Origin of the sequence: Rhizobium sp. CFBP 8752, assembly GCF_014842035.1 — a bacterium.
Taxonomy (GTDB): Bacteria; Pseudomonadota; Alphaproteobacteria; order Rhizobiales; family Rhizobiaceae; genus Neorhizobium; species Neorhizobium soli.
On the sequence record NZ_JACYUZ010000001.1, the window covers coordinates 2147878 to 2261136 of the forward strand.

The window sequence follows — 113259 nt, forward strand, 5'->3', positions numbered from 1 at the left end:
TATGGACATCGACGCACCGGCAGCTGCCGTGCACGAGATGGAACGCCAGATGCGCATCAACGAAGACGTTCTTCGCTACATGACGCTTGCCGTCGAGAAGCACGAAGAAGGTGCGTCTGCAATGATGCAGAAGCGCGATCGTGACGACCGTCCGCGCCGTGATGGTGACGACCGTGGTCCTCGCCGCGACTTCGGCGATCGTGGCCCGCGCCGCGATTTCGGCGATCGTCCCCCGCGTGAAGGTGGTTTCGAGCGCGCACCGCGCCCGCCACGTGACGCTTAATCGGTTCGAAGGAGAAAACACCAATGGCTGACTCATCCTCCTCCGCGGCACGCCGTCCGTTCCACCGCCGTCGCAAGACCTGCCCGTTCTCGGGCGCGAATGCACCGCGGATCGACTACAAGGACGTCCGTCTTCTGCAGCGCTACATTTCCGAGCGCGGCAAGATCGTACCTTCGCGTATCACGGCCGTTTCCCAGAAGAAGCAGCGCGAACTGGCCCAGGCCATCAAGCGCGCCCGCTTCCTCGGCCTGCTGCCTTACGTTCTGTCCTAATCTGATATCGGACCTGCCGGCTGTACCGCCGGCGGGTCCATCTCCCCTTCCGCGTTGGGCGCGGATCGGCAAAACCAAAACCCCATGTTGGGGATGAAGGCCGTTTCGACATCCGTCCCGGCCCTATCCCCTAACTGCTTCATATGGCAGGACAGCGAGACAAAGTGACGAACAAGTTCCAGACAGTGCTGCCGACCGGTATTCTTGCCGGTGTTATCGCCACCGTGCTTGTCATGGGTGCGAGCGCACAGTCGTCGTTTGCCTCCATTCTCTATGCCGCTTCCGCTCTTCCGATCCTGATTGCCGGCCTCGGCTGGGGCAATCGCGCCGCCATCGTCGGTGTCGTCACGGCCGGAGTGCTGGGTGCACTTCTCGTGTCGCCGATGTTTGCGCTGGCCATGGCGGTGTTCACGCTGATCCCCGCCGGCTGGTTGTCGCATCTTGCCAATCTCGCCCGTCCCGCCTCCGAACTCGGCGGACCGGACAATCTGATGGCCTGGTACCCGATTTCCGACATTCTGCTGCATCTCTGCGGCCTCGTCACTGTTGCCGTGATCGCGCTCGGCTTTGCGATCGGCTACGGCCCTGAACTGATCGACCAGATGGTCGATGCGATGACGACAGCGCTGCAGGCGCAGGAGCCGACGCTCGCCCCCGATGTCGCGAGCCTTTCCCAGACCAAGTCGCTGCTGGTGCTGATGCTGCCGATGTTCCAGGGCGGCATCTGGGTAACGCTTTTGTTTGCGGCCTTCTACATCGCCGTGCGCGTCGTGTCGCGGACCGGCCGCGCAGTTCGCCCGCGCGAGGACATGCCGTCCGCGCTGCGGATGAACCGCAACGCCATCTTCATCTTTCTCGCCGGCACGGTGATGACCTTCTTCGGCGGCGCTCCGGCAATGATCGGCGCGGTCGTCTGCGGCACGTTCGGCGCCGGCTTCCTCATGGCGGGCTATGCCTCCCTACATTTCCGCACACGCGACAAGGACTGGCGCCTGCCGGTTCTCGTCCTCTGCTACCTGTCGTCGATGCTCATCCTGCCGGCGATCGCCATTGTCGTGCTGGGTCTTTCCGACACACGCCGCACCATTGCCCTGACGCCTGCAAAACCAGCAGACGGCAGCGACGAACCACCTACGAATTGAAACTTGAAAGGAACCACAACATGCAAGTCATTCTGCTTGAACGCGTGGCCAAGCTTGGCCAGATGGGCGAAACGGTAAAGGTCAAGGACGGCTTTGCCCGTAACTTCCTTCTGCCACAGGGCAAGGCGCTGCGCGCCAACGAAGCCAACAAGAAGCGCTTCGAATCCGAGCGTGCAACGCTCGAAGCCCGTAACCTGGAGCGCAAGGGCGAAGCCCAGACCGTTGCCGACGCGCTTGACGGCAAGACCTTCGTGATCGTGCGCTCGGCTGGCGAAACCGGCCAGCTCTACGGTTCGGTTGCTGCCCGCGACATCCTCGAGGCACTGGCTGCCGAAGGCTTCAACGTCGGCCGCAACCAGGTCGATCTCAACACCCCGATCAAGGCGATCGGCCTCCACAAGGTCGTTCTGCACCTGCATTCGGAAGTCGAAACCGAAATCGCCGTCAACGTTGCCCGTTCCGCTGAAGAAGCCGAGCGCCAGGCCAAGGGCGAAAGCCTCACCTCGGCTGACGCCATCTACGGCGTCGACGAAGACGCGCTTCGTCCGGAAGACTTCTTCGATCCGGACGCAGACGGCAACGCTGAAGACGACGAATAAGCCGTCATCGTCTAACAAGTTCGAGAAACGCCCGGGTCATCAGCCCGGGCGTTTTTTTGTCTTCTTGGGCTATACTGATGCGACCAATGACTGAGTCGCAGCGAAACACAGTCAACCGGATTCATCGTTTCACTGCGTTCTTTCTGGCACCGGCAAAATGGCGCTGTGGATAGCTGTGGAAAAGCCGCTGGGGCAAAAGGCCGGTTTCAGCACGGCGCATTTACCAGTAGAACCGGCAGCTTCGACGGACAGGACGGACAGAGATCATGAACGAAGTCGCGCGCAACATCGCATCGCTGAGCAACAAGGATGCAGCGCCGCACTACCGTGAGGCTCCCAACAACATCGAAGCCGAGCAGGCGCTGCTGGGTGCGATCCTCGTCAACAACGACGCCTATTACCGCGTTTCGGACTTTCTGAAGCCCACCCATCTCTACGAGCCGCTGCACCGCAAGATCTTCGAAGTGGCGGGCGACATCATCCGCATGGGCAAGACCGCCAACCCGGTCACCATCAAGAATTTCGTGCCCGCGGACGAGAAGGTCGGCGACATGACGGTAGCGCAATATCTCGCCCGCCTCGCCGCCGAAGCCGTGTCGATCATCAATGCCGAGGATTATGGCCGGGCGATCTACGATCTGGCACTGCGCCGGGCGCTGATCACCATCGGCGAGGACGTCGTCAACATCGCCTATGACGCGCCGCTCGACATGCCGCCGCAGAGCCAGATTGAAGATACCGAGCGTCGCCTGTTCGAGCTTGCCGAAAACGGCCGTTACGACGGTGGCTTCCAGTCGTTCAACGACGCGGTGGCGCTGGCGATCGACATGGCCGGCCAGGCCTTCGAGCGCGACGGCCATCTGTCTGGCATTTCCACCGGCATCATGTCGCTCGACGGCAAGATGGGCGGGTTGCAGCGGTCTGACTTGATCGTGCTTGCCGGTCGTCCGGGCATGGGCAAGACCTCGCTTGCCACCAACATCGCCTATAATATCGCAGCATCTTACGAGCCGGAGGTGCAGCCGGACGGATCGATGAAAGCCAAGAATGGTGGCGTCGTCGGTTTCTATTCGCTCGAAATGTCGTCCGAACAGCTGGCCACCCGTATCATCTCCGAACAGACCGAAGTGTCCTCGTCAAAAATCCGCCGCGGCGACATTACCGAGGCCGATTTCGAAAAGCTCGTCGCCTGCAGCCAGATGATGCAGAAAGTGCCGCTGTTCATCGACCAGACCGGTGGTATCTCGATCGCCCAGCTCTCTGCCCGCGCCCGCCGTCTCAAGCGCCAGCGCGGCCTCGACTGCCTCGTGGTCGACTATATCCAGCTGATGACGGGGTCAGGTAAATCCGGCGAGAACCGCGTGCAGGAAATCACGCAGATCACCACGGGCCTTAAGGCGCTTGGCAAGGAACTCAACGTTCCGATCATCGCGCTGTCGCAGCTTTCGCGCCAGGTGGAAAGCCGCGAGGACAAGCGCCCGCAGCTTTCAGACCTTCGCGAATCAGGCTCGATCGAGCAGGACGCCGACGTGGTTCTGTTCGTGTTCCGCGAAGAGTATTACGTGAAGAACTCAGAGCCGCGCGATATGGCCGATCCGAAATACCCGGAATGGGAACAGCTGATGGACAAGGTGAAGGGGACGGCCGACGTCATCATCGCCAAGCAGCGCCACGGACCAACCGGCACCGTCAAGCTCGCCTTCCAGGCGGAATTCACGCGGTTTGCAGATCTGGCCGAACCAAGCTTTACGCAATACGAAGAGCATTGAGGAGCTCATTGCGGCCCAAGTCTCTGTGATAAGATGGTCAATGCCCGCCGCCGCAAAGCGGCCGGCATCGACCAGTTTAGGGTCGCTGATCGACTACTGGGTCCGGCAGCGTCCGGTCCGGGTGCTTTCCTTGTCGCCGTCATCATAGGCGATCCCGATTTTCTCGCCTGCCAGCGCGGTGATCTTGCCCGGGTACCAGTCGCCGGCGCCCTTGTAGTTGCATTCGACCTTCATGCCGATCATCCAGTCGTACGGACGCACCGCGCTCGAAGCCACCGTTTCCCGGTCACCGTCATCGTAGCGGATGGTGACGCTGCCGCCGCCGATCTTTTCGATGACACCCGGAAACCAGTAACCAGCGCCCTTATAGTTGCCGAGAACCCAGTCGCCCTTCGTCTGCGCCAAGGCTGCAGACGCGCCGGAAGCAAGAAAGCTTGCTGCCAATATGATTGAAAGTACATTTTTCACATTAGTCTCCCCAAATATAAATCCCACCGTTCCCCGACTCAATGGCGCGGGGAAACCCAATTAAATGAACAGTAAAACTGATACATAATACAAACTGAACACTACATTAATACATCGTCGATGTTTCTGTTTTTACTGGATTGCTTGGGATATTGGAAAAAAGCGTGCAGCGCGCAAAATCTCGCCCATATGTCTTTTTCCGGCCGTGGAAACGGGTAAGGATTGGCGACGATCCGATCCATTCTGCTGAGCGCTCATGACAGATTTCGACGACGACACCCTGCCTTTCGACGAATTCGATATCGCCCCTGCCCGGCTGACCATCGATCTCGTAGCGCTTGCCGACAACTGGCGGGAGATGGCTGAGCGTTCCGGCAGTGCCTCGACTGCGGCCGTGGTCAAGGCGGATGCCTATGGGCTCGGTCTTGAGGATTGCGGTACGGCGCTTTACGAGGCCGGCGCGCGCGATTTCTTTGTGGCCGTGGTTCAGGAAGGTGTGACGCTTCGAACCTATGCGCCGGACGCCCGCATCTATGTGCTCTCGGGCGTATGGCCGGGTCAGGAACGGACGTTCTATGAACACGGGCTGGTTCCTGTCCTCGTCTCCGAAGAACAGCTCAGCTTCTGGATGGCGGTGACCGCAGAACACGGCGATCATCCTTGCGCGCTGCATATCGATACCGGGTTCAACCGGCTCGGCATTCCGCTGGAGGACGCGCTCGCCTTTGCCGACGACGTGTCGCGGCCGGCGAGTTTCTCGCCCGTCCTCGTGCTGTCGCATCTGCACAGCGGCGATACGCCCTCCTCTTCCTTCAACCGCCAGCAGCTTGAATCATTCCAAAAGGTTGCGGCGGCTTATGAAGGCATTCCGGCAAGTCTTGCGGCGTCCTCCGGCATCTTGCTCGGATCCGAATATCATTTCGACCTTACCCGTCCGGGCATCGCCGTTTATGGCGGCGAGGCTGTCGGCGGCGGCAGCAATCCGATGCGACCGGTTGCCAAGGCAGAGGCCCGCATCATCCAGATCCGCAGCGCCAAGACCGGCGAAACCGTCAGCTATGGCGGGACGCATAGGCTGACCCGTGACAGCCGGCTGGCAATCGTCGCGGCAGGCTATGCGGATGGCTACAAGCGGTCGCTGTCTGGCTCCGGCGTTCCACTCCGCGACAGCATTCACGAGGGCGGTTTCGGTTTCATCGCCGGCCAACGGGTGCCGGTCGTCGGCCGCGTCACCATGGACCTAACGATCTTCGATATTACCGACGTGCCAGAACGCGATATCCGCACTGGCGACTATATCGAGCTGTTCGGTCCCAACATGCCGCTCGACGACGTCGCGCGCGCGGCCGGCACGATCGGCTACGAACTCCTCACCAGCCTTGGCCTGCGATACGAGCGGCGGTATCTTTACGCCGACGAGTGAGAACGCAAGCGCCTGCGGAGATCCCCCTCTTTCGCGGGCGATATCTTCGTGCTAAATGAGAACAAAAGGAGATCGAAATGACCGAGATCCATCTCAATGACGAGGCTCTGGCGTTTATCGAAGAGCAGGTGAAGACGGGCGCTTATGAAAGCGCTGAGGATGTCGTCGCGGCGGGACTAAGCCGTCTTGGAAGCGAAGACGAGCTCTTGAGGACGATGATCGCCGAGGCGGATGCCCAGCTGGAGAGAGGCGAGTTCGTGCGTTTCGCCAATGCCGACACACACGCGGATTCGATCATCGAACGGGGGATGCGCATATTGAACCGAAAGAGCTGATTTACTCCCCGCTGGCCGATCAGGATCTCCTCGACATATTCCTGTGCATCGCCGTCGACGATCCGGTCGCGGCCGACCACTTCGTACGAGATCTTACTCGAAAGGCTGCGTGGATTGCCTTCACCGGTTTTCCAGGTTCGCCGCGCGATAATCTCTCACCCGGTCTCAAAGCACTCCCATACCGCAAGCGCTGTATCTACTTCCGCCGAACGGAAACGGCAGTCCGCATCGTCCGGGTCCTGCACGGCCATCAAAACCTTCATCCCGACCTCTTCAAGACTGACGAAACCTGATCTCATGGCAAAACCTAAAACTCAATTCGTGTGCCAGAACTGCGGCACGGTGCACAGCCGCTGGGCGGGCAAGTGCGAAGGCTGCGGCGAGTGGAATACGATCGTCGAGGAAGATCCGATGGGCGGCATCGGGTCCGGTCCCGGCAAGGTGCCGAAAAAGGGCCGCGCCGTGACGCTGACCGCCCTTTCCGGTGAGACCGAGGAAGCACCGCGCATCCATACCGGCATTTCCGAACTCGACCGTGCCACCGGCGGCGGCTTCGTGCGCGGGTCGGCGGTGCTGATCGGCGGCGATCCGGGCATCGGCAAGTCGACGCTTCTGATGCAGGCGGCGGCCGCCCTTTCGCGTCGTGGTCATCGCATCATCTATGTCTCGGGCGAAGAAGCCGTCGCCCAGGTTCGCCTTCGGGCCCAGCGGCTGGGTGCTGCCGATACGGAAGTGCTTCTGGCGGCCGAAACCAATGTCGAGGACATTCTCGCCACGGTGTCGGAAGGCAAGCGGCCGGATCTCGTGATCATCGATTCGATCCAGACGCTGTGGAGCGATACGGCCGATTCGGCGCCGGGCACCGTCACCCAGGTGCGCACCGGCGTGCAGGCAATGATCCGCTTTGCCAAGCAGACGGGCGCTGCCATGGTTCTGGTAGGCCATGTCACCAAGGAAGGCCAGATCGCCGGTCCGCGCGTGGTCGAGCACATGGTCGATGCCGTGCTTTATTTCGAAGGCGACCGCGGCCATCATTACCGCATCCTGCGTACGGTGAAAAACCGGTTCGGGCCGACCGACGAGATCGGCGTGTTCGAAATGTCCGACAAGGGCCTGCGCGAGGTCACCAACCCGTCGGAACTGTTTCTCGGTGAGCGCAACGCCAAATCCCCGGGGGCCGCAGTCTTTGCCGGCATGGAAGGTACACGGCCGGTTCTGGTCGAGGTTCAGGCGCTAGTGGCAGCCACCTCGCTCGGCACGCCGCGCCGTGCCGTGGTCGGTTGGGATTCGTCGCGTCTCGCGATGATCCTTGCGGTTCTCGAAGCCCATTGCGGCGTGCGGCTCGGCCAGCACGACGTCTATTTGAACGTCGCCGGCGGTTACCGCATCTCGGAACCGGCGGCCGATATGGCGATCGCCTCGGCGCTTGTTTCTTCGCTTGCCGGCATCGCGCTTCCGGCCGACCATGTGTTTTTCGGCGAGATCAGTCTTTCCGGCGCGGTGCGTCCCGTTTCGCAGACGGCGCAGCGATTGAAAGAAGCCGAGAAGCTTGGCTTTTCCGGTGCCATGCTGCCGGCCACATCCGCCGAACTGCCGAAGGGCTCCAGCGCCCGCTGGACGATGATCGAGGACCTGCCGGATCTCGTCTCGCGCATCGCCGGTTCGGTCAAAAAGCTGGGGAAGCAGGAGGAAGATGATTGATCTTCCGTTAACGCCACGGCTGATGTAAGACACGCGCTCGACGCTCTGGATCAGGCTGGAAACTCCGGTCGGATTCAGGCACGAAAACGGCTGGCCCACATTGGCTTCACCAAGACGGCAGGCATGCAACGGCAGGTTCTGGAGTAGAGTTTACATGCCCATCACCATCTTTGACGGTATTGTCATCGGCGTCACCCTGTTTTCGGCCGTGCTTGCCATGGTTCGCGGTTTCTCCCGCGAGGTTCTGTCGATCGCAAGTTGGGCCGGCGCCATTGCCGCTGCCTACTATCTCTATCCGCTGCTCGTGCCATACGCGGAAAAGTACACATCCGATCACCGCATCGCCATTGCCGGTTCGGCGGGCGTCATCTTCCTCGTGGCGCTGATCATCATCTCCTTCATCACATCCAGAATTGCCGACTTCATCATCGACAGCCGCATCGGTGCGCTCGACCGCACGCTCGGCTTCCTGTTCGGAGCTGCCCGCGGCATCCTGCTTCTCGTCGTGGCCGTTGCCTTCTGGAACTGGCTGGTCGCTGAAAGTGCCCAGCCGACCTGGGTCACCAACGCCAAGTCGAAGCCGTTCCTCGATACGCTGGTCGGTCGCCTCGAAGCCGTGCTGCCCGCCGATATCGAGCCGCAGATCCGCGCCCGTATCCTCGGCAAGGAAGAAGCACCTGTGGATGGCGCTATTGGTACCGACCAGACGCCGGCCGAAGACGCACCGGTTACAAATAATTGACGCTGTGTTGCGCTTGATGCAGCGCACACCATCACCATTTGTGGTAACATTCGAAATCTGATGATAGACGGGCTGGTCTCCGGGGGAAATCTCCCCCGGCCAGCCTTTCCATTTTTCCTGAAAGGGTACGGCCAGATGCAGCAGCCGGGATCGCAAACATTCGATGTCAACCGCTCCAACGTATGGGACGAAGACACCCTTCATGAAGAATGCGGCGTCTTTGGCGTCCTCGGCCACCCGGATGCGGCAACGCTGACGGCGCTCGGCCTGCATGCCCTGCAGCATCGCGGTCAGGAAGCCGCCGGTATCGTCTCGTTCGACGGTTTGCGCTTCCATTCGGAGCGCCGGATGGGCCTGGTCGGCGATCACTATACCGACCCGGTCACGCTCGCGAAGCTTCCCGGCAATATCTCGATCGGCCACAACCGCTATTCGACGACCGGCGAAGTCGCTCTTCGCAACGTCCAGCCGCTGTTTGCGGAACTGGAAGTCGGCGGTATCGCGATTGCCCACAACGGCAATTTCACCAACGGTCTCACGCTGCGCCGGCAATTGATCGCCGGCGGCGCCATCTGTCAGTCGACATCCGACACGGAAGTCGTCCTTCACCTCATCGCGCGCTCGCGCTACTCCTCCACCGCAGACCGCTTCATCGATGCCATTAGGCAGATGGAAGGCGGTTATTCGATGCTTGCCATCACCCGCACCAAGCTGATCGCGGCGCGTGATCCGACCGGTATCCGTCCCCTCGTGATGGGCGAACTCGACGGCAAGCCTGTGTTTGCCTCTGAAACCTGCGCGCTCGATATCATCGGTGCAAAATTCATCCGCGACGTCGAAAACGGCGAAGTGATCATCTGCGAGATCCAGTCAGACGGCTCGATCTCGATCGATGCCCGCAAGGCCGGCAATGGCCAGCCGGAACGGCTCTGCCTGTTCGAATACGTCTATTTCGCTCGTCCCGATTCCGTTGTCGGCGGTCGCTCGGTCTATGTGGCGCGCAAGAACATGGGCATCAACCTCGCCAAGGAAGCGCCTGTCGAAGCTGATGTCGTCGTGCCGGTTCCCGATGGCGGCACGCCGGCAGCTCTTGGGTACGCCCAGGAGAGCGGCATTCCGTTCGAATACGGCATCATCCGCAACCATTATGTCGGTCGCACCTTCATCGAGCCCACTCAGCAGATCCGCGCTTTCGGTGTGAAGCTGAAGCATTCGGCCAACCGGGCGATGATCGAGGGCAAGCGCGTCGTGCTGGTCGACGATTCGGTCGTGCGCGGCACCACGTCTCTGAAGATCGTCCAGATGATCCGCGATGCCGGCGCCAAGGAAGTTCACCTGCGCGTCGCAAGCCCGATGATCTACTATCCCGATTTCTACGGCATCGACACGCCGGACCGTGAAAAGCTGCTGGCCAACCAGTACGACAGCCTCGAAGCGATGTGCAAATATATCGGCGCGGACTCGCTCGAATTCCTGTCGATCAACGGGCTTTACCGCGCTGTCGGCGGCGAAGACCGCAACGGTGCACGGCCGCAGTTCACCGACCATTATTTCACCGGCGACTACCCGACGCGTCTACTCGACAAGGACGGTGAAGCGGTCGGCCGCAAGGTGTCGCTTCTGGCCAGCAACGGCTGAATGGTTTTCAATCGATCATGAACGTTTTAGAAGGCTGCGGGAACGCGGCCTTCTTTTTTGGTCGCGACTGGCAGGGATGGAACAATGACGATCGACTTGAAGGGTAGGATTGCGCTGGTGACCGGCGCCTCGCGCGGCATCGGTTACTTCACGGCACTGGAGCTGGCAAAGGCCGGCGCGCATGTGATCGCCACTGCGCGCACCGTCGGCGGGCTGGAAGAGCTGGACGACGCGATAAAGGCTGCAGGCGGCTCGGCAACGCTCGTGCCGTTCGATCTCACCGACATGGAGGCGATCGACCGGCTGGGTGCCTCGATCTTCGAACGCTGGGGCAAGCTCGACATCCTGGTCGCCAATGCCGGCATCCTTGGTACAATTTCGCCGCTCGGGCATATCGAGGCGAAAGTGTTCGAAAAGGTGATGCTGACCAACGTCACCTCGATGTGGCGGCTGATCCGCTCGGTGGAGCCGCTGCTGGTGCGATCCGATGCGGGTCGCGCCCTGCTCTTCTCGTCAGGCGCTGCCGCAAAGGCACCGGCTTTCTGGGGTGCCTACGCGATCTCGAAATCCGCTGTCGAAACCATGGGTCGCATCTGGGCTGCGGAAAACACGCATACGACGCTCAAGGTCAACATGGTCAACCCGGGCGCCACAAGGACCGCGATGCGGGCGCAGGCCGTGCCTGGCGAAGATCCGGAGACACTGCCGCATCCTTCAGAGGTGGCGCAGAAGATTCTCTTCCTCGCCTCGCCAGAGCTTACCGACAGTGGCCGCATGTTCGTGGTGCGCGAAAACCGGTTCGTCGATTTCAGAATGCCGGAATAACCGGATAGACCGACAGCCCGGACGTTTGGGGGAATCTAGTCATGAGCCTGGAACAGTTGATCGGTGAGTATGGACCGGTGGCCGTCTTTCTGGGAGCGGCTGTCGAGGGCGAGACGGCAGCGTTTCTCGGCGGCGTGATTTCCCACCGCGGCCTCATGCCCTACTGGCAGGCCGCGGCGGGTGCGTTCTTGGGATCGCTGATCGCTGACCAGGCGCTGTTTTTTGCGGGCCGCCACGCCAACCGCTTGGCAATCGTCCAGCGGATGATGCGGGTAAAGGCTGCAGAACGCGTCCGCACCCTGCTTGCGGCGCATCCGACGGGCTTCATCCTCTCGTTCCGTTTTATCTACGGCATCCGCACCGTCAGTCCCTTGATGATCGGACTTTCCGGCATCTCGCCTCTTCGCTTCTTCTTTCTCAATCTCATCGCCGCATTCGTCTGGGGCGTCGGGATAACGGCGATCGGGTACCTGTTCGGCAACGCGGTCGAGGCGCTGTTTGGACATTTGAGACTGCATGTTCACATGCTCGCAGCCCTCGGCGTAATCCTTGTTGCGGTTGCCGTCACCGCATTCCTGGCGCGCAAGACGTTGTCACGCATGTGGGCGGGAACCCGAAATTAGGTCGCACGCCGTTCGGACATCTCAGTTGCTCGTGAGAGCCGAATGGGTGCTGAGCACCTTTTCGAGAAGAACATCGTCGTCGCGCACGCCGAGCTGGTAGAAGCGAATTGCCATGGCCGCCAGCCTTGCGGCAGACGGATCGTGCCTGGAGCGACCGGTCATCCAGCGCGCGACGTTGTATATTCGCGCCAGCCGTTCCAGCTCACCCGGATCAAGCGGCTTTCCCACGAAGGTCGTTCTTACGTCCATGACCCTGCCTCCCACTCTTCATCAGTGATTTCTAATATTAGGCAGAATGGACAGAACGCAAAACACAGGTTTTGGTTAAGATTAACCGCTAACTAAACGCGGGCGGTGAAAACCTCTTTTCAACAGCTTTTTCGATGGGATTTCGGACCGGGAACGCATCAGCAAATCTCTTGACCAAACAGTGGCCTCGCGCCATAAACGACGGATGAACACGGCGATTTCCATCTGCGGGATCATTATTCGCTCAGCGTAAAGCGCTGGCCTGGCCGTTTTCGTCTCTCGAAAAGCTTTGAAGACAAACGCTCTGGTCCGCTCGCCATAGATGCATGCGACGTCAGGATGTTGGGAGATTTTTCGATGAGCGTCACGCTCAAGCTATACAATACCTTGATCCGCGCAAAGACGGCGTTCGAGCCCATCGATGCCGACAACGTCCGCATGTATGTCTGCGGCCCGACGGTCTATGATTTCGCCCATATCGGTAACGCCCGGCCGGTGATCGTGTTCGATGTGCTATTCCGGCTGCTGCGGCATGTGTATGGCGACGCCCACGTGACCTATGCGCGCAACATTACCGACGTGGATGACAAGATCAACGCCCGGGCGCTGCGCGATTTTCCGCATCTTGCGCTCAACGATGCGATCCATGCGGTGACCGAAAAGACGGCGAAGCAGTTTCACGACGACGTCGCGGCCCTTGGCTGCCTTGAGCCCAGCATCGAGCCGCGCGCCACGGACAATATCGCGCAGATGATCGCTATCATCGAAAAGCTGATCGGCAACGGCAATGCCTATGTCGCCGAGGGCGAAGTGCTGTTCGACACCAAGTCGATGGCCGATTACGGCCAGCTTTCCAAGCGTCCGCTGGATGAGCAGCAGGCGGGTGCGCGCGTCGCTGTTGATGCGCACAAGAAGAACCCGGGTGATTTCGTGCTGTGGAAGCTTTCCTCCCACAACGAACCCGGCTGGGACAGCCCCTGGGGACGCGGTCGCCCCGGCTGGCATATCGAATGCTCGGCGATGAGCGGCCGCTATCTCGGCGAAGTCTTCGACATCCATGGCGGCGGGCTGGACCTGATCTTTCCGCACCATGAGAATGAGATTGCCCAGTCGCGCTGCGCCCACGGCACCGACGTGATGGCAAATGTCTGGATGCATAACGGCTTCGTGCAGGTCGAAGGCCGCAAGATGTCGAAGTCCGACGGCAATTTCATTACCATCAACCAGTTGCTGGATACCGACACATTCGGCGGCCGCAAGTGGCCGGGCCAGGTGCTGCGCCTCGCCATGCTGATGACGCATTACCGCGAACCGATCGACTTTTCGATCAAGCGCATCGAGGAGGCCGAGCGGCTTATTGCCAAATGGCCGGCCGTCGACCTTGCCGAAATTCCTTCGGGCACGCAGCCCTGCCCGATCGTCCTCGACGCGCTCGCCGACGACCTCAACACGGTTGTCGCGATCCAGCGCATCCACGCACTGGCGCAGGAAGCCAATGCCGACAGCACGCTGCTGCCGATGTTTGCCGCCAGTGCCGTCCTTCTCGGCGTCGCGCCGGAAAAGACGGAAGTGGACGGGGCGCTTGCCGAAGCGGTGGATGCGCTCGTCGCGCTGCGGCTCGAAATGCTCAAAGCGAAGAACTTCGCCGAAGCCGACCGCATCCGTGACGAATTGTCAACCAAGGGTATCCAGCTGAAGGATGGCAAGAACGCCGAGACCGGCGAACGGGTGACCACCTGGGAGGTAAAGCGCTAACGCTTGCCGCGTGGGCGGGGTGGTCCTATGCTTTTCGCACGGGACCACCCAAAGGATGAGGGGAGGATGACATGAGTGCAGAGCGCCAACCAAACCCTGTGGGCAGTCGCGGCCGTCAGACCTCGCTACGGGGCAATGCATGACGAGCCATGACATTTACACCGGCGGCTGCCAGTGCGGGGCCGTGCGGTTTCGCCTCGAAGGCAAGCCGGACCATGTCTCGATCTGCCACTGCCGCATGTGCCAGAAGGCGTTCGGTGCCTATTATGCGCCCCTCGTCTCCACCCGCGGCACCGGCTTTTCGTGGACGCGCGGACAGCCGAAATATTTTCACTCTTCGAACCATGTGCGGCGCGGCTTCTGCGACAATTGCGGCACGCCGCTGACCTATGAGGCGGCGGACGGTATCGCGGTTTCGGCCGGTGCTTTCGACGATCCGTCGGCGCTACCCCCGTCGGTCCAGTACGGCACCGAAGGCAAGATACCCTTCGTGGATCATCTGCACACCCTGCCCGGGCACGATACAATGGATGATATCGACGAGGCGCCGTTCCTTTCCGATATCGTTTCCAACCAGCACCCGGATCACGATACACAGACGTGGCAACCAGTTCCCGCCGATCGCGGAATGACGAAGGAGGACGACGCATGAGTGAAACGGAAAAAGCCGGTCAGCCGAGAACCGGCGGGTGCCAGTGCGGCGCCGTGCGTTTCAGGATCAACGGACAGCTCGGTCGTGCCTCCATCTGCCATTGCCGGATGTGCCAGAAGGCGTTCGGCGGTTTCTTCGGGCCGCTTGTGGCAGCACCGCAGGAAGGTGCGGAGACCGGGGTCGAGTGGACCCGCGGCGAGCCGAAGTATTTCCAGTCGTCGATCAATATCGACCGCGGCTTTTGCGCGGAATGCGGCACGCCGCTGACCTATCGTACGCCGACCAGCCTCGATATCGCGATCGGTGCCTTCGACGAGCGCGACGACCTGATGCCGCAGGTGCAGGTCAACCACGCTTTCCGGCTGCCCTGGGTGGAGACGATCTTCGACGCTCCCGTTCATGGCGATACAGACTACTATTCGAAGCAGGAGCAGATCATCTCCTTCCAGCACCCCGATCACGATACGGAAAACTGGCCGGCGAAAGGGCTGCATCTATGACGGAAGTGCTGCGCACGCTCTACCCGGCAACGACTGCCTTTGAGACCGGTACGCTCGATGTCGGCGACGGTCACTCGATCTATTTCGAACGGCATGGCACGAAGGGGGCAAAACCCATCGTCTTCCTGCATGGCGGCCCGGGCGGTGGCATCACGCCGATCCAGTCGCGACTGTTTGATCCTGAACTCTACGACATCCTTCTGTTCGACCAGCGCGGCTGCGGCAAGTCGACGCCGCATGCAAGCCTTGAGGCCAATACGACCTGGCATCTGGTCGCAGATATCGAGCGGCTGCGCGAGATGGTCGGCGTCGACAAGTGGCAGGTGTTTGGTGGATCCTGGGGTTCGACGCTCGGCCTCGCCTATGCTGAAACCCATCCCGAGCGGGTGAGCGAGCTGCTGCTGCGCGGCATCTACACGCTCACCAAAGCCGAGCTCGACTGGTACTACCAGTTCGGCGTCTCGGAGATGTTTCCCGAAAAATACGAGGCGTTTCTCGCGCCGATCCCCGAGGACGAGCGCCACGAGATGATGGCCGCCTATCACCGCCGCCTGACCGGCACCGACACGGCGGCGCAGCTTGAGGCAGCCAAGGCCTGGAGCATCTGGGAGGGATCGACGATCACCCTTCTTCCCGATGCGGCACTGACCGCCGGATTCGGCGAGGAGCATTACGCCATCGCATTTGCCCGCATTGAAAACCACTTCTTCATGAATGCCGGCTGGCTTGAGGAAGGCCAGCTGCTGCGTGATGCGACAAAACTCAAGGGCATACCGGGCATCATCGTGCATGGCCGTTACGACATGCCCTGCCCGCTCAAATACGCCTACCAGTTGTCGAAAGTCTGGACCGACGCAGATTTCCACATCATCGAAGGCGCTGGACATGCCGTATCGGAACCGGGGATTACGGATCAACTGATCCGGGCGACGGATCGGTTTGCGGGGAAGGCATAAATGCGAAGCTTGCGGGGCGTCTCGCCCCGCATTCGGCTCCCGCCAATGCCTCACCCCTCCCGATCAACATCCCGTTATGCCGGTTGAGATTAACCGCCGGCCGGCACAGTTAGGGCTCCCTGCCTTATCGCATCCTCCTGAAGCCGAGCCCCATCGACGTGTTTCATCTCGCCAAAGCCCTTCTGTGCCTCTACGTCGTCCTCCGCTTCCTTCTGCCGCTGCCTTGGCCCCGCTGGGCGAAGGGAACGATCGCCGTCGTGCTGATGGTGGTGTTCCAGCACAGCCTGATCAGCCGGATTGTGTTTGGCACGATGTTTTCGCCTGAAGTGCCGCGGATGACGATGATCATCGTCAACTGGATGGCGGGCATGATCCTGTTGCTTGGCATATTTCAGCTGGTGCTCGATCTGGTCGCGCTTGTCACGGCAGCACTTCGCCGGCGCCGGATCCGGATACCGGTCGGGCTACGCTACGGGATCGGTGCGCTCGCCATGTCGCTTGCAGCTTTTGCCGTCAATCAGGCGATCCGGGTGCCGCCGGTCAAGGAAGTCGAGATCCGGATCGCCGACCTGCCGGCGCAGTTTGATGGCTACCGGTTGATCCAGCTGACGGATCTTCACATCAGCCGGTTGTTTCAGGCGCCATGGGTCGAAGAGACGGTAGCCAAGGCCAATGCCCAGAATGCCGACCTCATCGTCATCACTGGCGACCTGATCGATGGCGATCTGCAGGCCCGCAATCTGGATGTTGCCCCGCTTGCCAAACTGCGCGCTCCGGACGGCGTCTTCACCATTCCGGGCAATCACGAATATTACTTCGGCCATGACGACTGGATGCGGCAATACGAGACGCTTGGCCTTCGCACCATTTCCAACGGCCATGTCGTTCTGTCGCGCGGCGGTGCGCAGATGGTGCTGGCCGGCGTCAACGATCTCAACGCCACGCGGTTCGGTCTGGAAGGCCCTGACGTCGGCAAGGCGCTATCAGGTGCGCCGGCTGATGTTCCGGTCATCCTCCTCAACCACCAGCCACGCGATGCGAAGCTTTCGGCGGATGCCGGGGCCGATCTGCAGCTGTCCGGCCATACCCATGGTGGCATGATCTGGGGGTTCGATCGCTTTATCGCCCGCTTCAACAACGGCTTCGTGTCCGGTCTCTACGACGTCGATCAGATGTCGCTCTATGTCAATAACGGTACGGCCCTGTGGATCGGTTTTGCGCTGAGGCTCGGCGTACCCTCGGAACTGACCGTGATCACGCTGAGGCCGAAGTGAGTTGCGGCATCCGGTGAGCGGGTCGGTCGGAGCGGTCGCGCCGCTGATCCATGCTTCACAGAAATGAATTGGCCGGGGGCCACGCCTTGGTGTATCCCGCCAGCCAACGATAACAAATTGCCGGAAACGCCCTGATGGCCACCGATACCGTTCCCGTCGCCGCACAACCCGCGGGAGCGAAGAACGAGGACACGCCGCGCGGCTTTGCCTTCGGCATCACCGCCTATCTCCTGTGGGGCGTCCTTCCCTTCTACCTGAAAGCGGTCGCGCATCTTCCGGCGCTGGAGGTGCTGGCGCACCGCGCCATCTGGTCGGTGCCGATCGCCGGCCTCGTGCTGATCATTCTCGGACGCACCGGGGATGTGAAGACAGCGATCCGGACGCCGCGCATGCTCGGCATGGCCTGCGTCACCGCCGCCTTCATCACCGCCAACTGGGGTATCTATGTCTGGGCGGTCTCGAACGGTCATGCGATCGATGCCGCGCTCGGCTATTTCATCAATCCGCTGTTCAGTATCCTGATGGCAGCGCTGGTGCTGAAGGAAAAGCTTTTGCCGATGCAGAAAGCAGCGATCGGGCTTGCCGTGGTCGGCGTCGCAATCCTCACCTGGGGTTCGGGCGGTCTACCGTGGGTGTCGCTGGCGCTGACATTTACCTGGGGCTTCTATGCCCTGTTCCGCAAGACGCTGCCGATCGGTCCGAACCAGGGGTTTTTCCTCGAAGTGCTTCTGATCAGCATTCCGATGCTGCCCTACCTCATCTGGCTGGAAGCGACGGGCCAAGGCCACTTCCTGAACGGGGTCGGCTATGATGCGGCCCTGCTTGCCTTTGCCGGTATAGCGACAGCCGTGCCGCTGATGATCTATGCCAATGCCACCAAGCTGCTGAAGCTGTCGACCATCGGCATCATGCAGTATATCGCACCAACAATGATCTTTCTGACCGCCGTGTTTATCTTCAAAGAGCCGTTGAGCGGCATCAAGCTCACAGCCTTCGTGTTCATCTGGTCGGCACTTGCCGTCTATACGCTGGCGATGCTGCGGGACCTTCGCAGCCGCTGACCGCCCATCAGGAGATTTCGTTCATGCAGATGTCAGATATCCCCTTCGGCACGACCGACTGGTCGCAGATCGAGCCGACCGTCCACAAGGGTGACACCGGACACTCGACCTGGCGCACCCGCCATTTCGGACCAATCCGGGTGCGGATGGTGGAGCATTCGCCGGGCTATCTCGCCGACCACTGGTGCGAGAAGGGCCATATCCTGCTGTGCCTCGAAGGCGAGATGACGACCGAACTTGCCGACGGACGCGTCTTTGTGCTGAAACCCGGCATGAGCTATCAGGTGGCCGACAGCGCCGAACCGCACCGGTCCTCGACGACACTGGGCGCCAAGCTCTTCATCGTCGACTGACGCGTCTCTAGCTTCTCTGCAGCGCGAGATGCGCGCCGAGACCGACCAGGATGGTGCCGCCTGCTCGCTGGGCAAGCTTTTGCGCCGTGCTCGATCGGTTGAGCCGTGCCATCACCAACCCGGCAAGAGCAACGGCGAAAACATCGGCGATCGTGAAGATCACGCTGACGGCCAGTCCCAGAACCACGAATTGAACCCAGACCGGAAGGCTGGCCGCGCTGTCGATGAACTGCGGCAGGAAGGCCAGGAAGAAGATCGCCGTCTTCGGGTTGAGAACCTCGACGACGATGCTTTCGGCAAATGCCTTTCGGGCAGATCTCGGTGTCTCCGCCTGCAGATCGCCTGAACCCGCAGCCTTCGTGCGAAACAGGGAAATGCCAAGCCAGATCAGGTAGATCGCGCCTGCAAGCTTCACTAGCGCATAAACTACTGGGACGGCGTGAAAGAGAACCGAGAGCCCTGCAGCTGCCGCAACGATATGCGCGTAGGATCCGAGATGGACGCCGAGCACCGCCATCATGCCCGCCTTGCGTCCGGCAACCATCGTGCGGGCCGCTACGTAAAGCATCGCGGGTCCCGGAATGAAGGCGAAGATGGACGTCGTCACAAGGAAGGCGAACAGGATATTCCAGTCTGGCATGCGGTGCTCCTGTCCCCTGCCCTAGGCGGAAGCCTTAAACCCTAGAGTTTCGAGATGACGGCGGCTTCGCCCTTTGACGCGGCCTGCTGTTCGTCGCGGTCGAGAATGGCCGGCACGATGTCATCCACGTCAGGGATCACCATCGGCTGTACCAGATGCCCCCGGTGGATGAAGCCTTCCTCGCGCATATGGGTGACGAGCGACAGCATCGGATCCCAGAAACCGCCGATATTGGCAAACACCATCGGCTTCTCATGACGGCCGAGCTGGCCCCAGGTCATGATCTCGACGATCTCTTCCAGAGTGCCGATGCCGCCCGGAAGTGTGACGAAGGCATCGGAGCGTTCGAACATCTTGTGCTTGCGCTCATGCATGTCCTTGGTCACGATCAGTTCGTCGAGCTGGCCGAGCGAATGGCGGGTTGCCTCCATATCGACAAGAAAGTCCGGAATGATGCCCGTGACCTTGCCGCCATGCGCCAGAACGCCTGCGGCAACCGCACCCATGATGCCCTTGGTGCCGCCGCCATAGACCAGCCGCAAACCGTGGGCTGCAATGGATTTTCCGAGCGCGCGGCCGGCCTGGATATAGGCGGGATCGCGCCCCGGCTGCGAGCCGCAGTAAACGCATATGGATCGTATTGGCACAGTTTTCTCCATCAGGCACTTCAAAGGGTTGGCACGCGACGCACCAACCACGAGATTTGGCTGGAAATACTGCGCAGAGCAAGGCTGAAACACTGGTAAAGCTTGTTATGACTAGAGGAAACGGATAATCCGGAAAGACGATGGAGGGTCCATCGGGAAAAGGCTTTGCTCATGAAAAACCGCGCCGGTTGGCTCGCTCTGGTCGTACTCGCCATCGCATCGCTGCTGATGGTCTTTTTCGTGCTGCCGCGGATCAACCATAATGCCAAACCGCTCGGCGATGCGATCAACGCTGCCGGCGATGCGGTCAAGGACGCGGTCGAGAGCACGAAGCAGGCGGTGAAGCCGACAGACGCACCGAATTCTCCGGACGCGCCGAAGCCGCAGGAGCAGGCATCCGTGCCCGCGACGACGCCGGCCGCTCCCGTATCTCCCCTGGCAACCCCTTCCGCTCCGGCAGCGCCCTCCGCTCCGGCCGCACCCGCAGTAACAGCTGCACCGAGCGCGACAAGCCCGGTCACCGCCCAGCCGAACGCTGCCCAAACGCCAGCCAAGCCCGCCTTTGACGTGCTGCGCGTCGAGCCCGACGGTTCGGCCGTGATTGCCGGCCGCGCGCTGCCCAATTCGACACTCGAAATCTCCAGTGGCAACTCGGTCGTCGCCAAGATCGACGTCGGCCCGAGCGGCGATTTTGCAGCCGTTCTCGACAAACCTTTGCCGCCGGGCGATCACCAGCTGGTTCTCAAAGCCACCGGCAAGGACGGCAAGACGGTCGTCTCGGACGAGACCGCGACGGTCTCCGTACCCAGCGATCCGAAGACCGGCAAGCTGCTTGCCATGGTGACGACGCCGGGCAAAGCGAGCCGGGTCATCGCGACGCCGAACGCGTCTGCGCCTGCCGTACCAAATGCCGCGACATCACCGACACCCCCTGCCCCTGCCCCTGGCGCTGCGCCGTCCACTGCAGGCCAGACGGCTGCGGGTCAGTCTCAGACGCCAGCCGTCACTCCGGCCTTGCCGCAGGCATCGTCGCAGATCGCATCCAGCGCGCCAAACGTCTCTGCTCCGTCCTCGACCGCGGCTCCCGACGCGACGCCTGCGCCGGCTGGAACACCGGATCTGCAGATCACCGCCGTCGAGCTTGAAGGCTCGAAAATCTTTATCGCCGGCATCGCCCGCTCGGGTGTCACGGTGCGCGGTCTTGTCGACGGCGAGCCCGTCGGCCAGTCGCGCGCAGGCGGCAACGGCCATTTCGTCATCGAGGGCAACACGCAGCTTTCGGTCGGCGATCACCGGATCAGCGTCGAGGCACTGAACGGTGCCGGCCAGCGCACCGTCATGGTCGAGGTTCCGTTCAACCGTCCGGCCGGCGAACAGGTGGCGGCAGTCGCAGCCCCCGCAGTTTCAAGCCCGATGTCGACGATCGATGGCGGCGCCTTCGAGAAGCTTCGCAACGAAGTGGTACGCGCCTTCAACCTGCTGCAGAACCTCTACGCCGACGGCAAGGTGCCGAGCGGCGAACAGATGGCGGCGGCACGTTCGTCCACATCGATTACGCTCAAGTCTTTGACCGAATACCGCCTGCCGGCCGACGCTTCCGTTTCCGCCCGCTCCGTTGCCGACAATGCCGCCAAGGATGCAGCGTCAGCACTTGCCGCACTCGACAAGGTTCCAAACGACGTTGCCGCCGTTGGCGCAGCCCTCAAGGACCTCGGCGCCATGATCGCCCGCGCCGTCGGGCCCGCCATGGCACGGCAGATGGATGGTGGCAACGAACAGGAAATGGCCGGCACGCCGGCTGCTCCCGCCACCGGCGTCGACGGCACAAAGACGTTCCAGCAGGCACCGCTGACGCAAAGCGAACGCAATTCGGTGATCATCCGACGTGGCGATACGCTGTGGCAGATTTCGCGCCGGATGTATGGCCAGGGCGTGCGCTACACGACGATCTACCTCGCCAACGAGGATCAGATCCGCAACCCCGACATCATCCAGCCCGGCCAGATCTTCGGCGTACCGGAGGAGTTCCGGCCGGATTCGGAAGAGCTGCACCGCGAACGGATCCAGCATCGCAAATGATGACGCAGCCCCAATTCTCCTGAAAACGACTTAAAACCGCAGGGCCAATGCTTCGGGTTCCCCAATCTCCACATTCCTGTGCTCGTCACGGGAATGCGGGAGGTTGAGCCTCACGTCGCGGCGGCGGCTATCGGTGCAACACTCTGCAGAAAACAGACTTACGACCGATCGCCGATCATCAGTTGCGACGGCGTGACTGCCAGTGAATGGGCGGCAACGTGCAGTGAAAGACTGTTGCGCTCGACAAGTGCTGTGACCGTTTCCAATATATTCAGATGCGGTACATGCTTGACCACCGTATAGGCAGTGAAAGCCGCGCCGGCCGAGGCTCCCCACAGAAGAGTGCTCAGGGCAGTCGCAACGGCAATCGTCTTGAAGCGCATAGTATTCCTCCCAATGCGAGCTTCCCTCGAATAGCCAGACCTCCTCCGCCTCGCAATTCGGACTTATACACTCCGTAGTCATACCTACTTTCGACCGATGAGGCCAGATGAGGTTTCATGCGAGTTTCATTTGCAACATGGCCCTGCGCAGCCTATTTGCCGGGAAGGCGTTTCTTCGCCCTCAGATTCAGGTAAAATCCATGGCAGCAAAAAAGAAGACCGTATCTGCGGATAGCGGCAATCCCTTCAGCACACTCGTCAACCTGTGGCCCTATATGTGGCCGGTGGGACGCGCGGATCTGAAAGCGCGCGTCATCTGGGCGACGGTGTTTCTGCTCCTGGCAAAGCTGGTGCTGATCTCTGTCCCCTATTTCTTCAAGTGGGCGACGGATGCGCTAAACGGCAAGCTCGACATGGCGGGCATCCTCCCGGTCTTTCTGCTGGGCGCCGTCGTGCTGGTCGTCGCCTACAACTTTACCCGTATCCTGCAGGTGGGTCTGAACCAGCTGCGTGACGCGCTGTTTGCCTCGGTCGGCCAGCACGCGGTGCGCCAGCTTGCCTACAAGACCTTCGTGCACATGCATCAGCTTTCGCTGCGCTTTCACCTGGAACGCAAGACCGGCGGCCTGTCGCGCATTATCGAACGCGGCACGAAGGGCATCGAAACGATCGTTCGTTTCACCATCCTCAATTCGGTGCCGACGGTGATCGAATTCCTGCTGACGGCGATCATCTTCTGGGCCGCCTACGGGTTCGCCTACCTCGCCGTCACGGCTGTCACGGTTGCCGCCTATATCTGGTTCACGATCAAGGCCAGCGACTGGCGCATCTCCATCCGCCGGACGATGAACGACAACGATACCGAGGCGAACACAAAAGCCATCGATTCGCTTCTGAACTTCGAGACGGTGAAATATTTCGGCAACGAGGACATGGAAGCCAAGCGCTTCGATTCCTCCATGGAGCGCTACGAAAAGGCCGCGACCGACGTCTGGACCTCGCTCGGATGGCTGAACTTCGGCCAGGGCGTGATCTTCGGGCTGGGACAGGCAGTGATCATGATCATGTCGGCGCTTGCGGTGCAGCGCGGCGACCAGACGATTGGCGATTTCGTGTTCGTCAACGCGCTGCTGATGCAGCTCGCGGTTCCGCTTAATTTCATCGGCTTCGTCTACCGCGAAATCCGCCAGGGGCTGACCGATATCGAGCAGATGTTCGACCTTCTTGAAGTCGAAGCAGAAGTCGTGGACCGGCCGGACGCGAAGGATCTTGTCATAGGACAGGGACCTGAAAAAGGCGCCATCGCCTTTCGCGACGTGCAGTTCTCCTATGATCCGGCACGACCGATCCTCAAAGGCATCTCCTTCGACGTGCCAGCTGGAAAGACGGTGGCGATCGTCGGTCCATCAGGTGCCGGCAAATCCACCATTTCGCGCCTGCTCTACCGCTTCTACGATATCCAGAGCGGATCGATCACCATCGACGGCCAGGATGTGCGCAACGTGACGCAGAAGTCGCTGCGCTCGGCCATCGGCATGGTGCCGCAGGATACGGTCCTGTTCAACGACACGGTCGTCTACAACATCCGCTACGGCCGGCCGGGTGCCTCGGATACCGAAGTCCAGGCGGCGGCCGAGATCGCTCAGATCGACCGGTTCATCAAGGCTCTGCCGGATGGCTACGAGACAAAGGTCGGCGAACGCGGGTTGAAACTCTCGGGCGGCGAAAAGCAGCGCGTGGCGATTGCCCGCACGGTTTTGAAGAGCCCGCCGATCCTCATTCTCGACGAGGCGACCTCGGCGCTCGATACGACGACCGAGCACGAGATCCAGTCCGCACTCGATCTCGTTTCGAAGAACCGGACGACGCTTGTCATCGCCCACCGCCTCTCGACGGTTATCAATGCCGACGAGATCATCGTTCTGCGCGACGGCGAGATTGCCGAGCGCGGCACCCATTCGGGGCTGCTGCAGCAGGAAGGCCTCTACGCCTCGATGTGGAACCGTCAGCGCGAGGCGACGGAAGCGGAAGAGCAGTTGAAGAAGGTGCGCGAAAACGACGATCTCGGCATTGTCCGTCGCGGCGCACCTGCTGCTGAGTAACGGCAGCAGAATAACAGGAGAACAGCATGAGACGATATACGAACAGGCGGATGCTGGTACTCGGCGGTATCGCCATCATCTATATGCTGGTGCTGGTCTTCTACGGCTCGCCTCTGCTCGCCTTCTCGACCTGGATGGGCTGGGTAGACCCTGAGGCGGTTCGCTGAGGCGAAGATTTCTGTGGCAATGCACCGCGTCTGCGAGTGTCAGAAGACGAGGTTGGGCCTTTGGGAAACTGACGCGTCAGGGATAAACCGCGTTCAAGCAGAGGTCGCTGAGCGCTTCAAACGGTGTATTCCGTCAATTATACCGGGAAGTTGTATGACGTCATGGGCGCATCGACGGAACCGGATTGCCGCAAATAGGGTTTTTCTATAGGCAGGCAGCACAGACCATTGAGGAGAACCAAGGGTTGATCAATCTTTTCGACACCATCCGCAACACGCTCGTGCCGATCCACAAGGAAGGCTACGTTTTCGTCGTCATCTTTTTCGTCGTCTCGCTGATCCTCGGCTACTTCGCCGAGCCGCTGTTCTGGATCGGACTGGTACTGACGCTCTGGTGCGCCTACTTCTTCCGCGATCCGGAACGGGTCGTACCGCAGGATGACGATCTCGTCATCAGCCCTGCCGACGGCCGCGTCAGCCATGTTGCTCTGGTCGTGCCGCCAGCCGAACTGGATCTCGGCATCGAGCCGATGCTGCGCATCTCGGTCTTCATGAACGTGTTCGACTGCCACATCAACCGCGCCCCTGTTCGGGGCCAGGTGACACGCATCGAGTATCGCGAAGGGCAGTTCGTCAACGCGGAACTCGACAAGGCGTCCAGCGACAACGAGCGCAACGGGCTTGTCATCGACACCCCGCACGGCCGCGTCGGCGTTGTACAGATCGCCGGTCTCGTGGCACGCCGCATCGTCTGCTGGGTCAAGCCCAACGAGCCGGTCAGCGCCGGTGAGCGCTTCGGCCTGATCCGCTTCGGTTCGCGCCTCGACGTCTTCGTTCCGGCCGGTGGCCAGGCGCGCGTCGTGGTTGGCCAGAGAGCGGTCGGCGGCGAAACCGTATTGGCCGAATTCGGCTCCGCCAAGGGACCGACCATCGGCCGTCGTGCCTAACTAAACGCAAGGAGATCATCTGATGGAGACGCCCGTCTCGCCGCCGGAACAGAACCATACGACCGACGAGGCCCGTGGTCCGCGCCTGCGCGAGATCCCGGTCCGCCTGATGATCCCCAACCTGATCACGGTGCTGGCGATCTGCGCCGGCCTTACCGGGATCAGACTTGCCTTCGAGGGACGGTTCGAGCTAGCTGTCGCGATGGTGCTGCTGGCAGCCTTCCTCGACGGGATCGATGGTCGGATCGCACGGCTTCTGAAGGCAACGTCGAAATTCGGCGTGCAGATGGATTCGCTCGCCGACATCATCAATTTCGGCGTTGCGCCCGTCCTCGTCTCCTATGCGTTTCTGCTGGACGGAGCGAAATCCTTCGGCTGGATAGCTGCACTTCTCTATGCGATCGCGGCTGGCCTGCGGCTTGCCCGGTTCAACGTGATGGAAGACCGCGGCATCAAGGCGCCCTGGCAGTCTGAGTTCTTTGTAGGCGTTCCGGCGCCCATGGGTGCGCTTCTGGTGCTTCTGCCGGTCTATCTCGGTTTTCTCGGCGTCGAACAGACGAAGTTCTTCGTGTATGCCAGCGTTCTCTACACGCTGTTGATCGGCTTCTTGTTGGTCTCGCGTCTGCCGGTCTGGTCCGGCAAGTCGGGCCGCATCCGCCGTGACCTGATGCTGCCGATCATGCTTGTGGCCGTTCTCTATGTCGGCCTCTTGATGAGCTACACCTGGGAAATCCTGGCAATCACCGCGATTGCCTATCTCTGTGTTCTGCCGTTTTCTGCCCGTGCGTGGAAAAAGCGTTATGGCACGATCACCATCGAGGACGAGCGCACGCACGTCTGATCGTCCTGCCCTTGCGACTGATGCTGCGGCGCACACGAATTGTTGCGTCGCAGCCCCAGCTTGCGGCAAGTTGGCGCGTCCATTCTTCTCTATCGCATCGTCAAGCCGCAGCCATGATTCCGCCCGGATTGGCGGCGAAATGCGCCGGCCCGCCCTTGAGCGGAACAGAGATTCGTGAGGAGACAGACGTGAGCAGCGAAACCAACAAAACCAGTATCGAGACCAAGCCGGACCTCTCCAGCCACTACCGTCCGCTCGGCCTCAAAGCCGTTGCTGCTGCGGCGATGATGCTTAACCGCAAGCCAACGCTCAGCCCGGCTCGCTGATCCGTCTCAGGCGCCGCGCAGGAAGCTTACGAGAAGCCCGAGCGCGAGCAACCCCATGACAACGCCGATCAGGCCATCCAGCACCCGCCACGCGGCGGGTCTGGCAAATAGCGGCGCCAAATAGCGGGCGCCGTAGCCGAGGCCGAAGAACCAGGCGAAGGATGCGATCACCGCGCCCGCGCCATAGGCTACCCTTTCCGGGCCTTGGTAGGCCGCAGACAGGCTGCCGAGCAGCAGGACCGTATCGAGATAGACATGCGGGTTTAGAAAGGTGAAGGCGAGACAGGTCATCACTGCCGCCTTGAGTGCCATGCCCTCAGGCGCGCCGGCGACCATCGCACCGGGCTGTACCGCCCGCCGGAATGCCATGGCCGAATAGGTGGCGAGGAACAGCGCGCCGCCGAGCGTCACCACCGAGATCAGCAGAGGCGACTGCGACACGATCGTTCCCAGCCCGCCGACGCCAGCTGCAATCAGCAAGGCGTCGGATGCCGCACAGATCAGGCACAGCACGAAGACATGGCTGCGGATCAGCCCCTGGCGCAGGATAAACGCATTCTGAGCGCCGATCGCCACGATCAGCGAGCCGCCCAGCGCAAAGCCGGAAAAACCGGCGGATATCAGGTTCATAGGGAGATCCGTTCAGGACGTGATTCGAAGGCTGGATGGTGTGACGCGGTCGGAACGGATCAAAACAGCGACATCTGGCCGCTGCTGCCGGATGCCTTTGGCGGCTTCTCCTGCGGCTGTGCCACCGCGACCGGTTTCTGCAGATCCTTGCCCATGTTGGACACCTTGTTGACCAGATCTGATACCGGAAATGCCTCGAAGAAATCGTCCTGTACCGGCCGCATCAGATCCGCCACGTGGCGTGGCTCACCGTTCTTGCAATCCAGCCAGCGCTCGAAATCCTCCGGCGCGATGACGACGGGCATGCGGTCGTGGATCGGCCGCAGGGCGTGGTTGGCAGCAGTCGTCAGGATCGCCGCGGTATCGACTTCCGAGCCATCGGCAGATGCGTAGGTTTCCATCAACCCGGCAAAGGCGATGACGCCCCCATTCTTCGGGCGGATCCAGAAGGGCTGTGAGGGCAGTCCCGTCTCCTTCGGGGGCCGGCGCCATTCGTAGAAACCGGAGGCCGGAATGAGAACGCGGCGGTGACGCATGGCGGCCCGGAACGACGCCTTTTCGGCCGCCGTCTCGGAGCGGGCGTTGATCATCAGGGGAAAGTCCTTGATATCCTTGACCCAGCCCGGAATCAGGCCCCACCGGGCAAGTACGGCGCGACGCGGCGGAAGATTGCTGCCGGGCTTCACATGCTCGTTCTGCATGACGATCAGGATCGGCTGCGTCGGGGCAATATTGTAGCGGGCCGGGAAACCTTCCTCCCCCAGCGCCTGCATGACCTCCAGAATTTCCTCAGAAGTCGCCGTCAGGGCGTAGCGTCCGCACATGCGAGATTAGATGGCACCGGGGTAGGCAGACGTCAAGCGGATCAGGCGCTGCGGGGACCGAAGAGGATGATCGCGCCGCCGAGGAGGCACACGGTCGTGCCGATCAAGTCCCAGCGGTCGGGCATCCGGTTCTCGACACCAGCAAGCCAGAGGATGGAAGCCAGAATGTAGATCGATCCATAGGCGGCGTAGGTCCGCCCGGCCGCGTCGCTTGGCACGAAGCTCAGCACCCAGGCAAACAGCGCGAGCGACACCATACCCGGCACCAGCCACAGAGCCGGCTTTTCCAGCCGCCACCAGGCCCAGAAGGCAAAGCAGCCGGCAATCTCGAAAAAGGCGGCGAGGCAATAGAGGAGATAGGTTTTCATGCTGTCCAGCCGTTGAGGTTCACCGGCATGGTTCGGGCCGTGTCATGCCGTGAGAGAGGGTTTTTGCGCGCGACATGATATGTCCTTGATGGGCGGCTATTCCCGCCTACACTATCCTGACCTTATCGCTCTTCAAAGCTTCAGCAGTCCATGACAACAGCCACGCCCTCCCCGCAAGCCGCGTCGTCGGCCATTCTCGAACGTGACGGCAAATTTCTGCTGATCCGGCGATTGAACCCGCCCTCGGCCAATCTGTTTGCCTTTCCAGGGGGTCGGGCCGAGCCCGGCGAGACGCCATCGGAGACGGCGGTGCGGGAATTCTTCGAAGAGACCGGCATCGCTGTGCGCAATCCGACCCTGTTTGCCACCTACGACCTTAAGAAGGACAAGGACGACAACCGCCATTTCTCGCTCTCGGTGTTCCGTGTCGAAGCGGACCCCGAAGGAGAAGCGATTGCCGCCGACGATGCGGCCGATCCGGGATGGTATTCGGTTGAGGAGATCCGCAATCTTCCCGTGCCTGCGAGCGTGCTGGAATGCGCCGAAAGGCTGGCGGCGGAACTGAAACGCGGTTAGGAGTTCGTATGCACCGCCTGATGTCTTTCCTCACGTCTTCCCACCGATTCGCGATCGTTGCTGCGATCGCGCTGAGTTGTGCCGCCGCGCCGGCTGGCGCCCAGTCGCAGAAAGCATCGTCGAAGCAGGCGCCGTCTGCGACAACGGCCGCGCCACAGGCGGAAACCGAATCAAAACCGGCTCCGTATGATTCGCAGATGATGCGGCTTGCGGAAGTGCTGGGATCGGTCACTTATTTGCGGTCGCTTTGCGGTGCAACCAGTGACGATTGGCGCGGATCCATGCAGAAATTGCTGGATTCTGACACCGCCAGCGAGCCTAAACGGCGGGAACGCTTGACCGCCGCCTACAACCGCGGCTACCGCTCGTTTGCCGCGGTTCACACATCCTGCAATGAACCCGCACGCATGGCTGAGGAACTCTACCGTGCCGAAGGCGCAACACTTGCCGCCGAAATAGCCAGTCGCTACGGAAATTAGCGGTTTATTTACCTCTTTTGACCTCAAGCCGTGTCGTTTTGATAAAAGGCTGATAAAGTTCTTAATGGGTCAGTAATTAATACGGGTACCGAGGATCAAGAGTATGCAGACAGGCCGCAACGAAATCGATGACATGATCGTCCACGAGAAGATGCAGGCTGCGTTGGAATATCAGAATGAAGCCTGGGCCGATGGCCGTGCCGATGGCATCGAGGCTGAAATCATTGCTGATGTCGCGATGGCCTGCGCCATTCGCGAGACGATCCGCCTGCTGGGCGAAACCGGCGCCGAAGCGCTGCTGGATTCGCTGAAGAACCGCATGCTGGCCGGAGAGTTTTCGCCGGAACGGATCGTTCAGTAATCTCGCACATCCTTATCAGGCACAAGAAAAGCCGAGAATTCCCCTTCGGAAGGCGGCCGGAATGCATATCATGACAAACTTCAACGGTCTGCGTCTGGCGCTTGCCGCAACATGTTTTTGCGGCTTGCAGGTTATGGCACCGGCTTCTGCGCTGGCGCTGAGCACCACAGCGCAGGGTGAAACAGGCGGCAGCCCATCGTCCGGCGTCATGCAGGCTTTCGAGGGCCCGCAAGTGCCCGCGACCGGCTCGGCCCAGGCGCCCGTAGCAACGCCCGCTGCACCTGCCGCCGGCCAGCCAACGGCTGCGGCGACCGACACGATCCAGGCCGACATCATCCGCGACATGACAACACTGCCTGAGCCTGTCAAGAAAATGCGCGCCGCCTTGATCGAGGCCGCAGCCTCCGGCGATATCGAACGGCTGAAGCCGCTGACCAATCCCGGCCCGAACCAGACCCAGGTTATGGACTATCAGGGCGACGATCCGGTCGGCGCGCTGAAGAACTTTTCCGGCGATCCAGACGGCCAGGAAATCCTGGCGATCGTCATGGACCTTCTCTCCGCCAGCGCCGTGAGGCTCGAGGCCGGGCAGCCGGAAGAGGTTTACGTCTGGCCGTATTTCGCCGGCAAGTCGATCTCTGCGCTCACCCCACCCGAGCGCGTCGAGCTGCTGCGGATCGTTACGGCCGGCGATATGATCGGCATGGAAGAAAACGACGCCTATAATTTCTACCGCATCGGCCTGTCGCCCGACGGCCAGTGGAAGTTCTTCACCGGCGGCGACTGACTCCTGCCGATCCGCTTGCGGCACCGCGACTGCACTTGTTCGCGCGGTCGGGAGGGCTTACCTGTCGGGTTCGACCTTCCGGCTCAACAATCGGACCTTTCGCCATGCCCGCCGTCCATCTTCCTTCGCGCCAGCTGATCCGGGTTTCCGGTGTCGATGCACGCGATTTTCTCCACAGCCTGATCACGACAGATATCGAGTCCCTGCCTGAACGGACGGCCCGTCCCGGCGCGCTTTTGACGCCGCAGGGCAAGATCCTGTTCGACTTCATGATCTCCCGAGACGGCGACGATTTCCTGATGGAGACCGATGCCGCCCAGCGTGACGCGCTGATGCGCCGTCTCACCATGTACAAGCTGCGGGCGGCCGTGACGATTGCAGCCGACGATGCCGATGGCGTGACGGTAACCTGGGGCGACGGTTCGGTTACTGGTGCTGCGGATGCGGCGTTTGCCAAAGCCGGCGTGACTTTGTCGCGATATCCGGGAAAGCCCGAGGGCATTGCGATCGACGCGTCGGAAGCCGAGTACGAGACGCTGCGGGTCGCGTCCGGCATTCCGGCCTCCGGCTTCGACTATGCCCTGCAGGATGCCTTTCCGCACGACGTTCTCCTCGACAAGACCGACGGGCTGTCGTTCCGCAAGGGTTGCTATGTCGGGCAGGAAGTCGTCTCTCGCATGCAGCACCGTGGCACGGCACGGCGGCGTGTCGCGCTCGTCACAAGCGAGACTGCCCTGCCCGTCTCAGGCACGGACATCATGGCCGGTGGCAAGCCGGTCGGCACGCTCGGATCCGTCTTGGGTAACAAGGGGCTTGCAATCGTGCGGATTGACCGGGTCGGCGATGCGATCGCCAATGGTATTCCCCTGACGGCGAGCGATGTCACCGTCGTTCTCTCGCTGCCGGAATGGACCGACCTGTCGTTCCCGACAGCGACGCAAGAGGCCGAGCCGTGAGCGGATCGAAATCCATGCGGGCCTGGCAGCGGATGCTTTCCGGCCGTCGGCTCGACCTGCTGGACCCCTCTCCGCTCGATGTCGAGATTGCTGATATCGCCCACGGGCTTGCCCGCGTTGCGCGCTGGAACGGCCAGACCAAAGGCGACCACGCGTTTTCGGTGGCGCAGCACAGCCTGATCGTTGAGCAGATCTTTTGTCGCACCAATCCCGATGCCTCCAGCGAGGCGATGGCGATGGCGCTTTTGCATGACGCACCCGAATACGTCATCGGCGACATGATCTCGCCCTTCAAGTCGGTGGTTGGCGGCGGTTACAAGGCGGTGGAATTGCGGCTCGAGGCAGCGATCCATATCCGCTTCGGCCTGCCGCCGCATCCTACCAAGGAGCTGAAGGTGATGATCAAGAAGGCCGATACGGTTGCCGCGTTTTTCGAAGCGACCGAGCTTGCCGGATTTTCCGTCACCGAAGCCCAGAAATTCTTCGGCGTGCCGCGTGGCATAACCCGCGACATGCTTGAACTGAAGCCGATGCCGGCGCTGGATGCTCAGGCGCGCTTTCTCGAGCGTTTTCATGCGCTTGAAGCCGATCGCGGTGTGACGGCATGAGCCGGATCATCGTCTGCCCGCTCGACAAGATCGCCGAACTCTCGGTCCGTCACGGTGCGCGGGAAATGGTGAGCCTGATTGCCGAAAAGCAGGATTTCCACCGACCGGCCGTGATTGCAGCCGCGCGGCACCTGAAGCTCAAGATGAACGATATCGGCTTTGCCGGCACCGGCACTCTGATTGCGCCGAGCGAGGCGCATGTGGAGCAGCTGATCGCCTTCGTCAAAGACTGGGACCAATCAGCGCCGCTCGTCGTGCATTGCTGGATGGGCGTATCCCGCTCTCCGGCAGCGGCCGTCATTGCGTCGCTTTCACTTTATCCCGATCAGGATGAGGTCGAGCTGGCGACGAGGCTGCGCAAGGTCGCGCCGCATGCGACCCCGAACACACGGCTGATCGAGATCGGCGACCGGCTGCTTCAGCGGGATGGGCGGCTCGTTCAGGCGATCAAGCGGATCGGCCGGGGAGCGGAAACCGATGGTCGCGCCTCGTTCGTTCTGCCGGTTACGGCCAATGCCGAAATCGAAAAAAGCGCGTCCTGATCCCCTGGTGCGGCTGAGAAACGTCGCACCGTTTGCCTTGACCTGACAGTCACCCGCGCCAATTAGCCCCCTCTTTACAATAAAGGATCAGGCCCTGAATGGAACAGGCATCGGCTTTCGTCGTCGCAACCCGCGCGGCACTCTCACAGCTCACAGCCCTCGGCATCCAGTATTCATTCTCGGTCATCGGCGCCATTCTTCTTCTGATCGTCGGATGGGCCGCCGCCCGCCTGCTCAGCCGCTGGGCGCATAACGGTCTGTCGCGGGTGAACGGCATCGACGCAACGCTGGCGCAGTTCTTCTCCAACATCATCCGCTACGCGGTGCTGATCATCGTCGTAGTGATGGTTCTCGGCCAGTTTGGCGTCCAGACGGCATCGGTCCTTGCAGCCCTCGGCGCAATCGGCCTCGCGGTCGGCCTCGCCCTGCAAGGCACGCTGCAAAATATCGCAGCCGGCATCATGCTTCTGGTTCTGCGCCCGTTCCGCGTGGGCGAATCGATCGAGACCGGCAATGTCAGCGGCACGATCGTCGATGTCGGCCTGTTCGCAACCGAGCTTCGCACCGCCGAGGGCGTTTATCGCCTGGCGCCAAATTCGACCCTGTGGAACGTGCCGATCACCAACTATTCGCGCCTTCACACGCGCCGCCACGAGATTTCCGTGACGCTGTCGGCCGACCAGAGCCTCGACGAGGCCGAAACCAAGCTCAAGTCGATCGCCAAGGCGGAGACGCGGGTGGAGAGCAACCCGGCACCGACCACCTATCTGGCGGATTTCGATGCCGGTAGTGCCAAGCTGACACTGCGCTACTGGATCAAGAGCGCGCAGTGGTGGACGGTCAGCCGCGACATGACCAAAGCCGTCAAACTCGCCTTCGACAAGGTGGTCGAGGAAGAGGTACCGGCCGATGCGCAGGACGACAATCCGGCTTCATACACCCCATAACGGTATCGACGGGGAGATCGGCTTTTCTTTGCGGACCAATGGTATAACGTCCGCTGACCTTCTCAACCGAGCCCGCTAGCATATGATCCTCCAGCTTCTGCTGATCGTTCTCATTCTCTCCCTCGTCGTCTCGCAGCGAAAGCTGTCGGGCCGGGTCGCTTCGCTGGAGAAAGAACTTTCGGATGTCCGGGCGCGCCTGCTGACCGGCGTTCCCGTCACTTCCGAGGTGGTCGTGTCGCCCGAGACGGCGCTTGCCGAGATCCGCACCGAAGCCGCGGCTGAGATGGCCGCCGACACGGGCTTTGCAAAGGCTGCAGCAGAACCATCGAAGACCGAAGTCCTGGCAGAGATCACGGCGCCCGAGGAGAGGACGTCCGATCAGGCAGCCGAAACACCACCGCTCCCCGCGCCCGCTCCGCGCTTCCGCCGTGAAAATCTGGAAAGCTATCTCGGTGCTCGCTGGCCGGTCTGGGTGGGTGGCGTGGCACTCGCCTTTGGCGGCATCTTCCTTGTCCGCTATTCGATCGAGGCCGGGCTGCTCGGCCCCGGTGCGCGTCTGTCGCTGGCGGCGATTTTCGGGCTGGTGCTGATTGCTGCCGGCGAGCTGGTGCGTCGTCGGGCAATGCCCAAGATGTCGGAGCTCTACGCCAATGCGATGATCCCCGGTGCGCTGACGGCCGCCGGTAGCATCACGCTGCTGGGCGCGTCCTTCGCGGCCTACGCCTTTTACGACTTCATCGGCTCCGGCACCGCCTTCATGCTGATGGCCCTGATTTCGTTTGCAACAATCGCGCTGTCGCTGCTGCACGGGCAGACGCTGGCCGGGCTTGGCCTGCTTGGCTCGCTGATCACGCCGCTTCTGGTGACGACCGACGACCCAGACGTCAACGCGTTGTTCCTGTTTCTCGGCGTGAGCTGGCTGGCGTTGAACGCCGCCTCGCGCATCCGCCGCTGGACCGTGGTGCCAATGATCGCCAATTTCGGGATCGGCCTCTGGGTTCTCGCCTACACGTCACAATCGCTGCCGATCGACATGATGCCGCCTTCGCTGGTGCTGCTGATGATGATTGCCGGAACGATCCTCATCTGGCCCGGCCGCGTTTATACGCGCGGCTCGACAGGAAGCGGCGGCTGGCGGGCGCTGCTGAAGAGGCCACCGCTGCGGATCACCCTGTCGTTATCAGTCACGGTCGCGATTTCGGCGCTTGCCATGCTGGTCGCCACGCCTGGGGGCTCTCTTCATCCGCTGTTCGTCTTCGTCGCCCTGATCGGCGCGCTGGCCGCCGTCGGCAGCAGTCGCAGCTACGGGGTGTGGACGGTCGTGGTTGCAGCGCTCGCCGCGCTTGCCGGTATCGCGACCGTTGCGTCGACATTGCTCGCCTATGTGATGCCCGAAACGGTGACCGGCACAACCGCGCCTGTCGTTGCCGCTTTCGGCCACGAGATTGCAGGCTTCCTGCTCCTCGGCGGCATCTTCACGCTGCTCGGGGCCGGGTTCCTCAGGCGCTTCCGGCATGAGGAACCGACGTTTTCGGTACTCTGGTCCTTTATGATGGGGGCAATGCCGGTCACGATCGGGTTCATCTCGTTTCTGAACTTCGGCAATTTTTTCCGCGACTGGACGCACGGCCTCTATGGCATCGGCATCGGACTTGTGATGCTCGCGGTGGCGGAGTGGCTGTTTCGCGGACGTGACGAAAGCGATGGCGACGGCATCGATTGGCCGGCGAATATCGCAGTGCTCGGCTCCTTCGCGGGCTTCACGCTGGCACTACACGCGCTTACCAACGGCATCGTCACGACGATCCTTCTTTCCGTTCTCGGCTTTGCCTATCTGATGGCGATGCGAGTGCGGACATGGGCTGCCCTGCCCTGGATGATGGCGGCGGCAATCGCGATCGTGTTCGGTCGCATCGCCTGGCAGCCGACGCTGGTCGGGCCGGACAGTCTCGGCACGACGCCGTTCTTCAATGCGCTGCTGCCGGGCTACGGTATTCCGACCCTGCTCGCGATTGTAGCAGCCTGGATGCTGCGAAATTCACCCGATGTCCGTGTCCGCAACGTTTTGCAGGGACTGGCATCGCTTGCAGCCCTGCTGACACTTGCCGTGCTGATACGCCACGCGATGAATGGCGGCGTGCTCGATGCCCGCACGCCGACGCTTGGCGAGCAGTCGGTCTACACGCTCTTGACGATCGGCTTCTCCGGCATTCTGATGACGCTCGACCTGAAAAGCCCGAGCCCGGTCTTCCGCTACGGCTCGATGATCGCCGGCGCGATCGCGACGGTGAACGTGCTCTCGGCGCATGTGTTTGCGCTCAATCCGTTCTTTTCAGGCGAAAGCACGGGCTCCTGGCCCGTCCTCAACCTTCTGCTGCTCGGTTATCTTCTCCCGGCGCTCGCCTATGGACTGACCTCGTACTTGGCTCGCGGCCGGCGGCCAGCGCCCTACGTGGCAATGCTCGCCGTCTCGGGCGCCCTGCTCGGCTTTCTCTGGGCGACGCTTTCGGTTCGACGCTTTTTCCAGGGCCAGAATATTGCCCAGTGGAAGGGATTTCTCGCTTCCGAAACCTATGCCTATTCTGTGGTCTGGCTCCTGATCGGCATCGGCCTTCTGGTAGCGGGCTCGAAATGGAACGCCAAGAGCCTGCGGCTTGCTTCTGCAGTGCTGGTGCTGGTGTCCGTGGCGAAGGTCTTCCTGATCGACATGGCCAATCTCGAAGGCATTATGCGGGCCCTGTCCTTCATCGGGCTGGGGGCAGTTCTGATCGGAATCGGGCTTTTCTATCAACGGATTCTGGTCAACAAGAGCGAAACATCTGATACAGACGATTCTCACGAACCTTCGTAGAAACCAGCATGACCGCGTCACTCGCAGAATCCTTTTCGCCCCACCAGGATCTGGCCAGAAGCCTCATTCCGCATGCCAGTGCTGGCGACGATGGAAGCCACGATCTGGCTCACATCGCCCGCGTCTTCAAGAATGCGATGCGCATTCATCAACACGAAGGCGGCGACGGGCGGGTGCTGGCAGCCGCGGTGCTGCTGCATGACTGCGTTGCGGTGGAAAAGAACTCCCCGCTGCGCAACCAGGCGTCTCGTCTTGCCGCGGAGAAGGCGGCGGGCATTCTGGGCGAGATGGGCTGGAGCGATACAGAGATCGATGCGGTCTCCCATGCGATACTCACCCACAGTTTTTCGGCAAATCTCGAGCCGCAGACGATCGAGGCGAAGATCCTGCAGGATGCGGACCGGCTCGATGCAATCGGCATGATCGGTGCGGCACGCTGTTTCTACATTGCCGGGCGGATGGGTTCGGCGCTTTACGATCCGGCCGATCCGCTCGCCAAGCATCGACCGCTGGACGACAGGACGTTTGCAATTGATCATTTCGAGACGAAGCTGTTCAAGCTCGCCGACGGCTTCAAGACGCAGGCCGGCCGGCAGGCGGCAAACGAACGCCACCAGCGTCTGAAAAGTGTTCTCGACCTCTTTCTCGATGAAATTTGAGGAAAACCCATGCATGTCAGCGAGATCAACTACTACCCCTTGAAGAGCGGCCGCGGCATTTCGCTCACTGAGACGCAGATGACGTGCACAGGCATACCCGGCGATCGCAGCTTGATGCTGGTCGATACCAGGGGGCATTTCGTCAACCAGCGCGATCTTCCAGAAATGGCGCAGTTGCAGGTCCTGCCCGACACGGACGGGTTCCGGTTTTCGATGGAGAGCAAGGGCGAGATCACCGTCACCCGGCCGCCGGGCTACCGGCGTACCGATGTGGTCGTTTGGAATTCGATCGTCAGCGCCGCGCTGGCCGACAAGGATGTCAACTCGACCCTTTGCGACTGGCTGGGCTGCGACGTGCGGCTTGTTTTCTTCGATGAACGTTCGAAGCGGACCGCAAGCGACGACTGGGCAGGACCCGATACGCCGGTCACATTTGCCGACGGATACCAGGTCCTGGTCACGACCACCGGCTCGCTCGAGGCGATCAATGCCGACATGGAGAAGCATGGAGAAGGCGCCGTCGGGATGGACCGGTTCCGCGCCAACATCGTCATCGACGATGGGGACGCCTTTGGCGACGACCATTGGGAGGCGATCGAGATCGGCGGCCTTCGTCTCGATCTCGTCAAACCCTGCGCCCGCTGCATCATGATCACCCAGGATCAGGTGACCGGTTCACGGGATGTCGCCAACCCGATGCCGGCACTCGGTCGCCTGCGCATGTCGGCCGACCGGCGTGTTCCCGGCCCGCTGTTCGGATGGAACGCCGTGCCGCGCGGCAGCGGCATGATCGCAATTGGTGACGACGTGAAAGTGGTCTCAACACGCGGCGCCTGGGCCATCAAGAAGCGGTAAAGCAAAGCGGCCGTATGTTGTCTGGCCGCGTCCCCTTACCGGACTTGAGAACTGTCGTGAGCTACCGCGCCAGGCGCATTGCCTGGCCCTGGCAATCCAGCACCTCGTCGATGGCGTGACCAATCTTTTCGATCAGTTCCTGCAGGTTCGGGTTTTCCGGATCGAGAAAATCGCCAACGAAGGCGACAACATTATCCGCCGTCAAAGGAAAACCGCTGATGCTACACTTCAGGATTGCCTGGTTTGCAATCGTGGTCGCGGTGATGCGCTCCAGAAATTCGTTTCGCTGGTCTTCCGTCATCCCAGTGAGCATCGTTTCTCCTGATTTGCTTGCCCAAGTCTAACTCAACCTTGAGAACATATGTTCCAGTCGCCAGTACGGGGAAGACCTCAAGTGCAGGTCTCCAGAACTATTTGCAGTTTCTCATATACCTTTTTCGGGTCTGAAGGTTCCCTCTGACGGCACCGCATGGCAGACATGTCCAATCGGCGTTTGTTGACAAAGGTCAAAACCGGTCAAGAACACCGATCTCACAAACGTAGGGCGTCACGGCGGCGCTTGCGCGCTCCGCACTGGAATCGATCACCATCATGACATCTCGGTCTACGGGACTTCTCTTCGCGTTGACTGCTGTCATTATCTTCGCGGTTCAGGACGGCATCTCGAAACACCTGGGCGGCGCCTATCCTCCCCTTTTCGTGGCGATGATCCGCTACTGGGCCTTCGCAGGTTTCGTGCTCATCGTGGCCGGTCGCTCGTCCGGCGGTGTCAAAGGTGCAGCGTCCGCGAACAGGTTGTGGCTGCAGATTGCCCGCGGGGTCATTCTGGTTTTCCAGATCGCGCTGTCGATCTTCTCATTTGCCGAGGTCGGTCTTGCGGCCACCCATACGATCTTTGCTGCGACGCCACTGCTCGTTGCCTGCCTTTCGGTGCCCTTGCTCGGCGAGAAGGTCGGCTGGCGGCGCTGGACCGCGATCGGCGTCGGCTTTGCCGGCATCCTGATGATCATCAATCCGCTGCATGCGACATTCGATTTCCGGATCGTCATCCCGCTGATCGGCACCACGATGTTTGCGCTCTACTCGGTGCTGACCCGGCTCGCGAGCCGCACCGACACGGCCGATACCGCGTTTTTCTACACGGGTATTGCCGGTGCTGCGGCGATCACGCTGGTCGGTCCGTTCTACTGGTCGCACATCACGCTCTCCGACTGGTTCTGGATGCTGACGCTTTGCATTACCGGCATGACCGGGCACTATCTGCTGATCCGCGCCTACTCGCTCGTCGACGCCGTCGCGGTACAGCCGATGTTCTACGTACAGTCGGTGCTCGTCTGCCTGATCGGTGTGATGCTGTTCGGCGAGATGATGACCATCAACATGGTGGCCGGGTGTGCGATCGTCATCAGCGCCGGAGCCTTCACGCTCTGGCGCGAATCGCGGCTTGGCAAAGTCCCACCGCCCCCGATCGAGCCGCCCGGCGCGCTGTAGAGAAGGCTTTGTCGCATCAGCTGTTGTGATGCATCGCGTCAGGAAAAGTCGTTTCCCATTTCACACCTGCGCGGCTATGGATAATGCCTGATTTCAGGAGGCAAGCATGTCCAACCCCGCGCGCTCATCGATGCCCTGGCTGATCATCACGGCCGGTGCCTTGGTTGCGATGCTGACCTTCGGCCCGCGTTCGGCAATGGGCTTCTTCCAGTTGCCGATGTTGTCCGATCGTGGCTGGGATCGCACCACGTTCGGGCTGGCGATGGCGATCCAGAACCTCGCCTGGGGCCTTGGCCAGCCGATCTTCGGAGCGATAGCGGACAAATACGGTACAGGCCGCGTGCTCGCCCTGTCCGGTCTCCTCTATGCGGGCGGACTGTTTCTGATGTCGTCCGCGCAATCAATTCCGATGCTGCACCTGTCGGGCGGCCTGATGGTGGGGCTTGCCGTCGGCGCCGGTTCGTTCGGCACGATCCTGTCAGCCTTTGCCCGCAACGTGACGCCCGAACAGCGCTCCTTCGCGTTCGGGATCGGCACTGCCGCCGGCTCTGCCGGGATGTTTCTGTTTGCGCCGCTCAGCCAGGCGCTGATCACGGCCTACGGCTGGTCGGACAGTCTGATGATCATGTCGGCGATGATGCTTGCTGTTCCGCTGCTTGCCATCCCGCTCCGGGGCAATGCCAGCTCCGGCACGCAGAACCAGACGGAGTTCAAGCAGACCGCGGCGCAGGCACTGCGGGAAGCCTTCGCGCACAAGTCGTACCTGTTGCTGACCTCGGGCTTTTTCGTCTGCGGTTTTCAGGTAGCTTTCATCACCGCGCATTTTCCGGCCTATCTTCGCGATATCGGCATCGAGGCTCGCTATGCGGTGATCGCCATGGCACTGATCGGTTTCTTCAACATCATCGGCTCGCTTGGCGCCGGCGTGCTCGGGCAGCGCTACTCGAAACCCTATCTGCTCGCCTATATCTATATCGGCCGCTCGATCGCCGTCACGGCCTTCCTGCTTTTGCCGCAGTCTCCGACCTCGGTCATCATCTTTGCCGCCGTGATGGGTCTCTTGTGGCTGTCCACGGTGCCGCCGACCAACGGACTGGTGGCGATCATGTTCGGCACGCGGCATCTGGGCCTGCTTGGCGGTTTCGTGTTCCTGTCGCACCAAGTGGGGTCGTTCCTCGGCGTCTGGATGGGCGGCGCGCTTTACGACAGGCTCGGTTCCTATGACATGGTCTGGTGGTTCGGCGTCGTGTTCGGCCTGTTTGCCGCGGCCGTACACTGGCCCATTCGCGAAAAGACGGTGAACCGCCAACCGGTCATGCAGCCGGCGGAATGATACCTGATCCTTGCGGCGTCTGATCGTCAGGGGCTTTCGACAGCGCCTTCAGCGCCGCCTGAACGAACCCGTCGCGGGCGGTACTCTGGGTCATTCCGCGCGGTTCATAGACATGCCGGGATAGGAAATGGCCGGTCAGACGGAAGGCCGCGGCCATGCCGTCGCGGTCGGCAGTCCTGGATGCTCCCTCTCCCAGAAAATCCGGCAGGGCCAGCATGCGGTCCGCATAGGGAGCGCCGGCATCGCGGCTCACGGCGCGACCGGACTTCGGCGACACATAGACAAGATCGCTGCGTGTGCCGGTCGCCGCACATTCCGAAAGATCCAGTCCGAAACCAAGATCGTTCAGCACCGCGAGTTCGAACCGGACGAAGAGTTCGCCCGCATCGGACGGATCATCCATCGCATCGAGAATGATATCGAGAGCTTCGAACAGGTGCGGATGCGGATCACGCTCGGGAAGCAGCCGAAGCAGAGCCCCCATCGCCTGGACACCGTAGACCGCCGTTGCGGTTTCCATCAGCTTTGCTGCACGCAGTTGCAGCGGTTCGAGCTTGAATTCGCCGAGATGCTCGTCGAGACGCGCGCGCCAGACCACCTCCACGCGGTTTCCCGGCTGCAGCACCGGTTGCATCGCGCGCGAGCGGCCGGACCGGACGATGCCGAGATGGCGGCCGCGTTCGCGCGTCATCAGTTCGGCGATGACACTCGTCTCGCCGTGGCGTTTCACGCCGATGATGATTGCCTCGTCCTGCCACTGCATCGATAGGTGAACTTCCTGTCTGCGTTGATCAGTTCTACCGTATAACCTCTTGGGACTGAATCGGTTTCTGCGTCTTTCCGGCACGGTTTGCGGGCTCTGTCGGTATCTAGGTGTGGCTGTCGCGCCTCCCTCGATTTATCTCTCGACCGGGCTGGAACAAATTGCCTTCGCCGCGGATTTCTCCGCCGAACAGCCAAGAGCAATACGCTGCCGGAGATCACATGAAAAACGCCCTGCTCGCTACCGCTATCATTGCCGCGATGCCCTTTGGCCTCGCCTTGCCAACGCCTGCGGCCGCACAGTCGCCGCAGCTTGAACAGGCTTGCGTCGCGGTTGCCAAGAACTTCCTGCTCATTCCAGACGTCAAGACCGGCATTGTGCAGTCCTTCCCGGAACTCGATCCGCCGGGCGCACGTCTCACCTATTCGACCCGCCAGGACGCCAAGCCGACCGATTTCACCAACGAGATCGATTGCGAGTTCGGCAAGGGTGGACCTCCCTTCACGCTGCTGCGCTTCTGCATCTCGAAGACATGCTACGGCCCGGGTGAGCAGGAACCCGAAAATCGTCGTCGCTTCGAAGAGGTTAAGGCGCTGATGGAGCGCAAGAAGTAAGATCTCCGTCTCAGCCGAGATCCGGCGTCAGCATGTTGAGTGCTGAGGACAGATATCGCGCGGCCAGAGCATGGCCGCGCGCTGAAGCGAGATCCAGCGCTGCCCGGCAGTGGCTCTCGAGCGGATCACTGATCTGGATCGGTTCGGCGAGCGCTGGCTGCACGATGACAGTGCCGCTGTAGATCGAAGGCAGCCCATCGACATCGCGCAGACAGCGCCCGTTCGCGCGAACGCTAACCTTATGGCCATCCGGATGGGTCAGGCTGTATTCGGCATTGTAGGCTGCACCATCGACGATCGCCATGTGGATAGCCTTGGCCACACGCTGCTTGTCGCCGTCGTCGATGTAGCGCACCAGGACGTCGATCGGCATTCCGATCGACAGGTCCTCGATCGAGAGACCAAACACATGGGCGATGACGTCGTCACCATAGACGCGGTTTTCTGCAACATTCCAGCTGTAGAACCCCACCGCGTTGATGAAATCCTGATCCGCTTCGTCAGAAGCGATCGTTCCGCGTGCCATGTACGCTCCCTATGCCAATACGACGCGTAGTTGTACCATCACCATCGCGTTAGCAATCGCGTACATTGATAGATGACAAGTTGCTACGGGGTTCTACGTAACGAATCACGAGCGCCCTTTGGCTGACAGGAATGTCCAAGGGAGCGATTCTGCAGCCATCGTGCACGACCGGAGGATGCAGCCGCAATTTGCACGAACCATGGATGCTTTACGCTTTTTTGCCGCCATCCAGCACGTTGAGTGCGGAGGCCAAGTAGCGGGCCGCAAGCGCGTGGCGGCGGCTGTTGGCGATTTTCAAAGCCTCGAGACAATGGGTCTTGAGTGGATCGCCAGAATGAGCACCACTGCCCACTTCGACAGCGGTAACGGAACCTGTGTAGATCGACGGCAGGCCGAGCTTGTCGCGAAGGCATCGTCCCTGCCCTGTCACCGTGACGCGGCGACCGTCCACATGGGTGATCCCATAACTCTGGTGGCACTTTTTGCCAGAAATGATGGACTCGTGCAGGGCTTTTGCGACGCGCTGCTTGTCGCCATCGTCGACGTTGACGATGACCTGTTCGATCGGCGCGCCGCTCTCGAGGTCCCTGTAGGGGACCCCGTAGATGAATGCGAAGACCTGATCGCCGTAGACCTTGTTCTCCTGAACGTTCCAGCTGAAGAACCCAACCGCATCGCTGAGATCCATACCACTGAAGGCATCAAAACGTCTTATATCGCTCATGCCTGGCACCACCTCCACGATTTGCCGAGATCGCCTCAGTCCTTCAATACAACCAGCGTAACCCGTCGGCGTATTTTAGGAAATAACAATTAAGCATTTCCGAATTTACTAACATTCGAAATTACACAGTAGTTCCTTCTCCCGATATCAAGCTAACGCATCGGAAGGAGTCGGCAAGCCAAAAACGGTCAAACATTCAGTTTTTCGGGAATTCCAGGCCCATTTCGCGGAAACGTTGTGGATCGTCTCCCCAATTTTCCCTGACCTTCACAAAAAGGAACAGGTGAACGGGCTGTTCAAGGATCTCGGTCAGTTCCTTGCGCGACGCTGTCGAAATTGCCTTGATGGCGTCGCCGTTCTTGCCGAGAGCGATCTTCTTCTGGCTTTCGCGCTCGACATAGATGACCTGTTCGATCCTGACGGAGCCATCCTTGCGCTCTTCCCACTTCTCAGTCTCGACATGCGAGGCGTAGGGAAGCTCTTGGTGGAGCCTGAGAAAGAGCTTCTCGCGGGTGATTTCGGCAGCAAGCTGGCGCATCGGCAGATCGGAAATCTGATCCTCCGGGTAGTACCAGGGGCCTTCCGGCAGGGTCGTGGAGAAATAGTCCATCAGATCGTCGCAACCCGAACCGGTCGTCGCCGAGATCATGAAGGTGCGCACGAAGTCGATCTTTTCGTTGGCCGCAGCAGCAAGCGCCAGAAGATCCTCGCGCTTGACCTGATCGATCTTGTTCAGAAGCAGCAGTTTCGGCTGATGCACATCCTTCAGACCCTCGAGGATCGCGTCGGCATCGCCGCGCAGGCCGCGTTCGCTGTCGATCAGGAGCGCGATCATGTCGGCATCCTTGGCGCCGCCCCAGGCGGTGGTCACCATGGCGCGGTCCAGCCGGCGGCGCGGCTTAAAGATGCCGGGCGTATCCATGAAGACGATCTGGGCGTTGTTGTGGATTGCGATGCCCCGAACGATGGCGCGGGTTGTCTGCACCTTGTGGCTGACGATCGACACCTTGGCGCCGACGAGACGGTTGACCAGCGTCGACTTGCCGGCATTGGTCGCGCCGATCAGCGCCACGAAACCGGAATGGGTCGGACCGGCTTCAGCCTGTTCCGCCGCCGCCTCGTCGACCGGGGTTTCCGGCTGAACGGCGTTTACGTCTTCGTCTTTGCCTTCGATGGTGTTGTCTTCGATCATGATGTCCAATCAGTCTTCAGCAGAGGTCTTCTGCCAGACGCCTTCGCGTTCGAGTATCCTGGTGGCAGCAACCTGTTCGGCTGCACGTTTCGACCGGTCGGCGCCCGTTTCGGGCGAAACACCGGGAATCTCGACCGTCACGGTAAAGCGCGGGTCGTGATCCGGGCCGGAACGGTCGTCAATGCGATAGGACGGGGTCACACCGAATTTGGCATGTGCCCATTCCTGCAATTCCGTCTTGGCGTCGCGGCGGGCGCCATCGGCGCGGGTCGCACGCGCCTTCCAATGACGCAGAATGAAACCGCGGGCAGCTTCCAGTCCGCCATCCAGATAAAGGGCGGCAATCAAACTCTCCACCACATCGGCACGGACGTTCATCATCCGCTTGCCGGTGATCTTCTTGACGTCGGCGCCGGTGCGGATGAAACGGTGCAGTTCCATCTCGTCTGCAACAATGGCACAGCTTTCGGCGCTGACCAACTGATTAAGGCGCACAGACAGCTCTCCTTCCGGTGCGGACCGGAAGGTGGTGAACAGAAGTTCGGCAACGCAGAGCCCAAGCACACGGTCGCCCAGAAACTCCAGACGCTCGTAATTGGCATCCTTGGCAAGACCGACGCTGGCGTGGGTCAGCGCCCGGTCAAGCCACTGCTTCTCGGAAAAGACATGGCCGATTATCGTCTCGAGACGGCCGCGTTCTTCTTCCGAGAGTGAGAGCGGTTTCATCAATGAACGCCCTTGAAGAGACGGTCCCAACGCATGTTGGACGGCCATTTCCAGATCTCGCGGAAGGACGTGTCGTTGCCGAGCGAGAAGAAGATGACGCTGGCGCGACCGACGAGGTTTTCGGCCGGAACCATGCCCGGACCTTCGTCAAAGCGGCTGTCGAGCGAGTTGTCGCGGTTGTCGCCCATGAAGAAATAGTGTTCCGCCGGCACGACGAACTCGCGGGTGTTGTCGCCGCGCGAGCTTGGGGACTGGTCGAGCGTGTCAAAGGTCACGCCGTTGTCGAGCGTCTCGCGGAAGACTGGAACGTTGGTGCCTGGATCGGAGCGGTAGTCGGATGTGAAAGCGCCGTCGCCCTGCTTGGGTACAGCGGTTCCGTTGACGAAGAGCACGCCGTCGCGAACCTGGATGCGGTCACCGGGAAGGCCGATCAGGCGCTTGATGTAATCGATCTCGGGCTGCTGCGGCAGGCGGAACACGATCACGTCGCCGCGCTTCGGCTCGCTGAACTGAAGGACACGGCCTTCAAACAGGTCCGGCGAAAACGGCATCGAATACTTCGAGAACCCGTAGGCGAACTTGTTGACGAAGATATAGTCGCCGACCAGAAGCGTCGGCATCATCGAGCCGGACGGAATCGTGAAGGGCTGGAACAGGACGGTGCGGATCACCATAGCCAGCAGCAGGGCCTGGATGATGACCTTGATGTTTTCCCAAAGGGCATTCTGCGGCTTCGTCTCGGCGTTATCGGACACGTATTTCAATCTCTCTCTTCACGGCGGATGGCTACCTGTGTGAAACGTGCCGCAACCTTCGAGAGATCACGCCCGCCGTTCAGGTCATTCCTGCGTGGCACCTTGTAGCTACAAAACCGCTGCGCGCTTTTGCGGGACATGCTTTAGCGTCTTCACAGAGCGGCGGCAATGGGCCACCGCTTCGCCAAATTCGGGTACGCTCACGGAGCGGCCACCGGTCGCGCCTCAATGATCACGAAGGCCTGCGCATAGGGATACTCGTCGGTGATCGTGACGTGGATGAAAGGCTCCTGACCGGCGGGCATCAGTTCCGCCAGCCGCTCGCCCGCGCCACCCGTCAACACCATGGTCGGCTTGCCGCCCGGCAGGTTGACAACGCCCATGTCTTTCCAGAACACGCCGTTTGCAAGGCCGGTGCCGAGAGCCTTGGAGCAGGCTTCCTTGGCGGCGAACCGCTTGGCATAGGATTCTGCGCGGTTCTTCCGACGATCGGACTTTGCGCGCTCGATATCGGTGAAACAACGATGGGTGAACCGTTCCCCGAAACGTTCGATGGATTTTTCAACTCGACGGATGTCGATGAGGTCACTTCCCATGCCGATAATCATCAAAGTCCCTCTTTCTCAAGCATCGACTGACTTGCGGTCTGCCGGCCGCGCCGTCAAGTTCCCCGGCTGATATTCCCGCTCATAGGCCTGCTGATATTCGCTGCGGCGGGCAAGCCGACGCTCCGTCTGGCTGTTGCGAAAACTGCGGATCCCGAAATAGGTCGCGACGTAGACAAGCAGTCCGCAGAACAGGCCGGGAGGCAGCGAGCCGATCAGCATCGGTTCCAGGATCGGGTCCCAGAGTTCCGATAGCTTGAGCTGGGAAAACAGCGCCGCTAGGTCGACCGGCCGCGCTTCGCCGCCGCCAGCGCGGCCAAGGATGAACTGGCCGATTTCCCACGTAAGGGGCCAGATGATGGGACAAGTAACGGGATTGGCGAAGGCCGTGCCAAGCGCCGCAGCGACCATGCTGCCGCCCAGCACCCAGGCAAAGGGGATAGCAAAAAGGATGTGGAAGCCGAGAAAGGGTGTCCAGGCGCTGACCATGCCGATGGCAAGACCGGCAGCAACCGCATGCGGCGAACCACCGATGCGCAAGATCTTAAGCCGGTAATATCCGAGCACACGGCGGAACCCCTTCGGGGGGAATATTGCGCGATGCAGCTTTTCTCGGAAGGTCGGGGCTTTGCGGCGCCGAAAGGGCATGAAGCAGCTTCTTTCTGGTTCGGTCCGGTCAAGGATCCGAGAACCATCATCTCAGTTCGGAAACGGTCTTCGTAGCGGAAGCCCAAGATGATGGCGAAAATTGGCCGCTGGCATCGGGCCGCTTCGCGCACGGCCCCCGGATAGATCTACTGCACGACAGACGACCGAGCCGCTGTCATGTCATTGAATTCAGATAGACTTGCGGAACATGCCACGGTCGATCTGGCGAACGCGGTGCTCGAGATCGAAGCGATCGCAGGCTTCATTGAGGTATGCCATTTCGCGTTCCTGGGCGGAAGGACCGCGCAGGACGCGGGCGAACTTGCGGACGGAGGTAAACATCTGACGTCTCTTTCGGTAAATGTTGCGGTGCAGCAGATATAGGCTGAACCAGCGGGCTTTACCAACGCAAGGGTTACCTCCCAGCCCTGCATTGAATGCATACCCGGTTCAGGGGAGCGCACTCAAAACAGGCAGTCCGCATCGACGATCGGCTGGGGTCTAGTCGTAGACACGCTTCAGGTTGGAAACGCAGTCCAGTTCCTTCAGCTGCGTCAGGAGCTGGTTGAGCTGGCGCACGTCCCAGACTTCGACTTCCATGGCGATCTCGGAGAAATCGGCGGCGCGATTGCTGGCCATCGACAATGATCGGATGTTGATGTCGAGACCGCCGATTGTCTTCGCGACCGTCGCAAGGGTGCCTGGCTCGTTGATCGTGTTGACGTCGATGCGGGCGAGAAAACGAGACTTGTTGGCCTCGTCGAGATCCCATCGCACATCGATCCAGCGCTCCGGTTCCTCATCGAAGTGCTGCAGGATCGGGGCCTGGATCGGATAGATGGTGATCGCCTCGCCCTTGTCCATGATCCCGACGATACGGTCTCCGGGCACGGCGCCGCTCGGTGCGAAACGCACCTGCATATTGCCGGCAAGACCGCGGATCGGAACCGGTTCCGGGCTCAACGCAACGACATCGCCGGCATTGACGGCCGCCTGGGCATCCTCCAGCGGTGCCTTTGGCTGGTTCGGCAGCTTGAACATCATGCCGGACGCACTGCGCATGTTGAACCAGCCGTCATCGGCCGACGGCTTCACGGTAACGCGTTCGTCCTTGAAATCAGGGAAGACGGCGCGCAGCACGTCGAGCGACGACAGCTCCCCTCGCCCGACGGCAGCGATCGCATCCTCGACATCCTTGTGGGCAAGCCGATGCAGAGCAGGCTTCAGCGCCTCGCGGGTAAAGGTCTTTGCGGCGCGATCGAAGGTGCGCTCCAGAATGCGATAGCCGAGGCCGGCATACTGTTTGCGGATCGCCATGCGGGTAGCGCGGCGGATGGCCGAGCGGGCCTTGCCGGTGACGACGATTTCTTCCCAGGCGGCCGGCGGAACTTGAACACCGGAGCGGATGATCTCCACCTCGTCACCGTTGTTCAGCCGGGTGACAAGCGGCATGATACGGCCGTTGATCTTGGCGCCAACCGTGGTGTCGCCGATATTGGTATGAACCGCATAGGCAAAGTCGATCGGCGTGGCACCGCGCGGCAGCGCGATCAGCTTGCCCTTGGGCGTGAAGCAGAAGACCTGATCCTGGAACAGTTCGAGCTTGGTATGCTCCAGAAATTCTTCCGGATTGTCGCCTTCGGCAAGCGACTCGATCGTATGGCGCAGCCAGGAATAGGCGCTCGATTCCTTGGGCAGAAGATCGTCGCCCTTGGCACCACCCGACTGGCCGTCCTTATAGAGCGCATGGGCGGCGATCCCGTATTCGGCAATCTCCTGCATCATCTCGGTACGGATCTGCAATTCGATACGCTGCCTGGACGGGCCGACGATCGTCGAGTGGATCGAGCGATAGTCGTTCTGCTTCGGGTTGGAGATGTAGTCCTTGAAGCGGCCCGGCACGACGCGCCAGCGGGTATGAACGATGCCGAGCGCCTTGTAGCAGCAGGCGACGTCGTCGACGACGATGCGGAAACCGTAGAGGTCGGAAAGCTGCTCGAAGGACAGCGACTTCGACTGCATCTTGCGGAAGATGGAATAGGGCTTCTTCTGGCGCCCCTTGACGGCGGCGTCCGGCAGGCCGTTGGCGACGAGAAGATCGCGCAACTCGTCCTCGATCTTCTTGATCAGCCCTTCGTTGCGGGCCGAAAGATCGGCCAGCCGCTGGGTGACAGTCGCATAGGCTTCCGGGTTGATGTAGCGGAAGGACAGGTCCTCGAGTTCGTCGCGCATGTCCTGCATGCCCATGCGGCCGGCCAGCGGCGCATAGATATCCATCGTCTCTTCGGAAATGCGTGCCTTCTGCTCAGCCTTCATATGGTCGAGCGTGCGCATGTTGTGCAGCCGGTCGGCAAGCTTGACCAGCAGGACGCGCACGTCGTCGGAGATCGCCAGCAGCAGCTTGCGCAGGTTCTCGGCCTGCTTGGCCTTTTTCGAGACGAGATCGAGACGCTTGAGCTTGGTCAGACCCTCGACGAGACGACCGATATCCTCGCCGAACAGTTCATCGATCTCGGCGCGGGTCGCAGTCGTGTCCTCGATCGTATCGTGCAGCAACGCGACGGCGATCGTCGACTCGTCGAGATGCATGTCGGTGAGGATGGCAGCCACTTCGAGCGGATGCGAGATATAGGGATCGCCAGAGGCACGTTTTTGCTGGCCATGCTTTTGCATGGCGTAGACATAGGCCTTGTTGAGAAGAGCTTCGTTGGCCTCGGGCTTGTACTTTTGTACCCGCTCAACAAGCTCGTACTGCCTCATCATCCCGTGAAATGCCCTCGATACCGGGTCCAACAAAATAAAAATGGCGCGCCAACCATCAGATCAGCGCGGCCATCATAGATATCAAGACAGATTAGGGCGAGAGAATGAACGGTCCCTTGCCCAAACAATGCATCAATCAGTAATCGTCGCTCTTTTCCGGCGGCACAAGGCCTTCGATACCGGCGAGAAGGTCTTCTTCCGACATCTGGTCGAAATTGACGGTTTCCGCGGCGCCGTCTTCCTCGTCGTTGCCAGAGGCTGTCGACGTGCTGCCGGCAGCAATCAGGGTTGCCGGATCGGGCTCGGGCTCGTCGATCTCGACATGCTTCTGCAGCGAATGGATCAGGTCTTCCTTCAGGTCGTCGGGAGACAGCGTTTCGTCGGCGATTTCGCGCAGTGCGACGACCGGGTTCTTGTCATTGTCGCGATCGATGGTGATCGCTGCGCCCTGCGAGATCTGGCGGGCACGGTGGCTGGCGAGAAGCACCAGCTCAAAACGATTATCGACTTTGTCAATGCAATCTTCTACTGTGACACGGGCCATTGCCTGTCCTTTGCGGTCGTTATTTTCGGAATTGCTACGCCCGATACAGCCATTGCCAGCGAAATTCAAGTTTATTCATGCCGACTGCCGCATGCCGCCGACCGTGGTGGCGATGACTCTGGCCAGATTCAACGAAAGGTTGCTTGGATAAAAGCGAATCCTACCATAAATGACATTTATATGATTAGCTGGTAATTTAACCGATAAATACCTAAGCGATCGGCTCAACTTTTCATTTGACGGGTCCTTGGTCAAGCAGCTTGAAGGGGATGGAGACATATGTTTGACCCAAGAGAGAAGATAGCTCTCTTTATCGACGGTGCTAATCTTTACGCGGCCTCGAAAAGCCTTGGTTTCGATATTGATTACCGTAAGCTTCTGAAGGCTTTTCAGAAGCGCGGCTATCTGTTGCGTGCCTATTACTATACGGCGCTGATCGAGGATCAGGAATATTCGTCGATCAGGCCGCTGATCGACTGGCTGGATTACAACGGCTACAAGGTTGTGACAAAGCCCGCCAAGGAGTTCACGGATTCGCTTGGCCGCCGCAAAATCAAGGGCAACATGGATATCGAGCTCGCGATCGATGCGATGGAACAGGCCGAGACCGTTGATCATCTCGTGCTGTTTTCGGGCGATGGCGACTTCACCAATCTTGTCGAAGCGCTGCAGCGCCGCGGTCGCAAGGTCTCGGTCGTTTCGACGATGCAGACGCAGCCGCCGATGATCGCCGACGACCTGCGCCGGCAGGCCGATCATTTCATCGATCTGATGACACTGAAAGCCGAAGTGGGCCGCGATCCATCGGAACGCGCACCACGGCCGACGGAGCCTGCTCCCGAACCGGCCGAAGGCTGAGATCATCCCCGGAAAGAAAAAAGTCGCCGTTCGACGGCGCCTTTTTTTGTTGGGGAAAACGACTAGGCCGAATGCGGCTCCGGCGTCACCGAAGATGACGCCCCCTGCCCGGCGCTGCGCTTTCGTGCACGAAACACGCCCTCGACGATCAGGGCTAGGGGAAGCCCGATAAAGAACGGAATGAAGAAGTAGATCACTCGGAACGCGACAAGCGAACCGATCGACGCCTGATCGCCCATCACGTGGCGAACGGTTGCCTCGAGGACTCCAAGGCCACCCGGCGCATGGGTAATGAGGATTGCCAGATTGGCGAGCACGAACGCGGTCGCGGCCTTCAGGTAGCTGACATCGGCGCTCGCTGCCATGACTTCGCGCAGACAGGCGGATACGAGCGCGAAATTGATCGTGCCGATCACCACCTGTGCGATGGCGATCCTGAGCGTCGGCATCTCAAAGCTCCAGGAGCGGATCTTCAAAGGCGCGCGCAACGTTGCCGCGAGGATGAGATATACACCCGTCACGGCGAGGCAGGCAAAACCGATCCCCATGACCATCGCCTCCGACAGCCGCAGGACTGTTGCGGCATCCTTCGGATTGATGATCATCACGATACCCGACAGAACGGCCATGCCGATGCCGACAGTGACACCGGAAAACAGGACGATCTTGGCAACGTCCTCGGTGCTCATGCCCCAGTGATGATAGTAGCGATAGCGCAGCGCGCCACTGCTGAGACCCGACAGGCCGACACTCTGACCGATCGACAGCGCGATGAAGGAGGCAAGGCCGATCTTGGGATAGGAGAGGTCGTTCTTCACATAGCGCACGCCGGCCCAATCGAAGCCAGACAGGCAGACATAGGACCCGGCGGCAAACAGGCCCGCCATGACGAGATTATAGGTCGGGATATCCCGGACGGACTGGACAATGTCGCTGAGCGAGTATTCGCGGAACGTATGGTACAGAAGGTAGCCGGCGGCGCCGAAGCCGATGACAATCGTGATGTAGGTAAAGATCTGCTTCTTCGTCATCGCCCACTTGCCCCAAAATAACGAGCTGAAACGGGCGATGTGTGGTTTTGTTCCGCAGTGAGGGTTCTCCAGCTCGCTCGAGCACGCGCTTAACGCGACGCCCGACCGGTCAGCCTCAGCCGGCCTTGAAAAGCCGCGACTTCTCGCGGTTCCAGTCGCGTTCCTTCTCGGTCTCACGCTTGTCGTGCAGCTTCTTGCCCTTGGCGAGCGCCAGTTCGAGTTTCGCGCGACCCTTTTCATTGAAGTAGATCTTCAACGGCACCAGCGTCATGCCTTCGCGGTTGATTCCGACACGCAGGCGGGAGATCTCGCGCTTCGACAAAAGCAGCTTCCGGCGACGGCGCGGCTCGTGGTTGAAGCGGTTGGCCTGCAGATATTCCGGAAGATGGCTGTTGATCAGCCAGATTTCATTGCCTTCGTCTGAGGCGTAGGACTCGGCGATATTTGCCTTGCCGTCACGCAGCGACTTAACCTCGGTGCCGGTCAGCATGATGCCGGCTTCGTAGGTATCGAGGATCTCGTAATTGAAACGGGCCTTGCGGTTTTCCGCGACAATCTTGTTCACCGTGCGCTGGCTGCCTTTGGGGGCCATTGAAATCTTCCGTCGCCCTTCATCTGAAACACAATCCCCGCCCATGGGCGATGAGCGGGGTTCGATTTCTATGTAATGCGCCAGGCAGCAAAAGTGAAGCGCTGCGGCTTCAGTTCAGGATACCCGCATGACGCAGTGCTGCATCAATGGCAGCTTCCGTCGCCGGTTCCAGCGTCGACATCAGTGGAGAGCGGACGGCGCGGTTCAGACCGCGGACCTTGTAAAGCCCGTATTTCGAACCGCAGACGCCGGGCTCCATGAAGATCGCCTTGTGGAGCGGCATCAGGCGATCCTGATACTCGAGTGCCTTGGCATAATCGCCGGCAAGCGTGGCGGCCTGGAACTCGGCACAAAGCCGCGGCGCGACATTGGCCGTCACCGAAATGCAGCCAACGCCACCATGGGCGTTGAAGCCAAGTGCCGTCGCATCCTCGCCGGACAGCTGCACAAATTCCGACCCGCAGGTGATGCGCTGTTCGGAGACGCGCTCGATCTTGCCGGTCGCATCCTTGACGCCGACGATGTTCTTGTAGGCCTTGGTAAGGAAACCCATCGTTTCCGGGGTCATGTCGATGACCGACCGGCCGGGAATGTTGTAGATGATGATCGGCAGATCCGTGGCTTCGGCGACCGCGGAAAAATGCGCGATCAGGCCCTTCTGGGTTGGCTTGTTGTAATAGGGTGTGACCACCAGAAGCGCATCGGCGCCCGCGGTCTGCGCATGCTGGGCAAGCTCGATCGCTTCGCGGGTGTTGTTGGACCCGGCGCCGGCGATGACAGGGACGCGGCCGCGGGCGGCCTCGACGCACAGTTCAACGACCCGCTTGTGTTCGTCGTGCGAGAGCGTCGGAGATTCGCCGGTCGTGCCGACCGGGACCAGACCGGAACTGCCTTCCGAGATCGTCCACTCCACATGCGCGGCGAAAGCATCCTCGTCCACCGCGCCGTCGGTGGTGAAGGGGGTGACGAGAGCGGGGATCGATCCCTTGAACATGCAAAACTCCCAAAGGCCGAAGGGCATGGTACAATCCATGCTTCGGCCGTAATCCGCGACTATAAGGCTGGGCACCATAAATCGGCGACCGGGCGGCGACAAGCGGAAGTACATGGGTTTTCAGCGTAAATTCCACTTAAGAATTCGCGCGATCGTGACCGCTGTGGTAAGGTTTTGTTAAGCTTGTCAGCAGCTAATAAGGGGTCTGAAACATCGTTGTCGCGAGTTGCCGGATGAGCAAACCCGTTGTAATCCTCAAGACGCTCGGGGCAGCGCTGGCAATCAGCGTCGCGGCCCTGCCGGCTTACGCTGCACCTCCAGGTCCCAATGCCGGCGTTGCGCCGCTGCCATTCGTGAGGCCGGACGCTCCTGCTGCAATCCCGGGCTTCACCACCGTTCCGACGCCCGTCCCTGCGCCACCGACAACACCACCGGCCACTCCGGCGCTGGTTCCCGTGCCTGACATTACCGGCGCAATCCCCAGGATGAACCGGCCGCTTGCGACGCCCGCTCCCGCCCCTGCTCTCAAGGCCGGTCTCGATGCACTCTCCGACAACGATGCCGCACAGGCGATCGCCATGCGCGACAGCCTGCCGGAAGGCTCGCTCGACGAAAAGATCCTGACCTGGGCGATTGCCACCTCGGGCGCCCGCGGTATTCCTTCGAGCGAAATTGCCGCTGCGCAGCGCAGGCTCGTCGGATGGCCGGGGCTTTCCACCCTGCGGGCGCAGTCCGAACGCGCGCTCTACCGCGAAAACCCGACGCCGGCCCAGGTGCTTGCCGCTTTCGGCACGACGAAACCGGAAACGCCGGAAGGTGCCGTCATTCTATCGAGGGCGTTGGTGGCGAGTGGCAAACATGCCGATGCCGGGCGCATCCTGAAAAACATCTGGGCGTCCGAGCCGCTTGACAAGCCGATGGAAGACCGGATCCTTGCCGAGTTTTCTGCGCTTCTTTCGCCCGCGGATCACCGGGCGAGGATGGATTACCTGATGTACCGCAGCCGCGGAGCGCAGGCGAAGCGCTTTGCCGAGCTCGGCGGTTCGCAATCGCTCTACAAGGCGTGGAACGCCGTCATCGCCAACGCAAAGACGGCAGGACCGGCGATCGAGGCAATTGACCGTTCGCTGGCAAGCGATCCGGCTACCCTTTTCGTGCGGATCGAATATCTGCGCCGCCAGGACAAGTACCAGGAGGCCGCAGCGCTTCTCGCAAAGGCTCCGCGCGAAGCGGGCCGCCTGATCAACACCAGCGAATGGTGGAACGAGCAGCGAATCGTTGCCCGCGGGCTCGCCGATCTCGGCGATCTCAGGCTGGCCTACCGGACGGTGTCCGACCCGATGGCAGCACTCTCCACCGACAAGGTGGATGCGGAGTTTCATGCGGGCTGGTACGCGCTGCGGGCGCTGAACGATCCGGCCACAGCCGAAAAGCATTTCTCGAGGATTCTCGCTGCCTCGAGCCGTCCACTCTCGGCATCGCGCGCGCTCTACTGGCTCGGACGCGCCGCGGAGGCTGGCGGACCGGGTTCCTCATCGGAATTCTACAGCCGCGCTGCCAGGTTCCCCGGCACATTCTATGGCCAGCTCGCCGCCGCAAGGCTGGGCACGCGGACGCTCGATGTCAGTTATCCGACGCCATCGGCAGCCGACCGGCAGATGTTCGAAAACCGCGAGGCCGTTCGGGCTATCGCAAGACTGGACGCCGCCGGCCACGATCGCCGGTCGGCAGCGCTTTACAAGGCCCTCGGCGAAGAGCTGACGAGCCCTGGTGAACTCGCGCTGCTTTCGTCACGCGCCGAAGCGCAGGGTGACCATGCGCTGTCGCTCTCGATCGGCAAGAGTGCCTTTTCGCGCGGCATCGACGTTGCAGCGCTTGCCTATCCGCTCGGCGTCATTCCGACGGCTGCCAATATCGAGGGGTCCGGCAAGGCGCTTGCCTACGCGATCGCCCGTCAGGAAAGCGCGTTCAATCCGACAGCCGTGTCACCGGCCAACGCCCGCGGGCTGCTGCAAATCCTGCCGACGACCGCCCAGGGCGTGGCGAGGCGCCACGGGCTGGCGTTCAAGGCCGACCGATTGACCAGCGATGCCGGCTATAACGCGACGCTCGGTGCCCATTATCTGGGAGAGCAGATCGAGACGTTCGGCGGCTCCTACATCATGACCTTCATCGCCTACAATGCGGGGCCGAAACGGGTGAACGAGTGGATTGCCCGCTATGGCGATCCTCGCGGCAAGCCGATCGATGAAGTCGTCGACTGGATCGAGCGCATCCCCTTCCCCGAAACGCGCAACTATGTGCAGCGGGTAATGGAGAACTACCAGGTCTACAAGGTCAGGCTCGGACAGACGTCGGATATCGTGACAGACCTGCGGTTGGGGCGCCGATAATCTAATCTTGCAGCGCCTGGTTCATCTGATCACACCTCAGAATGCAAAAAGGCCCGGCAATGCCGGGCCTTTCGGGTTTGATCGCAGAAATTAGAATGTGCGCTGGAAGCGCAAGAGACCCGACCATGCTTCGTCGTCGAGCGTGGCGTTGTTCCACTTGGTGTAGGCAATTTCCGGCTGGATCAGGAAGCCCTGGATCGGCGTCCACTGCAGGTTGGCGACAGCCGAAAGGACGTCGCTATCAGAGTAGGAAACCTGCATGTTGGCAGCAAGGTCTTCGTTAAACTCGTAACCGGCACCACCCCAGACGGCCCAATCACCCCAGCCGAAGCCATCAATGATTTCAGGTGCATAGGAGTTGAAGCTGTCGCCGTCGCTGTTCCAGCCACCCATGAGGAAGGCGGTGAACGCGCCGAACTTGCCGCCGACACGTGCCTTGACGGCACCTTCTTCAACCGATTCGTCGTAACCACCGGTTACGCCAACCATGAAATTGCCTGTGTCGTATTTCAGACCAGCGGCAACATTCGGCCAGTCGCTGGCGCCACCGGCGGTGTCGTTGTCGTTCTGGCCGTCGTCTTCGAGAGCGGCGAATGCCGAGAAGCCGTTGCCACCCTTGTAGGTGTAGGCAACCATGTTGACTTCGCTCGGGCCGTAATTGATGACGTCGTCGCTGTCGACGTTACCGGCGTAATCGATGAAGGATTCATAGAGCGAATCCTGCAGGCCGACCGCAAAGCCACCGAGTTCGATCGTCGCAACCATCAGGCGGGTACGGGTGTTGTTGCCGTCACTTTCGATGCCGGTGCCAGCCGCATCAATGGCGTCATACTGCGGGTTATAATCGAAGCGCGCCGTAAGGTTGGTCTTTAAAGCACCCCATTCCGTATCGGAAGCTGTGCTCAGGTAGAGCTCGGCACGGGTGTTTGTATAGAGACCATCGGCGTCAGGATTGTAGGCATCGCCATACAGAGCGTCGAAACGGACGCGACCGCCAACCTTGAGGCAGGTCTCAGTGCCTGGAATGTAGAAGTAGCCTGTGCCAAACGCGTCACAAACGCGAACGTATTCGATGGGTTCCGGTTCGGCTGCGACGATAGCGTCGGCAGCCTGAGCGCCGGAAACTGCTGCCAGGGCAGCAGCGGAGCCAAGAAGAAGGCTCTTGATGTTCATTTTGTAATCTCCAAACAAACGCAGATGAAACAATGCATGTCGTAAAACAAGGTCGTCCATGGAAGCAGGAATCACCCCGAGTCGCGTGGTCGGCTGCCGAGACGCTAGTCGTCGATCAACTTTGCGGCAACGAAATCGGCACTGTCGCGTCCATTAGCGCCTCAATCGAACCGGTCGGTGTTGCAAGCATTCATCAGTTTGTTCGTGTGTTCTAAATCGCTGAAGAGCGGACGATGCTGCGTTGCAGCGAATCGTCGAGCGCCGGACCGACTCAAACGCCGAAACGCAAAAAGCCCGGCAGAAGCCGGGCCTTTCGTAAAACCAAATCCTTTTAAAGGATCAGAACGTGCGCTGAAGGCGAACCATACCAGCGAACTGGTCTTCGTCGATTGCGTCCCAGCTGGTGTAGGAGATTTCCGGCTGGATCAGGAGACCGGAAACCGGGGTCCACTGAACGTTACCAGTTGCTGCGAAGGTGTCGTTGTCCGTGTAGGAAAGCTGAACGTTGGCAGCAACCTTGTCGGTAAACTTGTAGCCTGCGCCACCCCAAACAGCCCAGTCACCCCAGCTCTGGCCAATGCTGTCGCCAAAAGCGTACTTGTTTGTGGTGTCGCCGTCCGAGTTCCAGCCACCGAGAAGGAAGGCCGAGAATGCGCCGAAGGTGCCGGAGATGCGGGCCTTGATTGCGCCTTCTTCAGCCGATTCGTCGTAACCACCGACAAGCGAAGCTGCGAACGTGCCTGTGTCGTACTTGATACCAGCAACAGCATCGGGCCAATCGCTTGCGCCACCGGGTGTGTCGTTGTCGTTGGTGCCGTCGTCTTCGAGCGAGACCACGGCCTTGAAGCCATTGCCACCGTCAAAGGTGTAGGTAACCTGGTTCAGTTCGAACGGGCCGTAGGAGATCACGTCATCGTTGATGACGTCGCCGGCGTAACCCGAGAAGGACGAGAACTGAGAGTCGGTGAGACCAACCAGGAAGCCGCCCCATGTGATGTAGGCGTCGATGAGACGCGTACGGGTGTTGTTGCCGTCAGAGACGATACCAGTGCCGTTAGTGTCGGAAACCACATCATACTGCGGATTGTAGTCGAAGCGGGCCGTGATACGGGTCTTCAGTGCACCCCATTCGGTGTCAGAAGCCGTGTCGAGCGAGATGTGCGCGCGGGTGTTCGTGTACAGGCCATCGCTATTCGGCCTGTAAGCGTCTGCGTACTGCGCGTCGAAACGAACGTAACCACCGATCTTGAGGCAGGTTTCAGTGCCCGGGATGTAGAAGTAACCGGTGCCGAAAGCGTCGCAAACGCGAACGTATTCCATTGGCTCCGGCTCAGCAGCGACGATAGCGTCGGCAGCCTGGGCACCGGAAACTGCTGCGAGAGCTGCAGCGGAGCCGAGAAGAAGGCTCTTGATGTTCATATTTGACCTCCAGTCAAAGTTTCAAAAGGGGTGAGTAGCTTGCTGGAGCCAGCATATCTGCCCCTCCCCGCGACTCAAGAAACGGCGACGAACCGACGCGCTTCATGTCTTGAGGCTACGAGACCTTCCCAATTGTGACAAGTAAATCGCAAGCTTCGACGTGCATTTTTGGCGTTTATTTGAAAAAGTGTTGCAACGTTTCATCGCATTGGTTTCGAGCGTTAACCAACACTTAATAAACAGGCCGGGAATCGGCGACCGACGATGCTTCCAGAGGAATGTGACAACCTCCCTCATCGGGAAAAATCACCAGGCCACGACGCCGATTCGCGACGGATCGCGCAGAAAAATCAGTGCCACGAACGACAAAAGGCCCGGCGTGAGCCGGGCCTTCCGTTAAACAATCCTTAAATAAGGATTAGAACGTGCGCTGAAGGCGAACCATACCGGTCCACTGATCGTCGTCCATCTGCGCGTTGTCGACGCTCGTGTACGAAACTTCCGGCTGGATCAGGAGACCCGAAACCGGGGTCCACTTGACGTTTGCGGAAGCAGCAAGAACTTCGGAGTCGGTGTAGCCAACCTGTACGTTAGCAGCAACCTTGTCGGTGAACTTGTAGCCAGCACCGCCCCAGACAGCCCAGTCGCCCCAACCTACCGTAGCATCACCATAGTTGGTACCTGGTGCGTACTTGTTGTTGGTGTCGCCGTCTGTGTTCCAGCCGCCCATGAGGAAGGCCGAGAATGCGCCGAACTTGCCGGAGATGCGGCCCTTTACAGCGCCTTCTTCAGCCGACTCATCGTAACCGCCGACGAGCGAAGCAGCGAACGTGCCGTTGTCGTACTTAGCGCCAAGAACTGCATCCGGCCAGTCGCTTGCGCCACCGGGAGTGTCGTTGTCGTTCGCGCCGTCGTCTTCAAGCGAAGCAACAACCTTGAAGCCGTTGCCGGCGTCGAAGGTGTAGGTAACCTGGTTGAGTTCGAAAGGACCGTAGGAGATCACATCATCGTTGATGATGTCGCCAGCGTAGCCCGAGAACTGCGAGTACTGCGAGTCAGCAAGACCGACCAGGAACCCGCCCCAAGTGATGTAAGCCTGGTTCAGACGAGTGCGAGTGTTGTTGCCATCGAAACCGATGTCAGTGCCGTTGGTGTCGGAGATGACATCATACTGAGGGTTGTAGTCGAAGCGAGCTACGATCTTGGTCTTCAGAGCGCCCCATTCGGTGTCCGAAGCGGTGTCGAGCGAGATGTGAGCGCGAGTGTTGGTGAAGAGACCCTCGCGGTCGAGGCGGTATGCGTCGTTGTACTTAGCGTCGAAACGAACGTAACCACCAACCTTGAGGCAGGTTTCCGTGCCCGGGATGTAGAAGTAACCTGTGCCGAAAGCGTCGCAAACGCGAACGTATTCCATTGGCTCCGGCTCAGCAGCGACGATCGCGTCAGCAGCCTGGGCGCCGGAAACTGCTGCGAGAGCTGCAGCGGAGCCGAGAAGAAGGCTCTTGATGTTCATATTTGACCTCCAGTCAAAGTTTCATATGGGGATGGGTCTTTTGCTAAAGGCCAGCGTTCCCTGCCCGTCCCCGGGACTTTGAAAACGGACGAACCACCGCCGCGCTTCCGTGGTTCAAATTACAAATGCAGGCCGCGCATGCAATCGCGAACTGGCCATCAGCACCTTCTACCCACCTGCTTCACAAACCCGTGTTGCCGAAAGAGCACAAAAGCACCCCGGGCGACCGTTAAAAGTTTACACATCGTTAAGAAACACATTGGAAAGCAGCCACTTAGGCTTCGCGCAAGGTTCAGCGAACTACGCGCGCATCAGCGAGTCCAGGATCGCAAATCGATTGGGATTTTGAAGTTTGGGAATGGCGGAGAGGATGGGATTCGAACCCACGATACGGTTTTGCCGTATACTCCCTTAGCAGGGGAGCGCCTTCGACCACTCGGCCACCTCTCCGGTCCGGCCTGATTATTTCGGAACGTTGCCGATTGCAAGGTCTTTCGCAGGCCGATCCCGATTCGAGACCGGAATAGGCGTGGAATCAGTAGCTGGCAGGCCCTGCTCCGCCCGAACCGCGTCCATAGCGACCGGCGAGCGTCTTCAGCGCATTGGAATAGAGAGCGACATCGGCACCGACGGCCACGAACGTAGCGCCGAGATCGAGATAGCGGCGGTTGAGTTCTTCGTCGAAGGTCAAGATGCCGGCCGGTTTGCCGGCGGCGACGATTCGGCGAATCGCGTTCTCGATCACGTCCTGCACTTGCTGTGCACCGATCTGGCCGCGAAAACCCATGTCGGCGGAGAGATCAGCCGGGCCGATGAAGATTCCGTCGACGCCTTCGACCTCCGCGATTCGCTCGATATCATCGATCGCCGCCATGGTTTCGACCTGCACCAGAAGGCAGATCTCGTCTGCAGCCGTGTCTGTATAGTCTGCGATCGCGTTGAAGGCGGAGGCGCGGGCAACGGCTGCACCGACGCCGCGCTTTCCCTCCGGCGGATAGCGGACGGCATCAACCAGTGCTTTCGCCTGTTCGGCGGAATCGACCATCGGCACCAGAAGCGTGCGGGCGCCGATGTCGAGCAGTTGCTTGATCATCCAGGTCTCGCCCATCGGCGGGCGAACGACGGCTTCCGATGAGGAGGAGGACAGGGCCTGCAGCTGCGCCATGATGCTGCGGAGATCGTTGGGGCCGTGTTCGCCGTCGATGACCAGCCAGTCGAAACCCGCATGGCCGGCAATTTCCGCTGGCAGCGGCTCGGCCATGTTGAGCCAGAGGCCGATCTGCGGCAGGCCGGCTTGCAAACGAGCCTTGAAGGCGTTTTTCGGTGCCGGCATGGTGTCTCCTCCAGGAAAATGCTGTCTTTGTTACGCGAGCAACTGCTTGAGGTCGGTCGCCGGATCGGCGATCAGCGCCTTGTCGGCCGTCAGGCCGTTGTCCAGCAGCTTCTTGCCGGTCACATAGGCCTTGGCGTCGTTGATCGCATCCACCGCGATCAGGCGGCCCTCGCGGAAATACCAGATCGAGACGCTGCCTTCCCGGCTGCCCGGCCGCATCACTGTCTCGTCGTAGCCGAGGTTGAACCCGGCGATCTGCAGCTTCACGTCATACTGGTCGGACCAGAACCACGGCTTTGCCTCGTAGGGCTCTGCGGACCCGGTCAGGGTCGCGGCAACCGATTCGGCCTGGTCGACTGCGTTCTGCACCGACTCGAGACGGATATTGTTGCCCTTCCAGGGCAGCATGGCGCAATCGCCCATGGCAAAGATTGCCGGATCGGACGTGCGAGCATAGTCGTCGACGAGGATGCCATTGCCAACGTCGAGGCCGCATTGCTGCGCCAGCCGGTCGTTCGGCGTGACGCCGATACCGACGATGACGAAATCGATATCGATGACCGTGCCATCGGACAACTCGGCCCCGCGAACCCGGCCGTCCTCGCCGATCAGGCGGGTAAGGCCTGTCTTTTCCCGGATGACGACACCGTGCTCGGCATGAATGGCCCGCATCACGTCGGCGGTTTCCTTCGACGCGACTCGCTGGAGAATGCGGTCAGCCATCTCGATGAGCGTCACTTCAAGCCCGAGATGGCGGGCGACAGCTGCGGCTTCGAGGCCGATATAGCCACCGCCGATGATCAGAAGCCGGCGACCTGCCTTCATCTCGTCGGCGAGGAGATCGGCGTTGCGCTTGTCACGGACGGTAAAGACACCCGTGAGATCACCGCCGATGCTGGCTGGAAGGGTGCGCGGCGTCGAGCCGGTGGTCAGCGCCAGATGTTCATATTCGAGGACAGACCCGTCCTGCATTCGGATCGTCTTTGCATCCCGGTCAATTTCTTCGACAAAGGTCGAGAGCCGGAGCTCGACATCGTGTTCCGCAAACCAGGTTTCCGGGCGAAACGTCAGGCGGTCGAAACTCATCTCGCCCATCAGGTACTTCTTGGACAGTGGCGGCCGCTGATAGGGAATGACATCTTCGGAGCCAATCATCGTGATCGGCCGCTCATCCTTCAGCGCTCTCAGCTTGGCGGCGAGCGCGAACCCGGCCTGCCCTGCCCCGACGATCACCAATCTACCTGCTGCCACGCCCTGCTCCCATCGCGAAAAACTCGCGGCTGCAGGGGTAGCGCCGCCCCGGCGACCCGTCAACAGCCCGATTTCGGCACACTAACGGTGCAACTTGCGCAACGCGTGATCATGACGCGACGAAAACGCGCAGATCAGCGGCATTTTATCCATCTGTTTCAGAATGATTCATAAAAAGAGGAATAAAGTCATAGTCGAGGACGAGAACAAGGGAGGCGATCTGCCGGGTACGATGATGAAGGATACCGCACACGACCATGCTCATACGGGCGATCGGGCATTTGAAAAGTTTACGATAGACCGGCCTGGCCGGATCATCTTTGTCGGACACCATCTCTCGACCAATACCGCCTTCCGATGCCTGATCCGGACAATCTCTCTTTATGGCGCCGAACTGGACGTCAGTCCAAGCCTGCCGGTACCGGCCAACTTCTTCCTAGAAATCCTCGGCATTCACGACGAAATCGGCTGCACCGTGATGCGTCGCGAAGAGGAGAAGGTCACGGTCGCCTTCAACATGCTGATCGATGCGGAATTCCTGCATCACGTCATCCGGCTTTCGTTCGAAACGAGCCACTAAGCCGGGTCGTCGTCAGGGGCATAGTTTTGCTCCATGCACGCCATCAGCGGCCTTGTCCGCCCTTGCACGCCGTTCAAAGCCCCCTATTGTGTGCGGACTTTTTGAACCGGATCCTGATATCATGTCTTCATTCTCGCGCTTCACGCCTCTCGTCGGCGCTCTTCCCGCGACCGTTCCCTTTGTCGGCCCCGAGGCCATTGAGCGCGCCAGAGGGCGTGCCGTGCAAGCCCGAATTGGCGCCAACGAGAACGGGTTCGGCCCTGCCCCGTCAGTCATCGAAGCCATGAAGTCCGCAGCTGCCAACAGCTGGAAATATTCGGACCCGGAGAATTACCAGCTGAAGCAGGCGCTTGCCGCGCATCTTGGCTGCAACGCCGAAAACCTTGCGATCGGCGAAGGCGTGGACGGTCTGCTCGGCCAGATCGTGCGGATGGTGATCGAGCCCGGAATGCCTGTCGTCTCCTCCTACGGCGCCTACCCGACCTTCAACTTTCATGTGGCCGGCCATGGCGGTAAGCTGGTAACAGTGCCCTACCGCGACGATCGTGAAGATCTCGACGCCCTGATGGACGCCGTCATCCGCGAAAACGCGCCGCTCGTCTATTTCGCCAATCCCGACAATCCGATGGGCAGCTGGAATGACGCCGAAAAGATCGTGTCCTTCGCGCGGGGCCTGCCGGAAAGCTGCCTGATGGTGCTGGACGAGGCCTATTGCGAAACGGCGCCCGATGGCGCAACGCCGAAGCTTTCGGCATTGATCGACCTGCCGAACATCATCCGCACCCGGACCTTCTCCAAGGCCTACGGTCTGGCGGGCGCGCGGGTCGGCTACACCATCTCGACGCCCGACAACGCCACCGCGTTCGACAAGATCCGCAACCATTTCGGCATGAACCGGGTCGGCGTGGCAGCAGCACTGGCGGCACTGAAAGACCAGGAGTATCTGGCTGAGGTGATCGACAAGATCAAAGCGTCTCGCGACCGGATCTCGGCGATCGCCCGGGCCAACGGGCTCGAGCCGCTGCCATCGGCGACCAATTTCGTGGCGATCGACTGCGGCCGCGATGGTACCCATGCGCGGGCGATCGTCGACGGTCTGATGGAGCACGGCGTCTTCATTCGTATGCCGGGCGTGGCACCTCTCAACCGCTGCATCCGCATCAGCGCAGGACCGGAGCAGGATATGGCATTGCTGGAAGAGAAGTTGCCGAAAGTTCTGAAGGGTATCTAGAACAGAAAAAGACCGCGCCGGCCTTGTTTCTGCCGGTCGCGGTCTTTTGATCTTCAGCGGCTGCGGCTTGTTGCCGGGAACAGCTCCGGTTCGCGCCGCGTCTCCATCCCGTTTTCTCTCTGGTAGGCCCGTATTCTTGATCGCCGGTCTTCTTGTGGGCCGGTCGCATGATTGAATATGCGCTTGCGCGTTAGTGGATGGTCATCCATTCGCGGGCTGCGCGCAGGGCTTCTGCCAGCTGCATCTTGCTCATCGTTGCGGCGAGATCGGCGCGCAATTCGGCGGCGCGGTCGCAGCCCTTGATCGCGGCAATGTTCAGCCACTTGTGGGCAGAGACCAGATCGACCGGGCAACCCCGGCCGGTCGCATACATCAGACCCATGTCGCAGAGAACGTCTGCGCGAGCCTCGCCACCCATGGTGGCCATTTCGGAAGCATTCATTTCAAAGCGTGCCATCGGTTCGTATCCCTGTTTCGAGAACGTTGTTCTTGTCGTCTGCCCTGTTTTCCGTCGGGACCGTCGCTGTCTTGTGCAGCTTGTTTGTCGGCCCTTCCGGGTGGCGGTTTGTGCCGCTCTTTGATGATTTGAGTATCGGCCAAAGCTTGCAAAAAGCGCCTAAAAAGCATGATTAATTTGCTGAAAACAAAGTGCAAACGCTTGGTAAACTTGGTTTTTTGTTAAACATCGCGGCCCTTGGCTATTAAGGGTTTTGCGGACATTTTTACGAAAAATTCAGATCTGGATTTCAACCCTTTCTTCACCACGAATTCGGGTCGCGTTTTCATCGCGTCGAAATAAACGCGCGTCGCTCGGCGAAAACGGCGGGAGATTCGGCTGATATTCCGCCCCATGCGCAGGCTCAGGATATTTACCTTTACGTGTGCGTAAGCTAGATTTTCCGCTGTTCGCGCGAGGAGGTGCGAACGCTCAGACATATGACCGGTGCGGGAGCGCCGGCTCCGGGAGGGAAAACCATCATGAAGCGCATTTCGATACTCGCAGCTGCTTTCTCATTCTTCGCCTTCGGCATAGCCGGCACCGGCCATGCGGCAGAAGCGATCGAGGGCAACTGGAAGACCGCGAGCGGCGAGACGGCCGAGATCGGCAAATGCGGCGGCGCCTTCTGCGTGACGCTGAAAACCGGCAAGCATGCGGGACGGCAGATCGGCAAGCTTTCGCCTAAAGGCAGCGACTATACCGGCGAGATTACCGATCCCGAGGCGGACAAGACTTATAGCGGCTCCGGCTCGGTTAGCGGCAATTCGCTCAAGATGAAGGGCTGCGTGATGAAGATCCTCTGCAAGTCGCAGACCTGGACGCGTCTCTGACGCTATCGTCGCGAAAGCCGCAGCAGCGTCTGCCTCGGCGATCCCGTCATTCACCTCGATATCGGTGGGCCGGGATCGCAGTCTTAACTTCGCAGTCGCATCGCGCCGGCGCGTTTCAGGCTGTTATCCTCGGCAGGTGTCGTTTGATTGTCGAAAACTTCCCATTATAATAGCGCATGAACACACGAATCTCTTCACTCCCCGCCCTTGCTTTCATCAGCCCGAGCCCTGTCGCGGCGCAGGCTTTCGACAATGCGGAAGCAGCCGTCGACGCGCTGACAGCGCTTTACGAGCGCAACACGTCCTTCCTGATCGATGCCTTCGGCGCACTTGCGAAGGGTGCGGCCGTGACTGGTCGATACCGCGCCTGCTATCCGCAGGTGATGATCGAGACCACGTCGTTCGGCCATGCGGATTCGCGTCTCTCCTATGGCCACGTGACGTCCCCCGGCGTCTACACGACAACGGTGACCCGGCCGAAACTGTTTCGCCATTACCTGATCGAGCAGCTCGATCTGCTCATTCGCAACCACGGCGTTCCCGTGATCGTGTCGGAATCGACGACACCGATCCCGCTGCATTTCGCATTCGGCGAAGGCGCGCATATCGAGTCGTCCGTCAGCAACGCGATGGCCGACATCCCGATGCGCGACCTGTTCGACACGCCGGATCTCAACAATACGGACGATCTTATCGCCAATGGCGAATACGAGGCCCCGTTCGGCGAGCCTGCGCCGCTTGCGCCGTTTACCGCGCAGCGCATCGATTATTCGCTGGCAAGGCTCAGCCATTATACCGCGACCGGGGCAGAGCATTTCCAGAATTACGTGCTGTTCACGAACTACCAGTTCTACATCGACGAATTCGCCGCTTGGGCGCGCAAGCTGATGGCGGAAGGTGGCGACGGGTATACGGAGTTCGTGGAGCCGGGCAACATCCTCACCACCGCCGGCAACGACCGGCCGGAGAACCCGGGCACGATCCGGATGCCGCAGATGCCGGCCTATCACCTCAAGAAAGGCGATCATTCCGGCATTACTCTCGTGAATATCGGCGTCGGGCCTTCCAACGCCAAGACGATCACCGACCATGTCGCCGTGCTGCGTCCGCATGCGTGGCTGATGGTGGGCCACTGCGCGGGCCTGCGCAACAGCCAGCGGCTGGGTGATTACGTGCTTGCCCACGCCTATGTTCGCGAAGACCATGTGCTCGATGACGACCTGCCCGTGTGGATCCCGATCCCGGCGCTAGCCGAAGTGCAGCAGGCGCTGGAAAGCGCCGTCGAGGAAGTGACCGGCTACGAGGGTTTCGAGCTGAAGCGGATCATGCGCACCGGCACGGTCGCGACGATCGACAACCGCAACTGGGAACTGCGCGACCAGCGCGGGCCGGTAAAGCGGCTTTCGCAGTCGAGAGCGATCGCGCTCGACATGGAATCGGCAACGATTGCCGCAAACGGCTTCCGGTTCCGTGTGCCCTATGGAACGCTGCTCTGCGTCTCCGACCGGCCGCTGCATGGCGAACTGAAGCTGCCCGGCATGGCGACGGCGTTCTACCGGACCCAGGTCAGCCAGCATCTGCAGATCGGCATCCGTGCCGTGCAGAAACTGGCGGCGATGCCCACTGAGACGCTGCATTCGCGCAAGCTGCGAAGCTTTTACGAGACGGCTTTCCAGTGACAGAGGGTCAAATCGCGTATACACTTTTGCGTGCATGGAGGCTGCAATGCGCGCGACATCGACAGTCAATGATGACCTACTGATTGAGGCGAAGGAAATCATCGGCCTGCCGGAAACGGCAACCGTCGAGGACGTTCTTCGTCACTTCGTGGAAGGCGAGCGTCGGCTGCGTGCCCTGAACGATGGGGAGGGAACGGGATGGGACGGACCCCGCCACAGCCGTCCAACCTTCGAGACGCTGGCGGAAGAATTTCGCAGGCTGACGGCAGACCGCGATCACACGCCATCGGAAGTGCTGCAGCGCGAGGGACGCAACGAGCGATGACCCTTTACGTGGTCGATGCGAGTGTCGCCGTCAAATGGGTCGTGGAAGAGCCGGGCACCCCGCAGGCTATGACCCTGTTGAACCGACATGAGTTGGCGGCGCCCGATCTCATCCTGGCGGAATGTGCCAACATTTTCTGGAAGAAGGTGCGACGCCGGGAGCTGTCCCTGCCAGAGGCACGGTTTGCCGCTCTGATGATCGAGGGATCGGATCTGCAGCTTCGGGAAATGCTGCCGATCTGGCTGTCGGCGATCGAGCTTGCCGCGCGGTTAGACCATCCCGCCTATGATTGCCTGTACTTGGCCCTTGCCCAGCGTGAAGGGTTGCAATTCGTAACCGCCAATGAAAGCCTCGTGCGCAAGCTGGATCAGAGTACCGATCGGGCGGTCCGGAACCTCGCGGTTCCGCTTTCGTCTTTCGCCTGATCAATCCCCCCTCTTCGGCCGTGCTGCCAGCAGTGACAGTGCGGTGCCGATCAGTGACGAGACGATGACGAGGAGATGGGTGTTGACCGCGGCTTGGCCGAGTTCCTCCAGTGCCAATCCACCCGCATCTGCGCCGAAGCCGATGGCTCCCGCGGTAATGCCGGCGGGATAGGTGCCGACGCCGGCCGGGGCGTGGACGGGGAGCACCGATGACAGCTCGCCGCCGAGCGCGCCGCCGAAGCCAGGCCCGATCGAGAGACCGCCGAGCAGGCCGAGAACCCAGGCGAGAACCGCGATCTTTGTGAACCAGTTGACGAGCGTCGCGCCCCAGGCTCGCGCAAACGCGTTTACATCGAGCGGCAGACCGGCCTTGATCTCGTCGAGCAGCTTCTTCGCCTTTGGCGGAAGCACCTTTTCCGCGAGCTTGAAGGCGTGTCCGCGCAGTACGAAGGCGATCGCCGGCAGGAGGAGAAACGCGGCCCATAGCGCCCAGGCCCAGAGTGCACCCCTAGCCCCACCCGTCTGCAGCACGAGCCCTATGCCGGCTGCGGCCAGCAGGGCGTGCAGATCGAACAGCCGCATGACGAGAAGCGCTGCCGTTGCGCGGGTGAGAGAAACGCCGAACTCGCGCCGCATCAGAAGCGGGAAGCTTGCTTCGCCCGAGCGGAAGGGCAGCATGATGTTGAGAAGGTTATGAACCTGCACGAGCCGCAGCAACGTGCCGAAACGACCACCGGTTTCGCGCGGGAAATAATCGTAGATCCGCCAGGTGCGCAGCACATAGGTCGCAAGCAATAGCGCGAGCGCTAAAGCAGCCGTTCCCCACCCGGCGGCGCTCCATAATGAAACGACCCTGCCCCAGCCCCAGACATAGTGGATGAAGGCGGCGTAGAGGGCCACGATCGCAACTGTGCCAAGCGTCATGGCGTGGCGAATTATCCACGGTCTGCGGCTGGAAACCGGAGAATTCTTCATATATCAGGGGGCCCAATACGAGGTTTCGGGTCAAGCATTAAGACCAAGGCGCAGAGACTGCGGCCGCCATGCCGGCGGATCGTCACGCCCGAGGTTTCCCGAGTTTCTAGGAGAAACACAAGGTGCGTACAACAGCAAGTTCGGCGGCCGGTACGATCGATGGCACGCTTGATGGTACGATCGGCACCGTTACACCGGTCGAACTCTCCCTCGTCGTGCCGCTCTTCAACGAAGAGGAAAGCGTCGGTCCGCTGATCGAGCGGATCTGCGCCGCCATGGCCACCTATCCCTCGGCATGGGAACTGATCCTGGTCGACGACGGAAGCACCGACGCGACGATCGCCAATGCGAAGCTTTCGCTGTCGCGTTCGGGTCTCATCCTGCGGATCATCGAGCTGCAGCGCAATTTTGGACAGACGGCAGCGATGCAGGCCGGTATTACCGAGGCGCGCGGCCGGCTGATCGCGACGCTCGACGGCGACCTGCAGAACGACCCCAAAGACATTCCTTCGATGGTCGCCGAACTCGAGCGACGCGAACTCGACCTGCTGGTCGGCTGGCGCAAGAACCGCCAGGACGGGCTGTTCCTGCGCAAGGTGCCTTCCTTTATCGCCAACCGGCTGATCGGCCGCATCACCGGCGTCCGCCTGCATGACTACGGCTGCTCGCTGAAAATCTATCGCTCGGCTGTCATCAAGCAGGTCCAGTTGATGGGCGAGATGCACCGCTTTATCCCGGCTTGGGTTGCGGGCGTCGTGCCGAGCTCGCGGATCGGCGAAATGCCTGTCACCCATCACGCCCGCCAGCACGGCGTTTCGAAATACGGGATCTCGCGCACCTTCCGCGTCATCCTCGATCTTCTGTCGGTGATGTTCTTCATGCGCTTCAAGGCGCGGCCGGGGCATTTCTTTGGATCGCTCGGCCTTGGCCTCGGTGCGCTTTCGGCGCTGATCCTGTTTTACCTGTTCATCGACAAGTTCATTCTGGGCAACGATATCGGTACACGTCCGCTCTTCATGATCGGTGTGATGCTGTTCCTGTCCTCGGTGCAGATGATCACCACCGGCATCCTCGCCGAAATGATCGCCCGCATCTATTACCGTGACGGCGCGTCGCTCTCCTATATCGTCAGGGCAGTCCACGAGGGTGTCGACTCGAGTGACGCTACGCCGCAGCCGTGACACACTCAGCGATATTCTGAGAAAACACGTCGAAAGAGCCGCCGGCACGCTGGCTTGCCGCTTGATCTGCGGGCACGGCATGATACGCCAGACAGACAATCGCGCCTGAATTATTCAGTCTTCGTCACCGGCGGACCTGGAGAAAACCTTTTGCATAGCCTTGAGGGTTCACATTTCTCCACTGTCAGGGTCTCCGCGGACCGGCTTTCCCGCGGCCGCACGTTTTTCACGGTCCTGGCGCTCTATTTTCTGGTCAATATGGGGGTGCGTCTGGTTCTTCCGCATGCGCTGGAGCTTGACGAAGGCGAACAGGCCTATCTGTCGCAATGGCTGCTGGCCGGATACGGCACCCAGCCGCCGATCTACAACTGGCTGCAATACCTCGCGGTTCATCTCTTTGGCATGTCGATGCCGACCTTGTCGGGACTGAAGAACCTGCTTCTGTTCGGTGCTTACGGCTTCTATTTCCTCGCTGCCCGACAGGTCTTGAAGGACAAGCGCCTCGCGGTGGTGGCGGTGCTCGGTCTTTTGACCATCCCGCAGGTCTCGTTCGAGGCGCAACGGGACCTCAGCCACACCGTGGCGGCGATCTTCGGCAGTTCGCTCTTCCTGTTTGCGCTGTTCAGGCTCTTATCCGTTCCGACGCTTGCCTCGTTCCTTCTGTTCGGGCTCGCCACGGGAATCGGGGGAATGACCAAGTACAACTTTGTCCTTCTTCCGCTCTGCGCGATGCTTGCAGTGCTGATGGTAAGCCGGTTTCGAGACCGGGTGCTGGACTGGCGCATCCTTTTGAGCGGCCTGGTGGCGCTGCTTGTCGTTGCCCCGCATGCCGTCTGGCTGCTCGACAATTTCGAGGCGGCCAGCAGCCGGTCGGTGGACAAACTCATCAGCGCTGACGCCGGTACGCTCGCAGCGATCTCCCGCGGACTGCGATCTCTGCTCCTGTCATCGACCGGGTTCATGGCCCTCACCGCAGCGGTGTTCGCCATCTCGCTGCGTGAAAAGCTTTCGACGGTCATGAGGGCCGACGACGACTGGAGCCGGCTTGCCGGTCGCATCCTGGCATTCGTGATGGCCGTCCTTTTGGGCATGGTCCTGTTCGGCGGCGTGGATGACGTGCGCGACCGCTGGCTCACGCCGCTGCTGCTGATTCTGCCGCTTTACCTGACGCTGAAGATCGACGCAGCCGGGATCGACATATCGATGCCGCTCAAGCGCCTCTGGGTCACTGCTGCGGCGATCATGGTGATTGTTCCCCTGATCCTGTTTGGGAGAGTGGCGATCGACCCTTTCACGCGCAACTACGGTTACGTCAATATTCCTTTCGACAAGTTGGCGAAGCAGATAAAGCCGGAACTCGCAACCGATGGTTCCGACCCACGCTCGGTGCTGATCATTGCCGCCGATGGGCATCTGGCCGGAAATATGCGTTTCAACCTGCCCGATACGACCGTTGTCGTCTCGCACCAGCCGGCCGGCATGGTGACCACGGCAGTCTCCGCCTATCGCAAGGCAGTCTTTGTCTGGCGCCGTGCGGATGGCACAATGCCGGACGGGTTTAAAACCGTCTTTGGCCGCTATTTGAAGACGCAGGGGCTCGAAGGACTCTCGGCAAACCCTGTCATCCTGCGCTTTCCCTATTCCTGGGGACACGAAGGCGACCAGTACCCATTCGCCATGGCAGTTGTCGATCTCCCGGACTGACCCTATTCCGCCACGGTTTCTGCGAGGTGATCCAGAGCCTTTGACAGCGTCTCGACCATTTCGTCGACTTCCCCGCGGGTGATTGTGAAGGCCGGCGATGCCAGCATGCGGTCTGCCGTGGCGCGCATGATCAGCCCGTTTTCGAGGCAGTGGTTGCGCACGAGCGAGCCGATATCGTCGGGTTTGGCATAGCGCCGCCGGGTCGCCTTGTCGGCTGCAAGCTGAAGGCCGCCGATCAAGCCTACGCAATCGGCCTGTCCGACGACCGGATGCGCCTCAAGGCTTTTCCAGCCTTTCGCAAAATAGGGTCCGATATCGTCGCGGATCCGTTCGACCAGACCTTCGTCTTCGATGATTCGCAGGTTTTCGAGCGCGGCTGCTGCGGCCACTGGGTGGCCCGAATAGGTATAGCCGTGGAAGAAGTCGCCGACCTCGTTGACCATCACATCCGCGACCCGGTCGGAGACCAGCACGCCGCCGATCGGTAGATAGCCGGAGGACAGGCCTTTCGCGATCGGCGCGAGATCGGGCTCAAAGCCGTAATGCTGGTAGCCGAACCAGGAGCCGAGCCGGCCGAAGCCGCAGATGACTTCATCGGACACGAGCAGAATGTTGCGGGCCTTGCAGATGCGCGAGATCTCCGGCCAGTAGGTATCCGGCGGAATGATCACGCCGCCGGCGCCCTGGATCGGCTCGGCAACGAAGGCGGCAACCTTGTCTTCGCCCAGTTCATCAATCTTGGCTTCAAGCTCGCGCGCTGCTTGCAGGCCGAATTCCTCCGGCGAAAGATCGCCACCCTCAGCATACCAGTAGGGCTGGCCGATATGGTGGATGCCGTCGATCGGCAGGTTGCCCTGTTCGTGCATCAGCTTCATGCCGCCGAGCGAGGCGCCGGCGACGGTCGAACCGTGGTAGCCGTTGCGCCGCGCGATCACGAGCGTCTTTTCCGGCATGCCGAGCGCCTTCCAGTAGACGCGGGCCATGCGGAACCAAGTGTCGGTGGCCTCTGATCCGGAATTGGTGAAGAACACTCTGTTCATGTGCGGCCCCGCATGCGACGCGATCTTCTGGGCAAGCAGAATGGCGGGCGGCGTCGTGGTGCCGAAGAAGCTGTTGTAATAGGGCAATTCCTGCATCTGACGGTAGGCAGCGTCCGCGATGGACTTTCGGCCATAGCCGACGTTGACGCACCAGAGGCCCGCAAAGCCGTCGAGATACTTCTTGCCGGTCGAATCCCAGATATGGCGACCTTCGGCCCGTTCGATGATTCGCGTGCCCTTGGCGTTCAGCTCTTTCATGTCCGAAAACGGATGAATGTGGTGGGCGGCATCGATCGCGGCGAGATTGGAGATCGTCGGCTTCTCGTTCATGCGGTTTCCCTCAGGGCTTAGACGCGGCTCAGATTGTGCGACCAATTCTTATCGGCTACCAACGAGGCAGCGCAACCATCGAGATGATGCTTCATGACCGAGACCGCAGCCGAGCCCCATATCGAAATCATGCTGGTCGGCATGAACGGCGACCTGCGCGGCAAACGCATTCCGATGACGGCCGAAAAGAAGATCTGGGATGGAACGGTGCGGCTACCCTCTTCCACCCAGTCGCTCGATATCTGGGGCTGCGACAATGACGAGCTGACCGGCCTTTCGATCTCGATCGGCGATCCCGACGGGCTGTGCATTCCGGACCGCCGCACGCTTGCGCCGATGCCCTGGGGCCCGTCGGGCTCGAAGCAGGTGCTTGCGACCATGCACGAGATGGACGGGCAGCCGAGCTTCATGGATCCGCGTGCGATTCTGGCCGGTGTGCTTGAGCGCTTTTCGAAGCTTGGGCTTACGCCGGTCGTGGCGACCGAGCTCGAATTCTACGTGCTAGAGGATGACTGGCGCGACACCGGACGTCCGCGGCCGCCGGCAAAACTTGCCTATCGCGGCGAGCCGAACGGTTTCCAGCTCTACGACATGGGCGCAGTCGATGCGCTCGACGGTTTCCTGCAGACAGTGCGCACATGGGCGCATGATCAGGACCTGCCGGCGGATGCGACAACGGCCGAATTCGGGCCCGGCCAGTTCGAGATCAATCTTCTGCACCGGGCGGATGCATTGGCGGCGGCCGACGACTGCATCTGCCTCAAACGCATTGTCGAACAGGCGGCCAGAAAGCACGGGTTGAAATCCACCTGCATGGCGAAACCCTATTCGGATCATGCCGGGTCCGGCCTGCATGTGCATGCCAGCATCATCGATGCCGACGGCAACAACATTCTCGACGCCAAGGGCGGCGACCCTGCGAAACTGCGATCCGTCACCGCCGGCCTGCTCAACACAATGCGTGATGCGCAGCTCGTGTTTGCGCCCTTTGCAAACTCCTACAGGCGTTTTCAGCCCGATTCGTTTGCGCCCGTCGATATCGACTGGGGCTTCGGCCATCGCGGAACGGCCGTCCGCATTCCGGACGCGAACGGTCCTGCCGCGCGCATCGAGCACCGCGTTGCCGGTGCCGATGCCAATCCATACCTGCTGCTGACCGCCATTCTCGGCGGCATGCTCCTAGGGCTCGAAGCGGATCTCGATCCCGGTCCGGCAACGGAGCCCGGCCAAAAACCCCCAGCTGACGCGAAACGCCTCACCCATGATTTCCTCACCGCGGTCGAGGATTTTGCTGCCTCGCCTTTCATCCGGGACGTGTTCGGAAAGCGATACCAGACGCTCTTCGGCGACACGAAGCGCAAGGAGGCGATCACCTTCCTGCGGACCGTCAGCGACTTCGACTACCAGACCTATCTGCCTCGAATCTAGGATCCAGCATCCATCGGCGGGCGGCTGGCGGAACGACGATCTTCGCCATATGATGGAACCTGCCTGCGAGCCTGCAGGGGTTGCAAAAGGACGTCAGGCGCCAGGCGCGGCGCGGACGCGCAAGGGCCGCTTGGCCGATGGAGACGCTGATGCCGTTCTGCCGAGCTGCCGCAGCAGCCTTTCTCGGCCTTCTCCTGACCGCATCTCCGATGTGGTCGCAGGACGCGCCGCTGACCGTCGTCCTCAAGCCCGGTCAGACCGCCGCCGACGTGCAGCAGGTGCTGGATCTTGCGGCCCGCACGGGCCGACCGCTGACGGTTCAGGTGGAGACCGCGACCACAACCACCGGCGCCGCTGCACACCCCGCGACCTCCGCATCGGACACGACCTCTGGCACTGCCACCGCAACCAGCGCTGATACGATGCAGATGACGCCGGAAATGGAAGCGGCCAACATGGGCATGGCCAGCTGGGAGCGGTTTTCGGATGCCTCGTCCCAAGGTTTCACGACGGCGATTGCGGGGCTGCAGGCCCTGTCCACCATGGTGGGCATGACGACCACGCATCTGGATGCCGAGGGCATTGCGAACGGCCGGATTGCGATGGTGGCGCTGCTTTCGCTTTTGGCGGGCGGCGCCGCGGCGCTCAGCGTGCGGCTTCTGTTTGCGCAGTTGCTGCGACACAGCCATTTGCGGGCCCGTCACATCGCCGGCAAGTTCCGTCGCTTCTTCAAGCGCCTGGTCGGCGATCTGCTGTCGATCGCGATTTTTCTCGGTGTCGCCCGGTGGGTCCTGCTGACGATGCTCGCGGATACGACGGCTGCCTTCCAGGTCTGCCAGGCCGCCATTGCCTTCACCCTGATCCTGCTTGTCTACATGGCGGTGGGACGGTTCCTGTTTCGGCCCGACGAGAGCGGCGAAACACTGTTCGCGATCAGCAATCCGCTATGGCATTTCCATATGCTCACCGCCTATGGGGTGATCACCGCCCTGTTTGGTGAGACCATGCGGCTGTGGAACTGGCTGGGCCTGGACCGGGCCTCACTCGACGGGTGGTTCTTGATCGGCGGCACCCTGCTGACGCTGCTCAAGCTAACCTGGTTCTGGGGCGGCCGCGCCGGCATCCGCGCTGCGTTCAAAGGCTCAAGCCCGGGCCCCGTCCGGCGCGTCATCGGCAACCTGCTTCCGGATTTCTATGTCGTTTCGGCCATCTTCATCTGGTTCTTCGGGTCGGTCATCATCGGCTCGCCGGACAGTGCCCGCTGGAGTTTCGCGGCCGGCTCGACTCAGGTCATCCTGCTGCTCCTGCCGGTGTTCGCACTCGGTGCCCACCACGTGGTGGACGAGTTCGAGCGGCACTGGGAAACCACCCATGGGGCGGGCCTTTGGTCATCCGTGCTCGCCAGCCTTCGCGTGGTGTGCTCGGGCGCTGTGTGGATCGGCGGCCTGCACCTGATCACCGCGCTCTGGTGGCCGCTGATGACCAGCGGCGGCGACATTGCGACCGGCTGGATCCTCTGGCTGGAGCGGCTGAGCTTTGCCGTGGTCGCAAGCTGGGCCGTCTACACGCTGGTGTGGAAATACGCCGAGACGATCGCCCCACCGCAGACCGTGATGCTGCCCGGCCAGGAAGACGAGCAAGCGGACAAGAAGCAGACAAGCCGTCTGACGACGGCGCTGCCGGTGATCCGCAACCTGGTTCTCGGTGCGGTTCTCGCGGTCGGCTCGCTGATCGTCCTCAGTTCGCTCGGCATCAACGTGGCGCCGCTGCTGGCCGGGTTCGGAGTGCTCGGGCTTGCGCTTTCGTTCGGGTCTCAGGCGTTGGTGAAGGACGTCGTTTCCGGCATCTTCTTTATTGTCGACGATGCCTTCCGGATTGGCGAGTACATCGATACGGGCAAGCTGCAGGGGACCGTGGAGCAGATCACCGTGCGCTCCGTGCGGCTGCGCCATCACAACGGACCCATCCACACCATTCCCTTCGGGCAGATCAGCTCCGTCACCAATTTCAGCCGCGACTGGGGAACGATCAAGTTCCAGCTCCGCTTCGAGCGCGACAGCGATGCCGAGACCATCCGCCGTGCCGCCAAGAAGGTGGGGCTGGGCATGCTGGAGGATCCGGAATTTGGGCCGCAGTTCCTCATTCCGCTGAAGATGCAGGGTATCCAGGACATCACCGAAACGGCGATGATCGTGCGCTTCAAGTTTACCTGCCTGCCCGGCAATCCGGGCATCCTGAAGCGCGAAGCGATGACGCGGCTGCTGGCCGCCTGCAAGGCCGCCGGCGTGCAGCTCGCATCCAATGCGGTGACGGTGCGCTCGAACGCAGCCAATTCCGTCGATATCGAAGCCGCCGCCGCCGGCACGCCGCCACCGCTGACGTCGATCGCTGTCTGAGCGTTCGACATTGCCGCGTTCAGCGCCGATCAGACCGTAGACGGTTCCGGCGACATATTCGCAGCGGCATTTTCGCGTCCTGCAGCCGTATTCTGTCCGGGAACCAGAACCTTCAGTTCGCCGGCATGGATCTTCAGCGTCACGTCCCGCTTCATCGGCAGGAGTTCGCCATCGATGACACAGCTGACGTCGCGGCGGTGGCGAGGAAAGTGCAGTTCGAGTTCTGTTGCCGTCATCGCCGTGACCGCGGCGTTTTCCTTGAGCTTGCCGCGCAGGATGTCGAAGGTGAGTTTTGCGACCCCGGACGGTTTCATCGGTTCTGCGAGGTAGAACCCCAGATGGCCGCTGGTCAGGTCATCGGCAAACATCAGAGGATCGGTGCCGAACTCGTTGTTCGAGACCGAGATGGCCGACACCTTGCGCGAAGTGCGCTTGCCATCGACGACATATTCCATCTCGAATTCCGGCGGGTTGAACATGACGCCGATCGCAGCCCTTGCGCTTGCCCGCATCTTGCCGAGCCTCGAGGCAAAATTCATCGAGTTGCGGTAGCGCACCATCCGGGCATGCAGGCCAGCGGAAAACTGGTGCACGAAGCTTTTTCCGTTGGCGCTGGCGATATCGATCGCTTCGGGCGTACCCTCTGCCAACGTGTCGAGGACTTCCCAGATGTCGAGCGGCAGTTTCAGCGAACGGGCAAACAGGTTCATCGTGCCGGCCGGCACCACGCCGAGAACGATACCGCTTTTCCAGGCAATGCCCGCCGCCGCGGAAATCGTGCCGTCGCCACCGCCGGCGATCAGTCCTTCGACGCCGGGCATCGAGGCTGCCTTTTCCATCGTCTCGACGACCTTGTCGCCGGCAACAACCTCGCACTCGATCTCGTGGCCGGCAGCCCGGAAGGTCTTCAGGGCGTGGTCGCAGTAAGCGTCCATATCCGTGGTTCGGAAAGTCCCGCCATCGCGGTTGAAAACGGCATGTAGTTTCATCGACAAGGGACCAGGTGCTCGAGGGCGGCGGATAACGACAGGGTGGAAAATGGTGAGGCAGCGGCAGATATCAACGGCACCGAATGGCGATTGCACGATTGTGGTACAGTTGGTTTTTGTCAAAAGCCTACCGCGCTGCACAATCACGTGCTAATCTGCCGTCAATTCAACTGCCTCAAAGCCCCATCATTTGCTCCCGGACGCGCTCGCTTCGAGCCGTACCCGTCCGCTTTTCCAACAGATGCGATACCATGACAGACACCGCAGTCCGACACGTGCCCGATGCCAAGGCCAACACCAGACCTGACGACAGCATCCCGAAAACCAGCCTTTCCCCCCTCGCCGTCCTTCTGATCGAATTCGCGCTTGCCGTCGGCGGCTTCGGAATCGGTACCGGCGAGTTCGTCATCATGGGCCTGCTGCCGAATGTGGCGGAGACGTATCAGGTCAGCATCCCAACGGCGGGCTATGTGATCAGCGCCTATGCGCTGGGTGTGGTGATCGGCGCGCCGATCATCGCAATTCTATCGGCGCGGCTGCCGCGCCGCACGCTGCTTCTGGCTCTGATGGGTGTCTTTGCGGTCGGCAACATCCTGTCGGCGATGGCGCCAAGTTTCTGGAGCTTTACCGCGCTGCGCTTCGTCACCGGCCTGCCGCACGGGGCCTATTTCGGGGTAGCCTCGCTGGTGGCCGCCTCCATGGTGCCGCCCAACAAGCGCGCCCGCGCCGTCGGCCGCGTCATGCTGGGTCTAACGATCGCGACGCTGCTCGGCACGCCGCTTGCCACCTTCATGGGCCAGATGCTGTCCTGGCGCTCCGCCTTCTACCTTGTCGGCTTCATCGGTCTCCTGACCGTGGCACTCGTCTGGTTTTTCCAGCCGAGGGACAAGGTGCAGGAAGGCGCCAGCATTCGCCGCGAACTCAGCGCATTCGGCAAGACCCAGGTCTGGCTGACGCTCGGCATTGCCTCGGTCGGTTTCGGCGGCATGTTTTCGGTGTTCAGCTACATCGCCTCCACCACGACGCAAACGGCCGGGCTTCCGGTCACCATGGTGTCGATCGTCATCGCCCTGTTCGGCATCGGCATGAATGTCGGCAATATTGTCGGCTCGAGGCTTGCCGACATTTCGCTGAAGGGCACGATCGGCGGAACGATGGTGTTCTACGTGGCCGTGATGCTGGCCTTTGCGACCTTCGCGCATATCCCTGTCATGCTCTATATCACCGTCTTCCTGGTCGGCTGCGGATTTGCCTGCGGCCCGGCGCTGCAGACGCGGCTGATGGATGTGGCCGCCGACGCCCAGACGCTGGCGGCCGCTTCCAACCATTCGGCCTTCAACATCGCCAACGCACTCGGTGCCTGGCTCGGCGGGCTCGTCATCGCCTGGGGCTGGGGTTTTCAGGCAACCGGTTATGTCGGTGCGGTACTTTCGCTGATCGGGCTCTGCGTCTTCGGCGTGTCGGTCGCTCTGGAACGTGAGGCAAAGCCCTCGGCCTGAGCCAGAAAGTGCCGGCTCGGTAAAGCGTACCGGCGCTCGCCTGCGCCGCCTTGCCGTTGCCGTCGTTACGCGCGATGTATCGTCCTCGATGCCCTGAGCTTGACGAGGAGATTCCATGCGCGCTGTCGGTTTTAGCGAAAACCTGCCGATCACATCCGAAAACGCCCTTCTCGACATCGAGCTGCCGGAGCCCGAGCCCAAGGGGCGCGACCTGCTGGTCGAGATCAAGGCCGTCTCGGTCAATCCTGTCGATACCAAGCAGCGCCGGTTGCAGCCTGTCGAAGCCGGCCAGTACCGCATCCTCGGCTTTGATGCAGCCGGCGTGGTGCAAGCGGTCGGGCCGGATGTGAAACTCTTCAAGCCGGGTGACGAGGTGTTTTACGCGGGCGCGGTCAACCGTCCCGGCACCAATGCGGAACTGCATCTGGTCGACGAGCGGATCGTCGGCAAGAAGCCTTCCAGCCTCTCCTTTGAGGAGGCCGCCGCCCTTCCGTTGACCGCCATCACCGCCTACGAGACGCTGTTTCACCGGATGAAGGTGCAGGACAAGGTGGCGAGCGCCTGGAATGCGGTTCTGGTCATCGGCGGCGCCGGTGGTGTCGGCTCGATCGCCATCCAGTTGCTGCGAGAACTGACCGACGCGACGGTGATCGGCACCGGCTCGCGGCCGGAAACACAGGACTGGATCCGCACGCTCGGCGCTCACCATGTTCTCGACCATTCCAAGCCGCTGGCAAAACAGATCGCCGGGATGGCGATCGGCAACCCCGCCTTCGTGTTCTCGACGACGGAAACCTCCGATCACATCAACGACATCCTGGAAATGATCGCGCCGCAGGGACGACTGGGGCTGATCGACGACCCGAAGGAGCCGATCGATATCCGCCAGTTCAAGCGCAAGGCTTTGTCGATCCATTGGGAGACGATGTTCGTTCGGCCGGTGTTCCAGACCGCCGACATGATCGAACAGTACAAGCTGCTCAATCATGTGTCCGAACTGGTTGATGCCGGCAAGATCCGCACGACGCTGTCCGACGTGATCGGCCCGATCAATGCGGCAAACCTCAAGAAGGCCCACGCCAGGATCGAAAGCGGCACGACGCGAGGCAAGCTGGTTCTGTCCGGCTTCTGACCACGCAGCAACACACACCCCATAAGGTGTATCGATAAAAACTTACACCTTATCACGTTTGCCGTTTGGAGCTATGGTCCAGGCGGGTACGCGCAAAGGGGGTTCTTATGGCGACATCGCAGTCCAATACATTCGGAAATCCGCTGGATATCGTGACCGGGTCCACATGGTTCGGGTATCTGGCCCGAGCCGTCCTGACGTTCATGTTCTGGGGAAGCGGGCTTTCCAAGCTCATCGATTTTCCGGCCGGCGTCGCGGAGATGACGCAGTTCGGGCTGGAACCGGCATTCGCCTTCAACGTGGCCGTCATCATCACCCAGCTGGTGGGTTCGGCGCTTATCATCCTCAACCGCTGGACCTGGCTCGGTGCCGGCGCGCTCGGCGTGTTCACGGCGCTGACGATTCCGATCGTCCACCATTTCTGGACGATGGAAGAGCCGTTCAAGACGCTCGAGTTCTACGTGGTGATGGAGCATATCACCGTGATCGGCGGCCTGATGGTCGTCGCCTGGAAATCACGCTGACGGGTGTTCACGTCCACCCATAACATCCACATGCGAAAAGGCCCGCCGCCACGACAGTGACGGCAGGCTTCTTACGGATGGCTGCGGCTTGGATCAGGCACTCGCCTGGATGACGACGACCTTTGCGCCGACCTGGACGCGCTGGAAAAGATCGATGACGTCGTGGTTCATCATGCGGATGCAACCGCTCGACATCGCGTGACCGATCGAATCCGGCTGGTTGGTGCCGTGGATGCGGAAATGCGTATCGTTGCCGCCGCGGTAAAGATACATCGCACGGGCGCCGAGCGGGTTGTTAGGGCCGCCCGGCATGCCGCCTGCGAGCGCCCGGTAGCGCGGTTCGCGGCGCTGCATGTTGGCCGTCGGCGTCCAGGTCGGCCATTCGGCCTTGCGGCCCACATAGGCGTTTCCGGAGAGTGCAAGACCGGCGCGGCCGACACCGACGCCGTAACGGATCGCCCGGCCGCCGCCGAGGATGTAGTAGGCCCGGCGCGCAGGCGTATCAACGACGACGGTACCCGCTTCGTAGGAGCTGACATAGTCGACTTCGGTCCGGCGCAGTTCGGGCCTGATCCGATCGATTGGCACCGGTGACAAGGGGAAAGCCTCGCCTGGAAGCGCCGCATAGTTGCGCTGTTCTGGATAAGTGGAAGCGCAGCCGGCCAGCAGAAGCGGCAAACCGACCAGCAGGCCGCGACGGGAAATCGACATGAATGTGTCCTTGGCGAGTCGAGAAGATGACCAAGAATTACGGATATTATGGTTAATGAAGTGATAAGGCGGATGCGGATCGAGCGAGTTCCATGGCGTATTTGCACCGACAACACCGTGCACGCCCACAGGCGCACGCGACGTTGTTAAGCGCATCATCTGATGTTATTTTTCATGCGAAGGGAGACTGACCATGCGAACGACGATCACCATCGATGATGAACTGCTTATCGATGCAAAGGAACTGACCGGTCTTCAGGAGACATCGGCGATCGTCAAGAAGGCGCTTACGCTTCTCGTTCAAAACGAAGCTGCACGGCGCCTTGCTCTTCTGGGCGGAACGGAACCAGACTTCAGATCAGCGCCCCGCTGGCGGCCGGACGAGCAGTGATTCTGGTCGATACAGTCATCTGGGCCGACCATCTCGGCAAACCAGACCCGAGGCTGATTGCTCTGCTGGAGAATGGACAGGTCTGCACTCATCCGCATGTGATCGGGGAACTGGCGCTGGGGAACATGCGCTAATACGATGTAATCATCGGCTATCTGCATCGGCTGCCGAAATCCGTAACAGCGTCAGATGCGGAGGTTCTGGCAATGATACGGACACAGAAACTGTCCAGCTCAGGCATCGGCTATTGTGACTCGCATCTCGTGGCGTCTCTGTTGTTGACGCCGGATCTGTTGCTTTGGACACGGGACAAGCGGCTGAACGCTGTCGCCCACCGGTTCGGCCGTGGCTGGACCTGAGTCTGAAGCGCTCCCAGCAAACCAGTGCAGCGATTTGCATCCGGGACTGTGCGGAGGCGCCTCTCTAGATCGCTGTGCGTCCAATCGAACGCACAGCGGTTGCTCTGGTCTCCCTCGGCACCTCAAGGATCACATATTCTGATACACCGGCCCCTCGCCGCCCTGTGGCGGGACCCACACGATGTTCTGGTTGGGGTCCTTGATGTCGCAGGTCTTGCAGTGGACGCAGTTCTGGGCGTTGATGACGAAGACTTCTTCGCCGTCCTTCTCCACCCATTCATAGACCCCGGCGGGACAGTAGCGGGTCGAGGGGCCCGCATAGACTTTGAGCTCGGAGCGCTTCTGCAGGTCCATATCCCTCACCTTGAGATGGACCGGCTGGTCTTCCTCGTGGTTGGTGTTCGACAGAAACACTGACGAAAGACGGTCGAAGGTCAGCACGCCATCAGGCTTCGGATAGTCGATCTTTTTGTGCTGTGCCGCCGGCTCCAGGCTTTGCGCATCGGTCTTGCCGTGCTTCAGCGTGCCGAAGAACGAGAAGCCGAACAGCTGGTTGGTCCACATGTCGAGACCGCCGAGCGCGACGCCGAGACCGGTTCCGAGCTTCGACCAGAGCGGCTTGACGTTGCGCACGCGCCTGAGATCGGTGCCGATCGCCGTCTGGCGCCATTCGTTCTCGATCTCGACCGGCTCGTCATTGGCGCGGCCGGCAGCAATCGCTGCGGCCAGCTTGTCGGCGGCGAGCATGCCGGAGATGACCGCGTTGTGCGAACCCTTGATGCGGGGCACGTTGACGAAGCCGGCGGAACAGCCGATCAGCGCGCCGCCCGGGAAGGACAGTTTCGGCACCGACTGGTAGCCACCCTCGGTAATCGCGCGCGCGCCGTAGGACAGGCGCTTGCCGCCTTCGAACGTGCCCCGGATGGCCGGATGCGTCTTGAACCGCTGGAATTCCTCGAACGGGTAGAGATAGGGGTTCTTGTAGTTGAGGTGGACGACGAAGCCGACCGCGACCGTGTTATCCTCCAGGTGGTAGAGGAAGGAGCCGCCGCCGGTCTTCATGCCGAGCGGCCAGCCGAACGAGTGCTGGACGAGGCCTTGTCTGTGGTTCTCCGGCTTGACCTGCCAAAGTTCCTTGATGCCGATGCCGTATTTCTGCGGTTCGCGATCCTTGGCGAGATCGAATTTCGCGATCAGCTGCTTGGCTAGCGAGCCACGCACGCCTTCGCCGATCAGCGTGTACTTGCCGAGCAGTTCCATGCCGCGGGTATAGGCAGGACCCGGCTCGCCGTTCTTCTCGATCCCCATGTCGCCGGTTGCGACACCGATTACGGCACCCTGGTCATTGTAGAGCACTTCGGCGGCAGCAAAGCCGGGATAGATCTCGACGCCCAGCGCTTCGGCCTTTTCGGCAAGCCAGCGACAGACGTTGCCGAGCGAGACGATGTAATTGCCGTGATTGTTCATGAGCGGCGGCATGGCGAAGTTCGGCAGGCGGATCGAGCCGGCGGGACCGAGCAGCAGGAACTGGTCGTCGGTTACTTCGGTCTTGAAGGGATGGCCCTCTTCCTCCCGCCAGCCGGGCAGGAGCGCATCAATGCCCGACGGATCGACCACGGCGCCTGAAAGAATATGCGCACCGACTTCGGCGCCTTTTTCCAGAACGACCACCGTCAGATCCGGATTGACCTGCTTCAAGCGGATCGCAGCCGACAGGCCTGCCGGGCCAGCGCCAACGATCACGACGTCGAACTCCATGCTTTCACGTTCGGGAAGCGGGTTGGCGGAAAGGTCTTGGGCGTCCATTGCAAACTCCGATGCCGGCCCCTCGCCGGCGCAGTAGGTCTGTTTCTGTCTTGTCAAAAGCGATCCCGCTTGTCGAGGCGCGAAAACGTCTTCCGGCTTGTCATTCGCGCAAAGCACGCTTCCATTTTCTCAACTTACGTTGACGTACACGTAAATACCGGTTCTGGCGCCAAAGGCAAGTTCTGGCTTTCGCCATGGGTGGACCAAAGCTATAAAGGCCCGGCATTCAAATGACCGGTCCCCGCGTCGCAGCCTGTCGTCGCGCCCGAAGGCCCGTCATGAACCTCGTGCAGAGAAGGAAAGCTTCATGGATCTCGGTATTGCCGGCAAACGCGCGCTCGTACTCGCCTCCTCCCGCGGCCTCGGGCTGGGGATCGCCAAGGCTCTGGCGGCGGAAGGCGCAAACGTCCTTCTGGTCGGTCGCTCGGGCGATCAGCTCGCCGAAAACTGCAAGGCGATCAATGCGCTCGGCAAAGGCAAGGCTGACTGGGTCCGCGGCGATCTCGGCGAAGAGAATTTCGTCGCTTCGATGGTGACGGCCGTTGAGGAAAAGCTCGGCGGCATCGACATTCTCGTCAACAATACCGGCGGTCCAACGCCCGGAACGACTGAGGACATGAGCGCCGACAAGCTCGACACGTTCTTCCAGTCGATGGTGTTGCGCGTCATCACGCTCACCAACACGTTGCTGCCGCAGATGAAGGCGCAAGGCTGGGGTCGCGTTCTGACGGTCGCCTCCTCCGGCGTGGTCGAGCCGATCGCGAACCTCGCGCTGTCGAATACGCTGCGCGGCGCTCTGGTCGGCTGGAACAAGACGCTTGCGACAGAAGTCGCCGGTTCCGGCATTACCGCCAACATGCTGCTGCCTGGCCGCATCCTCACCGACCGGATCGAGGAGCTTGATACGGCCAATGCGAAGAAGCAGGGCAAGACGATGGACGAAGTCCGCGCCGCATCGGTCAAGACGATCCCCGCCGGCCGGCTCGGCACGGTCGAGGAATTCGGCGCTGCCGGTGCCTTCCTCTGCTCGGAAGCCGCAAGCTACATCACCGGATCGATGCTGCGCGTCGATGGCGGAGCGGCCCGCTCGTTCTAACCTGACAAGACCACTTTGAAGACGACACGGATCGCGCTAGGCTCTGATTCTGGCGCGGTCCACGCCTCCCCCCTCCGAACGGGAAAGTAAACCTCATACCGGACCTCTGATCATCGAACCGACTGTTCGAGCATCCGCACAAGGAGGGATTGCGAAACACGCTCGCGATAGGAGGTTTGACCATGAAAACGACAGTTCCGATCTACCAGCTGAAACGCAAGGCGAAGCTTCTCGCCCGGCAGACATCCACTCCCCTTCACGGCGCGCTCGACCGCATCGCCGTCGAGCAAGGGTACCGGAGCTGGAGCCTGCTATCGGCCAAACATACCGAAACATCGCCCGCCGAAATCTTGTACCGAAGCCTGAAACAGGGCGACATGCTGCTGGTCGGTGCAAGGCCGCGACAGGGCAAGACGCTGATGGCGCTCAGCCTTGCCATCGAGGCCATGAAAGCCGGCAACAGCGCCTTTTTCTTCAGCCTCGATTATACGCCTGCCGACATTCTCGGGCGCTTTCGCGCGCTTGAGGTCGAGCCTCAGCGCTTCGGAGACCAGTTTTCGTTCGACTGCTCCGATGCGATCAATGCCGGTTACATGATCGAGGCGCTGGAAACCGCTGCAGCCGGCACATTGGTCGTGGTGGACTATCTGCAACTGCTCGACCAGCGCCGCGAAAACCCGCCGCTGGCCGACCAGGTTTCCACACTCGAGTCTTTCGCCCGTAAGCGCGGTCTGATCATCGTCTTCGTGACGCAGATCGACCGCGCTTACGACGAGGCGACGAAGCCCCTCCCCGACATCGCGGATGTCAGGCTTCCCAACCCGCTCGACCTGTCCAAGTTCAGCCGGACCTGCTTCCTTCAGGGCGGCAGCGTGGCGTTCCGGCCGAACGGGTAAGCGGCATCAGAGATCGGCGGCAAGCTTCGGCAGGTCCGCGATCAGGCTGTCGCGCACAACATAGCTGATCGGCGTGTCGGGATAGCGCTTCACGTCGACCAGCAACCTTGCAAAGATCACGCGGCGGTCGTTCTGCTCGGCCCAGCCGACGAACCAGCCGATCGGGCGAGCGTAGTCCGGCTTGCCGTCCTTGCCGCGCATCCAGCCGGCGCCGGTCTTGCCCTGCACGTCCCAGCCGTCGCCGGCTGCAAAATGCGGCAGGATCGCCTGCGTCATGTCGGAAGCCTTTTCCGAGATCGGCAGCTTGCCGGTGAGGAAGCGGCGAATGAACGCCACCTGCTGGTCCGGCGAAATCTTCAGCGACGACATCAGCCAAGCTTCCGTCAGCCCGTCCGTGCCGGCGGGTCCGCCGGAGACATCGCGGTTGCCGTAACCGAAGTTTTTCACATAGGCCGAGAAACGCTCTTTGCCGAGCTTGCGCGTGATCTCCTGCGAATACCAGACGATCGAATCGCGTTCCCAGATGGTCGGGTCGACATCCTTTTGCTCACGCTCAGAGCGGTTGAATTTTGCCTGGTATTTCCAGAGCGGCGTCGTCTCGTCGCTGAGGATGCCGGCGTCGTAGCCCATCATCGCGAGCGGCAGCTTGAAGGTGGATTGCGGATAGAAAGCCTGATCGCAGGCGCCTTCCCGGTGCACTTGTTCACCTGTCTTTTCCTCGATCACGACCGTGCAGGCGATGGGCTCGGCAGCATGGGAGGCCACGCCGGAAAATAAGCACGCAACCGTGATCAACGAGAGAAACTTCATTTTCTTCAACACTCTAGCAGTCCTCTTTGTGCGACGCCGGGAAGATCCTCCATGAATGTGTAAACATTGAGTTAACTTGTCATGCCGGTTTTGACCCCTCGTCAAGGCGACGCTGTTACAGGCCGAGCTTGATTAGAACCCAAGGGGCATACCGTGTTAATTGACAGCCTTTTCAAAGGCGGATCGAGTTCATCCTCGCCGAGCCAGACGTCCAGCCCAAGCACCCAACCGGCAAGCACCACATCCGGCAATTCGTCCACAGCCAAGCCTGCCAGCAACGAGCCGGTTTCCGCCGAACCAGTGAAAAGCGACGAGCCCGACACGCAGGTCGACAACAGCGATGACGGGATCTACGCCCCGACGCCGGTCGCCTCGAACGACGAGCCCGCGACGTCCGAGCCGACCGCGGTCGACAACGACGAAGCGGACGGTCGCTTAGAAAAGGAAGACGCGGCCGGGACACCGGTATGGACTGCGCCGGAGACAGCGGAAACCGATTATGCCGAACCAAGCGACGTTGCGGCTGGAGAAGCAGGAAGCACCGACAGCACCTCCACAGTAACGGACGACGATGCGGCGGCTGAGACGGGTTCGACCGACATGGCTGCCGCTTCGCCATCGAGCAGCGCAAGTTCCGGCACCGCGTCTGGCCCCTCGTCGGCGGGCCCCGTCCAGGCTGGCACGGCATCCACGGTACCGGAGACTGGCGCAAGTGCGGGAACGACCGCGTCGGCTTCCAATGCTCCTACAACGGCGTCGACCTCTGTCTCGAAAACAGCCTCCGCCGATCACGTCGCCAACTTCCTTGACCAGATCGCAAGGATTCAGACGCGTTTCGGAACGACCGGCTCCGACGAGGAACAACAGGCTCGCGAACGGGCTTCGGAAGTCGTCCAGAGCCTAATGGTCAGCCAGTTGCTGGACAATATCGTCTCCAAGCAGAGCCAGACGATTGGCACCCTGTTCGGCTCCCGAGACGAGGCCGACACGCTCGAAACGGAAAAGATCTACAGCGCGGCATGAATACCATCGGCAAGGGATGCAGTCCCTTTCCGCTCTTGCCTTCGCCCGCACCTTGTGTCATCACGCGCCCTCTTGAAAAACGGGGCGCGTTTTCGCGTTCTGTTGCCCTCGGAAGCGGCGCTTCCGGTTCATCATTTTCGACGTAGATTTTTAAGGAGCACGGCCATGGCACGGGCGCTCGGGCTTGATTTCGGCACGACCAATACGGTTCTGGCATTGGCGGACAGCGGCGCCACCACGCATTCGCTGGAGTTTTCCAGCAGCGCCGGCACCACGGATTCGATGCGCACGGCGCTGTCCTTCATGAAGGATGCGAAGCTTGGCGCGCAGGCGCTGAAGATCGAGGCCGGTCAGGCCGCCATCCGCCAGTTCATCGACAATCCCGGTGATGTTCGCTTCCTGCAGTCGATCAAGACCTTTGCTGCAAGCCCCCTGTTTCAGGGTACGCTGGTGTTTGCCCGCCGGCACATGTTCGAAGACCTGATGGAAATCTTTCTGAAGCGGCTGCATGCCTATGCAGAAGGCAACTGGCCGGGCGAAGTCTCGCGTCTCGTCGCAGGACGTCCGGTGCATTTTGCCGGCGCCAGCCCGGATGAGAAACTCGCCACCGATCGCTACAACGAAGCGCTGACGCGGCTGGGCTTTCCGGAAATCCACTATGTCTACGAGCCTGTCGCAGCCGCCTATTACTTCGCGCAGAGCCTGAAGAGCGATGCCACCGTTCTGGTGGCCGACTTTGGCGGCGGCACGACGGACTACTCGCTCATCCGCTTCGAGCGTGTCGCCGGCAAGCTCGTCGCCACGCCTATCGGCCATTCGGGCGTCGGCATCGCCGGCGATCACTTCGATGCGCGGATGGTGGAGCATCTGGTGGCGCCAGAGATCGGCAAGGGCACGCATTTCAAAAGCTTCGACAAGCTTCTCGAAGTGCCCTCCAGCTATTATGCGAATTTCTCGCGCTGGAACCAGTTGTCGATCTTCAAGACCACCCGCGAGTTCACGGATCTGAAATCGCTGGTGCGCTCGGCAACCGATCCCGACAAGCTGGAACTGTTCATCGATCTCGTCGATCACGACGAAGGCTATCCGCTCTATCAGTCGATCTCGGCCACCAAGATGGCGCTGTCTGCGTCCGACGAGGCGGAGTTCAATTTCTCGCCGCTCGGCCGGGGTGGCAAGAAGATGGTGAAGCGGACCGATTTCGAAACCTGGATCGCCGACGACCTCGCCCGGATCGAAGGTGCGCTGGACGACGTGCTGACCAAGACCAACACGGCACCTGATGAGGTCGACAAGGTGTTCTTGACCGGCGGCACGTCCTTCGTGCCGGCGGTGCGGCAGATCTTCAACCGGCGCTTCGATGCCGGCAAGATCGAGAGCGGCGGCGAACTGTTGTCGATCGCCCACGGTCTGGCCCTGATCGGCGAAAGCGGCGATGTGGAGCAGTGGGCGGCGTAAGCACTCCACGAGGTTCTCCACAGCCGCGGACGGAATCCCATTCCAACCCGAGCCCGACATGCTATAGGGTGCGCATATGAGCCCCACCGCCTCCGAACTCGATCCTGCCGAACTTGCAGCGCTGCTGCATTTCTATGCGGATTCGGGTGTCGACTGGCTGGTCGAGGACGCACCGGTTGATCGCTTCGCGCAGTTTGCCGAGCAGAAGGCAGCGAAGTCGCAAGGGCGAGCAGCACCGAACGCGTCGTCACCGCCGCAGGGCGAGCGTGAGGCCTATGCTGTCGGTGGCGATACACCACAGCCGCAGCGTCCCGCGCCACCAGCTCCGCGTCTTACCCCCTCCTCCATGCAGCAGGTCGCCATTCCCGATGGCGGCGCGGTCAATGCCGCGCGTCTTGCGGCAGACGGTGCCGGCACGCTTTCCGAACTGAAGACGGCGCTGGAAACCTTCGGCGGCTGCAACCTGAAACACGGCGCCCGCTCAACGGTGTTCATGACCGGCGATCCGCAATCGCGCATCATGGTGATCGGCCCGATGCCGAATGCCGAAGATGATCGCGACGGCACACCGTTTTCCGGGCGGCAAGGCCAATTGCTGGACCGAATGCTGGCGGCGATCGGCCTGTCGCGCGAAACGGTGCTGCTCACCAACATCATCCCCTGGCGTCCGCCGGGAAGCCGGATGCCTTCAGACGCGGAGCTTGAAATCTGCAGGCCGTTCCTCGACCGTCAGATCGCGCTTGCCGAGCCACGCCATCTGCTGCTGCTCGGCAACTTTCCCGCGCGTCTGTTCCTCGGCGACACCGGCACGATCCATTCCATGCGCGGCGAATGGCGCGAGGTCACGGCGGCAGGTCTCGCGGTGTCGGCGCTGGCGACGCTTCACCCTCAGGATCTGCTTGCGGCGCCTGCCAACAAGGCTCTTGCCTGGCAGGACATGCTGCTGTTCAAAAGCCGCATTTCCGGCACTTGAATGCCCAGAATCTAGGCAGCAGACCGACGATTCGCGTTAATATTACCAATTTATGAATATCGTTATGCGTGCGCTGCATGTCAGCGCCGCGTTTGCCGCCATTGATGAATCAATGCTGCGCTGCAATATATCATCCTGTCTTGGGAGGACACGGTTTAAGGAACCAAGGCAATGACCACACGCTCTCGTCCGATACATTCGGGCTTTGAAACCCTCCGCGTTGCCGGCCTCGCGCCGCGCTCCTCGAACGGGTACCACCATTTCGGATCTGCCACGCACGAGCAGATCACGTCGCGCTCGATGAGCCGTCCGGTCGGGATCACCCGTCCGTCCGCCGTCTTCGCAGACTTTCGTGAACGCTGAGGGTATGACGACAATGAAAACCGTTCTGCACCCGATCCGTACGATCCGCGACAGCATTCTCCAGATCAGCTGCGCGGTATCTGCATCCGTCGAGTTTTCCCGTTCAGCGGTGAAGCGCTCCGACGCGGAAACTGCAATTCCGCTGTAAAGCGTCATCCATGTTGGATTGAACTGTCGAGGGCTGCGTCACGCGGCCCTTTTGCATTTGGGGCCATGTTCCTGCAGCACGGATTCAGTTGGCGGTGCTTGACGCCCGGCGTGCCGCCTTGCGCTCGAGACCCAACCGATGCTCGCGGTAGATGATGAAGATACCGGCCGAAACCGTAATCGCGGTACCGATCAGCGTCGTTGCCGTCGGCACGTCCGCAAACAGCAGATATGACACGGCAATGCCCAGAATGATCGACGTATAGTCGAAGGGTGCGACTGTCGAGACATCGGCAAATCGATAGCTTTCGGTCAGGAAGATCTGCGCTACGCCACCGCACAGCCCGGCCGCGATCAGAAGCAGAAAACTGCTCCAGGGCAGCGACACCCAGCCGAACGGCAGGCTGGCCAGCGACAGAAGCGCGCCGGTCAGCGAAAAATACAGCACGATCGTCGCCGTCTTTTCGGTCTGCACCAGCTGGCGCACCTGCACCATGGCAAGACCGGCCAGCACGGCGGCACAGAGAACCGCGATCGCCCCGAGCGCCTGTTCGGAGGCAAACCCGCCGTCGCGGAGCAGTGTCAGCTTTGGCCAGGAGACGACGAGAACGCCAACGATTCCGATCAACACCGCCGTCCAGCGATAGACGCGCACTGTTTCCTTGAGGATGAGCGCTGCAAACACGACGGCCATCAGCGGTCCCGCGTAGCCGATGGCGATCGCTTCTGGCAGCGGCAGGTGGATCAGGCCGTAAAAGCCGAAGGCCATCGACATGATGCCCAGCACACCGCGCTTGAAATGTCCAAAAATGCTCGACGTGTGGAATGCCGGCCATAACTGTCCGAGAACCGACAGGTAGAGCACGATCGGCACGATCCCGAAGGCCGAGCGGTAAAAGGTAATCTGCCCTGCAGGGATCCCCGTTCCGGCGGACTTGATGCAGACCTGCATGGCCACGAAGATGACGACGGAGATGACCTTGAAAAGAATGCCCCGCAAGGGGTTCTGCGCGTCGGCCACCATCATGCACTCTGCAAAAATCACGGTGACGGGACCGTAATCGCAGCACCGTCAAAGAAAAGGATTCGAATACAAATCACAATAACCATATTTCCCGGGGCCGCGACAGGAAATTGACAAAGCACAATCACGAAGCATGATGGCAAGTCAGCTTCCGCGAGGCTGCTCAAGACTGGAACAAAATCGCGTTATCTTAAAGGTGGCTTCAACAATCGTTTAGTATTGCGTGCAATGATCCGCGGCGGCGATGGGGATTGTCGAAAGCTCAATGCGCGCAACCGCGCAGATCCTCGACGCGTTCAATTTGAAGAGCCGGTTCAGGAAAAGTCATGCGAACAGATACGGGCCAGATCGTACATCTGGCAGATTACCGCCCCACTGATTTCGTTCTGGAACGTGTCGACCTCACCTTCGAGCTCGACCCGACGAACACGAAAGTGGATGCCCGGCTGATCTTCCATCGCCGCGAAGGCGTGGATCCGTCCGCTCCTCTGGTGCTCGATGGCGACGAGCTTGCTCTTTCCGGCCTGCTGTTTGACCAAAAGGACGTGCCGGCCAGTCAGTACGATGCCACGCCGGAAAGCCTCATCATCCGTGATCTGCCGGCCGAGGCGCCGTTTGAGATCACCATCGCGACCCATATCAATCCGGAAGCCAATACGCAGCTGATGGGGCTTTACCGCACCAACGGCATCTATTGCACGCAGTGCGAGGCCGAAGGCTTCCGCCGGATCACATACTTCCCTGACCGTCCCGACGTTCTGGCGCCCTACACGATCACCATCATCGGTGACAAGGCCGCCAACCCGGTCATGCTGTCGAACGGCAATTTCCTGGGCGGTGCCGGATATGACGAAGGCCGCGCCTTTGCCGCCTGGTTCGATCCGCATCCGAAGCCATCCTACCTGTTTGCTCTCGTCGCCGGCGATCTTGCGGTCGTCGAAGACACGTTCGTGACGATGTCCGAGCGTGAAGTCACGCTGAAGATCTATGTCGAGCACGGCAACGAGTCGCGCACCGCCTATGCCATGGACGCTCTGAAGCGTTCGATGAAGTGGGACGAGGAGCGGTTCGGCCGCGAATACGATCTCGACATCTTCATGATCGTCGCCGTTTCCGACTTCAACATGGGCGCCATGGAGAACAAGGGGCTCAACGTCTTCAACGACAAGTACGTGCTGGCCGATCCAGAGACTGCAACGGATCAGGACTACGCCAATATCGAGGCGATCATCGCCCACGAATACTTCCACAACTGGACCGGCAACCGCATCACCTGCCGCGACTGGTTCCAGCTGTGCCTGAAGGAAGGCCTCACGGTCTATCGCGACCACGAATTCTCGGCCGACCAGCGCTCGCGTCCGGTCAAGCGCATCGCCGAAGTGCGCCATCTCCGCTCGGACCAGTTCCCGGAGGATGGCGGCCCGCTCGCCCACCCGGTGCGCCCGACGACCTATCGCGAGATCAACAATTTCTACACGACGACGGTCTACCAGAAGGGGTCCGAAGTCACCGGCATGATCGCCACGCTGCTCGGCAAGGACGATTTCAAGGCCGGCATGGATCTCTATTTCGAACGGCATGACGGCCAGGCCGTCACCGTCGAGGACTATGTGAAATGCTTCGAGGATGTGAGCGGGCGCGATCTCGCCCAGTTCTCGCTCTGGTATTCGCAGGCCGGCACGCCGCTCGTCAACGTCTCGACCGAATACGACCAGGCCTCCGCCACGTTCAAGCTGTCGCTCGAACAGATGGTGCCGGCAACGCCCGGCCAGCCCGACAAGCAGCCGATGCACATTCCGCTGTCCTTCGCGCTGATCCTCGACAATGGCACCATTGCCGATGCAACATCCGTCAAGGGCGGCGAAGTCACCGGTGACGTGCTGCATCTGACCGATCGCCGCCAGACCTTCACCTTCACCGGCATCGCGTCGCGGCCGGTCCTGTCGCTCAACCGTTCGTTCTCGGCGCCGGTCAACATCGCCTTTACCCAGACGCCGGCCGATCTTGCGCATATCGCGCGTCATGATACGGATCTGTTTTCACGCTGGCAGGCCCTGACGGATCTCGCCATCCCCAACCTCACCAAGGCTGCCCGCGATGCGCGGGAAGGTCATGAGGTCACCTGCGACCCGGCGCTGATTGCGGCACTTCTGGAAGCGGCCGGTGACGACACGCTGGAGCCGGCCTTCCGCGCGCAGGTTCTGGCACTTCCGAGCGAAGCCGACATCGGTCGCGAGCTTGGTGGCAACAACGATCCGGAAGCCATTCACACGGGCCGCAATGCGGTCTTGAAGCTCATCGCAGATGCTGGTGAAGACCTGTTCAAGCGTCTGTTCAGTGACATGAAGGCAGATAGTGCCTATTCCCCGGATGCCGAAAGCGCCGGCAAGCGGGCTCTCAAGGCTGCGGCACTGACCTACCTCGCCTATGCCGAGAACAGCCCGCAGCGCCCGGCCGAAGCCTTCGGTGCAGCCGACAACATGACGGAACTGTCGCAGGCGCTCACCCTGCTTGCCCATCGCTTCCCGGAAGCGTCGGAAACAACAGGTGCGCTCGCAAGCTTCCTGACACGGTTCGGCGAAAACCCGCTCGTCATCGACAAGTGGTTCTCGCTGCAGGCGACCATGCCCGGCGAAGATGCACTGGCGCGTGTCAAAGCGTTGATCGACCATCCGCGCTACAATGCCGGCAATCCGAACCGTGTTCGCGCACTGGTCGGCATGTATGCCTTCTCGAACCCGACCGGCTTCAACCGTCGCGACGGCGAAGGCTACCGGTTCCTGGCCGGACAGATCCTCGAGATCGATCCGAAGAACCCGCAACTTGCCGCCCGCATCCTCACCTCGATGCGCTCATGGCGCTCGCTGGAGCCGACCCGCGCCGACCAGGCCCGCGACGCTTTGATGACGATTGAACGCAGCCCGTCCCTTTCGACTGACGTGCGCGACATTGTTGAGCGTATGCTGAAGGGCTGAGACAATCTTCGTCCAAAATGACATCCGCGTCGGCTGCCTGCCGACGCGGATATTTTTTGCGCCGATTTCGCACATTTTGGTACATCTTGCTTGACGGGGCTTGATAACTCGCATCCTGAAAAGCGTTACCCAGACACCTGATTTGCGGTTCCTCTCAGGCGTAAATGCGTCGACTATCATATGGTTAACGAAATATTACCAACCCTCTGGACACAGAGAATCACTCTGTGATTCATTAGGTCAGATTCGAGCGGCGGCGCATCGAATCACGACGAGGGATCGGATGACGATGATATCGGGCGTGCAGCGGGAAACCGAGGCCGGGGGATGGTTGCGCTTCAAGTTTCCAGGCTTCAGCAGCCTTGGACGGACGGCTCCGGAGGAAGCTCAGCTTTCCGTCCGGCCGATCGCACAGCAGACGCCGCGCGTCGAGCTGGTGCTGAAGCGTTCCATTCCAATCCTGATCCTTATCTTTCTTGCCGTCGTTGCCGCATCGCGCATTATGGGGATCGTGGGCGAGCATGGCCGGATGGAAGATGCCGCGCGCCAGTCCGCGTCGCTGATGTCCGCGACCGCATCCGCCGCTTTCTCCGGACAGGAATCGCTGTTTGCTGCAGCCGACCGCCAGACTGCCCAAGCGCGTCTCTCGACATTCCTCGGCCAGGACAAGCTGGAGCGCGGCGCTGTCGTGCTCTTTACCGATACGACCGGCCGGATCTTCGGCGGCATCGGCGATACCGGCAGCTATCTCGGCAAGCGTCTTTCCTCGGTTCTTCCCGAAACCGCAGCCATGCGCCGCGTCGGCGGGTCGGGCACGGTCATCGAGACCTTTTTCGGTGATGTCCCCTACTATGCGTCGATCAAGCCAATCGGCAACGACGGTGCGCTGATCGTAGCGGCCCATTCGCTGGAGACGACGAACGATTTCGTACGTGGCGAAGTCTCGCTCAGCGTCACGATATTTGCCGGCATTTCGGCCATCCTGCTCGTCATCCTCTATGCCTATTACGCTCAGGTGAAGCGCGCCCGCGATGCCGACGAGACGTTCGTGCAATCGAACCTGCGCATCGAGACGGCGCTGTCGCGCGGTCGCTGCGGCCTGTGGGATTTCGACGTTACTAACCGGCGCCTGTTCTGGTCGGGCTCGATGTACGAGATGCTCGGCTTCCCCCCGGTCGGCAACGTCGTGTCCTTTACCGATGCGGCGCGGATGATGCACCCGACCGATGGCAACCTCTACGCACTCGCCCGCGCCATCAGCCGCGGCAATGCCAAGCAGGTGGACCAGGTCTTCCGCATGCGCCACGCCGCCGGCCACTATGTGTGGATGCGCGCCCGCGCCCAGGTCGTGCGGATGGCAAACGGTCGCACCCATGTGATCGGCATCGCCATGGATGTGACCGAGCAGCACCGGCTTGCCGAACGCTATGCAGAAGCCGACCAGCGCCTTGCAGACGCCATCGAGTGCACGTCGGAAGCCTTCGTTCTCTGGGACAAGAACGACCGCCTGGTAATGTGCAATACCCATTTCCAGCAGGCCCACGGTCTTCCGGACTCAGTCCTCGTCCCTGGCACCGAACGCAGCACCGTGCTTGGCGCCTCTGCCCGTCCGGTGATCGAACGCCGCGTCGCCGATCCCGATCGCAGCGGCCTGTCGCGCACCACCGAAGTGCAGCTTGCCGATGAACGCTGGTTGCAGATCAACGAACGCCGCACCCGCGATGGCGGCACGGTTTCCGTCGGCACCGACATTACCCTGCTCAAGCGTCACCAGGAACGTCTGCGCGATTCCGAGCGCCGCCTGATGGCGACGATCGGCGATCTCTCCGCCTCGCAGAAGAAGCTCGAGCGCCAGAAGGAAGAGCTTTCGACCGCCAATGCCAATTACCAGGCGGAAAAGGAACGCGCCGAGGCCGCCAACAAGGCGAAGTCGGAATTCCTCGCCAACATGTCCCACGAACTCAGAACGCCGCTCAACGCCATCCTCGGCTTTTCCGAGATCCTCGTGAACGGCATGTTCGGCCCGCTCGGATCCGCCAAATACAGCGAATACTCCCGCGATATCCACGACAGCGGCAAGCATCTCCTCAACGTCATCAACGATATCCTCGACATGTCGAAGATCGAGGCCGGTCACATGCTGATCCAGTCGGAGCCCGTCAACCTGACGCCGCTGATCGAGGAAAGCCTGAGGCTGACGGCGGTGGTCGCGCAGGAAAAGCAGATCGCCATCCGCCAGTGCCTGTCGCCTTCCCTCGACATGATCGGCGATCGCCGGGCGCTGAAACAGGTGATGCTGAACCTCCTCTCCAACGCCGTGAAATTCACTGACGAAGGCGGCCGCATCGAACTGCGCGCAAAGCCGATCAGCGGCGGCATCGTGCTTACGATCGCCGACACCGGCATCGGCATCCCCAAGGCATCGCTGTCGAAGATCGGCCAGCCCTTCGAACAGGTGCAGAGCCAGTATGCCAAGAGCAAAGGCGGCTCCGGCCTCGGCCTCGCCATCTCCCGCTCGCTGATCACCCTGCACGGCGGCACGATGCGGATCCGGTCCGTCATGGGCAAGGGAACCGTGGTTTCGATCCACATCCCCCAGAGCGACATGGTCCAGTTTGCGGCAAAGAAGGTAGCTTGAGAGCTCTTAAGCCTTCGCTCAGACCCTCACCACTTTCTCGAAAACCTTCCGCACCGCCTTGGATAACCGCTTTACCTCGCCCTCGAGCGTCGCCAGGTCCGGACAGTCTCCAGCCCGGCAGATGCGCTCCACGAGACCGGATGGCGCATCCTTCGGCTCGAACGGGCCGTCCACGCAGAGCCTGATGATCTGCGACAATTCGCTGAACAACAGAAGCGCCTCAAGGCAGGTATCGAGATCGCCGGGCGTAATCAGGTCGTGGCCTAACAGCTCGAGCAACTCGCCGGTCGTCGAGCCGTAGGTGTGGACGGCGATGTCCTTCACGGGTGCGACAAGCCGCAGGTACTGGGCCAGAAACTCGATATCGATCAATCCACCCGGGATCAGCTTCAAGTCCCAGCTATCGCGCGGCGGCTTTTCCTTGCCGATCAGGACCCGCATCTCTGAGACGTCCTTGGCGATCTGGCCGACATCACGGCTTGCCGACAGAACGTCGTCGATCACGTCCCTCACCTCGTCCTGAAGGCTTGTGTCACCGCAGACAAGCCGCGCCCGCGTCAGCGCCATATGCTCCCAGGTCCAGGCTTCCTCGCGCTGGTATTTGCCAAAGGCACCAATGCGGGTGGCGACCGGTCCCTTGTTGCCGGAGGGACGCAACCGCAGATCCACCTCGAAGATGACACCTTCCGCCATCGGCGCCGAAAGCGCTGCGACCAGCCGCTGGGTTAGGCGCGTGAAATAGCGTTGCGCATCAAGCGGCCGCGGGCCATCGCTTTCCGCGACCGCGCTGTCATAGTCGTAGAGAAGGATGAGATCGACATCAGAGCCGGCGGTCAGTTCGAATGAGCCGAGCTTGCCCATGCCGAGCACGGCCAGCCGACCGCCCGGATAGGCGCCATGCGCCGCCTTGATTTCGGCTGTCACGGCAATCAGCGCCGCCTCGATCAGGAGATCGGCGAGATGGGTAAAGGCGCGACCCGCCTCCTCTCCGGAAATCGACCCGGTCAGCAACCGGATCCCGATCAGGAACCGGTGCTCGGCGGCAAAGATCCGCAGCCGGTCCAGCCGGTCCTCGTAGTGCCGCGAGCTTGCCAGAAACGCCGTCAGCCGCGAGGCGAGAAAGTCGCGGGTGGGGATCTCCGCCATCAGCCCGGGGTCGAGCATGCCGTCGAACACATGCGGCTTGGAGGCGACGATATCGGCGAGCCGCGGCGCAGAGGCCATGATCGTCACGATCAGCGACAGAAGCAGTGGATTGTTGCCGATCAGCGAAAACAGCTGGATGCCGGCCGGCAGGCCTTTGAGAAAGCTGTCGAACCGCAGCAGGGCCTCGTCGGCGCGGCGGCTCTCGCCGATCGCCTTCAAGAGCGCCGGCATCATCTCCGTCAGCCGCTCGCGGGCTTCCGATGACTGCGTTGCCCGGTAGCGACCGGAATGCCAGGTCCGGATCACCCGGCTCATGTCGGCCGGACGCTCGAAACCGAGCCGGCCGAGCGTCTCCAACGTATCGGGATCGTCCTTCTGGCCGGTGAAGACGAGATTGCCTTCGTAGTTTCCGCCCTGCGAAGAAAGCTTTTCCTCTTGCTCGAACAACCGCGAATATCGCTTCTCGACCGTCCTTAGAATGGCTTCAAGCTTGGTCGAAAAGGCCGCAACGCTGTCGAAACCGAGCATGAAGGCAATGCGCTTCAGTTCCGCCTCGGTGGTCGGCAGCCTGTGCGTCTGCTCGTCATGCACCATCTGGATGCGGTGCTCCACATCGCGCAGAAACCAGTAGGCATCGGTCAGCGCGGCTGCGATTTCAGGCCTGATCCATTTCGCCTCGGCCAGCGCCTTCAGCGCCGCTTCGGTCTCCCTCGTGCGCAAGGCCGGCATACGGCCGCCGGCGATCAGTTGCTGGGTCTGCGCAAAGAACTCGATCTCGCGGATGCCGCCGCGGCCGAGCTTGATGTCATGACCTTTGACGGCAATCGCACCGTGGCCCTTGTGCACATGGATCTGCCGCTTGATCGAGTGGATATCGGCAATCGCCGCATAGTCGAGATATTTGCGAAACACGAACGGCGTCAGCAGCTTCAGAAAGCCCTCGCCCGCCGCGATATCCCCCGCCACCGGCCGCGCCTTGATGAAGGCTGCCCGTTCCCAGTTCTGCCCCCTGCCCTCGTAATAGATCAGCGCCGCATCCATCGACACGGCAAGCGGCGTCGAGCCCGGATCGGGCCTCAGCCGCAGATCAGTGCGGAACACATAGCCGTCTGCCGTGCGCTCCTGCAGAATGCGGATCAGCCGCCTCATCATCCGCCCGTAGGTCTCCGATGCGTCGAGCGGGTCGGAGAGAATGCCGGCTTCCGGATCGTAGAACACGACGATGTCGATATCGGAAGAGTAGTTCAGCTCGCGGCCACCCAGCTTGCCCATGCCGAGCACGATCAGGCCCGACCCGCGGCTCGGCTCCGTCGGGTCGACGAGCCGGAGCTTGCCGCTCTCATGCGCTGCCAGAAGCAGATGATCGATCGCCGCCGCCGTAGAAGCCTGCGCAAACTCGCTCAGCCAGCGCGTCGTATCCCGTGCCGAGAAGATGCGGGCAAGATCTGCGAGCGCCAGCAGAAACCCGAATGCCCGCTTGGCGTTGCGCAGCGCCGTCATCACCTCGTTCTCGGACGGGACCCTTGCATCCACCGGTCGCCAGGCGTCTCGCGCTGCGTCAACCAGCGCGGCCAGCGCATCCTCGACCGTCCCGTCGATCGCATCGGCCAGAAGCTTCGGCCTGATCGAGGCCACATCTCGCAGAAACGGAGACAGCGAAAAGGCTGCAACAAGGAACGCCTTGAGCGGACCATCGCCCTTGATGAGGTCGGCGACCGAAGGCTCGGCCTTGCCGATCTCCTTCAACAGCGAAAGCGCAAGCTTGGCCTCCGCCTGGTTCAGCGGCCGGATCACACCAGCCGCTACGTCGTCGAGCCGGTTTCCGGTCTCCATTCTTTTCCTCCCGCGTTCCGCCAGACTAGCCCTTCACCACCGGAAACACCATGGTCACCGTCAGGCCGGGAGCCTCAGTGCTCGCCTCGTCGGTCGCGGAGAGCTCCAGCCGTCCGCCATGCAGCCCCATCACCGCCTCGACCAGAGACAGGCCGAGACCGGTTCCGGGTTTGGAGCGACTGGCATCCAGCCGGAAGAACCGCTTCGTCACCTCTTCGCGCTTGTCCGCTGGCACGCCCGGACCGTTGTCGCACACGGAAAGCCGGATCAGCCCCGCCGTCGACGAGAGCTTCACCCGGATCTCGGGGACACCGCCGGCTTCGGCGGCATATTTGATCGCATTGTCCAGCAGATTGAAGATCGCCTGGCCGATCAGTTCGCGGTTGCCGTTCACGGAAAGGCCGGGCTCGATCTCGGTCACCAGCGCCAGTCCAACCTCGTCGGCCACCGGTTCGTAAAGCTCGGCACAGTCGGCAGAGGCGGCGGAAAGATCGACATCGGACATTTCCGCCGCCATCGAGCCTGCCTCGACACGTGAGATCATCAAAAGCGCGTTGAAGGTGCGGATCAGTTGGTCGCTTTCGCCGATGATCCCCTCCAGCGCATGACGACGCACGTCCTCGCGGTCTTCAGAAAGCGCATCGGCCGCCTTGTTGCGCAGCCGTGTCAGCGGTGTCTTCAAGTCGTGGGCGATGTTGTCTGAGACCTGCCGCAGTCCCTCGTTGAGCTTCTCGATCCGGCCAAGCATGGCGTTCAGCGATTCCGACAGCCGGTCGAACTCGTCGCCGGAGCGGCCGACGGGGAGCCGCTGCGACAGGTCGCCCGCCATGATCTTCTGGCTTGCGGCCGACATCCGGTCGATGCGTTTGAGCGCATTGCGGCCGATGCCGAACCAGATCACGAGAGCGCCGAGTCCCATGATCGCCAGCGCCACCATCAGCGCCTGGCGCACGATATAGCGGAAACGACTGGGATCGCCGAGATCGCGGCCGATCATGATCCGCAGCCCATTGTCGAAGCGCAAGACGTTGGCGATCGCAAGATGCCGCCGCGCGCCCTGGTTCTCGGAGTATGGGGTGTAGCCGAACGGCATGTCCGTCCAGCCTTCCTTGTCGAGAACGCCCGGCTGCACGGAGGCGACATTGCCGGCCAAGATATCGCCGCTCGGGCCCGCAATCACATAGAGATTGGCACCCGGCTGGCGGGCGCGACGCTCCATGATGCGCAGCAGAAGGTTAATCCCGCCGCGATCATAGGCGCGCTGAATGTCCTGGATTTCCTCCTGGATCGTCTGGCGCGTCTGCTGCACCAGCGTCTTTTCGGAAAGTGCCGTAACGTAGAACACAAGAAACGCGGCGCAGAGCGCAAACAGCAGGATGTAGAGCGCCGAAAGCCTCACCGCCGTGGAGCGGAACATCAGCCTTGCGCGGTTTACGATACGGGCAAACACGAAGGCTTACCCCTCGTCCTTGATCATGTAGCCGGCACCGCGAATGGTCTTCAGCAACGGCTTGTCGAAATCCTTCTCGATCTTCGAGCGCAGCCGCGACACATGCACGTCGATCACATTGGTCTGCGGGTCGAAGTGGTAGTCCCAGACGTTTTCGAGAAGCATCGTGCGGGTCACCACCTGTCCGGCATTCTTCATCAGGTATTCGAGAAGACGGAATTCGCGCGGCTGCAACAGGATCTCCTTGCCGGCGCGCTTCACCTCGTGCGACAGCCGGTCGAGTTCCAGATCGCCGACCCGGTAGGCCATGTCCTGTTCCGGCGTGCCCTTGCGCCGGCCGAGAACTTCGACACGCGCCAGAAGCTCGGAGAATGCATAGGGTTTTGGCAGATAGTCGTCGCCACCGGCGCGCAACCCGGTCACCCGGTCGTCCACCTGGCCGAGCGCCGAAAGGATCAGCACCGGCGCATTGACGCCGCGCTTGCGCAGTTCCGAGATCACCGACAAACCGTCGCGCCGCGGCAGCATGCGGTCGATCACCATGACGTCGTAGGAATTCTCCGTCCCCATGAACAGGCCGCTTTCGCCGTCGCTTGCATGGTCGGCCACAATGCCGGCCTCGCGAAACGCCTTCGTCATGTAGGCCGCAGCCTCGAGATCGTCTTCAATCACCAGAATCTTCATGTGCGGGACAATAGCGTCGCTTGCGATTTTTGCACCAGCGGAATCATCGGAACTGCCGGATTGTGGGATGATCGTCTGCATCTTGAAACTCCATGAACGGTGAAGGGCGCCGACCGTTGCCGGTGGCGCCCTTCATGAGGTCGTCTGGGAGGACCAACCTATTGGGAACCAGTCGCCGAGATCAGCTTTCGTCGATCGGCAGTGCCACGAAGCGGCTGGTGCCGTCGGCTTCGACCTGGAACAGCGCGCGGGTGCGGCCGTCCTTGCGAGCCTGCTCGATCACCTTGCCGATCTCGTCGGCGGTCGCGACCTTGCGGTTGTTGACCGACAGGATCTTTTCGCCGTTCTTCAGGCCGCGGGCAGCTGCTTCGCTGTCCGGATCGACTTCGGTCACGGCAAGGCCGGAACCGTCTTCGGCGGGAGCAACGGTGATGCCGAGTGCGGCAAGCGCCTTGCTGGTGGACGGAACCGGCGCATCCGGCTGCTTCGGTTCGGAAGATGCCGCCTCGTCGCTTGCCATGTTGCCGAGCGTCACGGTGACGTTCTGCGACTTGCCTTCACGCCACAGATCGATCTTCACCTTGGCATCAGGGCCGAAGCCTGCGATGCGGCGCGACAGTTCGCGGGCATCCTTGATGGCCTGGCCGTTGACGGCGGTGATGATGTCACCTTCCTTGATGCCGGCCTTCTGGCCTGGCGATCCTTCCTGCGGAGCAACGACAAGCGCGCCGGCTGCTTCCTTGAGGCCGAGCGAGTCGGCGATATCCTGCGTCACCGGCTGGATCTGCACGCCGAGCCAACCGCGGGCAACCTTGCCGTCCTTCATCAGGTCGTTGATCACGTCCTTGGCGGTGGAAGCCGGGATCGCGAAGGCGATGCCGACATTGCCGCCGGACGGCGAGAAGATCGCGGTGTTGATGCCGACAACCTGGCCGGAAAGGTCGAAGGTCGGGCCGCCGGAATTGCCGCGGTTCACGGCCGCATCCACCTGGATGTAGTCGTCGTAAGGACCGGAGCCGATGTCGCGGCCACGGGCCGAAACGATGCCGGCAGTCACGGTGCCGCCAAGGCCGAACGGGTTGCCGACAGCCACGACCCAGTCGCCGACGCGGGTCTTGGTGTCGTCGGCAAAGGACACGTAGGTGAACTTGCGGCTGGTGGCATCGACCTTCAGAAGCGCCAGATCGGTGCGGCTGTCGCGGCCGACCAGCTTGGCTTCAAGCTCGGTGCCGTCGTTGAGGACGACCGTATAGGCCTGACCATCGGATACGACATGGTTGTTGGTGACGACATAACCATCTTCGGAGATGAAGAAGCCGGAGCCCTGGGCGGTCGGACGCAGGTGATGCGGACGGTTCGCGCCCGGGCCACCACGATCGGCACGGTCACGCGGACCGGCACCGGGGCCGCCGTTCGGACCACCGGGAGCGCCCGGAGCACCGGGGCCGCCCTGACCACCGAATTCCTTGAAGAAGCGCTTCAGCGGATGATCGTCAGGCAGCTGGTCGAAACCGCGGCCACCAAAATTGAAGTTGAAGTTGTTGCCACCTTCGTCGGCAGTCTCTTGCGGCTCGTCCGACTGAACGCGAACGGACACGACGGCGGGCGATACGGCGGAGACCACATCGGCAAAGCTCGGTGCCTGGGGCGCGGTCACGCTGACAGGCGCCGCAAAGGATGCGGTCACCTGGGCCGGAATGCCGGTCGACAGCATGACGGCCGCAAGGCCTGCTACGGTGGAAGTCTTGAGAACCGTCTTCAGGGAGGGACGTTTAATGGTACGCATCTGAGCTACCTTCTTCTTCTCGTCAGTCTTGGTGTTGCCGGAGGTCCGGCGGCGGTGGTTGAGAAGAGATATAGGAGCCCGCACCTTAACTGCAGGTGTCGGTGGCATGAATTGTTGGTAATGTTCGAAATTCTTGCAGCCTTGAGAAACGGCAGACCTTACCGCTTCAACAACTCGTCGATCCGCTTCTTTTCGGCATCTGTCAGAGCCGCGATGGAGCGTGTGTTTGGCCGGGTGCGGATAAAGACGAATAGCGCGACGATCCCGATCACCAGCGCCCCGATCGGCAGCGCCCAGAGAATGATTGTCCTTGCGCTCACACGCGGATTGAGCAGCACGAACTCGCCGTAGCGGGAAACGACATAATCGATCACCTGCCCGTCCGTATCCCCATCCGTCAACCGCTCGCGCACCAGCACGCGAAGATCACGCGCCAACTCCGCATTGCTGTCGTCGATCGACTGGTTCTGACAGACCATGCAGCGCAACTGCGTCGAAATCTGCCGCGCCCGCTGTTCCAGCGCCGGATCCTTGAGGATCTCATCCGGATTGACGGCGAAGGCGGGAAGCGGTGCGAGTAGCAGGAAGAGCGCAAGCAGCACTTGCCCTGATCTGCGCCAACCCCATCCGCCCCTCATCCGGCTGCCGCCACCTTCTCCCAGCAAGCGGGGCGAACGACGCAAGCGGCGCTCTTCCAACCACAAGCGGGGCAAGTCCCCTCTCCCCGCCTGCGGGGAGAGGGCTAGGGTGAGGGGCACTCTTGCCAGAAAACGCATCATTCCGCCGGCTCCAGCCCACCCTTCGGCGTCACCACCTTCGGCCGCTTGGCCGGCGCGCCGACCCGCAACCGGCGATCGGACAGCGAAACGAACCCGCCCACCATCATGATCAGGCATCCGCCCCAGATGCACAGGATGAACGGCTTCCACCAGATCCGCACGACAATCCCGCCGCTATCCATGGGGTCGCCGAGCGACACATAGAGCTGGCTGAGACCGAAGGTGAGAATACCGGCCTCAGTCGTCGGCATGCGCCGCGCCGTGTAGAGCCGCTTCGAGGACCAGACGTCGGCGACTGCAGCCCCGCCCTTGCGGGCCGTGAAATGCCCGCGGCTTTCGGTGAAGTTCGGCCCGACGGCATCGCGGAACCCGTCGAAGGTCAGCGAATAGCCACCGGCCTCGGCCGTCTGGCCCTGCTTCATCTCAACCACCGTTTCGGTGCCGAATGTCGTCGCCGCAAAAATCCCGAGCACGGTGACGCCCATCCCGAAATGCGCGAGTGCCGTTCCGAACGCCGAACGCGGCAGGCCCCTCACGCGTCGAAGGCCTGTCGCGAAGCCGACCTTGCCGAAATTGCCGCGATACCAGAGATCGGCGATCGCGCCGAACATGCCCCAGAAACCGAGCGCCAGCCCGAAGATCGACAGGACCGGCCCTCCGCCCTGGAAATACGCGAAGGCGAGACCGGCCGCGAGCGACAGTCCGGCAAACACGTAGAGCCGCTGCAGAGCGCCCAGCAGATCTCCGCGCTTCCAGGCCAGCACCGGGCCGAACGGCACGGCGATCAGAAGCGGCAGCATCAGTAACCCGAAGGTCATGTTGAAGAAAGGTGCGCCGACGGAGATCTTTTCGCCGGTCAGCGTCTCCAGCACCAGCGGGTAGAGCGTGCCGGTCAGAACAGTGGCAGTTGCCACGGTCAGGATCAGGTTGTTCAGCACCAGCGCGCCCTCGCGCGAGATCGGCGCAAACAGTCCGCCCGCCTTCAGGCTCGGCGCCCGCCAGGCAAACAGCGAAAACGCACCACCGATAAATACCGCAAGGATGCAGAGAATGAAGATGCCGCGGGTCGGGTCGGACGCAAACGAATGCACCGAGGTCAGCACGCCCGACCGCACCAGGAAGGTTCCAAGCAGCGACAGCGAAAAGGTCATGATCGCCAGAAGCACCGTCCAGATCTTCAGCGCCTCACGCTTTTCCATCACCAGTGCCGAATGCAGCATTGCGGTGCCCGCAAGCCACGGCATGAAGGAAGCGTTCTCGACCGGATCCCAGAACCACCAGCCGCCCCAGCCGAGTTCGTAATAAGCCCAGTAGGAGCCCATCGCGATGCCGGCGGTAAGGAATGTCCAGGCCGCCAGCGTCCACGGCCGCACCCAGCGCGCCCAGGCGGCATCGATACGCCCCTCGATCAGCGCCGCGACGGCAAACGAAAAGCAGACGGAAAAGCCGACATAGCCGAGGTAGAGCAGCGGCGGATGGATGGCGAGGCCGAGATCCTGCAAAACCGGGTTGAGGTCCTGCCCTTCCGCAGGTGCGGGGTCGAGCCTCAGAAACGGGTTGGACGAGAGCAGGATGAACAGCAAGAAGGCCGAGGAGATCCAGGCCTGCACGGCCAGAACATTGGCTTTCAGCGTATCCGGCAGATTGCCGCCGAACCCTGCCACCAGCGCCGAAAACAAGGCGAGAATCAGCAGCCAGAGCAGCATCGATCCTTCGTGATTGCCCCAGACGCCGGAGAATTTGTAGAGCATCGGCATCATCGAATGGGAGTTTTCCCAGACGTTCTTGATCGAAAAATCCGACACCATGTAGGCCCAGGTCAGTGCCGCAAACGAGATGACCACCAGAGCGAACAGCGTCAGCGACCCGGTCGTTGCCAGCGCCATCATCGCGGGGTCGCGACGCCTGGCACCGATCATCGGCAGGGTGGACACAATCAGCGCGGTGGCAAGCGCCAGAACCAGCGCGTAATGGCCGATCTCGACGATCATTGTCTGGTCACTCCCTCGCCGGACGTTCCCGGCATCTGCAGCATCACCTGCGGCTTGCCGTCGATTTTGGCTTCAGGCTGAGCCGCATCCTTTTTCGGCGCCATGCCCTTGCCGGTCCCGTCTTCCCAGACACCGTCCTTCTTCAGACGGTCGGCCACTTCCTTCGGCATGTAGTTCTCGTCATGCTTGGCCAGCACGCTGTCGGCGGTAAACCGGGTGCCGCCGTCGAACACGCCTTCGGTCACCACGCCCTGCCCCTCGCGAAACAGGTCGGGCAGAATGCCGGTATAGCTGACATCGACCTTGCCATTACCATCAGTCACGGTAAAGCTCACCGTCGATCCCTGGCCGCGCTTGACCGATCCCTCTTCCACCAGCCCGCCGAGCCTAATGCGTGTTCCAGGCTTAATATCGGTCTTGGCCAGATCGCCCGGCATGAAGAAATACGCGACCGACTGCGAGAAGGCGAACATGACCAGCAGCACCGCAATCGTGACGAAGCTCATGCCGCCGAGGATCACCGCCATGCGTTTCTGCTTGCGTGTCATGGTCTTGCTCCTCCCGGCGCCGGCGATGCATCAGCATCGAGCCCGATATCCTTGCCAAGCGCCAGCAGACGCTTGCCGTCATTGCCGTCAGGCGGAAACTGCGCCAGTCCGGTCGAAAGTGCGTCGCGGGCCTTCGCCTCGTCGCCCAGCACCGCGTAGGAGCGTACCAGCCGCAGCCAGCCCTCGATATTGTCGGGCTCATCCTTGAGCTTTGCGGCGAGACTGTCGACCATGCCGGCAATCATCGCTTTGCGATCACCCTGCGACAAGTCCTGCGCTGCCGCAACATCTTCCTGTGTCGGCCCACCGAGCGAAGGGGCCGCCGGCATTGCCGCCACAGGCGTCCCGCCGTTCTTGACGATATGTTCGTTGAGCAGTCCCTTCCACGGCGCATCGGCAGGGGTTGCGCTCGCAAGCTCCTCGAAGGCCGCGCGTGCCTCGTCCTTCCTCCCGCCCTGCTCAAGCCCGAGTGCTGCATAAAAGCGCGAGCGCGGGTCAGCCGGATCGAGTTTCACCGCCTGTTCGAATGCCTGGCGCGCCGCTTCGGTGACGATCCCGTCATTGGCAACGACCAGCGTTTCGCCAAGGCCCGAATAGCGGGCGTTGCTCGGACCGATGAACCGGATCGCATTGCGATAGGCAAGTTCGGCGTCACCAGCCCGGTCCAACCGCAGATAGATCGGCGCCAGAATATCCCAGCCCGCACCATCGGTCGGATTTTCGGCCAGGTGCCGCTCCACCTTGGTGACGAGCAGCGCGATATTGTTGCCGGGGTTTTCAAGACGCGCCTGTAACGGCTGGTCCGGGATGCCGGGATTTCCGAGGCTCAAGTAAAGACAGAGCCCCAATGCCGGCGGCACGACGGTGACGAGTGCCGTGGCGATCCGGTGCTTGCCCGCACCGGTGCCGCCGTTCTTGTCCGCATCGTTTTCAGCCGCCGCGGAAATCAACCGACGCCCGACCTCGGCACGGGCGTTCTCTGCCTCTTCGCCGCTGATCAACCCGCCCTCGCGGTCCCGGTCGATTTCCCGCAGCTGATCGCGATAAACTTCGACCTCGCTCGCTCTCGTGGAATTCGATACGCCGGAAGCAGCCGCCGAAGCGCTGCGCGCAAACGGCAGGAGAAGGGCCACTGCGACGGCAGCCGTCAGCAGCGCAAGAACGATCCACAAATACATATCGCCCAATACCGCAATCGGTGACGCTTTCCAATGGCCGGCCAGTGGTCTAGCGCGCGTTGACGCGAATTTGACGGGTATTGGCGCAGCCGGCAAGCGTTCCCCTAGCAGCAAAGATGGAGACCGCTCCCGACAGCATCGGCAACGGTTTTTTATTTTCCGCGTCTGATCGGGATTGTCAGGTCAACGGCGTCCATGTGCCGCTGGCGTTGCGGCAGGCTGCCCCCCGCGACATCAGTTCCTTGCCGGCGACCGTGACGGTGTGGCGATACTGGCGGCAGTTCTGCGAACCGACCTGGAACGGCGCATTGGCAATCACCTCGCCGCTCGCATCGTCACCCTTCCACTTGATCGTCTGCCCCACAGCGCTGCCTTCAAGCGCGCGGTATTCTGCCTCAAGCGCCCGCGTCCGGTCGCTGCTGGAGAGCTCGGCGCCGGTCCGCCCGACGATCCCGCCCTGCAGCGCCGTGATATAGGCAGCCGAACTTGACGGCCGTTGCGACAGCAAGCCTTTCGGGGCACCCGCCGCGGTGGAACTGGTGTTGCACCCTGCCAGCAGGCCGGCAATCGTCATGAATGTTGCTGCAGTGAGGAGATGTGACAACCGCATCGTGTCGGGAACCGCGCTCGTTTCGTTTTCAGGATCGGAACCGGCATCATTCGGTTTCCGGCTTGGCGCCATTATGACGCTATTGGGTCGGAACTGAAATGCTGCGATTGTCGCCTCTCCTATTTGTGCGCAGTTCTTGTTGTCGCCGTGTCGTCACGGCATGATGTTGCATTGGCTGTAGACAAGATATAGCAGGCGATCCGTCCGTCCAGAACCGTCGGAAGCAAGTGCGGCGTCGTTGCCCATCGGCCACAGTTTTCTTCCCTCAACCGGCCTTGTGCTCAGCCGGCGACTTCCTTGATCATGCCCGGCAGCAGCAACTGGGTCCGAAGGCCACCGCGCACCCCGCGCGTCATCTCCAGCTCGCCCTGATATTCGCTGACGATCTCGCTTACAATCGACAGTCCCAGCCCGGCGCCCGGCTTGCTCTCGTCCAGCCGCCTGCCGCGCTTGACCGCTTCGGTGATCTGGTCGGGATTGAGACCCGGCCCGTCGTCTTCGACGGCCATCTCGATCCAGGGACGCTTGGCCGCCTCTCCTTCTGCCTTTTCCGGTGGCGCTGTTGCAAGCGCTGCCGTCACCCAGACGCCGGTGCGACAGAACCGTGCGGAGTTTTCCAACAGGTTTCCGATCGTCTCCTCGACATCCTGCTGCTCCAGCGCAAGCGCTGCGCCCGGCGGATAGACGGAAAGGTGGAATTCCTTGTCGGGGTTGAGGCGGCGCATGACCCGCACCAGCCGCTCCAGCACCGGCTCGATATCCGTGCGCGCCAGAAGCGAGTTGCGCTGTGCGGCGATCCGGGCCCGGTTCAGATAGGATTGCACCTGCGCCTGCATTGTCTCGGCCTGCGAGCGGACGAGATCGGACTGGACCTTGTCGAGCATGCGCGATTCGTTGAGCAGAACCGCGATCGGCGTCTTCAGCGAATGCGCGAGGTTGCCGACCTGCATCCGGGCCCGCTCGACGATGCGGCGGTTGCTTTCGATCAGTGCATTGATATCGTTTGCCAAGGGCATGATTTCACGCGGAAATTCTCCCTCCAGATGCTCCGCCTCACTGCGCCTCACCCGCTCCAGCGAGCGGCGCGCCGCATCAAGCGGCTGCAATCCGTAGAGGATGGCGAGGCCGTTGACGATCAGGCTGCCGATCCCGAACACGCCGAGCGCGATATAGAGGCTGCGCGAAAAGCTGCGGATATCGTCTTCCACGGCATCGAGATTGCCCGAGACGCGAAACCGCGCCGCGCGTCCCTCGCCGTCCAGAACCACCTCGGTTTCCGCCACAAGAACATGGTTCCCGAAGGCGTCGCGGGTCGGATAGAAGCGTTCGTAGCGATTGTTGAACGGCGCCTGCAGGATCGACGGCACTGTGATGTTGGAGGTCCCGAGCGACGAGGACGAGATCGCCGTCGCGGCAAACGTGCCGAGCGGTTCGATGATCCAGTACCATCCGGTCTCCGGCTGCGAGAAACGCAGGTCGCCCAGTTGGGGGTTGCCGATCAGCTTGTTGTCTTCGCCGATCGTCACGGAATTGATGACGTTATAGAGCTGCGCGCGCAAAAGGTCGGTAAACGAGCGTTCGGCGGACTGGCGGTAGAGCTGCGAAATGACGATCGAGATCACCACCAGCGCCACGGCAGACCACGTGGTCGCGAGAAGCAGAACGCGAGCGGTGAGCGATCGGGGCCCTATCCGCTTAATGCGCATCGTTGGGCGCTTGCATGCGGTAGCCGAGGCCCCGCACGGTTTCGATCAGGTCGACGCCAATCTTCTTGCGCAGGCGCCCGACAAACACTTCGATCGTATTGGAGTCGCGGTCGAAATCCTGGTCGTACATGTGCTCGACAAGCTCGGTGCGCGAAACGACCTGGCCCATGTGATGCATCAGATAGGAGAGAAGCCGGAACTCGTGCGAGGTCAGCTTCAGCTGGATACCATCGACGCTTGCCTTCGATGCCTTGGTATCGAGACGAACCGGACCGCAGATGATCTCGGACGACGAATGCCCCGCAGCACGCCGGATAAGCGCACGCACGCGCGCAAGCACTTCTTCCACATGGAAGGGTTTGGCAACGTAGTCGTCGGCGCCGGCATCGATACCCGACACCTTGTCGCTCCACCGGTCACGCGCCGTCAGCATCAGCACCGGCATGCCCTTGCCCGCCTCACGCCACTTCTCGACAACGGTGATGCCGTCCATCTGCGGCAGTCCGATATCGAGGATAACAGCGTCGTAGGGCTCGGTCTCGCCGAGATAGTGCCCTTCTTCGCCGTCGAAGGCCTGATCGACCACATAGCCGGATTCCTTCAACGCGTCGGAAAGCTGGCGGTTGAGGTTGACGTCGTCTTCGACCACGAGAATACGCATGAAACTGTCCTGAA

The 113259-nt window shown here is 61.2% G+C and carries 113 protein-coding genes and 1 tRNA gene (1 of these 114 only partly in view); 66 read left to right on the top strand and 48 right to left on the bottom strand.

Features of this window, described 5'->3' with window-relative positions; all coding sequences use genetic code 11:
- The 5 genes from rpsF to IFT59_RS10375 all read left to right on the top strand — a co-directional run.
- Positions 1–283, top strand: partial view of a 30S ribosomal protein S6 gene (gene rpsF / locus IFT59_RS10355; protein ID WP_062453344.1) — the 3' portion only. The gene continues 185 nt to the left of window position 1, outside the view; 283 of the gene's 468 nt are visible here — the last part of the coding sequence; the start codon falls outside the window, past its left edge; the stop codon is at positions 281–283.
- 23 nt (positions 284–306) lie between these two features.
- A complete protein-coding gene (gene rpsR, locus IFT59_RS10360) occupies positions 307–555 on the top strand; it encodes a 30S ribosomal protein S18 (RefSeq protein ID WP_062453345.1) in 249 nt (82 codons plus the stop codon).
- 143 nt (positions 556–698) lie between these two features.
- The gene (locus tag IFT59_RS10365) at positions 699–1697 is read left to right on the top strand and encodes a DUF2232 domain-containing protein (RefSeq protein WP_192086769.1); all 999 of its coding nucleotides are present in this window, start codon (positions 699–701) and stop codon (positions 1695–1697) included.
- Between the two features lie 20 nt (positions 1698–1717).
- Positions 1718–2296, top strand: coding sequence for a 50S ribosomal protein L9 (rplI, locus tag IFT59_RS10370; protein WP_062579849.1), 579 nt, complete (start codon positions 1718–1720; stop codon positions 2294–2296).
- A gap of 266 nt (positions 2297–2562) precedes the next feature.
- Positions 2563–4065: a replicative DNA helicase gene (locus tag IFT59_RS10375; RefSeq protein WP_062579847.1), complete on the top strand. Its 1503-nt coding sequence runs from the start codon at positions 2563–2565 to the stop codon at positions 4063–4065.
- A gap of 93 nt (positions 4066–4158) precedes the next feature.
- On the opposite strand, the gene IFT59_RS10380 is transcribed toward IFT59_RS10375, so the two are convergent.
- Positions 4159–4533, bottom strand: a complete 375-nt coding sequence (locus tag IFT59_RS10380) for a tudor domain-containing protein (protein ID WP_062579845.1) — start codon at positions 4531–4533, stop codon at positions 4159–4161.
- 256 nt (positions 4534–4789) lie between these two features.
- Between IFT59_RS10380 and alr the strand changes: the two genes are divergently transcribed.
- The 8 genes from alr (at position 4790) to IFT59_RS10420 (ending at position 11820) form a co-directional block, all read left to right on the top strand.
- A complete protein-coding gene (gene alr, locus IFT59_RS10385) occupies positions 4790–5956 on the top strand; it encodes an alanine racemase (protein WP_192086770.1) in 1167 nt (388 codons plus the stop codon).
- 77 nt (positions 5957–6033) lie between these two features.
- Complete coding sequence (locus tag IFT59_RS10390) at positions 6034–6291, top strand: ribbon-helix-helix domain-containing protein (protein WP_184654855.1); 258 nt, start codon at positions 6034–6036, stop codon at positions 6289–6291.
- Between the two features lie 47 nt (positions 6292–6338).
- Positions 6339–6584: a type II toxin-antitoxin system RelE/ParE family toxin gene (locus tag IFT59_RS10395; protein ID WP_342366095.1), complete on the top strand. Its 246-nt coding sequence runs from the start codon at positions 6339–6341 to the stop codon at positions 6582–6584.
- A 4-nt stretch (positions 6585–6588) separates the two neighbouring features.
- Entirely contained in the window at positions 6589–7992 is a 1404-nt protein-coding gene (radA, locus tag IFT59_RS10400; protein ID WP_062453352.1) for a DNA repair protein RadA, read from the top strand.
- A 154-nt stretch (positions 7993–8146) separates the two neighbouring features.
- Positions 8147–8734 (top strand): CvpA family protein, encoded by a 588-nt coding sequence (locus IFT59_RS10405; protein WP_192086771.1) that lies wholly within the window; start codon positions 8147–8149, stop codon positions 8732–8734.
- 135 nt (positions 8735–8869) lie between these two features.
- A complete protein-coding gene (gene purF, locus IFT59_RS10410) occupies positions 8870–10372 on the top strand; it encodes an amidophosphoribosyltransferase (RefSeq protein WP_192076696.1) in 1503 nt (500 codons plus the stop codon).
- 84 nt (positions 10373–10456) lie between these two features.
- Entirely contained in the window at positions 10457–11197 is a 741-nt protein-coding gene (locus IFT59_RS10415) for an SDR family NAD(P)-dependent oxidoreductase (RefSeq protein ID WP_113111103.1), read from the top strand.
- Positions 11198–11238: 41 nt separating this feature from the next.
- A complete protein-coding gene (locus IFT59_RS10420) occupies positions 11239–11820 on the top strand; it encodes a DedA family protein (RefSeq protein ID WP_192086772.1) in 582 nt (193 codons plus the stop codon).
- A gap of 21 nt (positions 11821–11841) precedes the next feature.
- On the opposite strand, the gene IFT59_RS10425 is transcribed toward IFT59_RS10420, so the two are convergent.
- Positions 11842–12069, bottom strand: coding sequence for a hypothetical protein (locus IFT59_RS10425; RefSeq protein ID WP_062453357.1), 228 nt, complete (start codon positions 12067–12069; stop codon positions 11842–11844).
- Between the two features lie 357 nt (positions 12070–12426).
- On the opposite strand from IFT59_RS10425, the gene cysS reads away from it, so the two are divergent.
- The 7 genes from cysS (at position 12427) to IFT59_RS10460 (ending at position 18620) form a co-directional block, all read left to right on the top strand.
- Positions 12427–13824 (top strand): cysteine--tRNA ligase, encoded by a 1398-nt coding sequence (gene cysS / locus IFT59_RS10430; protein ID WP_192086773.1) that lies wholly within the window; start codon positions 12427–12429, stop codon positions 13822–13824.
- 139 nt (positions 13825–13963) lie between these two features.
- Positions 13964–14476: a GFA family protein gene (locus tag IFT59_RS10435; RefSeq protein ID WP_192086774.1), complete on the top strand. Its 513-nt coding sequence runs from the start codon at positions 13964–13966 to the stop codon at positions 14474–14476.
- Positions 14473–14976 carry a GFA family protein gene (locus tag IFT59_RS10440; RefSeq protein ID WP_192086775.1) on the top strand — a complete coding sequence of 168 codons (504 nt, stop codon included), beginning with the start codon at positions 14473–14475 and terminating at the stop codon, positions 14974–14976. The genes IFT59_RS10435 and IFT59_RS10440 overlap by 4 nt, the downstream gene beginning before the upstream one ends.
- Entirely contained in the window at positions 14973–15932 is a 960-nt protein-coding gene (gene pip, locus IFT59_RS10445) for a prolyl aminopeptidase (RefSeq protein WP_092661842.1), read from the top strand. Before IFT59_RS10440 ends, pip begins: the two co-directional genes overlap by 4 nt.
- A gap of 158 nt (positions 15933–16090) precedes the next feature.
- Positions 16091–17206 (top strand): metallophosphoesterase, encoded by a 1116-nt coding sequence (locus IFT59_RS10450; RefSeq protein ID WP_192086776.1) that lies wholly within the window; start codon positions 16091–16093, stop codon positions 17204–17206.
- A gap of 134 nt (positions 17207–17340) precedes the next feature.
- On the top strand, positions 17341–18267 hold the full coding sequence (gene rarD / locus IFT59_RS10455; protein WP_062453363.1) for an EamA family transporter RarD: 927 nt from the start codon (positions 17341–17343) through the stop codon (positions 18265–18267).
- A 23-nt stretch (positions 18268–18290) separates the two neighbouring features.
- Positions 18291–18620, top strand: coding sequence for a DHCW motif cupin fold protein (locus IFT59_RS10460; RefSeq protein WP_062579824.1), 330 nt, complete (start codon positions 18291–18293; stop codon positions 18618–18620).
- Between the two features lie 7 nt (positions 18621–18627).
- On the opposite strand, the gene IFT59_RS10465 is transcribed toward IFT59_RS10460, so the two are convergent.
- Together IFT59_RS10465 and IFT59_RS10470 are read right to left on the bottom strand one after the other, a co-directional pair.
- The gene (locus tag IFT59_RS10465; protein WP_192086777.1) at positions 18628–19260 is read right to left on the bottom strand and encodes a LysE family translocator; all 633 of its coding nucleotides are present in this window, start codon (positions 19258–19260) and stop codon (positions 18628–18630) included.
- A 41-nt stretch (positions 19261–19301) separates the two neighbouring features.
- Positions 19302–19919 carry an LOG family protein gene (locus tag IFT59_RS10470; protein ID WP_156461814.1) on the bottom strand — a complete coding sequence of 206 codons (618 nt, stop codon included), beginning with the start codon at positions 19917–19919 and terminating at the stop codon, positions 19302–19304.
- Positions 19920–20078: 159 nt separating this feature from the next.
- Here IFT59_RS10470 and IFT59_RS10475 point away from each other — a divergent pair, with 159 nt between their 5' ends.
- Positions 20079–21986, top strand: coding sequence for a LysM peptidoglycan-binding domain-containing protein (locus tag IFT59_RS10475; protein WP_192086778.1), 1908 nt, complete (start codon positions 20079–20081; stop codon positions 21984–21986).
- A 158-nt stretch (positions 21987–22144) separates the two neighbouring features.
- Here the strand turns inward: IFT59_RS10475 and IFT59_RS10480 are convergent, their stop codons facing one another.
- Positions 22145–22369 (bottom strand): hypothetical protein, encoded by a 225-nt coding sequence (locus IFT59_RS10480; protein WP_062453367.1) that lies wholly within the window; start codon positions 22367–22369, stop codon positions 22145–22147.
- A gap of 200 nt (positions 22370–22569) precedes the next feature.
- Here IFT59_RS10480 and IFT59_RS10485 point away from each other — a divergent pair, with 200 nt between their 5' ends.
- From IFT59_RS10485 to IFT59_RS10505, 5 genes are all read left to right on the top strand, one after another.
- Positions 22570–24471: an ABCB family ABC transporter ATP-binding protein/permease gene (locus IFT59_RS10485; RefSeq protein WP_192086779.1), complete on the top strand. Its 1902-nt coding sequence runs from the start codon at positions 22570–22572 to the stop codon at positions 24469–24471.
- A gap of 26 nt (positions 24472–24497) precedes the next feature.
- Positions 24498–24638: a hypothetical protein gene (locus IFT59_RS10490; protein WP_156461813.1), complete on the top strand. Its 141-nt coding sequence runs from the start codon at positions 24498–24500 to the stop codon at positions 24636–24638.
- 245 nt (positions 24639–24883) lie between these two features.
- Positions 24884–25585: a phosphatidylserine decarboxylase gene (locus tag IFT59_RS10495; RefSeq protein WP_180215429.1), complete on the top strand. Its 702-nt coding sequence runs from the start codon at positions 24884–24886 to the stop codon at positions 25583–25585.
- A 22-nt stretch (positions 25586–25607) separates the two neighbouring features.
- Positions 25608–26426 (top strand): CDP-alcohol phosphatidyltransferase family protein, encoded by an 819-nt coding sequence (locus IFT59_RS10500; protein WP_062453369.1) that lies wholly within the window; start codon positions 25608–25610, stop codon positions 26424–26426.
- A 188-nt stretch (positions 26427–26614) separates the two neighbouring features.
- Positions 26615–26752 carry a hypothetical protein gene (locus tag IFT59_RS10505; RefSeq protein WP_192086780.1) on the top strand — a complete coding sequence of 46 codons (138 nt, stop codon included), beginning with the start codon at positions 26615–26617 and terminating at the stop codon, positions 26750–26752.
- Positions 26753–26758: 6 nt separating this feature from the next.
- On the opposite strand, the gene IFT59_RS10510 is transcribed toward IFT59_RS10505, so the two are convergent.
- The 3 genes from IFT59_RS10510 to IFT59_RS10520 all read right to left on the bottom strand — a co-directional run bounded on the left by IFT59_RS10510 (position 26759) and on the right by IFT59_RS10520 (position 28574).
- Entirely contained in the window at positions 26759–27376 is a 618-nt protein-coding gene (locus IFT59_RS10510; protein WP_446737832.1) for a LysE/ArgO family amino acid transporter, read from the bottom strand.
- A 65-nt stretch (positions 27377–27441) separates the two neighbouring features.
- The gene (locus tag IFT59_RS10515; RefSeq protein ID WP_062579816.1) at positions 27442–28206 is read right to left on the bottom strand and encodes an SOS response-associated peptidase; all 765 of its coding nucleotides are present in this window, start codon (positions 28204–28206) and stop codon (positions 27442–27444) included.
- Positions 28207–28247: 41 nt separating this feature from the next.
- Positions 28248–28574 carry a YnfA family protein gene (locus tag IFT59_RS10520; protein WP_192076683.1) on the bottom strand — a complete coding sequence of 109 codons (327 nt, stop codon included), beginning with the start codon at positions 28572–28574 and terminating at the stop codon, positions 28248–28250.
- A gap of 150 nt (positions 28575–28724) precedes the next feature.
- Between IFT59_RS10520 and IFT59_RS10525 the strand changes: the two genes are divergently transcribed.
- The 11 genes from IFT59_RS10525 to IFT59_RS10575 all read left to right on the top strand — a co-directional run bounded on the left by IFT59_RS10525 (position 28725) and on the right by IFT59_RS10575 (position 38195).
- On the top strand, positions 28725–29150 hold the full coding sequence (locus tag IFT59_RS10525) for an NUDIX hydrolase (protein WP_062579812.1): 426 nt from the start codon (positions 28725–28727) through the stop codon (positions 29148–29150).
- An 8-nt stretch (positions 29151–29158) separates the two neighbouring features.
- Complete coding sequence (locus IFT59_RS10530) at positions 29159–29629, top strand: TIGR02301 family protein (RefSeq protein ID WP_246454007.1); 471 nt, start codon at positions 29159–29161, stop codon at positions 29627–29629.
- Positions 29630–29732: 103 nt separating this feature from the next.
- A complete protein-coding gene (locus IFT59_RS10535) occupies positions 29733–29990 on the top strand; it encodes a hypothetical protein (RefSeq protein ID WP_062453374.1) in 258 nt (85 codons plus the stop codon).
- A gap of 61 nt (positions 29991–30051) precedes the next feature.
- Positions 30052–30777 carry a hypothetical protein gene (locus IFT59_RS10540; RefSeq protein ID WP_192086782.1) on the top strand — a complete coding sequence of 242 codons (726 nt, stop codon included), beginning with the start codon at positions 30052–30054 and terminating at the stop codon, positions 30775–30777.
- A gap of 104 nt (positions 30778–30881) precedes the next feature.
- The gene (gene ygfZ, locus IFT59_RS10545; protein WP_192086783.1) at positions 30882–31733 is read left to right on the top strand and encodes a CAF17-like 4Fe-4S cluster assembly/insertion protein YgfZ; all 852 of its coding nucleotides are present in this window, start codon (positions 30882–30884) and stop codon (positions 31731–31733) included.
- 14 nt (positions 31734–31747) lie between these two features.
- Positions 31748–32341, top strand: a complete 594-nt coding sequence (locus IFT59_RS10550; RefSeq protein WP_249407578.1) for a YfbR-like 5'-deoxynucleotidase — start codon at positions 31748–31750, stop codon at positions 32339–32341.
- Positions 32338–32883: a tyrosine phosphatase family protein gene (locus IFT59_RS10555; protein WP_192086785.1), complete on the top strand. Its 546-nt coding sequence runs from the start codon at positions 32338–32340 to the stop codon at positions 32881–32883. The genes IFT59_RS10550 and IFT59_RS10555 overlap by 4 nt, the downstream gene beginning before the upstream one ends.
- A 98-nt stretch (positions 32884–32981) precedes the next feature.
- Complete coding sequence (locus IFT59_RS10560; RefSeq protein ID WP_192086786.1) at positions 32982–33830, top strand: mechanosensitive ion channel family protein; 849 nt, start codon at positions 32982–32984, stop codon at positions 33828–33830.
- An 82-nt stretch (positions 33831–33912) separates the two neighbouring features.
- The gene (locus IFT59_RS10565; RefSeq protein ID WP_192086787.1) at positions 33913–36681 is read left to right on the top strand and encodes a DUF2339 domain-containing protein; all 2769 of its coding nucleotides are present in this window, start codon (positions 33913–33915) and stop codon (positions 36679–36681) included.
- A gap of 8 nt (positions 36682–36689) precedes the next feature.
- Entirely contained in the window at positions 36690–37340 is a 651-nt protein-coding gene (locus IFT59_RS10570) for an HD domain-containing protein (protein ID WP_184654835.1), read from the top strand.
- Between the two features lie 9 nt (positions 37341–37349).
- A complete protein-coding gene (locus IFT59_RS10575; RefSeq protein WP_192086788.1) occupies positions 37350–38195 on the top strand; it encodes an MOSC domain-containing protein in 846 nt (281 codons plus the stop codon).
- Positions 38196–38256: 61 nt separating this feature from the next.
- On the opposite strand, the gene IFT59_RS10580 is transcribed toward IFT59_RS10575, so the two are convergent.
- Positions 38257–38508, bottom strand: a complete 252-nt coding sequence (locus tag IFT59_RS10580; protein ID WP_139283842.1) for a hypothetical protein — start codon at positions 38506–38508, stop codon at positions 38257–38259.
- A 278-nt stretch (positions 38509–38786) separates the two neighbouring features.
- On the opposite strand from IFT59_RS10580, the gene IFT59_RS10585 reads away from it, so the two are divergent.
- Both IFT59_RS10585 and IFT59_RS10590 read left to right on the top strand, forming a co-directional pair.
- Positions 38787–39686, top strand: coding sequence for a DMT family transporter (locus IFT59_RS10585; RefSeq protein WP_192086789.1), 900 nt, complete (start codon positions 38787–38789; stop codon positions 39684–39686).
- Between the two features lie 106 nt (positions 39687–39792).
- On the top strand, positions 39793–41019 hold the full coding sequence (locus IFT59_RS10590) for an MFS transporter (RefSeq protein ID WP_192086790.1): 1227 nt from the start codon (positions 39793–39795) through the stop codon (positions 41017–41019).
- On the opposite strand, the gene recO is transcribed toward IFT59_RS10590, so the two are convergent.
- Entirely contained in the window at positions 41000–41782 is a 783-nt protein-coding gene (gene recO, locus IFT59_RS10595) for a DNA repair protein RecO (RefSeq protein ID WP_192086791.1), read from the bottom strand. The genes IFT59_RS10590 and recO overlap by 20 nt on opposite strands.
- 221 nt (positions 41783–42003) lie before the next feature.
- Here recO and IFT59_RS10600 point away from each other — a divergent pair, with 221 nt between their 5' ends.
- The gene (locus IFT59_RS10600) at positions 42004–42396 is read left to right on the top strand and encodes a hypothetical protein (RefSeq protein ID WP_062453386.1); all 393 of its coding nucleotides are present in this window, start codon (positions 42004–42006) and stop codon (positions 42394–42396) included.
- 10 nt (positions 42397–42406) lie between these two features.
- Here IFT59_RS10600 and IFT59_RS10605 read toward each other — a convergent pair whose 3' ends face one another.
- From IFT59_RS10605 to rpoZ, 10 genes are all read right to left on the bottom strand, one after another.
- Positions 42407–42922 carry a PAS domain-containing protein gene (locus IFT59_RS10605; protein WP_192086792.1) on the bottom strand — a complete coding sequence of 172 codons (516 nt, stop codon included), beginning with the start codon at positions 42920–42922 and terminating at the stop codon, positions 42407–42409.
- A 208-nt stretch (positions 42923–43130) separates the two neighbouring features.
- Positions 43131–43646: a hypothetical protein gene (locus tag IFT59_RS10610; protein ID WP_174195904.1), complete on the bottom strand. Its 516-nt coding sequence runs from the start codon at positions 43644–43646 to the stop codon at positions 43131–43133.
- Positions 43647–43842: 196 nt separating this feature from the next.
- Entirely contained in the window at positions 43843–44838 is a 996-nt protein-coding gene (gene era / locus IFT59_RS10615) for a GTPase Era (RefSeq protein WP_197978094.1), read from the bottom strand.
- Between the two features lie 9 nt (positions 44839–44847).
- Positions 44848–45564, bottom strand: coding sequence for a ribonuclease III (gene rnc / locus IFT59_RS10620; protein WP_430240771.1), 717 nt, complete (start codon positions 45562–45564; stop codon positions 44848–44850).
- A complete protein-coding gene (lepB, locus tag IFT59_RS10625) occupies positions 45564–46319 on the bottom strand; it encodes a signal peptidase I (RefSeq protein ID WP_062454754.1) in 756 nt (251 codons plus the stop codon). Before lepB ends, rnc begins: the two co-directional genes overlap by 1 nt.
- Before the next feature lie 200 nt (positions 46320–46519).
- A complete protein-coding gene (acpS, locus tag IFT59_RS10635) occupies positions 46520–46927 on the bottom strand; it encodes a holo-ACP synthase (protein ID WP_062453390.1) in 408 nt (135 codons plus the stop codon).
- 15 nt (positions 46928–46942) lie between these two features.
- Positions 46943–47491, bottom strand: a complete 549-nt coding sequence (locus IFT59_RS10640; protein ID WP_192086793.1) for a DUF2062 domain-containing protein — start codon at positions 47489–47491, stop codon at positions 46943–46945.
- Between the two features lie 270 nt (positions 47492–47761).
- Positions 47762–47914 (bottom strand): DUF3563 family protein, encoded by a 153-nt coding sequence (locus IFT59_RS10645; protein ID WP_192086794.1) that lies wholly within the window; start codon positions 47912–47914, stop codon positions 47762–47764.
- A 159-nt stretch (positions 47915–48073) separates the two neighbouring features.
- A complete protein-coding gene (locus IFT59_RS10650; protein ID WP_092661806.1) occupies positions 48074–50335 on the bottom strand; it encodes a RelA/SpoT family protein in 2262 nt (753 codons plus the stop codon).
- A gap of 136 nt (positions 50336–50471) precedes the next feature.
- Positions 50472–50879 carry a DNA-directed RNA polymerase subunit omega gene (gene rpoZ / locus IFT59_RS10655; RefSeq protein WP_062454756.1) on the bottom strand — a complete coding sequence of 136 codons (408 nt, stop codon included), beginning with the start codon at positions 50877–50879 and terminating at the stop codon, positions 50472–50474.
- A 279-nt stretch (positions 50880–51158) separates the two neighbouring features.
- Here rpoZ and IFT59_RS10660 point away from each other — a divergent pair, with 279 nt between their 5' ends.
- On the top strand, positions 51159–51737 hold the full coding sequence (locus IFT59_RS10660) for a LabA-like NYN domain-containing protein (protein ID WP_062453393.1): 579 nt from the start codon (positions 51159–51161) through the stop codon (positions 51735–51737).
- A 62-nt stretch (positions 51738–51799) separates the two neighbouring features.
- Here IFT59_RS10660 and IFT59_RS10665 read toward each other — a convergent pair whose 3' ends face one another.
- The 3 genes from IFT59_RS10665 to dapA all read right to left on the bottom strand — a co-directional run bounded on the left by IFT59_RS10665 (position 51800) and on the right by dapA (position 54354).
- A complete protein-coding gene (locus IFT59_RS10665) occupies positions 51800–52768 on the bottom strand; it encodes a lysylphosphatidylglycerol synthase transmembrane domain-containing protein (protein ID WP_192086795.1) in 969 nt (322 codons plus the stop codon).
- A gap of 115 nt (positions 52769–52883) precedes the next feature.
- The gene (smpB, locus tag IFT59_RS10670) at positions 52884–53360 is read right to left on the bottom strand and encodes an SsrA-binding protein SmpB (RefSeq protein WP_062453395.1); all 477 of its coding nucleotides are present in this window, start codon (positions 53358–53360) and stop codon (positions 52884–52886) included.
- Positions 53361–53469: 109 nt separating this feature from the next.
- On the bottom strand, positions 53470–54354 hold the full coding sequence (dapA, locus tag IFT59_RS10675) for a 4-hydroxy-tetrahydrodipicolinate synthase (RefSeq protein WP_062453396.1): 885 nt from the start codon (positions 54352–54354) through the stop codon (positions 53470–53472).
- A 233-nt stretch (positions 54355–54587) separates the two neighbouring features.
- Between dapA and IFT59_RS10680 the strand changes: the two genes are divergently transcribed.
- A complete protein-coding gene (locus tag IFT59_RS10680; protein WP_192086796.1) occupies positions 54588–56747 on the top strand; it encodes a lytic transglycosylase domain-containing protein in 2160 nt (719 codons plus the stop codon).
- A gap of 90 nt (positions 56748–56837) precedes the next feature.
- On the opposite strand, the gene IFT59_RS10685 is transcribed toward IFT59_RS10680, so the two are convergent.
- The 6 genes from IFT59_RS10685 to IFT59_RS10710 all read right to left on the bottom strand — a co-directional run bounded on the left by IFT59_RS10685 (position 56838) and on the right by IFT59_RS10710 (position 63436).
- Positions 56838–57920, bottom strand: a complete 1083-nt coding sequence (locus tag IFT59_RS10685) for a porin (RefSeq protein WP_192086797.1) — start codon at positions 57918–57920, stop codon at positions 56838–56840.
- Between the two features lie 339 nt (positions 57921–58259).
- Positions 58260–59339, bottom strand: coding sequence for a porin (locus tag IFT59_RS10690; protein WP_113166387.1), 1080 nt, complete (start codon positions 59337–59339; stop codon positions 58260–58262).
- 418 nt (positions 59340–59757) lie between these two features.
- Positions 59758–60852, bottom strand: coding sequence for a porin (locus IFT59_RS10695; protein ID WP_113166386.1), 1095 nt, complete (start codon positions 60850–60852; stop codon positions 59758–59760).
- Positions 60853–61211: 359 nt separating this feature from the next.
- Positions 61212–61302, bottom strand: a tRNA-Ser gene (locus IFT59_RS10700).
- 85 nt (positions 61303–61387) lie between these two features.
- The gene (locus IFT59_RS10705) at positions 61388–62185 is read right to left on the bottom strand and encodes an aldolase/citrate lyase family protein (protein WP_062453400.1); all 798 of its coding nucleotides are present in this window, start codon (positions 62183–62185) and stop codon (positions 61388–61390) included.
- Positions 62186–62215: 30 nt separating this feature from the next.
- Positions 62216–63436: an NAD(P)/FAD-dependent oxidoreductase gene (locus IFT59_RS10710; RefSeq protein ID WP_192086798.1), complete on the bottom strand. Its 1221-nt coding sequence runs from the start codon at positions 63434–63436 to the stop codon at positions 62216–62218.
- Positions 63437–63671: 235 nt separating this feature from the next.
- Between IFT59_RS10710 and IFT59_RS10715 the strand changes: the two genes are divergently transcribed.
- Together IFT59_RS10715 and IFT59_RS10720 are read left to right on the top strand one after the other, a co-directional pair.
- Positions 63672–64016 (top strand): hypothetical protein, encoded by a 345-nt coding sequence (locus IFT59_RS10715; RefSeq protein WP_244474013.1) that lies wholly within the window; start codon positions 63672–63674, stop codon positions 64014–64016.
- Positions 64017–64137: 121 nt separating this feature from the next.
- Positions 64138–65247 (top strand): pyridoxal phosphate-dependent aminotransferase, encoded by a 1110-nt coding sequence (locus tag IFT59_RS10720; RefSeq protein ID WP_192086799.1) that lies wholly within the window; start codon positions 64138–64140, stop codon positions 65245–65247.
- Positions 65248–65437: 190 nt separating this feature from the next.
- On the opposite strand, the gene IFT59_RS10725 is transcribed toward IFT59_RS10720, so the two are convergent.
- Positions 65438–65704, bottom strand: coding sequence for an SEL1-like repeat protein (locus tag IFT59_RS10725; protein WP_062453404.1), 267 nt, complete (start codon positions 65702–65704; stop codon positions 65438–65440).
- 521 nt (positions 65705–66225) lie between these two features.
- On the opposite strand from IFT59_RS10725, the gene IFT59_RS10730 reads away from it, so the two are divergent.
- The 4 genes from IFT59_RS10730 (at position 66226) to IFT59_RS10745 (ending at position 69005) form a co-directional block, all read left to right on the top strand.
- On the top strand, positions 66226–66576 hold the full coding sequence (locus IFT59_RS10730) for a DUF2147 domain-containing protein (RefSeq protein ID WP_192086800.1): 351 nt from the start codon (positions 66226–66228) through the stop codon (positions 66574–66576).
- Positions 66577–66752: 176 nt separating this feature from the next.
- Positions 66753–68255: an AMP nucleosidase gene (gene amn, locus IFT59_RS10735; protein WP_062453407.1), complete on the top strand. Its 1503-nt coding sequence runs from the start codon at positions 66753–66755 to the stop codon at positions 68253–68255.
- A 46-nt stretch (positions 68256–68301) separates the two neighbouring features.
- Positions 68302–68580, top strand: coding sequence for a hypothetical protein (locus IFT59_RS10740; protein WP_192086801.1), 279 nt, complete (start codon positions 68302–68304; stop codon positions 68578–68580).
- Positions 68577–69005, top strand: a complete 429-nt coding sequence (locus tag IFT59_RS10745) for a type II toxin-antitoxin system VapC family toxin (RefSeq protein ID WP_192086802.1) — start codon at positions 68577–68579, stop codon at positions 69003–69005. Before IFT59_RS10740 ends, IFT59_RS10745 begins: the two co-directional genes overlap by 4 nt.
- Here the strand turns inward: IFT59_RS10745 and IFT59_RS10750 are convergent, their stop codons facing one another.
- A complete protein-coding gene (locus IFT59_RS10750; protein ID WP_192086803.1) occupies positions 69006–69980 on the bottom strand; it encodes a lysylphosphatidylglycerol synthase domain-containing protein in 975 nt (324 codons plus the stop codon). It abuts the gene before it with no gap.
- Between the two features lie 155 nt (positions 69981–70135).
- Between IFT59_RS10750 and IFT59_RS10755 the strand changes: the two genes are divergently transcribed.
- Both IFT59_RS10755 and IFT59_RS10760 read left to right on the top strand, forming a co-directional pair.
- Positions 70136–71161 carry a glycosyltransferase gene (locus IFT59_RS10755; protein WP_192087140.1) on the top strand — a complete coding sequence of 342 codons (1026 nt, stop codon included), beginning with the start codon at positions 70136–70138 and terminating at the stop codon, positions 71159–71161.
- Between the two features lie 150 nt (positions 71162–71311).
- Positions 71312–72865, top strand: coding sequence for an ArnT family glycosyltransferase (locus tag IFT59_RS10760; protein WP_192086804.1), 1554 nt, complete (start codon positions 71312–71314; stop codon positions 72863–72865).
- Positions 72866–72867: 2 nt separating this feature from the next.
- Here the strand turns inward: IFT59_RS10760 and IFT59_RS10765 are convergent, their stop codons facing one another.
- Positions 72868–74235: an aspartate aminotransferase family protein gene (locus IFT59_RS10765; RefSeq protein ID WP_192086805.1), complete on the bottom strand. Its 1368-nt coding sequence runs from the start codon at positions 74233–74235 to the stop codon at positions 72868–72870.
- A 93-nt stretch (positions 74236–74328) separates the two neighbouring features.
- Here IFT59_RS10765 and IFT59_RS10770 point away from each other — a divergent pair, with 93 nt between their 5' ends.
- Together IFT59_RS10770 and IFT59_RS10775 are read left to right on the top strand one after the other, a co-directional pair.
- Positions 74329–75663, top strand: a complete 1335-nt coding sequence (locus IFT59_RS10770; RefSeq protein WP_192086806.1) for a glutamine synthetase family protein — start codon at positions 74329–74331, stop codon at positions 75661–75663.
- A 149-nt stretch (positions 75664–75812) separates the two neighbouring features.
- Positions 75813–78059, top strand: a complete 2247-nt coding sequence (locus IFT59_RS10775; RefSeq protein ID WP_192086807.1) for a mechanosensitive ion channel family protein — start codon at positions 75813–75815, stop codon at positions 78057–78059.
- A gap of 29 nt (positions 78060–78088) precedes the next feature.
- On the opposite strand, the gene IFT59_RS10780 is transcribed toward IFT59_RS10775, so the two are convergent.
- Positions 78089–79048, bottom strand: coding sequence for a diacylglycerol/lipid kinase family protein (locus IFT59_RS10780; protein WP_092661778.1), 960 nt, complete (start codon positions 79046–79048; stop codon positions 78089–78091).
- A gap of 251 nt (positions 79049–79299) precedes the next feature.
- Here IFT59_RS10780 and IFT59_RS10785 point away from each other — a divergent pair, with 251 nt between their 5' ends.
- The 3 genes from IFT59_RS10785 to IFT59_RS10795 all read left to right on the top strand — a co-directional run bounded on the left by IFT59_RS10785 (position 79300) and on the right by IFT59_RS10795 (position 82203).
- A complete protein-coding gene (locus IFT59_RS10785; RefSeq protein WP_062453417.1) occupies positions 79300–80547 on the top strand; it encodes an MFS transporter in 1248 nt (415 codons plus the stop codon).
- A 115-nt stretch (positions 80548–80662) separates the two neighbouring features.
- Entirely contained in the window at positions 80663–81679 is a 1017-nt protein-coding gene (locus IFT59_RS10790) for a zinc-binding alcohol dehydrogenase family protein (protein WP_192086808.1), read from the top strand.
- A 107-nt stretch (positions 81680–81786) separates the two neighbouring features.
- Positions 81787–82203, top strand: coding sequence for a DoxX family protein (locus IFT59_RS10795; protein WP_062453419.1), 417 nt, complete (start codon positions 81787–81789; stop codon positions 82201–82203).
- A 93-nt stretch (positions 82204–82296) separates the two neighbouring features.
- On the opposite strand, the gene IFT59_RS10800 is transcribed toward IFT59_RS10795, so the two are convergent.
- Positions 82297–82914 carry a L,D-transpeptidase gene (locus IFT59_RS10800; RefSeq protein WP_062453420.1) on the bottom strand — a complete coding sequence of 206 codons (618 nt, stop codon included), beginning with the start codon at positions 82912–82914 and terminating at the stop codon, positions 82297–82299.
- A 193-nt stretch (positions 82915–83107) separates the two neighbouring features.
- Here IFT59_RS10800 and IFT59_RS10805 point away from each other — a divergent pair, with 193 nt between their 5' ends.
- A complete protein-coding gene (locus IFT59_RS10805; protein WP_062453421.1) occupies positions 83108–83305 on the top strand; it encodes a type II toxin-antitoxin system VapB family antitoxin in 198 nt (65 codons plus the stop codon).
- Positions 83302–83439, top strand: a complete 138-nt coding sequence (locus tag IFT59_RS23095) for a hypothetical protein (protein WP_249407523.1) — start codon at positions 83302–83304, stop codon at positions 83437–83439. Before IFT59_RS10805 ends, IFT59_RS23095 begins: the two co-directional genes overlap by 4 nt.
- A 354-nt stretch (positions 83440–83793) precedes the next feature.
- Here IFT59_RS23095 and IFT59_RS10815 read toward each other — a convergent pair whose 3' ends face one another.
- A complete protein-coding gene (locus IFT59_RS10815; RefSeq protein ID WP_192086809.1) occupies positions 83794–85470 on the bottom strand; it encodes an electron transfer flavoprotein-ubiquinone oxidoreductase in 1677 nt (558 codons plus the stop codon).
- A gap of 307 nt (positions 85471–85777) precedes the next feature.
- Here IFT59_RS10815 and IFT59_RS10820 point away from each other — a divergent pair, with 307 nt between their 5' ends.
- Together IFT59_RS10820 and IFT59_RS10825 are read left to right on the top strand one after the other, a co-directional pair.
- Entirely contained in the window at positions 85778–86566 is a 789-nt protein-coding gene (locus tag IFT59_RS10820; protein WP_062453424.1) for an SDR family oxidoreductase, read from the top strand.
- A gap of 182 nt (positions 86567–86748) precedes the next feature.
- On the top strand, positions 86749–87462 hold the full coding sequence (locus tag IFT59_RS10825) for a DNA helicase (RefSeq protein ID WP_192086810.1): 714 nt from the start codon (positions 86749–86751) through the stop codon (positions 87460–87462).
- A gap of 6 nt (positions 87463–87468) precedes the next feature.
- Here IFT59_RS10825 and blaOXA read toward each other — a convergent pair whose 3' ends face one another.
- On the bottom strand, positions 87469–88272 hold the full coding sequence (gene blaOXA / locus IFT59_RS10830) for a class D beta-lactamase (protein WP_192087141.1): 804 nt from the start codon (positions 88270–88272) through the stop codon (positions 87469–87471).
- Between the two features lie 153 nt (positions 88273–88425).
- On the opposite strand from blaOXA, the gene IFT59_RS10835 reads away from it, so the two are divergent.
- The 5 genes from IFT59_RS10835 (at position 88426) to IFT59_RS23285 (ending at position 92237) form a co-directional block, all read left to right on the top strand.
- Complete coding sequence (locus IFT59_RS10835; protein ID WP_192086811.1) at positions 88426–89295, top strand: hypothetical protein; 870 nt, start codon at positions 88426–88428, stop codon at positions 89293–89295.
- 165 nt (positions 89296–89460) lie between these two features.
- Positions 89461–90753, top strand: coding sequence for an Hsp70 family protein (locus tag IFT59_RS10840; protein ID WP_192086812.1), 1293 nt, complete (start codon positions 89461–89463; stop codon positions 90751–90753).
- A gap of 76 nt (positions 90754–90829) precedes the next feature.
- On the top strand, positions 90830–91726 hold the full coding sequence (locus IFT59_RS10845; protein ID WP_192086813.1) for a uracil-DNA glycosylase: 897 nt from the start codon (positions 90830–90832) through the stop codon (positions 91724–91726).
- A 171-nt stretch (positions 91727–91897) separates the two neighbouring features.
- A complete protein-coding gene (locus IFT59_RS10850; protein ID WP_192086814.1) occupies positions 91898–92089 on the top strand; it encodes a hypothetical protein in 192 nt (63 codons plus the stop codon).
- A gap of 13 nt (positions 92090–92102) precedes the next feature.
- A complete protein-coding gene (locus IFT59_RS23285) occupies positions 92103–92237 on the top strand; it encodes a hypothetical protein (protein WP_256413693.1) in 135 nt (44 codons plus the stop codon).
- A gap of 84 nt (positions 92238–92321) precedes the next feature.
- Here IFT59_RS23285 and IFT59_RS10855 read toward each other — a convergent pair whose 3' ends face one another.
- Positions 92322–93260, bottom strand: coding sequence for a DMT family transporter (locus tag IFT59_RS10855; RefSeq protein WP_092662503.1), 939 nt, complete (start codon positions 93258–93260; stop codon positions 92322–92324).
- A gap of 326 nt (positions 93261–93586) precedes the next feature.
- On the opposite strand from IFT59_RS10855, the gene pepN reads away from it, so the two are divergent.
- Together pepN and IFT59_RS10865 are read left to right on the top strand one after the other, a co-directional pair.
- A complete protein-coding gene (gene pepN / locus IFT59_RS10860) occupies positions 93587–96235 on the top strand; it encodes an aminopeptidase N (protein WP_192086815.1) in 2649 nt (882 codons plus the stop codon).
- Positions 96236–96518: 283 nt separating this feature from the next.
- Entirely contained in the window at positions 96519–98873 is a 2355-nt protein-coding gene (locus IFT59_RS10865; RefSeq protein ID WP_249407524.1) for a PAS domain-containing sensor histidine kinase, read from the top strand.
- Positions 98874–98891: 18 nt separating this feature from the next.
- Here the strand turns inward: IFT59_RS10865 and IFT59_RS10870 are convergent, their stop codons facing one another.
- The 11 genes from IFT59_RS10870 to IFT59_RS10920 form a co-directional block, all read right to left on the bottom strand.
- Complete coding sequence (locus IFT59_RS10870) at positions 98892–101852, bottom strand: bifunctional [glutamine synthetase] adenylyltransferase/[glutamine synthetase]-adenylyl-L-tyrosine phosphorylase (protein WP_192086816.1); 2961 nt, start codon at positions 101850–101852, stop codon at positions 98892–98894.
- Positions 101853–101877: 25 nt separating this feature from the next.
- Positions 101878–103269 carry a sensor histidine kinase gene (locus tag IFT59_RS10875; protein ID WP_192087143.1) on the bottom strand — a complete coding sequence of 464 codons (1392 nt, stop codon included), beginning with the start codon at positions 103267–103269 and terminating at the stop codon, positions 101878–101880.
- Positions 103270–103308: 39 nt separating this feature from the next.
- The gene (locus IFT59_RS10880) at positions 103309–104067 is read right to left on the bottom strand and encodes a response regulator transcription factor (RefSeq protein ID WP_274598264.1); all 759 of its coding nucleotides are present in this window, start codon (positions 104065–104067) and stop codon (positions 103309–103311) included.
- A 100-nt stretch (positions 104068–104167) separates the two neighbouring features.
- Complete coding sequence (locus IFT59_RS10885; protein ID WP_192086817.1) at positions 104168–105772, bottom strand: Do family serine endopeptidase; 1605 nt, start codon at positions 105770–105772, stop codon at positions 104168–104170.
- Between the two features lie 158 nt (positions 105773–105930).
- Complete coding sequence (locus IFT59_RS10890; RefSeq protein ID WP_192087144.1) at positions 105931–106410, bottom strand: cytochrome c-type biogenesis protein; 480 nt, start codon at positions 106408–106410, stop codon at positions 105931–105933.
- A gap of 137 nt (positions 106411–106547) precedes the next feature.
- Positions 106548–108542 (bottom strand): heme lyase CcmF/NrfE family subunit, encoded by a 1995-nt coding sequence (locus IFT59_RS10895; RefSeq protein WP_192086818.1) that lies wholly within the window; start codon positions 108540–108542, stop codon positions 106548–106550.
- Positions 108539–109090, bottom strand: a complete 552-nt coding sequence (gene ccmE, locus IFT59_RS10900) for a cytochrome c maturation protein CcmE (RefSeq protein WP_192086819.1) — start codon at positions 109088–109090, stop codon at positions 108539–108541. Before ccmE ends, IFT59_RS10895 begins: the two co-directional genes overlap by 4 nt.
- Positions 109087–110268, bottom strand: a complete 1182-nt coding sequence (ccmI, locus tag IFT59_RS10905; protein ID WP_192086820.1) for a c-type cytochrome biogenesis protein CcmI — start codon at positions 110266–110268, stop codon at positions 109087–109089. The genes ccmE and ccmI overlap by 4 nt, the downstream gene beginning before the upstream one ends.
- Positions 110269–110446: 178 nt before the next feature.
- Positions 110447–110842, bottom strand: coding sequence for a hypothetical protein (locus IFT59_RS10910; protein WP_430256330.1), 396 nt, complete (start codon positions 110840–110842; stop codon positions 110447–110449).
- 317 nt (positions 110843–111159) lie between these two features.
- Positions 111160–112584, bottom strand: coding sequence for a sensor histidine kinase (locus IFT59_RS10915; RefSeq protein ID WP_062453437.1), 1425 nt, complete (start codon positions 112582–112584; stop codon positions 111160–111162).
- Positions 112574–113245 (bottom strand): response regulator transcription factor, encoded by a 672-nt coding sequence (locus tag IFT59_RS10920; protein WP_062453438.1) that lies wholly within the window; start codon positions 113243–113245, stop codon positions 112574–112576. The genes IFT59_RS10915 and IFT59_RS10920 overlap by 11 nt, the downstream gene beginning before the upstream one ends.
- Positions 113246–113259 lie beyond the last annotated feature (14 nt).

Excerpts from the sequence above, each read along its gene's own strand:
- rpsR (WP_062453345.1), top strand. The coding sequence starts at position 307 with ATGGCTGACTCATCCTCCTCCGCGGCACGCCGTCCGTTCCACCGCCGT.
- IFT59_RS10365 (WP_192086769.1), top strand. The coding sequence starts at position 699 with ATGGCAGGACAGCGAGACAAAGTGACGAACAAGTTCCAGACAGTGCTG.
- rplI (WP_062579849.1), top strand. The coding sequence starts at position 1,718 with ATGCAAGTCATTCTGCTTGAACGCGTGGCCAAGCTTGGCCAGATGGGC.
- IFT59_RS10375 (WP_062579847.1), top strand. The coding sequence starts at position 2,563 with ATGAACGAAGTCGCGCGCAACATCGCATCGCTGAGCAACAAGGATGCA.
- alr (WP_192086770.1), top strand. The coding sequence starts at position 4,790 with ATGACAGATTTCGACGACGACACCCTGCCTTTCGACGAATTCGATATC.
- IFT59_RS10390 (WP_184654855.1), top strand. The coding sequence starts at position 6,034 with ATGACCGAGATCCATCTCAATGACGAGGCTCTGGCGTTTATCGAAGAG.
- radA (WP_062453352.1), top strand. The coding sequence starts at position 6,589 with ATGGCAAAACCTAAAACTCAATTCGTGTGCCAGAACTGCGGCACGGTG.
- IFT59_RS10405 (WP_192086771.1), top strand. The coding sequence starts at position 8,147 with ATGCCCATCACCATCTTTGACGGTATTGTCATCGGCGTCACCCTGTTT.
- purF (WP_192076696.1), top strand. The coding sequence starts at position 8,870 with ATGCAGCAGCCGGGATCGCAAACATTCGATGTCAACCGCTCCAACGTA.
- IFT59_RS10415 (WP_113111103.1), top strand. The coding sequence starts at position 10,457 with ATGACGATCGACTTGAAGGGTAGGATTGCGCTGGTGACCGGCGCCTCG.
- IFT59_RS10420 (WP_192086772.1), top strand. The coding sequence starts at position 11,239 with ATGAGCCTGGAACAGTTGATCGGTGAGTATGGACCGGTGGCCGTCTTT.
- IFT59_RS10425 (WP_062453357.1), bottom strand. The coding sequence starts at position 12,069 with ATGGACGTAAGAACGACCTTCGTGGGAAAGCCGCTTGATCCGGGTGAG.
- cysS (WP_192086773.1), top strand. The coding sequence starts at position 12,427 with ATGAGCGTCACGCTCAAGCTATACAATACCTTGATCCGCGCAAAGACG.
- IFT59_RS10435 (WP_192086774.1), top strand. The coding sequence starts at position 13,964 with ATGACGAGCCATGACATTTACACCGGCGGCTGCCAGTGCGGGGCCGTG.
- IFT59_RS10440 (WP_192086775.1), top strand. The coding sequence starts at position 14,473 with ATGAGTGAAACGGAAAAAGCCGGTCAGCCGAGAACCGGCGGGTGCCAG.
- pip (WP_092661842.1), top strand. The coding sequence starts at position 14,973 with ATGACGGAAGTGCTGCGCACGCTCTACCCGGCAACGACTGCCTTTGAG.
- rarD (WP_062453363.1), top strand. The coding sequence starts at position 17,341 with ATGGCCACCGATACCGTTCCCGTCGCCGCACAACCCGCGGGAGCGAAG.
- IFT59_RS10460 (WP_062579824.1), top strand. The coding sequence starts at position 18,291 with ATGCAGATGTCAGATATCCCCTTCGGCACGACCGACTGGTCGCAGATC.
- IFT59_RS10465 (WP_192086777.1), bottom strand. The coding sequence starts at position 19,260 with ATGCCAGACTGGAATATCCTGTTCGCCTTCCTTGTGACGACGTCCATC.
- IFT59_RS10470 (WP_156461814.1), bottom strand. The coding sequence starts at position 19,919 with ATGGAGAAAACTGTGCCAATACGATCCATATGCGTTTACTGCGGCTCG.
- IFT59_RS10475 (WP_192086778.1), top strand. The coding sequence starts at position 20,079 with ATGAAAAACCGCGCCGGTTGGCTCGCTCTGGTCGTACTCGCCATCGCA.
- IFT59_RS10480 (WP_062453367.1), bottom strand. The coding sequence starts at position 22,369 with ATGCGCTTCAAGACGATTGCCGTTGCGACTGCCCTGAGCACTCTTCTG.
- IFT59_RS10485 (WP_192086779.1), top strand. The coding sequence starts at position 22,570 with ATGGCAGCAAAAAAGAAGACCGTATCTGCGGATAGCGGCAATCCCTTC.
- IFT59_RS10490 (WP_156461813.1), top strand. The coding sequence starts at position 24,498 with ATGAGACGATATACGAACAGGCGGATGCTGGTACTCGGCGGTATCGCC.
- IFT59_RS10500 (WP_062453369.1), top strand. The coding sequence starts at position 25,608 with ATGGAGACGCCCGTCTCGCCGCCGGAACAGAACCATACGACCGACGAG.
- IFT59_RS10515 (WP_062579816.1), bottom strand. The coding sequence starts at position 28,206 with ATGTGCGGACGCTACGCCCTGACGGCGACTTCTGAGGAAATTCTGGAG.
- IFT59_RS10520 (WP_192076683.1), bottom strand. The coding sequence starts at position 28,574 with ATGAAAACCTATCTCCTCTATTGCCTCGCCGCCTTTTTCGAGATTGCC.
- IFT59_RS10525 (WP_062579812.1), top strand. The coding sequence starts at position 28,725 with ATGACAACAGCCACGCCCTCCCCGCAAGCCGCGTCGTCGGCCATTCTC.
- IFT59_RS10530 (WP_246454007.1), top strand. The coding sequence starts at position 29,159 with ATGCACCGCCTGATGTCTTTCCTCACGTCTTCCCACCGATTCGCGATC.
- IFT59_RS10535 (WP_062453374.1), top strand. The coding sequence starts at position 29,733 with ATGCAGACAGGCCGCAACGAAATCGATGACATGATCGTCCACGAGAAG.
- IFT59_RS10540 (WP_192086782.1), top strand. The coding sequence starts at position 30,052 with ATGCATATCATGACAAACTTCAACGGTCTGCGTCTGGCGCTTGCCGCA.
- ygfZ (WP_192086783.1), top strand. The coding sequence starts at position 30,882 with ATGCCCGCCGTCCATCTTCCTTCGCGCCAGCTGATCCGGGTTTCCGGT.
- IFT59_RS10550 (WP_249407578.1), top strand. The coding sequence starts at position 31,748 with ATGCGGGCCTGGCAGCGGATGCTTTCCGGCCGTCGGCTCGACCTGCTG.
- IFT59_RS10555 (WP_192086785.1), top strand. The coding sequence starts at position 32,338 with ATGAGCCGGATCATCGTCTGCCCGCTCGACAAGATCGCCGAACTCTCG.
- IFT59_RS10560 (WP_192086786.1), top strand. The coding sequence starts at position 32,982 with ATGGAACAGGCATCGGCTTTCGTCGTCGCAACCCGCGCGGCACTCTCA.
- IFT59_RS10565 (WP_192086787.1), top strand. The coding sequence starts at position 33,913 with ATGATCCTCCAGCTTCTGCTGATCGTTCTCATTCTCTCCCTCGTCGTC.
- IFT59_RS10570 (WP_184654835.1), top strand. The coding sequence starts at position 36,690 with ATGACCGCGTCACTCGCAGAATCCTTTTCGCCCCACCAGGATCTGGCC.
- IFT59_RS10575 (WP_192086788.1), top strand. The coding sequence starts at position 37,350 with ATGCATGTCAGCGAGATCAACTACTACCCCTTGAAGAGCGGCCGCGGC.
- IFT59_RS10580 (WP_139283842.1), bottom strand. The coding sequence starts at position 38,508 with ATGCTCACTGGGATGACGGAAGACCAGCGAAACGAATTTCTGGAGCGC.
- IFT59_RS10585 (WP_192086789.1), top strand. The coding sequence starts at position 38,787 with ATGACATCTCGGTCTACGGGACTTCTCTTCGCGTTGACTGCTGTCATT.
- IFT59_RS10590 (WP_192086790.1), top strand. The coding sequence starts at position 39,793 with ATGTCCAACCCCGCGCGCTCATCGATGCCCTGGCTGATCATCACGGCC.
- recO (WP_192086791.1), bottom strand. The coding sequence starts at position 41,782 with ATGCAGTGGCAGGACGAGGCAATCATCATCGGCGTGAAACGCCACGGC.
- IFT59_RS10600 (WP_062453386.1), top strand. The coding sequence starts at position 42,004 with ATGAAAAACGCCCTGCTCGCTACCGCTATCATTGCCGCGATGCCCTTT.
- IFT59_RS10605 (WP_192086792.1), bottom strand. The coding sequence starts at position 42,922 with ATGGCACGCGGAACGATCGCTTCTGACGAAGCGGATCAGGATTTCATC.
- IFT59_RS10610 (WP_174195904.1), bottom strand. The coding sequence starts at position 43,646 with ATGAGCGATATAAGACGTTTTGATGCCTTCAGTGGTATGGATCTCAGC.
- era (WP_197978094.1), bottom strand. The coding sequence starts at position 44,838 with ATGATCGAAGACAACACCATCGAAGGCAAAGACGAAGACGTAAACGCC.
- rnc (WP_430240771.1), bottom strand. The coding sequence starts at position 45,564 with ATGAAACCGCTCTCACTCTCGGAAGAAGAACGCGGCCGTCTCGAGACG.
- acpS (WP_062453390.1), bottom strand. The coding sequence starts at position 46,927 with ATGATTATCGGCATGGGAAGTGACCTCATCGACATCCGTCGAGTTGAA.
- IFT59_RS10645 (WP_192086794.1), bottom strand. The coding sequence starts at position 47,914 with ATGTTTACCTCCGTCCGCAAGTTCGCCCGCGTCCTGCGCGGTCCTTCC.
- IFT59_RS10650 (WP_092661806.1), bottom strand. The coding sequence starts at position 50,335 with ATGATGAGGCAGTACGAGCTTGTTGAGCGGGTACAAAAGTACAAGCCC.
- rpoZ (WP_062454756.1), bottom strand. The coding sequence starts at position 50,879 with ATGGCCCGTGTCACAGTAGAAGATTGCATTGACAAAGTCGATAATCGT.
- IFT59_RS10660 (WP_062453393.1), top strand. The coding sequence starts at position 51,159 with ATGTTTGACCCAAGAGAGAAGATAGCTCTCTTTATCGACGGTGCTAAT.
- IFT59_RS10665 (WP_192086795.1), bottom strand. The coding sequence starts at position 52,768 with ATGACGAAGAAGCAGATCTTTACCTACATCACGATTGTCATCGGCTTC.
- smpB (WP_062453395.1), bottom strand. The coding sequence starts at position 53,360 with ATGGCCCCCAAAGGCAGCCAGCGCACGGTGAACAAGATTGTCGCGGAA.
- dapA (WP_062453396.1), bottom strand. The coding sequence starts at position 54,354 with ATGTTCAAGGGATCGATCCCCGCTCTCGTCACCCCCTTCACCACCGAC.
- IFT59_RS10680 (WP_192086796.1), top strand. The coding sequence starts at position 54,588 with ATGAGCAAACCCGTTGTAATCCTCAAGACGCTCGGGGCAGCGCTGGCA.
- IFT59_RS10685 (WP_192086797.1), bottom strand. The coding sequence starts at position 57,920 with ATGAACATCAAGAGCCTTCTTCTTGGCTCCGCTGCTGCCCTGGCAGCA.
- IFT59_RS10690 (WP_113166387.1), bottom strand. The coding sequence starts at position 59,339 with ATGAACATCAAGAGCCTTCTTCTCGGCTCCGCTGCAGCTCTCGCAGCA.
- IFT59_RS10695 (WP_113166386.1), bottom strand. The coding sequence starts at position 60,852 with ATGAACATCAAGAGCCTTCTTCTCGGCTCCGCTGCAGCTCTCGCAGCA.
- IFT59_RS10705 (WP_062453400.1), bottom strand. The coding sequence starts at position 62,185 with ATGCCGGCACCGAAAAACGCCTTCAAGGCTCGTTTGCAAGCCGGCCTG.
- IFT59_RS10715 (WP_244474013.1), top strand. The coding sequence starts at position 63,672 with ATGAAGGATACCGCACACGACCATGCTCATACGGGCGATCGGGCATTT.
- IFT59_RS10720 (WP_192086799.1), top strand. The coding sequence starts at position 64,138 with ATGTCTTCATTCTCGCGCTTCACGCCTCTCGTCGGCGCTCTTCCCGCG.
- IFT59_RS10725 (WP_062453404.1), bottom strand. The coding sequence starts at position 65,704 with ATGGCACGCTTTGAAATGAATGCTTCCGAAATGGCCACCATGGGTGGC.
- IFT59_RS10730 (WP_192086800.1), top strand. The coding sequence starts at position 66,226 with ATGAAGCGCATTTCGATACTCGCAGCTGCTTTCTCATTCTTCGCCTTC.
- amn (WP_062453407.1), top strand. The coding sequence starts at position 66,753 with ATGAACACACGAATCTCTTCACTCCCCGCCCTTGCTTTCATCAGCCCG.
- IFT59_RS10740 (WP_192086801.1), top strand. The coding sequence starts at position 68,302 with ATGCGCGCGACATCGACAGTCAATGATGACCTACTGATTGAGGCGAAG.
- IFT59_RS10745 (WP_192086802.1), top strand. The coding sequence starts at position 68,577 with ATGACCCTTTACGTGGTCGATGCGAGTGTCGCCGTCAAATGGGTCGTG.
- IFT59_RS10750 (WP_192086803.1), bottom strand. The coding sequence starts at position 69,980 with ATGAAGAATTCTCCGGTTTCCAGCCGCAGACCGTGGATAATTCGCCAC.
- IFT59_RS10765 (WP_192086805.1), bottom strand. The coding sequence starts at position 74,235 with ATGAACGAGAAGCCGACGATCTCCAATCTCGCCGCGATCGATGCCGCC.
- IFT59_RS10770 (WP_192086806.1), top strand. The coding sequence starts at position 74,329 with ATGACCGAGACCGCAGCCGAGCCCCATATCGAAATCATGCTGGTCGGC.
- IFT59_RS10775 (WP_192086807.1), top strand. The coding sequence starts at position 75,813 with ATGCCGTTCTGCCGAGCTGCCGCAGCAGCCTTTCTCGGCCTTCTCCTG.
- IFT59_RS10780 (WP_092661778.1), bottom strand. The coding sequence starts at position 79,048 with ATGAAACTACATGCCGTTTTCAACCGCGATGGCGGGACTTTCCGAACC.
- IFT59_RS10785 (WP_062453417.1), top strand. The coding sequence starts at position 79,300 with ATGACAGACACCGCAGTCCGACACGTGCCCGATGCCAAGGCCAACACC.
- IFT59_RS10790 (WP_192086808.1), top strand. The coding sequence starts at position 80,663 with ATGCGCGCTGTCGGTTTTAGCGAAAACCTGCCGATCACATCCGAAAAC.
- IFT59_RS10795 (WP_062453419.1), top strand. The coding sequence starts at position 81,787 with ATGGCGACATCGCAGTCCAATACATTCGGAAATCCGCTGGATATCGTG.
- IFT59_RS10800 (WP_062453420.1), bottom strand. The coding sequence starts at position 82,914 with ATGTCGATTTCCCGTCGCGGCCTGCTGGTCGGTTTGCCGCTTCTGCTG.
- IFT59_RS10805 (WP_062453421.1), top strand. The coding sequence starts at position 83,108 with ATGCGAACGACGATCACCATCGATGATGAACTGCTTATCGATGCAAAG.
- IFT59_RS10815 (WP_192086809.1), bottom strand. The coding sequence starts at position 85,470 with ATGGACGCCCAAGACCTTTCCGCCAACCCGCTTCCCGAACGTGAAAGC.
- IFT59_RS10820 (WP_062453424.1), top strand. The coding sequence starts at position 85,778 with ATGGATCTCGGTATTGCCGGCAAACGCGCGCTCGTACTCGCCTCCTCC.
- IFT59_RS10825 (WP_192086810.1), top strand. The coding sequence starts at position 86,749 with ATGAAAACGACAGTTCCGATCTACCAGCTGAAACGCAAGGCGAAGCTT.
- blaOXA (WP_192087141.1), bottom strand. The coding sequence starts at position 88,272 with ATGAAGTTTCTCTCGTTGATCACGGTTGCGTGCTTATTTTCCGGCGTG.
- IFT59_RS10840 (WP_192086812.1), top strand. The coding sequence starts at position 89,461 with ATGGCACGGGCGCTCGGGCTTGATTTCGGCACGACCAATACGGTTCTG.
- IFT59_RS10845 (WP_192086813.1), top strand. The coding sequence starts at position 90,830 with ATGAGCCCCACCGCCTCCGAACTCGATCCTGCCGAACTTGCAGCGCTG.
- IFT59_RS10850 (WP_192086814.1), top strand. The coding sequence starts at position 91,898 with ATGACCACACGCTCTCGTCCGATACATTCGGGCTTTGAAACCCTCCGC.
- IFT59_RS23285 (WP_256413693.1), top strand. The coding sequence starts at position 92,103 with ATGAAAACCGTTCTGCACCCGATCCGTACGATCCGCGACAGCATTCTC.
- IFT59_RS10855 (WP_092662503.1), bottom strand. The coding sequence starts at position 93,260 with ATGGTGGCCGACGCGCAGAACCCCTTGCGGGGCATTCTTTTCAAGGTC.
- pepN (WP_192086815.1), top strand. The coding sequence starts at position 93,587 with ATGCGAACAGATACGGGCCAGATCGTACATCTGGCAGATTACCGCCCC.
- IFT59_RS10865 (WP_249407524.1), top strand. The coding sequence starts at position 96,519 with ATGACGATGATATCGGGCGTGCAGCGGGAAACCGAGGCCGGGGGATGG.
- IFT59_RS10870 (WP_192086816.1), bottom strand. The coding sequence starts at position 101,852 with ATGGAGACCGGAAACCGGCTCGACGACGTAGCGGCTGGTGTGATCCGG.
- IFT59_RS10875 (WP_192087143.1), bottom strand. The coding sequence starts at position 103,269 with ATGTTCCGCTCCACGGCGGTGAGGCTTTCGGCGCTCTACATCCTGCTG.
- IFT59_RS10880 (WP_274598264.1), bottom strand. The coding sequence starts at position 104,067 with ATGCAGACGATCATCCCACAATCCGGCAGTTCCGATGATTCCGCTGGT.
- IFT59_RS10885 (WP_192086817.1), bottom strand. The coding sequence starts at position 105,772 with ATGCGTACCATTAAACGTCCCTCCCTGAAGACGGTTCTCAAGACTTCC.
- IFT59_RS10890 (WP_192087144.1), bottom strand. The coding sequence starts at position 106,410 with ATGAGGGGCGGATGGGGTTGGCGCAGATCAGGGCAAGTGCTGCTTGCG.
- IFT59_RS10895 (WP_192086818.1), bottom strand. The coding sequence starts at position 108,542 with ATGATCGTCGAGATCGGCCATTACGCGCTGGTTCTGGCGCTTGCCACC.
- ccmE (WP_192086819.1), bottom strand. The coding sequence starts at position 109,090 with ATGACACGCAAGCAGAAACGCATGGCGGTGATCCTCGGCGGCATGAGC.
- ccmI (WP_192086820.1), bottom strand. The coding sequence starts at position 110,268 with ATGTATTTGTGGATCGTTCTTGCGCTGCTGACGGCTGCCGTCGCAGTG.
- IFT59_RS10910 (WP_430256330.1), bottom strand. The coding sequence starts at position 110,842 with ATGACGATTGCCGGCCTGCTGGCAGGGTGCAACACCAGTTCCACCGCG.
- IFT59_RS10915 (WP_062453437.1), bottom strand. The coding sequence starts at position 112,584 with ATGCGCATTAAGCGGATAGGGCCCCGATCGCTCACCGCTCGCGTTCTG.
- IFT59_RS10920 (WP_062453438.1), bottom strand. The coding sequence starts at position 113,245 with ATGCGTATTCTCGTGGTCGAAGACGACGTCAACCTCAACCGCCAGCTT.